Origin of the sequence: Mucilaginibacter conchicola (assembly GCF_003432115.1) — a bacterium.
Taxonomy (GTDB): Bacteria; Bacteroidota; Bacteroidia; order Sphingobacteriales; family Sphingobacteriaceae; genus Mucilaginibacter; species Mucilaginibacter conchicola.
In genome coordinates this window covers 343,044-458,386 of the sequence record NZ_QWDC01000003.1, presented here as the reverse complement: position 1 = coordinate 458,386, position 115,343 = coordinate 343,044, and the positions used below count along the sequence as shown (strand labels likewise).

General features: G+C 43.5%; 94 protein-coding genes, 1 tRNA gene and 1 riboswitch (1 of these 96 only partly in view). Of the genes, 42 read left to right on the top strand and 53 right to left on the bottom strand.

From position 1 onward, the window contains the following. Positions 1 to 28 precede the first annotated feature (28 nt). Complete coding sequence (locus D0C36_RS18655) at positions 29 to 751, top strand: polysaccharide deacetylase family protein (RefSeq protein WP_158557145.1); 723 nt, start codon at positions 29 to 31, stop codon at positions 749 to 751. A gap of 89 nt (positions 752 to 840) precedes the next feature. Next, positions 841 to 1,332 carry a peptide-methionine (S)-S-oxide reductase MsrA gene (msrA, locus tag D0C36_RS18650; protein ID WP_117393169.1) on the top strand — a complete coding sequence of 164 codons (492 nt, stop codon included), beginning with the start codon at positions 841 to 843 and terminating at the stop codon, positions 1,330 to 1,332. 13 nt (positions 1,333 to 1,345) lie between these two features. Here the strand turns inward: msrA and D0C36_RS18645 are convergent, their stop codons facing one another. The 5 genes from D0C36_RS18645 to D0C36_RS18625 form a co-directional block, all read right to left on the bottom strand. Beyond that, a complete protein-coding gene (locus tag D0C36_RS18645) occupies positions 1,346 to 1,792 on the bottom strand; it encodes a BLUF domain-containing protein (protein ID WP_117393168.1) in 447 nt (148 codons plus the stop codon). Positions 1,793 to 1,985: 193 nt separating this feature from the next. After that, entirely contained in the window at positions 1,986 to 3,404 is a 1,419-nt protein-coding gene (locus D0C36_RS18640) for an efflux transporter outer membrane subunit (RefSeq protein WP_117393167.1), read from the bottom strand. Positions 3,405 to 3,434: 30 nt separating this feature from the next. Beyond that, entirely contained in the window at positions 3,435 to 6,590 is a 3,156-nt protein-coding gene (locus D0C36_RS18635) for an efflux RND transporter permease subunit (protein ID WP_117393166.1), read from the bottom strand. A gap of 43 nt (positions 6,591 to 6,633) precedes the next feature. Further along, positions 6,634 to 7,803: an efflux RND transporter periplasmic adaptor subunit gene (locus tag D0C36_RS18630; RefSeq protein ID WP_117393165.1), complete on the bottom strand. Its 1,170-nt coding sequence runs from the start codon at positions 7,801 to 7,803 to the stop codon at positions 6,634 to 6,636. 71 nt (positions 7,804 to 7,874) lie between these two features. Next, positions 7,875 to 8,465 carry a TetR/AcrR family transcriptional regulator gene (locus D0C36_RS18625; protein ID WP_117393164.1) on the bottom strand — a complete coding sequence of 197 codons (591 nt, stop codon included), beginning with the start codon at positions 8,463 to 8,465 and terminating at the stop codon, positions 7,875 to 7,877. A 311-nt stretch (positions 8,466 to 8,776) separates the two neighbouring features. On the opposite strand from D0C36_RS18625, the gene D0C36_RS18620 reads away from it, so the two are divergent. Together D0C36_RS18620 and D0C36_RS18615 are read left to right on the top strand one after the other, a co-directional pair. Beyond that, positions 8,777 to 11,272, top strand: coding sequence for a TonB-dependent receptor (locus D0C36_RS18620; protein WP_117393163.1), 2,496 nt, complete (start codon positions 8,777 to 8,779; stop codon positions 11,270 to 11,272). A gap of 30 nt (positions 11,273 to 11,302) precedes the next feature. After that, the gene (locus D0C36_RS18615) at positions 11,303 to 12,577 is read left to right on the top strand and encodes a PepSY-associated TM helix domain-containing protein (RefSeq protein ID WP_117393162.1); all 1,275 of its coding nucleotides are present in this window, start codon (positions 11,303 to 11,305) and stop codon (positions 12,575 to 12,577) included. 64 nt (positions 12,578 to 12,641) lie between these two features. Here D0C36_RS18615 and D0C36_RS18610 read toward each other — a convergent pair whose 3' ends face one another. The 4 genes from D0C36_RS18610 to D0C36_RS18595 all read right to left on the bottom strand — a co-directional run bounded on the left by D0C36_RS18610 (position 12,642) and on the right by D0C36_RS18595 (position 17,613). Next, entirely contained in the window at positions 12,642 to 13,394 is a 753-nt protein-coding gene (locus D0C36_RS18610) for an SDR family NAD(P)-dependent oxidoreductase (RefSeq protein ID WP_199502059.1), read from the bottom strand. A gap of 29 nt (positions 13,395 to 13,423) precedes the next feature. Then, complete coding sequence (locus tag D0C36_RS18605; protein ID WP_117393161.1) at positions 13,424 to 14,182, bottom strand: SDR family NAD(P)-dependent oxidoreductase; 759 nt, start codon at positions 14,180 to 14,182, stop codon at positions 13,424 to 13,426. Positions 14,183 to 14,288: 106 nt separating this feature from the next. Continuing rightward, complete coding sequence (locus tag D0C36_RS18600; protein ID WP_117393160.1) at positions 14,289 to 15,119, bottom strand: helix-turn-helix domain-containing protein; 831 nt, start codon at positions 15,117 to 15,119, stop codon at positions 14,289 to 14,291. Between the two features lie 364 nt (positions 15,120 to 15,483). Continuing rightward, the gene (locus tag D0C36_RS18595) at positions 15,484 to 17,613 is read right to left on the bottom strand and encodes an ATP-binding protein (RefSeq protein ID WP_117393159.1); all 2,130 of its coding nucleotides are present in this window, start codon (positions 17,611 to 17,613) and stop codon (positions 15,484 to 15,486) included. 189 nt (positions 17,614 to 17,802) lie between these two features. Between D0C36_RS18595 and D0C36_RS18590 the strand changes: the two genes are divergently transcribed. Beyond that, on the top strand, positions 17,803 to 18,525 hold the full coding sequence (locus D0C36_RS18590) for a LytR/AlgR family response regulator transcription factor (RefSeq protein WP_117393158.1): 723 nt from the start codon (positions 17,803 to 17,805) through the stop codon (positions 18,523 to 18,525). Between the two features lie 157 nt (positions 18,526 to 18,682). After that, positions 18,683 to 19,054, top strand: coding sequence for a hypothetical protein (locus tag D0C36_RS18585; RefSeq protein ID WP_147322041.1), 372 nt, complete (start codon positions 18,683 to 18,685; stop codon positions 19,052 to 19,054). A 2-nt stretch (positions 19,055 to 19,056) separates the two neighbouring features. On the opposite strand, the gene D0C36_RS18580 is transcribed toward D0C36_RS18585, so the two are convergent. After that, positions 19,057 to 19,905: a helix-turn-helix domain-containing protein gene (locus D0C36_RS18580; protein ID WP_117393156.1), complete on the bottom strand. Its 849-nt coding sequence runs from the start codon at positions 19,903 to 19,905 to the stop codon at positions 19,057 to 19,059. Between the two features lie 89 nt (positions 19,906 to 19,994). Here D0C36_RS18580 and D0C36_RS18575 point away from each other — a divergent pair, with 89 nt between their 5' ends. Beyond that, complete coding sequence (locus tag D0C36_RS18575; RefSeq protein WP_117393155.1) at positions 19,995 to 21,170, top strand: MFS transporter; 1,176 nt, start codon at positions 19,995 to 19,997, stop codon at positions 21,168 to 21,170. Between the two features lie 25 nt (positions 21,171 to 21,195). On the opposite strand, the gene D0C36_RS18570 is transcribed toward D0C36_RS18575, so the two are convergent. Continuing rightward, a complete protein-coding gene (locus tag D0C36_RS18570; RefSeq protein ID WP_147322040.1) occupies positions 21,196 to 21,786 on the bottom strand; it encodes a hypothetical protein in 591 nt (196 codons plus the stop codon). Between the two features lie 192 nt (positions 21,787 to 21,978). Between D0C36_RS18570 and xrtY the strand changes: the two genes are divergently transcribed. Both xrtY and D0C36_RS18560 read left to right on the top strand, forming a co-directional pair. Beyond that, positions 21,979 to 22,569 carry an exosortase Y gene (xrtY, locus tag D0C36_RS18565; RefSeq protein WP_117393153.1) on the top strand — a complete coding sequence of 197 codons (591 nt, stop codon included), beginning with the start codon at positions 21,979 to 21,981 and terminating at the stop codon, positions 22,567 to 22,569. Between the two features lie 188 nt (positions 22,570 to 22,757). Beyond that, on the top strand, positions 22,758 to 24,035 hold the full coding sequence (locus tag D0C36_RS18560; RefSeq protein WP_158557144.1) for a L,D-transpeptidase: 1,278 nt from the start codon (positions 22,758 to 22,760) through the stop codon (positions 24,033 to 24,035). Positions 24,036 to 24,037: 2 nt separating this feature from the next. Here D0C36_RS18560 and D0C36_RS18555 read toward each other — a convergent pair whose 3' ends face one another. Both D0C36_RS18555 and D0C36_RS18550 read right to left on the bottom strand, forming a co-directional pair. Beyond that, complete coding sequence (locus tag D0C36_RS18555; RefSeq protein WP_117393151.1) at positions 24,038 to 24,478, bottom strand: DUF4395 domain-containing protein; 441 nt, start codon at positions 24,476 to 24,478, stop codon at positions 24,038 to 24,040. A gap of 1 nt (position 24,479) precedes the next feature. Beyond that, positions 24,480 to 24,944: an Lrp/AsnC family transcriptional regulator gene (locus tag D0C36_RS18550; RefSeq protein WP_117393150.1), complete on the bottom strand. Its 465-nt coding sequence runs from the start codon at positions 24,942 to 24,944 to the stop codon at positions 24,480 to 24,482. Between the two features lie 170 nt (positions 24,945 to 25,114). Continuing rightward, a riboswitch (cobalamin riboswitch) is annotated at positions 25,115 to 25,308 on the top strand. Positions 25,309 to 25,458: 150 nt separating this feature from the next. On the opposite strand from D0C36_RS18550, the gene metE reads away from it, so the two are divergent. From metE to D0C36_RS18530, 4 genes are all read left to right on the top strand, one after another. After that, complete coding sequence (gene metE, locus D0C36_RS18545; RefSeq protein WP_117393149.1) at positions 25,459 to 27,765, top strand: 5-methyltetrahydropteroyltriglutamate--homocysteine S-methyltransferase; 2,307 nt, start codon at positions 25,459 to 25,461, stop codon at positions 27,763 to 27,765. Positions 27,766 to 27,844: 79 nt separating this feature from the next. Further along, positions 27,845 to 28,396, top strand: a complete 552-nt coding sequence (locus tag D0C36_RS18540) for a contractile injection system tape measure protein (RefSeq protein WP_117393148.1) — start codon at positions 27,845 to 27,847, stop codon at positions 28,394 to 28,396. A 207-nt stretch (positions 28,397 to 28,603) separates the two neighbouring features. Beyond that, a complete protein-coding gene (locus D0C36_RS18535) occupies positions 28,604 to 29,977 on the top strand; it encodes a hypothetical protein (protein WP_117393147.1) in 1,374 nt (457 codons plus the stop codon). A 136-nt stretch (positions 29,978 to 30,113) separates the two neighbouring features. Beyond that, positions 30,114 to 30,437, top strand: a complete 324-nt coding sequence (locus D0C36_RS18530) for a hypothetical protein (protein WP_117393146.1) — start codon at positions 30,114 to 30,116, stop codon at positions 30,435 to 30,437. Positions 30,438 to 30,959: 522 nt separating this feature from the next. Here the strand turns inward: D0C36_RS18530 and D0C36_RS18520 are convergent. From D0C36_RS18520 to D0C36_RS18485, 8 genes are all read right to left on the bottom strand, one after another. Continuing rightward, positions 30,960 to 31,760: an MBL fold metallo-hydrolase gene (locus tag D0C36_RS18520; protein ID WP_117393144.1), complete on the bottom strand. Its 801-nt coding sequence runs from the start codon at positions 31,758 to 31,760 to the stop codon at positions 30,960 to 30,962. A 4-nt stretch (positions 31,761 to 31,764) separates the two neighbouring features. Then, positions 31,765 to 32,637 carry an alpha/beta fold hydrolase gene (locus tag D0C36_RS18515; protein ID WP_117393143.1) on the bottom strand — a complete coding sequence of 291 codons (873 nt, stop codon included), beginning with the start codon at positions 32,635 to 32,637 and terminating at the stop codon, positions 31,765 to 31,767. 17 nt (positions 32,638 to 32,654) lie between these two features. Then, on the bottom strand, positions 32,655 to 33,386 hold the full coding sequence (locus D0C36_RS18510; RefSeq protein ID WP_117393142.1) for a hypothetical protein: 732 nt from the start codon (positions 33,384 to 33,386) through the stop codon (positions 32,655 to 32,657). 32 nt (positions 33,387 to 33,418) lie between these two features. Further along, on the bottom strand, positions 33,419 to 33,910 hold the full coding sequence (locus tag D0C36_RS18505) for a DUF302 domain-containing protein (RefSeq protein ID WP_117393141.1): 492 nt from the start codon (positions 33,908 to 33,910) through the stop codon (positions 33,419 to 33,421). A gap of 73 nt (positions 33,911 to 33,983) precedes the next feature. Beyond that, positions 33,984 to 34,715, bottom strand: coding sequence for a hypothetical protein (locus D0C36_RS18500; protein ID WP_117393140.1), 732 nt, complete (start codon positions 34,713 to 34,715; stop codon positions 33,984 to 33,986). Positions 34,716 to 34,874: 159 nt separating this feature from the next. Next, a complete protein-coding gene (locus D0C36_RS18495; RefSeq protein ID WP_117393139.1) occupies positions 34,875 to 35,150 on the bottom strand; it encodes a hypothetical protein in 276 nt (91 codons plus the stop codon). A gap of 28 nt (positions 35,151 to 35,178) precedes the next feature. Then, entirely contained in the window at positions 35,179 to 36,678 is a 1,500-nt protein-coding gene (locus D0C36_RS18490; RefSeq protein WP_117393138.1) for a M61 metallopeptidase family protein, read from the bottom strand. A gap of 6 nt (positions 36,679 to 36,684) precedes the next feature. Further along, complete coding sequence (locus D0C36_RS18485) at positions 36,685 to 37,257, bottom strand: hypothetical protein (protein ID WP_117393137.1); 573 nt, start codon at positions 37,255 to 37,257, stop codon at positions 36,685 to 36,687. Positions 37,258 to 37,814: 557 nt separating this feature from the next. Between D0C36_RS18485 and D0C36_RS18480 the strand changes: the two genes are divergently transcribed. Then, a complete protein-coding gene (locus D0C36_RS18480) occupies positions 37,815 to 39,938 on the top strand; it encodes a TonB-dependent receptor (RefSeq protein ID WP_117393136.1) in 2,124 nt (707 codons plus the stop codon). Positions 39,939 to 39,954: 16 nt separating this feature from the next. Here the strand turns inward: D0C36_RS18480 and D0C36_RS18475 are convergent, their stop codons facing one another. The 9 genes from D0C36_RS18475 to D0C36_RS18435 all read right to left on the bottom strand — a co-directional run bounded on the left by D0C36_RS18475 (position 39,955) and on the right by D0C36_RS18435 (position 54,403). After that, on the bottom strand, positions 39,955 to 40,971 hold the full coding sequence (locus D0C36_RS18475) for a sigma-54 interaction domain-containing protein (RefSeq protein ID WP_117393135.1): 1,017 nt from the start codon (positions 40,969 to 40,971) through the stop codon (positions 39,955 to 39,957). A 23-nt stretch (positions 40,972 to 40,994) separates the two neighbouring features. Then, positions 40,995 to 41,732, bottom strand: a complete 738-nt coding sequence (locus D0C36_RS18470; protein WP_147322039.1) for a hypothetical protein — start codon at positions 41,730 to 41,732, stop codon at positions 40,995 to 40,997. Positions 41,733 to 41,751: 19 nt separating this feature from the next. Continuing rightward, positions 41,752 to 44,277, bottom strand: coding sequence for a zinc-dependent metalloprotease (locus D0C36_RS18465; protein WP_117393133.1), 2,526 nt, complete (start codon positions 44,275 to 44,277; stop codon positions 41,752 to 41,754). 34 nt (positions 44,278 to 44,311) lie between these two features. Next, positions 44,312 to 44,890, bottom strand: a complete 579-nt coding sequence (locus D0C36_RS18460; RefSeq protein ID WP_117393132.1) for a hypothetical protein — start codon at positions 44,888 to 44,890, stop codon at positions 44,312 to 44,314. A gap of 21 nt (positions 44,891 to 44,911) precedes the next feature. Then, positions 44,912 to 47,401 (bottom strand): zinc-dependent metalloprotease, encoded by a 2,490-nt coding sequence (locus tag D0C36_RS18455; RefSeq protein WP_117393131.1) that lies wholly within the window; start codon positions 47,399 to 47,401, stop codon positions 44,912 to 44,914. Between the two features lie 110 nt (positions 47,402 to 47,511). Then, positions 47,512 to 49,029, bottom strand: a complete 1,518-nt coding sequence (locus tag D0C36_RS18450) for a RagB/SusD family nutrient uptake outer membrane protein (protein WP_117393130.1) — start codon at positions 49,027 to 49,029, stop codon at positions 47,512 to 47,514. Between the two features lie 18 nt (positions 49,030 to 49,047). Continuing rightward, positions 49,048 to 52,452, bottom strand: coding sequence for a SusC/RagA family TonB-linked outer membrane protein (locus tag D0C36_RS18445; protein WP_117393129.1), 3,405 nt, complete (start codon positions 52,450 to 52,452; stop codon positions 49,048 to 49,050). Between the two features lie 66 nt (positions 52,453 to 52,518). Next, the gene (locus D0C36_RS18440; protein ID WP_117393128.1) at positions 52,519 to 53,673 is read right to left on the bottom strand and encodes a FecR family protein; all 1,155 of its coding nucleotides are present in this window, start codon (positions 53,671 to 53,673) and stop codon (positions 52,519 to 52,521) included. Positions 53,674 to 53,830: 157 nt separating this feature from the next. Then, a complete protein-coding gene (locus tag D0C36_RS18435; protein WP_233524519.1) occupies positions 53,831 to 54,403 on the bottom strand; it encodes an RNA polymerase sigma factor in 573 nt (190 codons plus the stop codon). 358 nt (positions 54,404 to 54,761) lie between these two features. Here D0C36_RS18435 and D0C36_RS18430 point away from each other — a divergent pair, with 358 nt between their 5' ends. Then, positions 54,762 to 57,221 carry a histidine kinase dimerization/phosphoacceptor domain -containing protein gene (locus D0C36_RS18430; protein WP_158557143.1) on the top strand — a complete coding sequence of 820 codons (2,460 nt, stop codon included), beginning with the start codon at positions 54,762 to 54,764 and terminating at the stop codon, positions 57,219 to 57,221. A 12-nt stretch (positions 57,222 to 57,233) separates the two neighbouring features. Here D0C36_RS18430 and D0C36_RS18425 read toward each other — a convergent pair whose 3' ends face one another. Next, positions 57,234 to 59,153, bottom strand: coding sequence for a sigma 54-interacting response regulator (locus tag D0C36_RS18425; protein WP_117393126.1), 1,920 nt, complete (start codon positions 59,151 to 59,153; stop codon positions 57,234 to 57,236). Positions 59,154 to 59,489: 336 nt separating this feature from the next. Here D0C36_RS18425 and D0C36_RS24705 point away from each other — a divergent pair, with 336 nt between their 5' ends. After that, a complete protein-coding gene (locus D0C36_RS24705; protein ID WP_199502058.1) occupies positions 59,490 to 62,123 on the top strand; it encodes a sigma 54-interacting transcriptional regulator in 2,634 nt (877 codons plus the stop codon). 173 nt (positions 62,124 to 62,296) lie between these two features. Next, positions 62,297 to 63,121 (top strand): alpha/beta fold hydrolase, encoded by an 825-nt coding sequence (locus D0C36_RS18415; protein ID WP_199502057.1) that lies wholly within the window; start codon positions 62,297 to 62,299, stop codon positions 63,119 to 63,121. A 64-nt stretch (positions 63,122 to 63,185) separates the two neighbouring features. Here the strand turns inward: D0C36_RS18415 and D0C36_RS18410 are convergent, their stop codons facing one another. The 3 genes from D0C36_RS18410 to D0C36_RS18400 form a co-directional block, all read right to left on the bottom strand. Then, positions 63,186 to 63,989, bottom strand: a complete 804-nt coding sequence (locus D0C36_RS18410) for a hypothetical protein (protein ID WP_117393125.1) — start codon at positions 63,987 to 63,989, stop codon at positions 63,186 to 63,188. A gap of 311 nt (positions 63,990 to 64,300) precedes the next feature. After that, positions 64,301 to 64,387 (bottom strand) — tRNA-Ser (locus D0C36_RS18405). An 84-nt stretch (positions 64,388 to 64,471) separates the two neighbouring features. Beyond that, complete coding sequence (locus D0C36_RS18400; RefSeq protein ID WP_117393124.1) at positions 64,472 to 66,538, bottom strand: HD family phosphohydrolase; 2,067 nt, start codon at positions 66,536 to 66,538, stop codon at positions 64,472 to 64,474. 113 nt (positions 66,539 to 66,651) lie between these two features. On the opposite strand from D0C36_RS18400, the gene D0C36_RS18395 reads away from it, so the two are divergent. The 16 genes from D0C36_RS18395 to D0C36_RS18320 all read left to right on the top strand — a co-directional run bounded on the left by D0C36_RS18395 (position 66,652) and on the right by D0C36_RS18320 (position 86,382). After that, the gene (locus tag D0C36_RS18395) at positions 66,652 to 67,512 is read left to right on the top strand and encodes an SPFH domain-containing protein (protein WP_117393123.1); all 861 of its coding nucleotides are present in this window, start codon (positions 66,652 to 66,654) and stop codon (positions 67,510 to 67,512) included. A gap of 6 nt (positions 67,513 to 67,518) precedes the next feature. Further along, positions 67,519 to 68,049 (top strand): hypothetical protein, encoded by a 531-nt coding sequence (locus tag D0C36_RS18390; RefSeq protein WP_117393122.1) that lies wholly within the window; start codon positions 67,519 to 67,521, stop codon positions 68,047 to 68,049. Between the two features lie 5 nt (positions 68,050 to 68,054). After that, a complete protein-coding gene (locus D0C36_RS18385; protein ID WP_117393121.1) occupies positions 68,055 to 68,225 on the top strand; it encodes an Arc family DNA binding domain-containing protein in 171 nt (56 codons plus the stop codon). Positions 68,226 to 68,296: 71 nt separating this feature from the next. Beyond that, entirely contained in the window at positions 68,297 to 69,475 is a 1,179-nt protein-coding gene (locus tag D0C36_RS18380) for an acetyl-CoA C-acyltransferase (RefSeq protein ID WP_117393120.1), read from the top strand. 60 nt (positions 69,476 to 69,535) lie between these two features. Beyond that, a complete protein-coding gene (locus tag D0C36_RS18375) occupies positions 69,536 to 70,462 on the top strand; it encodes a hypothetical protein (protein WP_117393119.1) in 927 nt (308 codons plus the stop codon). A gap of 111 nt (positions 70,463 to 70,573) precedes the next feature. Then, complete coding sequence (locus tag D0C36_RS18370; protein WP_117393118.1) at positions 70,574 to 72,070, top strand: POT family MFS transporter; 1,497 nt, start codon at positions 70,574 to 70,576, stop codon at positions 72,068 to 72,070. 114 nt (positions 72,071 to 72,184) lie between these two features. Next, positions 72,185 to 72,916: a polyprenol monophosphomannose synthase gene (locus tag D0C36_RS18365; protein WP_117393117.1), complete on the top strand. Its 732-nt coding sequence runs from the start codon at positions 72,185 to 72,187 to the stop codon at positions 72,914 to 72,916. Positions 72,917 to 73,045: 129 nt separating this feature from the next. After that, positions 73,046 to 74,068: a Holliday junction branch migration DNA helicase RuvB gene (ruvB, locus tag D0C36_RS18360; RefSeq protein WP_117393116.1), complete on the top strand. Its 1,023-nt coding sequence runs from the start codon at positions 73,046 to 73,048 to the stop codon at positions 74,066 to 74,068. Between the two features lie 170 nt (positions 74,069 to 74,238). Next, on the top strand, positions 74,239 to 74,817 hold the full coding sequence (locus D0C36_RS18355) for an RNA polymerase sigma factor (protein ID WP_117393115.1): 579 nt from the start codon (positions 74,239 to 74,241) through the stop codon (positions 74,815 to 74,817). 83 nt (positions 74,818 to 74,900) lie between these two features. Further along, positions 74,901 to 76,109 (top strand): FecR family protein, encoded by a 1,209-nt coding sequence (locus D0C36_RS18350; protein WP_147322038.1) that lies wholly within the window; start codon positions 74,901 to 74,903, stop codon positions 76,107 to 76,109. A gap of 232 nt (positions 76,110 to 76,341) precedes the next feature. Then, the gene (locus tag D0C36_RS18345) at positions 76,342 to 79,734 is read left to right on the top strand and encodes a TonB-dependent receptor (RefSeq protein ID WP_117393113.1); all 3,393 of its coding nucleotides are present in this window, start codon (positions 76,342 to 76,344) and stop codon (positions 79,732 to 79,734) included. Positions 79,735 to 79,760: 26 nt separating this feature from the next. Next, entirely contained in the window at positions 79,761 to 81,257 is a 1,497-nt protein-coding gene (locus D0C36_RS18340; RefSeq protein WP_117393112.1) for a RagB/SusD family nutrient uptake outer membrane protein, read from the top strand. Positions 81,258 to 81,340: 83 nt separating this feature from the next. After that, the gene (locus D0C36_RS18335; RefSeq protein WP_117393111.1) at positions 81,341 to 83,626 is read left to right on the top strand and encodes a GH92 family glycosyl hydrolase; all 2,286 of its coding nucleotides are present in this window, start codon (positions 81,341 to 81,343) and stop codon (positions 83,624 to 83,626) included. 11 nt (positions 83,627 to 83,637) lie between these two features. Further along, positions 83,638 to 84,804 (top strand): Gfo/Idh/MocA family protein, encoded by a 1,167-nt coding sequence (locus D0C36_RS18330; RefSeq protein WP_233524518.1) that lies wholly within the window; start codon positions 83,638 to 83,640, stop codon positions 84,802 to 84,804. A 159-nt stretch (positions 84,805 to 84,963) separates the two neighbouring features. Continuing rightward, entirely contained in the window at positions 84,964 to 85,833 is an 870-nt protein-coding gene (locus tag D0C36_RS18325; protein WP_117393110.1) for a polysaccharide deacetylase family protein, read from the top strand. 75 nt (positions 85,834 to 85,908) lie between these two features. Next, positions 85,909 to 86,382 (top strand): nuclear transport factor 2 family protein, encoded by a 474-nt coding sequence (locus D0C36_RS18320; protein ID WP_117393109.1) that lies wholly within the window; start codon positions 85,909 to 85,911, stop codon positions 86,380 to 86,382. A gap of 39 nt (positions 86,383 to 86,421) precedes the next feature. Here the strand turns inward: D0C36_RS18320 and D0C36_RS18315 are convergent, their stop codons facing one another. Then, on the bottom strand, positions 86,422 to 86,712 hold the full coding sequence (locus D0C36_RS18315; protein ID WP_117393108.1) for a hypothetical protein: 291 nt from the start codon (positions 86,710 to 86,712) through the stop codon (positions 86,422 to 86,424). Positions 86,713 to 86,827: 115 nt separating this feature from the next. Here D0C36_RS18315 and queG point away from each other — a divergent pair, with 115 nt between their 5' ends. Then, a complete protein-coding gene (gene queG / locus D0C36_RS18310) occupies positions 86,828 to 87,766 on the top strand; it encodes a tRNA epoxyqueuosine(34) reductase QueG (RefSeq protein ID WP_117393107.1) in 939 nt (312 codons plus the stop codon). A gap of 182 nt (positions 87,767 to 87,948) precedes the next feature. Here the strand turns inward: queG and D0C36_RS18305 are convergent, their stop codons facing one another. Further along, positions 87,949 to 88,980, bottom strand: coding sequence for a 3'-5' exonuclease (locus D0C36_RS18305; RefSeq protein WP_117393106.1), 1,032 nt, complete (start codon positions 88,978 to 88,980; stop codon positions 87,949 to 87,951). 105 nt (positions 88,981 to 89,085) lie between these two features. On the opposite strand from D0C36_RS18305, the gene D0C36_RS18300 reads away from it, so the two are divergent. Then, on the top strand, positions 89,086 to 91,059 hold the full coding sequence (locus D0C36_RS18300; RefSeq protein WP_117393105.1) for a DUF3857 domain-containing protein: 1,974 nt from the start codon (positions 89,086 to 89,088) through the stop codon (positions 91,057 to 91,059). Further along, positions 91,056 to 92,963 (top strand): DUF3857 domain-containing protein, encoded by a 1,908-nt coding sequence (locus D0C36_RS18295; protein WP_117393104.1) that lies wholly within the window; start codon positions 91,056 to 91,058, stop codon positions 92,961 to 92,963. The genes D0C36_RS18300 and D0C36_RS18295 overlap by 4 nt, the downstream gene beginning before the upstream one ends. 4 nt (positions 92,964 to 92,967) lie before the next feature. Here D0C36_RS18295 and D0C36_RS24890 read toward each other — a convergent pair whose 3' ends face one another. Beyond that, a complete protein-coding gene (locus D0C36_RS24890; protein ID WP_262512210.1) occupies positions 92,968 to 93,090 on the bottom strand; it encodes a hypothetical protein in 123 nt (40 codons plus the stop codon). Between the two features lie 51 nt (positions 93,091 to 93,141). After that, a complete protein-coding gene (locus D0C36_RS18290) occupies positions 93,142 to 93,756 on the bottom strand; it encodes a C40 family peptidase (RefSeq protein ID WP_233524517.1) in 615 nt (204 codons plus the stop codon). Positions 93,757 to 93,815: 59 nt separating this feature from the next. On the opposite strand from D0C36_RS18290, the gene D0C36_RS24585 reads away from it, so the two are divergent. Continuing rightward, positions 93,816 to 93,953 (top strand): hypothetical protein, encoded by a 138-nt coding sequence (locus D0C36_RS24585; RefSeq protein ID WP_158557142.1) that lies wholly within the window; start codon positions 93,816 to 93,818, stop codon positions 93,951 to 93,953. Between the two features lie 147 nt (positions 93,954 to 94,100). Here D0C36_RS24585 and mutS read toward each other — a convergent pair whose 3' ends face one another. Then, positions 94,101 to 96,710: a DNA mismatch repair protein MutS gene (mutS, locus tag D0C36_RS18285; RefSeq protein ID WP_117393103.1), complete on the bottom strand. Its 2,610-nt coding sequence runs from the start codon at positions 96,708 to 96,710 to the stop codon at positions 94,101 to 94,103. A gap of 431 nt (positions 96,711 to 97,141) precedes the next feature. On the opposite strand from mutS, the gene D0C36_RS18280 reads away from it, so the two are divergent. Next, the gene (locus D0C36_RS18280; protein WP_117393102.1) at positions 97,142 to 97,780 is read left to right on the top strand and encodes an NAD(P)-dependent oxidoreductase; all 639 of its coding nucleotides are present in this window, start codon (positions 97,142 to 97,144) and stop codon (positions 97,778 to 97,780) included. Between the two features lie 147 nt (positions 97,781 to 97,927). On the opposite strand, the gene D0C36_RS18275 is transcribed toward D0C36_RS18280, so the two are convergent. The 6 genes from D0C36_RS18275 to D0C36_RS18250 all read right to left on the bottom strand — a co-directional run bounded on the left by D0C36_RS18275 (position 97,928) and on the right by D0C36_RS18250 (position 103,160). After that, positions 97,928 to 98,431: a hypothetical protein gene (locus tag D0C36_RS18275; RefSeq protein ID WP_117393101.1), complete on the bottom strand. Its 504-nt coding sequence runs from the start codon at positions 98,429 to 98,431 to the stop codon at positions 97,928 to 97,930. A gap of 115 nt (positions 98,432 to 98,546) precedes the next feature. Further along, positions 98,547 to 99,983, bottom strand: coding sequence for a Glu/Leu/Phe/Val family dehydrogenase (locus D0C36_RS18270; protein WP_117393100.1), 1,437 nt, complete (start codon positions 99,981 to 99,983; stop codon positions 98,547 to 98,549). A gap of 159 nt (positions 99,984 to 100,142) precedes the next feature. After that, complete coding sequence (locus D0C36_RS18265) at positions 100,143 to 100,352, bottom strand: CcmD family protein (protein ID WP_117393099.1); 210 nt, start codon at positions 100,350 to 100,352, stop codon at positions 100,143 to 100,145. A 2-nt stretch (positions 100,353 to 100,354) separates the two neighbouring features. Next, the gene (locus D0C36_RS18260) at positions 100,355 to 101,023 is read right to left on the bottom strand and encodes a cytochrome c biogenesis protein (RefSeq protein WP_199502076.1); all 669 of its coding nucleotides are present in this window, start codon (positions 101,021 to 101,023) and stop codon (positions 100,355 to 100,357) included. Between the two features lie 272 nt (positions 101,024 to 101,295). Next, entirely contained in the window at positions 101,296 to 102,489 is a 1,194-nt protein-coding gene (locus D0C36_RS18255) for a carboxypeptidase-like regulatory domain-containing protein (protein ID WP_117393097.1), read from the bottom strand. Beyond that, the gene (locus D0C36_RS18250) at positions 102,477 to 103,160 is read right to left on the bottom strand and encodes a heme exporter protein CcmB (RefSeq protein ID WP_117393096.1); all 684 of its coding nucleotides are present in this window, start codon (positions 103,158 to 103,160) and stop codon (positions 102,477 to 102,479) included. Before D0C36_RS18250 ends, D0C36_RS18255 begins: the two co-directional genes overlap by 13 nt. A gap of 121 nt (positions 103,161 to 103,281) precedes the next feature. Between D0C36_RS18250 and D0C36_RS18245 the strand changes: the two genes are divergently transcribed. Further along, a complete protein-coding gene (locus D0C36_RS18245; protein WP_117393095.1) occupies positions 103,282 to 104,091 on the top strand; it encodes an SDR family NAD(P)-dependent oxidoreductase in 810 nt (269 codons plus the stop codon). A 7-nt stretch (positions 104,092 to 104,098) separates the two neighbouring features. Beyond that, a complete protein-coding gene (locus tag D0C36_RS18240; RefSeq protein WP_117393094.1) occupies positions 104,099 to 104,587 on the top strand; it encodes a methylated-DNA--[protein]-cysteine S-methyltransferase in 489 nt (162 codons plus the stop codon). Here the strand turns inward: D0C36_RS18240 and D0C36_RS18235 are convergent. The 8 genes from D0C36_RS18235 to D0C36_RS18200 all read right to left on the bottom strand — a co-directional run bounded on the left by D0C36_RS18235 (position 104,571) and on the right by D0C36_RS18200 (position 113,986). Then, the gene (locus tag D0C36_RS18235) at positions 104,571 to 106,520 is read right to left on the bottom strand and encodes a response regulator (protein WP_117393093.1); all 1,950 of its coding nucleotides are present in this window, start codon (positions 106,518 to 106,520) and stop codon (positions 104,571 to 104,573) included. The genes D0C36_RS18240 and D0C36_RS18235 overlap by 17 nt on opposite strands. A 5-nt stretch (positions 106,521 to 106,525) precedes the next feature. Beyond that, entirely contained in the window at positions 106,526 to 107,131 is a 606-nt protein-coding gene (locus D0C36_RS18230; protein ID WP_117393092.1) for a chemotaxis protein CheB, read from the bottom strand. Further along, complete coding sequence (locus D0C36_RS18225; RefSeq protein ID WP_117393091.1) at positions 107,121 to 107,957, bottom strand: CheR family methyltransferase; 837 nt, start codon at positions 107,955 to 107,957, stop codon at positions 107,121 to 107,123. Before D0C36_RS18225 ends, D0C36_RS18230 begins: the two co-directional genes overlap by 11 nt. A 3-nt stretch (positions 107,958 to 107,960) precedes the next feature. Then, positions 107,961 to 111,401, bottom strand: a complete 3,441-nt coding sequence (locus tag D0C36_RS18220; protein WP_117393090.1) for a response regulator — start codon at positions 111,399 to 111,401, stop codon at positions 107,961 to 107,963. Between the two features lie 89 nt (positions 111,402 to 111,490). After that, a complete protein-coding gene (locus D0C36_RS18215) occupies positions 111,491 to 111,913 on the bottom strand; it encodes a hypothetical protein (RefSeq protein ID WP_147322037.1) in 423 nt (140 codons plus the stop codon). A gap of 25 nt (positions 111,914 to 111,938) precedes the next feature. Continuing rightward, the gene (gene gldC, locus D0C36_RS18210) at positions 111,939 to 112,268 is read right to left on the bottom strand and encodes a gliding motility protein GldC (protein WP_117393088.1); all 330 of its coding nucleotides are present in this window, start codon (positions 112,266 to 112,268) and stop codon (positions 111,939 to 111,941) included. A gap of 85 nt (positions 112,269 to 112,353) precedes the next feature. Further along, positions 112,354 to 112,659 (bottom strand): hypothetical protein, encoded by a 306-nt coding sequence (locus D0C36_RS18205; protein WP_117393087.1) that lies wholly within the window; start codon positions 112,657 to 112,659, stop codon positions 112,354 to 112,356. Continuing rightward, positions 112,628 to 113,986, bottom strand: coding sequence for a DEAD/DEAH box helicase (locus tag D0C36_RS18200; RefSeq protein ID WP_117393086.1), 1,359 nt, complete (start codon positions 113,984 to 113,986; stop codon positions 112,628 to 112,630). The genes D0C36_RS18205 and D0C36_RS18200 overlap by 32 nt, the downstream gene beginning before the upstream one ends. Positions 113,987 to 114,182: 196 nt before the next feature. Here D0C36_RS18200 and D0C36_RS18195 point away from each other — a divergent pair, with 196 nt between their 5' ends. Both D0C36_RS18195 and D0C36_RS18190 read left to right on the top strand, forming a co-directional pair. After that, a complete protein-coding gene (locus D0C36_RS18195; RefSeq protein ID WP_117393085.1) occupies positions 114,183 to 114,818 on the top strand; it encodes a hypothetical protein in 636 nt (211 codons plus the stop codon). A gap of 148 nt (positions 114,819 to 114,966) precedes the next feature. Continuing rightward, positions 114,967 to 115,343: the start of a dihydroorotase gene (locus D0C36_RS18190; RefSeq protein ID WP_117393084.1), read on the top strand. 958 nt of this gene lie beyond the right edge of the window; only the first 377 of its 1,335 coding nucleotides appear in the window; its start codon is at positions 114,967 to 114,969; its stop codon lies beyond the right edge, outside the window.

Genomic DNA, 115,343 nt, shown 5'->3' with positions numbered 1-115,343 from the left:
CAATTTTTATATTAGTTGCATGATTGCGATGATGTTACTGCTGCGGGTGGGTTTGATGTTTCCGCCGCAAATACCTGTACTATGTTACCACCAAATACGCGACTGGAAGCCAAAAGATAAAGCGCGCGATAAAGAATATATTATGCCGCCCGCTACTTTCCGCAAGCGCTTAAAAATGCTGGCAGATAGCGGATACCATACCATTTTGCCCGATGAGCTTTATGCCCATCTTACCAAAGGCACCCCGCTCCCATCCAAACCGGTGATGCTCACTTTTGATGATACCGATGGCGACCAATACCACATTGCCCGCCCCGAGATGGCCAAATATGGCTTTAAAGGCGTGTATTTCATTGTGTTCAACAACATCAATAAGAACAGGGCTTATATGAACCGCAGCCAGATCCGTCAGCTCTCTGATGAAGGGCATGTGATAGGCAGCCATACCCTTAACCACCCCAACATTAAAAAACTAAAGGACAGCGACTGGGTAAACGAGCTTGATGTTTCGGCACGTAAACTGGAAACGCTAACCGGTAAACCTGTTAAATATTTTGCCTACCCTTTTGGTATATGGGACCAGCGCGTTTTGCCGCAACTTGATAAATACGGTTACCTGGCTGCCTTTCAATTAGATCAGCCGCGCGATGCCGCCAAACCGCTGCTCACGGTGCGCCGTGTTATTGATGATGGCCGCTGGGATAACACCACGCTTAACCGTTATCTGCAGCGCGGTTTCGGCAGGCGCTAAACAGCTAACTGCCATAAAGACCTGTATGTTTAGCAAAACACAATTGGTACGGATTTAGAGCAGTATTTAATAACACTAAAATTTAATTTATGGCAACTGAAAAAGCAATATTGGCAGGCGGATGTTTCTGGGGTGTTGAAGAGCTGATAAGAAATATGGATGGCGTATCATCAACCCGCGTAGGTTATACCGGCGGCGATGTACCAAACGCTACCTACCGCCACCACGGCACACATGCCGAGGGCATAGCTATTACTTTTGATCCTGATATACTATCATACCGTAAACTGTTGGAATATTTTTTCCAGATACATAACCCTACAACACTAAACCGCCAGGGAAATGATATCGGCACATCATACCGCTCGGCTATATTTTATCTGGATGAGGCCCAAAAAGAAACTGCCGAAAAGTTGATAGCGGAGATGGATGCTTCGGGCATTTGGCCGGGCAAAATTGTTACCGAAGTGGTACCCGCCGGTGATTTCTGGGATGCCGAAGAAGAGCACCAGAATTATCTGCAGAAACACCCTTATGGCTATACCTGCCATTACGAGCGCCCGGAGTGGACGCTCGCGTAAGGGCAGTTTAATATTATTTATGCATATCGTAAAATGAACGGAGATAGGTGAGCGGAACGTTCACATTATCTTTGTTCATTGGTTCAGGGAAACCTTCAGGGTCAAACCATTTGCTTACTTCATCGGGTACAGATGAGGTATCGTTAAGGCGTTTAAAGCCCATACTCCAATCCGGGAAGTTTCTTTCTTTTAACGGGTAGCCAAACAGTTCCATCACATGGAAATGGCGCTCGTCTTTATTGATGGTGCTGTAGATTTTTTTAACCGTTTCCTCGGGCCCTTCCAAAACCTGTATAAAGCGGCCATGCTGACTGATAACACTTTGTTCATCAACATATAAAAGCATACCGGTTATGCCCAGTTCTTTGTTGTTTTTTACAGCAACGGCAAGTAAGTCATCAAGCTCGGTATCGCTCATAGGTTTGGCGGCGCGGCTCATGTAAATAAGGTAATAAAGCATAGTAATGAGTGTTTCTTAGGATAAACTTAAGCCAAATTAATAATCAGATTTTCTTTTTGAAACCTGTTTAGGGCAGATATTCTTATAAGGAGTAGTTTTATTAATACGGCCTATTCTGATAATCCTTACAAACAAAAATCCCACGGCGGTATTATCAACCATCGTGAGATTTTCTATTTATTGAATAGGCTATTTACTGTTTCCAGCCTCCACCAAGCGAGCGGTAAAGGTTTACTACTGCCTGTAACTGTTGCAGTTTATCGTTAACGCCACTTAACTGAGCTGATAACAAGCTTTGCTCTGAGGTTAATACATCGGTGTAATTAGTGGCAGAGCTGTAGCGTAACAACTCTTTGGTATAATCAACCGCCTTCTGTAAAGCCTCTAACTGGTGCGTACGCGAGGTTTGTTTCTCAACGGCAGTCTGGTAAGCATACAAAGCGTTCGAAACCTCTGAGCCTGCAGTGAGGATGCTCTGCTGGAAAGCATAGTAAGCCTCTTCCTGTTGTGCTTTGGCAGTGCGTAATCGTGCTTTGTTCTCCCCTTTTGCAAATATAGGCTGGGTTAAGCCGCCAATAATATTGTAGAAGATAGAGTTATCAAACAGGTTTTTGATCTTCAGCGATGATACCCCACCCTGCGCAGTAATGGTTAAAGCAGGATAAAAATAGGTACGCGCCATGTTGGTATTCTCAAACGATGCACGGAAAGCAAACTCAGCCTGTTGTACATCCGGTCTGTTTTTTAGTAATTGCGATGCAACGCCTATCTGCATATCAGTGTACGGTTTTTGCTCATCAAGTGTACCGCGGTGTATGCTGCCTGGTGTGCGGGCAAGCAAAATGCTCAGGGCATTTTCTGTTTCGCGGATGCTGCGTTTCAGATCAGGGATGGTTACCTCTGCAGCGTAGCGGTTGGCTTCGCTTTGTACTACGGCAGCACCGTTAACAATGGCGCTTTCTTTCAGGGCCTTCATGGTTTCCACATCGTTAATGCGGTTCTTCAGCGTTTGCTCGGTGATGGCCAGTTGCTTATCAAGCGCCAAAAGTGCATAATAGTTGTTGGCGATGTTGGCAATCAGCTGTGTTTGCACGGCGCGTTTACCGGCATCACTTGCAAAAAAGTTTGCCAATGCAGAACGCTTTGAGCTGCTCAGTTTACCCCATATATCTGCTTCCCAACTGGTGCTTAAACCTAACTGACTGGTAGTTGTGGTCAGCACGAACGAGCTGGCAAACTCCGGCGGGAAGTTTAAACTTGCCAGCGAAGTTTTGGTACGCGTCACCTGCGCATTGCCCGATAAGCTCGGGAAAAATGCTGCTTTGGTTTGCTGTACGGTTGCATAAGCCTCGTTAATGCGTTGCATAGCAGTTTTAAGATCGAGGTTATTTTGCAGGCCCTCTTTAATAAGATTCTGCAACTCTACATCAGAGAAAAGCTGCTCAATTGGCAAAGTAGCAATTGAGGTAGTATCGCTGATGGTTGTATCGCGGTACAGCTTATCTGTTTGCGCGCTAAGGTTTGGCCGCTCGTACTTTTTGGTAACGCACGATGATACCATCACCGTTACCGAAAGTGCCGCAAGTACAGGCCATTTATATCTTGTCATCATTGTTATGATAATTATCTTTAATACAATAAACTATGCTATTTCAACTTCTTCATCATCATCCTCTTCAACAGCCTTTTTAGAGCTGATTCGCTCCTGAAGCGTTTGGAAGATTACGAACAGTGTTGGAATAACAAACACCCCGAACACCGTACCGATAAGCATACCGCCCACAGCACCAGTGCCAATAGAGCGGTTACCCTCTGCACCTGCACCTGATGCCAGCATCAGCGGAACCAGACCCAGGATGAATGCGAACGAGGTCATCAGAATTGGGCGCAAACGTGCAACCGCACCTTCCACCGCCGATTCGATAATACCCAGGCCACTCTTACGGCGCATCACCGCAAACTCAACAATCAAGATGGCGTTCTTTGCCAACAAACCGATGAGCATAATGAGCGTTATTTGCAGGTAAATGTTGTTTTGCACACCAAATATCTTAGCGAAGATGAACGCACCCGCCAAACCTACCGGCAACGAAAGCAATACCGCGAAAGGCAGAATGTAGCTCTCGTACTGTGCACTCAACAAAAAGTAAACAAAGGTTAAACACAGCGCAAAGATGAACAGCGTTTGGCTACCGCTCGAGATCTCCTCGCGGCTTAAACCCGAGAACTCGTAACCGTAACCTGTAGGCAGTGTTTGGGCAGCAACTTCCTGTACCGCTTTAATGGCATCACCTGTACTAAAACCAGGTTTTGGTGCACCGGTTATGCTGATAGATGTAAACAAGTTAAAACGACTGATAGACTCTGGCCCGTAAACCTTTTGTAAGGTTACAAACTCTGTTATCGGCGCCATAACGCCATCGTTGTTACGTACATAGATCTGATTAAGGCTCTCTGGATTGGCGCGATACTTTGCATCAGCCTGGATCATTACACGGTATTGTTTACCAAACTCGTTAAAGTTTGAGGCATACAAACCACCAAAGTAACCTTGCAGGGTACCCAGCACTACATCCACACCAATATTGGCATCTTTACATTTTGCCACGTTTACATCCACTTTATATTGCGGGAAGTTGGTGTTGAAGAAAGTTGTACCGTACTGTATCTCGGGGCGCTGGTTAAGTGCCGCAAGGAACTTGCCATTAACCGCCACAAAGTTATCAATAGTACCGCCTGTACGATCCTGCAGTTCCACCTCGAAACCGCTGCTGTTACCAAAACCTTGCAGTGATGGTGGCGCGAAGAAGATAATGCGGGCCTCTTTTATACCGGCCGTCATCCCGAACATTTTGCCGGTTACTGCCTTAACGGTATGATCAGAACCCTCACGCTCGCCCCATGGTTTCAGTTTGATGAACAGGATGCTGTATGAACCACCTGCACCGCTCAACAAGCCCACACCGCCTACGCGGGTAACCGATTCAACCTCGGGTAATCCACGTAGCACGCCGGTAACTTTATCGGCAACTGCCAGCGTGCGCTCAAGCGATGATGCCGGCGGCAGGCTGATATCGGCCATAATAAAGCTTTGATCCTCATCGGGCACGAAACCGCTTGGTGTAGTTTTAAGCAGGAACCAGAACAAACCGGCAAATGCTGCTATACCCAACACAGCTATCCATTTCTTAACCGACAAGAAGCCTACCGAACGTTTATATTTTTCGGTAACGGCATCAAACGCAGTGTTGAAAGCACCGTAAAAACGGTTCAATAAACCTGTTTTATGATGTTCACCTTCGGGATGTGGTTTTAGTAATAAGGCACACAGCGCTGGGCTAAGCGTTAATGCGTTAACCGCCGATATGATAATTGAAATAGCCAGTGTTAAACCAAACTGTTTATAAAATACACCCGATGAACCGGTAATGAACGATACCGGGATAAACACCGCGGCCATTACCAGGGTAATCGATACTACCGCACCGCTTATCTCGTTCATGGCTGTGATAGTTGCCTTACGGGCCGATTTGGCACCGTTATCCAGCTTAGCATGCACCGCCTCTACCACCACAATGGCATCATCCACCACAATACCGATGGCCAGTACCAACGCAAACAAGGTTAATAAGTTGATGGTAAAGCCGAACATCTTTAGGAAGAAGAACGTACCCACAATTGCCACCGGAACCGCAATGGCCGGTATCAATGTAGAACGAAAATCCTGCAGGAACACGAACACCACAATAAACACCAGGATGAACGCTTCTATCAACGTATGGATAACCTTCTCGATAGATACATCCAAAAACTCGTTAGCACTGAAGATGGTGTAAACGGTTACGCCTTTAGGGAAGCTTTTAGCAGCGTTATCCAACGTTTGCTGTACTTCCTTGATCATCTCGTGCGCGTTTGAACCGGCAGACTGGTAAACCGCCAGCGCTATTGAAGCCTCACCATTAGTTACGGTTTCGGTATTGTAGGTTAATGCGCCTAACTCAACCCTTGCCACATCTTTTAAACGCAACAACTGGCCGCCCTTAGCCGAGCGGATAACAATGTTCTCAAACTCTACAGGCTTTTTTAAACGGCCTTTGTATTTCAAAACGTACTCGAAAGATTGATTGCTGTTCTCGCCCAGTTTACCCGGCGCAGCTTCGATATTTTGCTCGGCCAGTGCATTGTTAATGTCTGTCGGCATCAAACCGTAGGTAGCCATTACATCTGGCTTCAGCCAGATTCGCATCGAGTAATCCTGCGTACCGAAAGCAGTTGCATCGCCCACACCGTTGATACGTTTTACCAGCGGCACCACGTTGATGTTGGCATAGTTTTGCAGAAAAGTTTGGTCGTATGATTTGTTGGCGCTTTTTAGCGCAAACACCATCACCATACTGCTTTGTTGCTTGCTGGTGGTAACACCTGCTTTGGTAACCTCGGCAGGTAATAAAGGCGTAGCTTTTGATACACGGTTCTGCACGTTTACCGCCGCCAGATCGGGGTCGGTGCCCAGTTTAAAGTAAACTGTGATAGTAGCAGAACCATCGTTACCGGCTTTAGAGGTCATGTAGGTCATGTTCTCCACACCGTTTATCTGCTCCTCAAGCGGAACAATAACGCTGTTCATTACCACATCGGCGTTGGCACCGTTGTATGCTGCCGAAACCTGTACGGTTGGCGGCGCAATTTCGGGATACTCGGATATAGGCAATGATGTTAAGCCTATGATACCCAGTATAACTATGATGACCGATATTACGGTAGATAGTACCGGCCGTTCAATAAATTTACGTAACATAAATATTGTTTTGTGCTGTGCTGCTGCACAGCCTCGTAAAAAACTATTTCAGATCGCTGTATGCGCCTTCGCCGGCCTTGGTATCAGGTTTAATTACCATACCATCCTGCATGTTGGCCAGGCCATCAAATACAACGGTTTCGCCGCCTTTAAGGCCATCAGTAACCACAAAGAACTGACCCGATGGTGCGTCCATGGTTTTTATCTCGGTAGCTTTTGCTTTACCTGCGCCATCAACCACGTACACGAAGCGTTTGCCCTGCAGCTCGTAAGTTGATTTTTGCGGAACCAAGATACCCTCTTTAACAGATTGTGGCAAACGCACGGTTGCGCTACCACCGCTGCGGATAAGGCCCTTAGGGTTCGCAAATGTTGCCCTTAGCTGTGCCGAACCTGTTGCAGTGTTGATGAGACCGTTAACAGTTTCTATATGCCCTTTTTCAGGATATGAGGTACCATCAGCAAGTATCAGATCAACCGGCGGCAGGTTTTTAAGCTTGCTGTCAAGGTTTGAGCCTTCGTAATGTCTCGAGAACTCAAGCAGGTCTTTCTCGTTCATAGAGAAATAAACGTACACCTTGCCAATGTTTGATACGGTGGTTAAAGGCTGTGCAGTTGTGCTGGTGATCAGGCTACCCAGTTTGTAAGGGATAGCACCAACTACGCCATTCACGGGGCTGGTTACCGTTGTATAACCCAAATTGGTTTTGGCATTGGCCAGAGTAGCTTTGGCTTGCTTTAAAGCAGCCTTGCGCGATTGCAAAGTTAACTCTGCCGATTCCAGCTCAAATTTGCTGATGATATCTTTCTCTACCAGCGGGCGGGTTTTATTCACCTGCAACTGGGCGGCGTTAACATCGGCCTCGGCGCTGCTGATGGCTGCTGCGGCTGTGTTAACTTCCTGCGCATATTGCGGCGCGTTGATGGTGAATAATAACTGGCCTTTTTTAACCAGGCTACCTTCGTCAATAAAGATCTTCTCGATGTAGCCGTCAATTTTTGGGCGGATCTCGATATTTTGCTGGCCCTCGATAGTGGCGGGGTAATCGGCATTTATGGTAGCGTTTTTCTTTTCTACTTTAAATACGGGGAAACTTTGCGGTGGTTGTGCGGCGCCGGCAGCGGCCTGGCCCTGCTGTTGGCTACCGCCGCATGCTGCTAATAACAGCACTGCCGAACTTAAGCCGGCAAGTATAGAAGCTTTGGCTTTCATGGTGATGTTGGATGGATATAAGTGCATAGTTGTGAGTGAACTTGTTGGATTGCTTTTTTGTGTATTTGTTACTAATTGCCGAAGAGCATTTTGCAGGTTATCTCCTTCCTCTCAAGCATCAGTTTTGTAAATTCTTCATCGCTGAGATTATAGAACTGCTTGTACATCGGCTTCATTATCAACGGGTAGATCATCATCGAGAACATATTCATGGCGAAATGTATAGGGTTCATTTTCTCTAACCGGCCCTCGTCCATTTCCTTCTGAATCTGTTGCGACAGATATTCCACCTTTTCGGTCATATCCGCTTTATGGTGCAGATTGCTATTCATATTCATTTCCGTGATAAGAAAAGCTTCCTGGTAAGGATATTCCATTGACTCGGCCATAAACAGATCAATGAAGTTCTCCATCTTTTCTCTAAAAGGCAGGTTGCTGTACATAACCTGGGTGAGGCGGTTATCCAGGTCATCCATTCCCTCTTCGTACACCTGTTTGATAAGAGCATCCTTAGAGCGGAAATAATAATTTACCAATGTGCGGTTAACGCCTGCTGCATCTGCAATGTCCTGTGTGGTAGCATGCAAACGCCCTTCTTTAAAAAATACGTGCTTGGCCGTATCCTTTATCAATTGTTCGGTACCTGTATCTCGGGTTGTCATTTTTGTTTGACAAAAATGTTAAACTTTAAAATCAAACTGAAATTTCAATTTCAAAATGGCACGTTTATGACAAGAATTGACGCAATTTACTATCAATATGTTACCAAAAAGCTAAAAAAATTACTTTTAACATAATCTTAACCGTATTGACTAATAAGATTTTCTGATAAAAACAGGCACGTATAGGCAAGAAAAGCCCGCCACTGTTTGGAATTAATCTAAATAAACTTACTTTTGCAAAAAAACCACGCGGTTTCGGACCCGCGTGGCCACCGGAAATTCCGGCTCACCTTTAACGTAGATTAAAAGTAATGCAATTTAAAAAAATTTTGCTTTTGGGTGTCGTTTGCACCCAAGCGTTAGCAATTAACGCATCTCCTCTAAAAGTAGTATCAGGAACATCTTTAAAAGCCTATGCAAAAACTCTACACACAATTTCTAATGATGACGAAAAAGAACATGGTTCTATCCGCGGCCGCATAACAACTGCCGACGGGAACATTGCTTCTTACGTTTCTGTAGTTCTTAAAGACACTAAATACGGTGCCGTATCTAACGAAGACGGCGAATACCATATCAAACGCGTACCTGCCGGCGATTATGTTATCGTTGTTACAGGCGTAGGTTTATACCCTGAAGAAAAACCGGTACACGTTAACAAAAATGCAACTGTTATCGCCGATTTCTCGCTTAGAGAAAATCAATCTCAATTAAACGAAGTGCAGGTAGTAAGCGCCCGCAAAAACAGGTTTAAAACCGATAAAACGTCAAGCTCATTAAGGTTACAATCACCTTTGATAGAGGTTCCTCAGAACATACAGATAGTGAGCAGCCAATTGATGGCAGATCAACAAGTGTTTGATATTGTTGATGGTGTTACCCGCAACGTGAGTGGTGCACAACGCGTTGGCCACTGGGATGCACAATACGCCAACATATTTATGCGTGGTACCAATATCCCTGCATTCCGTAACGGTATGAACCAGAAGATGCCATGGGGCCCGCTGGCTGATGATGCTTCTACCATTGACCGTATCGAGTTTGTTAAAGGCCCATCAGGCTTTATGATGGCCAACGGCGAACCGGGTGGTATCTACAACATTGTAACCAAAAAACCTACCGGCCAAAACCGCAGCTCGGTTAGCTTAAGTGGTGGTGGTTACAACCTTGCCCGTGCAGCTGTTGACATTGATGGTAAAATAACCGGCGATGGCAGACTACTGTTCCGACTTAACCTGGCAGCACAAACCAAAGGCAGCTTTAACAGATTCAACTATACCGATAAATACATTATTGCACCGGTAGTAAGCTACCAGATAGATAGCAACACGTTGGTTACTGCCGAGTACACTACTCAGCACGTAGAGGCGCTTGCGCTTGGTAACTATAGTTTTTCTCCAAAAGGTTTTGGCGATGTTCCCCCAAGTTTCTTCCTGGGCGACCCGGCACTTGACCCGGCTAAATTATACGACCATAACTTTACTTTTTACCTGAACCATAAAATAAACAACACCTGGAAACTTAATGCACAGGCAGCTTATATCAAATATGGTTTAAAAGGCGGTACACCATGGTTAACAACTATGGCCCCTAACGGCGATATGAAAAGAAACCTGAACATTAGCGAAGAACTGGCGATCAATAAAAATGCGCAGATCAGCTTATCAGGCGATGTAGCAACAGGTTCTGTTATCCACCGTATATTAACCGGTATTGATATGGGTAACCTTAAAACCTGGGGCGATTTCTCAAGCGCATCGCAGCCCGATCTGCAGTTAGCCGGCAATGTTCCATTTAATGTTTACAAGCCTATTTACGGTATACCTTTTGCCAACATACCTGTGTTTGATCGTTCGCGCAGCATACAAAACCGCTCTGGTGCAAACACTTACGCCACCAACCTTACCTACACCGGGGTTTACGCACAAGATGAGGTACGCATGTTTGACGAAAAACTGCGTGTAACTCTTGCAGGCAGGTTTACCCACTCTATCAGCGTAGGTAAAACATTTGCACAGCAAATTGATGATAATATTTTTAGCCCAAGAGCAGGCGTAAGCTATTCTATCACCGATAATTTTAGCGTTTATGGTTTGTATGATCAAAGCTTTTTACCGGTAGGTGGCGCAGGCCTTGATGGTGTTGCCTTTAAGCCTATCAGAGGTAACAATATCGAAGCCGGTTTAAAGAAAGACTGGTTTGGCGGCAGATGGAATACTACAGTTGCTGTTTATAAGATCACTAAAAACAACGTACTTACAACACTGAATCCTAACTCATCCGTTCCTGACCAGGTGCAGTTAGGCAAGGTGCAATCAAAAGGCGTTGAGTTAGATATTACGGGTGAGATTACCAAAGGTTTAAACCTGGTGCTTAATTATGCTTATACGGATGCCAAGGTAACAGAGGATAAAAATCCGCTTCTTGTGGGCAACGCGGTACCTAACTCTGCCAAGCACATCACCAATGGCTGGTTATCTTACCGTTTCAGTAAACCGGGTTCAATACTAAAAGGTTTTGGCTTATCGGGCGGTTACCAGATGCTGATTAACAGAAATGCAGGCACAACATCTGCGCCGTTAAAATTACCTGATTACTACCGTTTTGATGGCGGTGTATCATACGAAAAAGGCAAGATCACTGTGGCGGCTGTTGTTAACAATATATTCAACAAACGCATGTTTACGCAAGGTTCATTAACCAAAATAGATCCGGCCAAAGTAACCGCTACTTCGGTATCATACTACACCTACATCTATGAGATGCCGGTAAACGGCAGGTTAACCGTAACCTACAGGTTTAAATAAGAATATTACCCCCTAAAACGATCAGTAACAATGACAACGGAAAAGAACGCTAAAAAGAAGCAAAAAGATACGCTGTTTAAGCGCATCAACAACTGGCTCCATTTATGGCTGGGCCTTGGTTCGGGCATCATCGTGCTGATCGTTTGCTTAACCGGCTGTATATGGGTTTTTAATGAGGAGATCACCGGCCTGCTTGAGCCGAAGATGAACATCCCCTACCAGAACAAACCGGTACTAACACCGGGCCAACTGGCCGAGGTTGGGCAGAAAGCATACCCGGATATGGTTCCGTCATACGCCAGCTACCAGCAGGGCAAAGCAGTTTTCCTCAACTTGCGCAAGCCGGGTAAAATGGTACGCAAAGGCGGCGCAGGTGTGTTACTAAGGGTTGACCCATATAATGGCAAAATCATCAGCAGTAAAGTGAACAAAAAAGGCGAGACCGATTTTTTCAGGTTTATACTGAACGGGCACCGCGCGCTTTGGTTGCCTTATGATATAGGCAGGCCGATAGTGGATTATGCTACGCTTACGTTCACCATTATACTTATCACAGGCCTTATTTGGTGGTACCCTAAAAAGTGGAACAAATCAACCGTTGATAAAAGCTTTAAAATAAAATGGGGAGCATCGTTTAAACGCGTAAATCTTGATCTGCACAACGTGCTTGGTTTCTACGCCATGCTGTTTCTGCTTACTATTGCCCTAACGGGGATGGTTTTCGGATTACGCTGGTTTAGCGATGGCCTTTACTGGGTAACAACAGCCGGCGAAACCACAAAGGAAGCCCGCCGCTTAACATCAGACAGCACCTTTGCTGCCAAAGCTGAGGCGCCAAAAGCAGCAATGGATATTGTTTGGAATAAAGTACTGGCAGAGAATCCTAAGTCGCAAGGTTTTTATTATAGCTACCCGGACAGGTCGACAGCAGCATCAACCATTTACATTTCGGTTTACCCTACTGCCGGTCAGTTCTATAACAGCCGCAGCTATACGTTCGATCAGTATACCCTTAACGCCCTCGGTCGTGATGATGCCTACTCTATCCCTTATGATAAAGCCGGCTTTGGTCAAAAACTAAGGAAGATGAACTACGAGATCCACATCGGCGCTATCCTGGGTTTCCCGGGTAAGGTGCTGGCCTTTTGTGTAACATTGATAGGCGCAAGCTTACCCATAACAGGTTTCCTGGTTTGGTATGGGCGTAAGTTTAAGAAAACAAAAAAGAAACCATCACGCATTGCATCGCGAAGTAAAATTGAAAAAAGCGGTACGATAGTGATAGACAAAGGCATACCGGCATAACATTACTCCTTAAACATAAAAAAAGCCCCCGATATTTCTATCGGGGGCTTTTTTATTATGAAAATTATCGTGCAAGGTAACCGCCGTCAACATTGTAGTAAGCACCGGTTACAAATGATGCTTTATCTGAACTTAGCCATAGCACCAACTCGGCAACTTCTGCCGATTCGCCAAGGCGGCCTATGGGGTGCAGGGCGATCAGGGCTTCTCTTGCTTCCTGGCTCATAGAGCTTTCAACCAACGGCGTTTTAATAAAACCCGGACCAACCGCATTAATGCGAACGCCTTTCGCTGCGTACTCCACAGCCGATGCCTCGGTTAAACCGATAACACCATGTTTAGCAGCCACGTATGCTGATGAACCCGCAAAACCCACTTTGCCTAATATCGAAGCCATGTTAACGATATTACCACCGCCCGACTTAAGGATGGCCGGCAACTGGTAACGCATACCATAAAACACACCCGACAGGTTAATGCTGATCACTTTATCCCATGCATCCAGCGGGTACTCGCCGGCTGGCGCGCTTGGGCCGCCAATGCCGGCATTGTTGCAGGCAATATGCAGTGCGCCATATTTTTCGATAGTTTTTTGTACCAGCAATTCATTCTCTTCGGGTTTGCCGGTATCGGCTTTCACAAAGAAAGCTTCGCCACCTGTGGCAAGTATTTCGGCAACGGTTTCGTTACCACCTTTTTCAACAATATCGCTTACAATAACTTTAGCACCCGCAGCTGCATATTTTAAAGCTACTTCTTTACCTATACCAGAACCTGCCCCGGTTACCAGGGCTACTTTATCTTTTAAAATTGACATATCTCTATAAATTATAATTGATTAAAAACTTATGCTTGTGAAGCACCATCCACTAAATTAACAGTACCTGATACAAACTTGCTTTCGTCTGATGCCAGGAATACTACCATATCGGCAATTTCATCCGGCTGGGCGTAACGGCCAAAAGGGATAGTATTTTCTAACGCCTTTTTAGCACCCGCGCCATCGCCGTTGCCTATCCCCTCTTCCAGCGAACGCATCATGCGGTTATCAACCGCGCTTGGGTTTACCGTATTTACACGGATCTTGCGCGGCGCTGCCTCTAACGCAACAGAACGCATGGTGCCAATCACCGCATGTTTACTTGTATTGTAAGCGCTGGTACCGGGGCTGCCAATTACCCCCGCTACAGATGAAGTAATGATCAAACTGCCGCCATCATTCATTTGCGGTAAAGCATATTTACAACCCAGCCATACGCCTTTAACGTTAACAGCTATCACTTTATCAAACATCTCTTCGGGGTACTCGGTAATGGGCTTAACAACACCCTCAATACCGGCATTGTTAAAGAAGATATCTATTTTACCCAGGCGGGTTACGGTTTCATTTACATAGCGCTGCACATCGTCGCTTTTGGTAACATCAGCGGCAACGTAGCTCACATGGGGACTGTTTAAGGTTTCTACCGTTTGTTGCAAAGCTGCTTCCTGCAGATCTACCAGTACAACTTTGGCACCATTATCTAAAAATTTACGGGCGGTAGCAGCACCTATTGAACCGGCACCACCAGTAATAACTGCTACTTTATTCTCTAATCTTTTCATTGGTATTTCTTTTTTTGGTTACACAAAATTGCATAGCCACCAAACAGAAATACCGCACAATACGAACGCTTACAAGCACAATTTGAACCTACACGTTTCCTGACTTTCAGCCAACAAAACCTGCAGGCTCCGATGCTTTGAATTGCTCGGGCGTAAGGCCTGTGTGTTTTTTAAAGAAACGGGCAAAATAAGAGGGATCTGAATAGCCCAGGTCATAAGCAATCTCTTTTACCGATGAGCGGTGATGCATCAGCCCGCGCTTAGCCTCAATCAGCAGGAGTTGCTCTATCAGCTTGTTCATGGTAGTACCGGCGCGCTGTCTCAAGATCTCGTTTACCCTTTTGGGCGTAAGGCCTATCTGGCTCGCATAAAACAAAGCAGAGCGGTTCTCCTTATAATTCTCCTCAATCAATTGAAACAACTTTAGCATCCGTGTATCATCAATTTCTGCTGATGACGCATCAGCTTTGCTAAACCTAAACAGATGGGTAAGAAAAGCAGTAGTATATTTTAGTAACAAAGAAGTATCTGAGAGGTGGTTACTTTCCTGCATAATAAGGCTAAATAAGCTATTCATCAACTCCATTTTATCTGCGGGGAGAGCAATACCTTGATTATGAAACGGAGAAAACAACTGTCGCAGAAAAGGCTCTTCTATCTGTTCAAAAAACTCGCGCGAGAATACAATGGTCTTAGAACGGGGCAGTACAGCAGAAGGGATAGAATGTACCTGGTTTTTACCGATCAGAAAAACGGTATCCTTACGGATGGGGTAAGCTTCAAAATCGAGGTAATGTGTGCCACCATCTTCCTGAAACCAAACTATCGCATAAAAATTAATACGATGCTCTGTGGCGTGCTCACCAAAAGCTGGGCTTTTATCAGAAGCCAGAAACTGCACCGGCGGCAGTTGATGTAAGGGAAATTCTGTGAGCACTTGCTAAGCGTTTTGTACTGCGCGAAGGTAGTAAAAAGCCGAAACTCCTCGCGATTTCCGGCTTTGTTGTTGCCATTTCCCTTAGCAGAAAACAGCTGGGCTTAACCAGTTAATAGCAATTCATCCCCTTACGAACTGCACATAGCAGGCTAAACTCCAAGTTATAGTGGTGACTTTTTGGATACCCTTTAAATGCCTGCCTCAGGCCACCGGCCTGTGCCTCCATATTTATTGGCCGGCGACCTGAGCGGCTAAACGCAATGTTTGTGCAAAGAAAAAAAGATGAACCAACAACCGGAAGTTGTAACGATACAAAAGCCATCATCGTCGACAGAAGGGCAATAGGGCCGGATAGAAACCCTTTTTATTGGTTTATAACAGGTAAGGCATAGCAAAACATTGAACCATAGCCCGGAATACTCTCTGCCCATATCCGTCCGTTCATTTGCAGTATCATATCATGGCATATACTAAGTGCTATCCCCGCCCCGTGGTGGTTATCGGGTACAGGTTTGTCTTTTATCTTAAATAGCTGGTTTATTTGCTCAGCAGTCATTCCGGCTCCCTGGTCAGTAATAGTTAGTATTACTTCTTTGTTATCAGCCCTTGCAGAAACGCTTATAATACCACCATCAGGAGAGTATTTTGTTGCGTTACTAATGAGGTTACGGTTAACAAACAGCAACATTTGGTGATGTGCCATCAGTGTAAGACCGGTAGGTATGTTATTTTGCAAACTGATATTTTTACGCTGTTGGGCGTATAGGTAAACCCCATTGGCTTCAGCAATATTATTATGCAGATTAACCAGTTGCGGATGATAAACAAAGTTGCGCCGCTCGCTTTGCGCCCATAATAAGAGCCCCTCTAACAGGCCGATGCTTTTTGAAGCTGTTTCGCGCAGCCCAAGCATTATCATACCCAACTCCTCACCCGAAATGTGTTTACTTTTTAATTTAAGTACCTCAGAAGCCATTATTATCGAAGAAAACGGTGCCCTCAGGTCGTGCGATAAAACAGATAGTATCTTATCCTTAAACTTATTCAGTTCGGTAAGCCGTATAGCCTGCCGGTTTACAGCGGTGGTATCAACCGCGAAACCAATTATACCACCTGCAGTTGTCTGGTCTGGTAAAACGGTAGTATCAAAATAGAATTTATCATCGTTTACAGCAAATGCATTAACCGCCCTTGCAGCTTTGCCCCCCATAGCCTGCCGAAAGGCGTTTGTTAGATCTGGCGCAAGCTCAAAAGCGTTAACACCTATCAACTGGTCGTTACTCCAATCAGGAACGTCATCTAAACCGGCGCCAATAGAGTTCGTAATTTTCCCATCAGGATCTATCTGGTATAAAATAATTGGAAGGTTGTTAAGCAGCCCTTGCAGAAAGTGTTGGCTGCGTTCAAGTGCATCCAGCGTTTCCTGCAAACGGGTATTGTGTTTTTTGGATCGCTGTAAACTTAAAGCTATCAATACAGCAATAATAATTACAAGCACAACCAAAGTGGCTATCAGCGCTATTGAGATTTTTTTTATCTCGTTATCCTTGGCAAATAACACCAGTTGCTGGTGCTGTTTACTCACCTGGAACGATTTTTCCATGTCTGCATAGGCTAACCCTTTTGTGGTAAATTCAATAGAATCTTTTAATTGGTTGAATCTTTTAAGCGCCGAATACGCGGCAAGCGGCATATCATTTTTATCAAAATACTGCCAACGCAGATAATACCAGTCCTTAACAGACATTGCATTAACATCATGTAACGCCTGCTGCCTCTCCAGATGTTCTTTTGCTTGTATAAATACGCTATCGGCTTCCTTATTACGTTTAGTTCTCAGGTAAAGCTTTGCCAGTTTAAGTTCAGCTGTAATAGCATCATTTACATCATAGCCCGGGCGGTTGTTAATAGCTATGCTTGCTTTTAAAAAATGTTCAGATAGCGAGTATTTATTTTCCCTTTCATACAGTCCGCCTAAATTACCATAGATCATCCCGCGGGCTGCTCCTGCCCTCTTAGCGTTCTGATGCAATTTATCTATCGCCACCAATGCTTTATTATAGTAAGCCACGGCGCTGTCTGCCATATTAGATTGCTCGTAGGCAAGCGCTATAGTGTTTAGCATGCCATGTGGTTCATAAGCGTCACTATCTGCGCAGAAACTACGCTTTATTAAAGCTTCTTTTATATAGGGTACTGCCTCTGTAAATTTGCCTTGCCTGTATTTAACAAGCCCAAGTTGATTATTGAATTGCAGCAACGCGCACCCATCATTAAGTTGACGGGCCAACAAAAACCCATTATAATAGCGATCAAACGCATCATTATAACGGCGTTCTTTCATCAGGCGGTTGCCATCGGTTAGCAGGCGCTGCACTTTACTTTTTTGGTTGTTTATCGATTTAGTTTCTGATCTATTGCATCCTGTTAAAGCAATGTTCAACACAAACAAGCTCAATAACCAAAAGCTCAATAAAAATGCACCGCGCTGCATAGCAATAATTAATAGGTATCAATTGGGTAATAATACTATTATTTACTAAATTTCGATGCAAATTTATTTTCAAGTTAAATCAACTCTCCTATTAAGGAAAAAATATTTACCCTGTTACTAAGAGATTGATTTAGCTGCCGATAATTTGTACATTTTACTATTACTGACCCCTATTAGTTAAACTTACCCATGAAGCTCAATTGTATCATAATTGATGACGATGTTGCTGTTGCAGCTTATTTGCGCGATTTTATTGCTCAAATACCTTTCTTAAATCTTGTTGCTACCTATGATGACCCGCTGGAAGGACTCAACAAATTGGAGCAACAGGATGTACAATTATTATTACTTGATATTGGCATGCCCTGCCTAAGCGGCATTAACCTGGCCCGCCTGTTACATGATCAACTGGGCGACAATGCACCGCGCATTGTATTTATAACCGGGTTTGAACGCTATGCCCTTGAGGGCTTCGACTTAGATGCGATGGACTATATCCTGAAACCCGTTACTTTTGACAGGTTTCTTAAAATGGCTTACAAAGCAAAAGCTTATTTTAGCAAACAAACAGCCACAGCAAACTACCAGGATCATGATTTTATATTTCTGCGAGTAGAGCAGGAACTGGTGCGGGTATATATCAAAGACATACTTTACATGGAGAGCCGTAAAGATTACGTACAGGTGCACTTACAACCCGATGATAGGGTGATAACCGCATTAGCTACCATGAAAAGTATGGAAGAGAAACTACCGGAGAAAGCATTTTTACGCGTACACAGGTCTTTTATGGTATCGCTTGATAAGATAACTGCCATACAGCACCAAACTATAAGGATAGGCAAAGCTTTAATACCGGTAAGCGATCAGTATCGCGAACGTTTTAAAACCTTTACAAAGCAGTGGTTTTAAATAAAGCTGTTTCGTCTGCCCTTAAGCGGGTTTCGTCGCTCAAAGCACACCTTCTGCCGTTAGCGGTTTAAAGTTGATTACCAGAACACTTTTTTTGCATCAAAAAGGTGCTTGATGACGAGTGCGCCGCACCTGTCATCAACTTTCGGCTAACAACATGCAACCGCTCAAATCATTAAACTATGCGCAAAGGGCAGCGCTACTGCACAATTTGCTCATAACCGATATTCCTGATTTCCTTAGCTTTTTATATGAATACACTGAAACCGTGCAGGACAAAAGTGCAGAAATACGCAAAACATGGACAGAGCAACCTTTGGTTGCCGACCTGTGGATAAGCCTTGCCTCAACTATTCAGAAACTGTTAAACGAGCGCTCTGTTGAACTACACAATCAAAGTCAAAGCTTCTCAGAATTATTATTCAGAGATTTTGAGGCCATATTCTCTGTACATGTACTTTTAAAATACATTAAAAAAGAAACAACAAGTGCAAAGTTCAGGCAGGCGGCAGAGTTACTGTTTATTTAGCGTTACGCCGCCGATATCTTCTTACCAAAATTGCCCGGGCTGATGCCTTTAATGCGTTTAAATGTTTTAGAGAAATGGCTTACATCAGAAAAGCCAAACTCGGCGGCTATATGTTTCATTTGCAGGCCACTGGTAAGCAGGCGCTTCTCTATCAGTTCGGTGCGGTAATTATCCAGGTAATTGCGGTAGCTGATATTGAAATGGCGTTTAAAAAAGTTGCTGAAATAGGTTTCTGATATATTAAAGTAAGCAGCAACGTTTTTTATAGCCGTCTTATCGCGGTCATATACATTCTCGTGGATATAAGATATGAGTTGTTGGTGGTCAAAGTTTCTGATCACGCCCGCAAGCAGGCAATGGCTCTGCAAGTACTCTTTCATTATACCAAATATGGTAAGCATCTGGTAGTATACTATCGGGCTATTCTCCAGGCTATGCTGCCTGCTGTAAGCAACTATATTGATCACTGTAGAACGCAGGATATCTTTACAAGGATCGCCGATGTGCAGTTTGCCTTCTTTGAGATATTTTAACCGCATGATCATCTCCGGCGCACCAATGTTAAATTCATCGCGCGAGAAATGCTTTCTGCTTTCGAAATAACTCTCAGTGAATTTAATGAACGTAAAATGTGTACGCCTGGCTATCTCAAAATAATGCAGATCGCCGGGGGCAAGCAAGAACAGATCGCCGGCCTCGTATGGGATACGGCTTTCATTGAATATATGGTGCCCCTTGCCTTTGTGGATATACACCAGTTCATAGTAAGTATGATAATGCGGTTGGTAGTCATACTCGTCTATTTCATGGTCGTGAATGGCAAGCGGGGCAAACTGATTCAGCGTTTTCATACTGAAAGATGCATACAAAAAAATGAAAGATTTATACCAACAGCCAAAAGCCTGTTGTTTTTACATTTGGGCGATATTTGAACACAGTAATGGACAAACGCATTTTACCTTTAGCTATAGGCGGCCTTGGCATAGGCACCACAGAGTTCACCATCATGGGCCTGCTGCCCGATGTTGCCGGAAGCTTACATATTGATATACCCCAGGCCGGCCATTTCATTTCTGCTTACGCATTGGGCGTTGTGGTGGGTGCGCCTATCCTCATCGGCAGCAGCGTAAAACTAAAGCCAAAAAAAGTGTTGATAGGCCTAATGGTGATGTTTACCATATTTAATGCCTTATCAGCAGCGGCAAACTCCTATGGCCTTATGCTGGCTGCAAGGTTTTTATCGGGCCTGCCGCATGGCGCATTTTTCGGTGTGGGTACGGTAGTAGCTACTAAACTGGCAGGTAAAGGCAAAGAAGCTAAATACATTGCTTTGATGTTTACCGGGCTAACCATTGCTAACTTGCTAATGGTGCCTGCTGTTACCTACATTGGCCATAACTTTCATTGGCGCTGGTATTTTGGGATAGTGGCTTTTGTTGGCCTGCTTACCCTGTTAGCCCTTTATTTTTGGTTGCCAGACCTTCCGGGTAAACCGGATGCCGACTATCGCCAGGAGTTACAGTTTCTGCGTAAACCCAAACCGTGGTATCCGTTGCTGATTACCGCTATTGGTTTTGGCGGCTTGTTCTGCTGGTTAAGCTATATCAATCCTTTAATGACCAAAGTGGCAGGCTTTAAACCTACCGAGATACCTTACATTATGGTATTGATAGGTTTGGGCATGGTATTGGGCAACCTGGCCGGTGGTATTATTACCGATAAGATCGGCGCAGGCAAAACTACGGCTTATGTCATCATATCATCGGCATTGGTGCTATTATGTATCTTTTTACTATCGCCCATAAAGGGCTTTTCATTGGTGCTTACATTCTTGTGCCCCTTTGTACTAATGGCATGTAACGCTCCGGTAAACATGATGGTGATAGATGCATCGCCAAATGCCGAGATGATGGGTGCCGCGTTTATGCAGGCCGCTTTTAATGTGGCTAACTCGGCCGGTGCATATTTGGGTGGCCTACCTATTGCTTACGGCTTAACATACAATTACCCATCGTTAGTTGGTTCGGGTATGGCTGTTATCGGTTTCCTTATTGTGCTGGGTTATTTAAAGCGTTATGGCAACGCCAAATTTGCACATGTAGCTGCAGGGCATTAAGCTTTTACAAAAACTTCGGTCATGTTTATTTTTCTTTGTAGATATCAAATTTACTGAAAGGTACCTTACCGAAGCTTTTTACTGTTTTTACAGTAGTTTTTGATTTCTCAGGGTCGGAAACGTGATAGCTCTCGCCGCCATCTTTAAACAGATACCAGCCTTTATCTGCGGGTGAGTATTTAAAGGTGATGATGCGTGTCCAGCGCCAGCCGCTGCCACCATAGTGCTCTACTGAAAAATAGCCGTTTTTTATAGTGATCCCCGTGAACGGATCGCCCATTTGCCCGCCGCAATCCACACAATAAACAGCGTTATCACTACGCGCATCAAGTTTATAACTGCCGTCAGCGTTACCGGTAAGAATAAGCAACGGGCGTTTCTCAGGGTGATCTATCACATCTGATGTCTTTTCCTCTCCTGTTTTAAACAGCACCATAATGGCATCGGCATAAGCATCTTTATTCAAATTACCTTTGGTGACGTTAAGCGCCTCGTATCCTCTCGGGATAAATCTCTTAAGTTCAGACGGAACATCAACAGGCTGTGTAGGGGCTTGTGCCAAGGCCGAAGTAGTAACTAAACAGGTAAAGAGAACTGATAAGATAAAATGGAGCATTTTGATACCAATTGATGAATGCTTGCTTTTGATAAACAATTAATGCCAAACATGTTTTAAAGAGCTTTTTAAACATGCATGAGCAATTGCCACTTTGGCTATAATTAAACGCCCGGAAACTCGTATTTTCGCCAGTAACAAGTTGATATCCGGTTGTGTTAAGCCGTATTTCTAAAAATTACAAATATTTACATGAGCAACCAGGTAGCTAACGCTGAACAAAAAAAAAGAGGAAATAGAGTCGCATTAATTTTTATTGCAAAATTATTTCTCATCTACTTTTTACTGCACGAAGCAAACAGGTTCATGTTTAGTGCAACTACACCGGGCGGCAGGTTTTACAATGATTTTATTGCTGCGCACTTAAATTATGTACAAGGTTTAAGAAACCTGCTTATTATCCCCAGTACCTGGATAATAAAAGCTTTTGGATTTATAACCTACTATAACGCCACTGAAATTATGGTTATAGATGGCCCCATCCTCAGCATTAATTTTGATTGCCTTGGCTTATATATTATGAGTTTCTTAGTTGCGTTTGCTATCGCGTTCCCTGCGCATTGGAAATCAAAATGTAAAATACTTGCCATCACTATACTATCGGTATATGTTTTAAACGTGATAAGAATATCAGCTTTGGGTGTTTTGTTAAAGGCTTACCCTGCTCAACAAGCGTATTTTGATTATCATCATGAAGCCTTTAGCATAGCAGTTTACGTGGTGATATTTTTCATCTTGTATTCGTGGATCAAAAAAAACGCGCTCATAAAAGCTGTACGTTAGTTTCAACAAAAGCAAACCACCACTCACCGCATACCGTTTCATGCTTTAATCCTAAAGCCGTTATTATCTGGTTTGAACAAATCTGTACCTAAAACTGTTGATAGATCATGTATCAACAAAAACGATTGCTTACACCAATAAATAAAATACGTTTCTTAATTACAGGGATTGCACTATGCACGGGCTTAATGACTGCTTGTAACCAGCCAGACAAAAAGCACGACATTGAACAACAGGATACTTCAGTAAACAAGGAAGTTACTAAAGCAACACCTGATACTACAAGCATGACCCTTCCGTTGCTTGATGCTCTTTTTTATGAAAAAGACTTCGGCACATCACTCAAAAGTCAGTTGGGTTTATCTGCCGAACAAATAGTTAAACTAAGAAATGCTGCGCACAACTCGGTAGCAGGCTTAACCGAGGATGGTGCTATTGACGCATCATCTGCACGCACAGCAACGCAGCAATACCGCGAAAAAATAAAAGAGATATTGGGTGATGAAAAAGCGCAACAACTACTACAGTTTGTAAGCGACCGCTACAGCAAAGGCGTAGAGGGCCTTGCTCCTACTAAACCTAATTTTATACCTACTGATACGCGGATAGTGGTAAATGCGCCCGCCTTCAGGATGGATATATTCCGGGATGGCAAGCTGGTAAAAACCTTTAAGGTGGGGATAGGTTACCCTGAGTTTCCGTTACCTACGGGTATGCGCCGCGCCGATACCATTATTTTTAACCCTACCTGGACACCACCCGATGAGCCTTGGGTAAAAGGAAACTTTGCGCCCGGCAGAAAAGTTGGCGCCGGCAATGAACTTAATCCGCTCGGGTTGATAAAAATCCCTATCGGAATGCCATCATTGATACATGGCGGTAAAAAATTGGAAAAGATAGGCAACTTTGCGTCGCACGGCTGTGTGGGCCTAACTAACAGGCAGGTGGTTGATTTTGTGCCGCTGCTTGCGCAATTAGGTGGCTCGTCATTATCTGCTGATAGTATTAAATTGCTGCTCAAAAACAGGTCAAAAACCAGATCGGTAATGCTGCCTACACGCGTACCTATTGATCTGCGTTACGAGACCATTGTAGCTGAAAACGGAGGCCTTAACATTTACAGGGATGTTTATGAGCGCGGCACCAATACACTTGATAATGCCAAAACAGTACTTGCCGCGTACTCTATTAATTACGATCAGTTAACAGAACCAGAAAAGACTGGTTTAAACGAAGCCCTTGAAGAAATGAACCGCGATGCAAAGGGTAAGCCTATAGCTACAGAAAGCCTTGCACCTGCTAAAAACGGGGTACCAGCCAGTAAACTTGCCCGCTCTAAAAATGGCAAGATCACATCAAGTGTAAAAGGCCAAAAAGTTGCGCAGGTTGCTATAGCTGCACTGCAAGGTAAGGGGTATCCGGCGCCTGTTGCATTAAGTGATGGCAGCGCAGGAAAAACTAAATAAGATCAACCTGCTTTAAACGCTTTCATCCAGGTATAAACGTAACAGCCTGCACAAAAACCGGCAAACGATTCAAGACCGGCAAAAACGAGCAGAACAGAGGTGACAATTTTTGCTTCAAGCACAAGGCCAAAAAGCAGCAGTGTAAGAATAATGGCCGAGAAAATTGCCCCCATTAAAGCTGCGAAGCGTTTAGGCCCGCGGTCTGTTAGTTTGCTTTTTAGGTTCAGCAGCTTCACCACTTGCCCCGCTATTAAAGCAAGCGGGCTGTAAGGTTGCAGGTTAAGCCCCCGTAATGCAAAATCAAATAAGAGAATTGCCGGCAACACAGGGTTGCCGGTAACTAATACCGCGACGGCAAACAGGATAACAAAAAAAGCTACCACGCGTACCCGTGTTTCATCAACCTTTACGCCATCTATGGGGCATTCTAATTTGCTTTGCATGTTATAAGTTTATGTTGTGCGTATTTTTGTTTTCGCACATTACAAAGGTACTATGTGTACTGCCAATACTTTTAACCGAGCCCAGTTTATTAAAAACAAAATCCTGGTAGTGCTTCATATCACGGGCGTAAACTTTTAGTAGAAAATCGTAATCGCCAGATATATTGTAGCACTCTACCACCTCGCTAAGCTGCATAATATCCCGCACAAAATCGCTACCGATGGCTTTATCGTGTTGTTTTAGTTTGATGTTGCAGAAAATGATCAAACCGTAATTCAGCTTCTCGGCATCCAACACGGCAATATACTTTTTTATGAAGCCGCCATTCTCCAATCTTTTCAAACGTTCAAAAACCGGCGATGGCGAGAGGTTGACTTTCGCAGCCAGGTCTTTAGTAGATATGTTGGAGTCTTCGCCCAACAGGCGCAGCAATTGCAGGTCGGTATGGTCAAGTAATTCGGTCATAGAATAAAGCACTTTTTGAGCAATAAAAACAAACCAATAAAAGTTTATTTAACTTAAATTATCGTCAAATATATTTTATTCAACTTAAATAAACATCATTACAAAGTGTTTAAATCTTAATATATAGCTTTGAACAGTATTTATATATAATACAGAATAGTTCTTTACACCATAAATCAACTGTAAATGGTTTCCGGCGAAAGCCGGGATTAAAAGGGAACCGTGTGTAAATCACGGGCTGTCGCGCAACTGTAAGTAACCTAAAAGTTTCTGTCATGCTATGTCCACTGACCGCCAATTGGCCGTTGGGAAGGACGCCGGAAATGTTACAAGCCAGGAGACCTGCCTTTTACTTACAGACAATGCTTTCGCGCAATAAAGCAAAAGGTCTCTGATGATGCATTTAACCAGGCAAATCCTTTGCCTGCAATGCCATCGTATGCCCCTTTTGCCCAGGCGTTTAAAAGCCTTGTATTAAGCATTTTAACATTTCACCTTTTAAATTATTAAAAAGATGCTAACGCAAAACCTGGGTTACCCGCGCATTGGTGGCCAACGACAATTAAAAAAAGCCTGCGAAAGTTATTGGGCGGGCAAAATAAGCCTTAAAGATCTGCACCAGATAGCCCGCAGCATTCGGGAGGAAAACTGGCAAACACAACTAAACGCCGGGATAGACCTTATCCCCTGCAATGATTTTAGCTATTATGATCAGGTACTGGATATGAGCCTACTGCTGGGCAACATCCCTGAACGTTACGCGCCCGTATTATCGCAAGTTGCAGATAATACCGAAATAGACCTGTACTTTGCCATGGCACGTGGCTACCAAAAAGATGGTCTGGACATTACCGCCATGGAGATGACCAAATGGCTGGATACCAATTACCACTATATAGTGCCGGAGTTTAAGGCCAAACAAAAGTTCAGGATCTTTTCTGAAAAGCTGTTTGGCGAATACAATGCAGCTAAACAATCTATTGGTGATAAGGCCAAACCGGTATTACTTGGCCCGATAAGCTACCTGTTGGTAGGTAAAGAAAAAGAAGAAGGCTTTGACCGCATTGAGTTGATAAAAGAACTTGTTCCGGTTTATGTAGAGATCATTAACCGCCTTAAACAGCAAGGTGCTACATGGATACAACTGGATGAGCCGGCCCTGGCACTTGACCTTTCCAAAAAAGAAAAAGAAGCATTTGAATTTGCTTACCGCTCTATAGCTAACCGCGTAAGCGGCGTTAAAATACTGGTGGCTACCTACTTTGAAGCATTGTTAGATAATACCCAATTGGCCGTAAACCTACCTGTGACTGCCCTGCATATTGATCTGGTACGCGCACCCGAGCAATTGGACGAAGTATTGGCTTTAATTCCCCTCAATCTGCAACTCTCGTTAGGCGTTGTTGATGGCCGTAATGTTTGGAAAAACAACTATGAGCTTTCATTGGCGCATATCAATAAAGCCGTTGAAAAATTAGGTAGTGATAGAGTGCTCATCGCACCATCGTGCTCTCTGTTACACAGCCCGATAGATCTTGACCTGGAAACCAATATAGACCCCGAAATAAAAAACTGGATGGCCTTTGCCAGGCAAAAACTAAACGAAGTAGCTGAGCTTAAGCAAATAGTTGCGGGCAATAACCATTTATTAGCGATTAACAAGGCCGCCATACAAAGCCGCCGCACATCGCAAAAAGTACACAAACAAGCGGTTAAAGACCGTGTGGCTGCTATAACAGAGGCCGATGCAAGTCGTAAAAGCGCTTTCCCGGTACGCCAGCAATTGCATCGCGAGCGCTTTAATTTCCCGGCTTTTCCTACAACTACTATTGGGTCGTTCCCGCAAACAGATGATATACGCCGGTTGCGAGCCAGTTTCAAAAAAGGCGAAATCACACTTCAACAATATGAAAAAGCTATTGAAGATGCTACGGTTGAAGTTATACGCTGGCAGGAAGATGCAGGGTTGGATGTTTTGGTACACGGCGAGTTTGAGCGTAACGATATGGTGGAGTACTTTGGCGAGCAACTGGATGGCTTCCTGTTCACCAAGAATGGATGGGTACAAAGCTACGGCAGCCGCTGCGTTAAGCCACCGGTTATTTTTGGTGATGTGAGTCGCCCGGCGGATATGACCGTACGCTGGACCAGCTTTGCTGCACAACAAACTAATAAGCCTATGAAAGGCATGCTCACCGGCCCGGTAACTATTCTGCAATGGTCGTTTGTACGTGATGACCAGCCGCGCGATATCACTACCTGCCAAATTGCTTTAGCCATCCGCGATGAGGTTTTGGCGTTAGAAAAAGCCGGCGTAGGTATTATTCAAATAGATGAAGCTGCCATCCGCGAAGGCCTCCCTTTGCGCAAAGCCAAACATCCGCATTACCTGGATTGGGCGGTTAAGGCCTTCCGCGTTACGGCGGGTGGTGTTGAGGATAAAACACAGATCCACACGCACATGTGTTATAGCGAGTTTAACAACATCATTGAGCATATTGCCGCCATGGATGCCGATGTGATCACCATTGAAACCTCACGTTCGCAGATGGAGCTCTTACATGCCTTTGCACATTTTGAATATCCTAATGAGATAGGCCCCGGCGTGTATGACATCCACTCGCCTCGTGTACCAACAACCGGAGAGATGGTATCGCTACTCACCAAAGCCGCTGATCTGCTACCTGCCCAAAACTTATGGGTAAACCCCGATTGCGGCTTAAAAACCCGCAAGTGGCCCGAGACAAAAGCCGCCCTTATAAACATGGTAGCCGCCGCCAAAGAGGCCCGCAAGATCATAAATATAGAGGCCGCTATATAAATGCAAATAAAACAGTGAGTGCAGATAGCGCCTCAGCTGTTTTTCATTTATGTCCGTTTTAAATTGTTACATTTAAACCATGAACGCAAAACCTAACCTACCCAATAAAACCACACGTGCCACAGTCACTACACTGGCTTTGAAAAATGCCGGAGTGGTATTATTGAACAACTACATCCCAATACTTTTTAATCGACTTGGTTTAACTAATGAAAATCAATTTATTGATAACCAGGCTGCCGGCAAGGCTGTGCAATACCTGCAATTTTTAATTACAGGGCAAAGTGCTACAGAAGATATATGCCTGCCGCTTAATAAAGTATTATGCGGTTTACCACTGGCACAGTCTGTACCGCAAGAAATTGACATAAGTAATAATGAACAACAATTGATAGAAGGGCTAATTAATGCTGTTATTAACTATTGGAAGGATATAGGGACATCTTCAGTATCGGGTTTTAGGGGTAACTGGTTAATACGCGAGGGACTGCTTACAGAAACGGAAGAGCGCTGGGAACTTACAGTAGAAAAACGCCCTTATGATCTGCTCATCTCTCGTTCATCTTTTTCATTCTCAATAATTAAACACCCATGGATGCCAAAACCGCTACATGTTAACTGGCCCTATTAATAAGTTATCATACCTTAACTATCAGCTAAAAATAAAAGCCTGTAAGTAAATAAACTTACAGGCTTTTTTACATTATTTACCAGGCTGCCTCTTATTGTAAACTCGGCCTACCTTCATACTTAAAATAAGCAGAATAAAAATTTAACATACTGATTATAAGCATTTTTGCTATTTTAGAGGAAATTTCTAAACTAACCTTTTTTCACAATGAAACAATTTTATGCTGTAATGATCAGCCTCATTTGCGCTACATCCACTTTTGCGCAAGACACTACTAAAATCCCTAAAATTGCCGATTCGAACGCTGCATTTACCAACCCTGACGGAAAACAGGTGGCAACCCCCGCACATTGGAACCGCGTTTTAAACAATGTATTCGGAAGGTTATTAGGTAGTGCCGGCAACCCAACAACCATAGGCAATTACGCAAGCTTTGAACCGGTTAACGGATCATTTGCCTTCAAAGGGAGTGTTGCAATAGGTAACAAAGATAATATCAGAATGAGCTATCTGTCCATCTCTGCCAATGGCGACTTGATTTCTAAAAGTTACGCAGCACTATTTAACAATAGTAAACTCAATACCAATAGCGGTATACAATTAGAGTATCATTTCCGTATCAGCAAAAAAAACAGTTTTACCTCAACAACCGATAATGAAGCCCGATATTATTTCGACGAATGGGCTTCAAGAGATTCAATGGTAAAAGCAAAAAACAACTATATCAACGAGATCAATGAAATATCCAATAAGCAGGTGATACTTGATTATAAAATTGGTGTTGGAAATGTACAAATTGAGGTGCTCGAAAAAGAAGTAAACCAGTGCCGGGCCGATTTACTTAAACTTGGGCAGGATGTTGCTTCTACACCCGATAAAAGAAAGGAAGCATTAGAATCACTTGATAAAAAAACGAACGAACTTACAACGCTGCGAAAAAACCAGGTAAAACTCACGTATAAATCAGACTCTTTACAGGTTTTAGCTAAATTAAAACAAGACCTTGTAAGTTGGTATATATCGAAACAAGATACCATTCACGGTAAGCGTAAAGATAAATTATTGGAACGCTTTCAGGTTTCGGGCGTCAAATTCACCTACCTTACTGTAACCGCAGGTACCGGAAAAACCACTTACTACACATTTGCGGCCGATAAGCCTTTTAACCAGCAATTAACCAAAGTTGATACGGCAACTTACCGGCTGGGATTAATCCTTAACCATTACAACCAAAATAGCCTGCGTGGAACTGCCTGGTTCTTTAATTTGGGTGTGGCTTGGGAAAAAACCAACAATACAGCTTTACTGGGTACAACAGAGGTTTCGCAAGAAGCTTCTTTTAAAAACGCCACCGGAGATACTGTTAGAAAAGTAGCCAAAAAATATAATGCTTATACAGATCCGGTTGATAATTACAGGCAATGGCAAATTTCCGGTAATGCTTACTACTTGTTCGCAAACCGTACAAACGGGATCCACTTATTCCCATCTTTTTACATGCCCGATAAAAAACGAGGTTATTTGAATGCAGGGTCGGCTACCTTGTTTCTTTCATCAATTCAAAAAAAGACCAACCGGTGATCAATTTCGAAGGTTATTTCCAATTTAACGACGTGTTTAACAGTGTAAAAAACGCATCCACTACTTTCTTTGACAGAAATGAAATCGGCATCCGCTTTACAGTTCCATTTACATCTTTATAAAACTTTAAATTATTATGAAAACCAAACCTAACCCAAAAAACAAGTTAACAAGCCCGTTAAAAAGACTAAGATTTTTGCAAGACCGTACTAACGGGAAAACGGCCCCGGGCAGTAACTTGAGCCTGCAATTAAATAACCTTAAGTTTGCTAACTTATCCCTTCAAATTAGTGATACACCCTATGCAATAAAAGGTGACTTCATGGCATTGTGTAAATCAGAAAACTACAAACCATTAACAGGTTGGGTTTCTGAAGAACAGGCAAGGGCAGTAAAAGCAAAGCACGAACAAGACAAGATTGATCATACCGTAATAATTAATAACAGGCATTCTATTTGATATTTGCTGTATGTTGGTCAAAGACCAGTCTTAGAATAGTTGATACTTATTTCCGCATTTGTTGATTTATAACGGATTGTGATAGATTTCCTATTAAAAGATCGTTACAGCAACGCTACACTTACCTGTGCGGCTAAGCTGAAAATATCTTACACACATTTTTCAGCTTAAGCGGCCGGCATGAGATTGGCCAATTTAGGTGATTACCCAAAAGGTAACGGGCGCGCCGGGGTGAGATACGGGGCGCTTTTTTGTATTAGCCAGATTGCGGCATGCCAAAACACAAAAACCTGTAAGTTATTAGGCTTACAGGTTTTATTCGCTATTCAGCATGTTTCTTATGCGGTGGATCGCCAATCTCTGCTCCATAACAAGGAGCCGATAAAATAATTTGGTATTTCCAGAGGATGTGTTAATCACCAAGAACACGCCACAACCCAAACAACATATTACGATTAAAAATTTATCAAAATCATATTATTTCGAAATGTTGCTGCAATATTTACGGAACGCATAAATAGTTTAACTTTTTTTAGGGTATAAATACCGCTCATTTACTTTTAATACGATCTGATTTTGACGATTGGGGCAGGCACTTGTGAGCAAATTGACAAACTCTTCAAAACTTTTACTTTGATCATAAACATTGCCGGCTAACTCCAGATAATCTAACATCTGCTGATACAACTCAGGCCCACCGGGTGCTCCATGTCCCGGCAAGATATGATCATAAGCTTTGCTTTTCTGCAAGGCTTTAATATCGTTTCTCCATGTCTCAAAAGCCATCTCGCCTAAAAACGCATGAATATTGTTATAGATCAGATCCTGCGTGATAATAACACCGTGCTTTGGGAAGGCGATCATTAAAGCATCGGCTGTTTCGGCATTCGTTGAATGGATAAACTCTATATCTACTCCATCTATAACATCGTAACCCGGCGCAATAACGATCTCGGGCTTATGTACCTTACCGGGCACCAGTTCGCCCAGGCGAGGATGCATAGCTTTTACGTAGGCATCACCGGTGGCAGCTATCATTTCTGCTGTTTGATGCAATGCCGAAACTTTAATGTCAAATACCTGCGCGCCGAAATAATGATCGGGATGGTGATGGGTTACATAAAGCCAGGTAATGGGTTTGCCAAGTTCAGCAGCGTAACCGGCAACTTCTTTAGCGTATGGGATAAGCAACTGCGCATCTACCAGCAAAAGCTGGGTGGGCAACTCCACTATATGGGAGTTTACCGACCAGCCATTTTCCGGGCTTGTATAAGTATGAATGGTAAGATCATTAACCTTTGTGACAGCGAAATTTCCTTGCATATTCTCAAAATTTATCGGTTAATAAAAACTGGCTGATGTATCCGGCAGAAATATCCGGGTATTGATGCTGAGGAGCATGCCCGGCCTGCGGTAATACCACCAATTGCAAATGGGCAAGTTGCTGGTTAAGCGCATACCAGTTCTCGACGGCGAAACAAACGTCGTGGTCGCCCATGAGCAGAAAAATTGGTTTTTTGTGTTTGATGATCTTGTCCCGTATTTTCAATTCATCAGCACGGTAGCCTTTGCCGCCTTCAAAATACTCTTTAAAAACCGGCTCGGGTACCGGAATATCCAGATCGGTCTCACGGCTTTTAATACGGGCTCTTGATGCAGCAGCGAGCTCGCGGCTCAACTCAGACCGTGGTTCAAAAAAGGCTATATAATCGTCGTTCAGGTCGTTTTCGCGAACGGCAACCTCGTAAAATACCTTCTCTACAGGATGTGGATTATCGCCCGGAGGCGGCGTGCCTATCAGCACAAGGCGCTCGGCATAATCGGGATAAAGTGCAAAAAATGTTTGCGCAACCATACCACCGTATGACCAGCCACCAACCGCATGCGGACTAAGGTTTAATCCCTCAAGCAGGTCTTTTACATCCTTGGCTGTGGTGGGTATATCTGATACAGCAACCTTGCCTGTTGAGTGGCCTATGCCCGTATAATCAAACAAGATAACTTGCAGGTGCCTGGCAAGGGCGTCAATAAACGCCGGATCCCAGGTATCCAGATTTCCTTTAAAACGATTGCACAACACCAACGCCGGGCCCTTGCCGATAACCCGATAAGCAAGACTACGGCCATTAACCTCAACCAACCTGGTTGTTGCCGTTAAACAGGTACTATCGGCGTTATTAAGATTTTTTTGTTTTTCCATGGTATTAAAATTTAGTGTTATAGGTGGTAGGTAAGATCACTTAAATCAGCCCAAATGGCCAGATCGAGCATGTTAGGCGTGCCGTCATCATTGCGATGGTACATGCGCCTCACAGTGCCGATCCTGAGACCCTGAGCCTCGCGATAATCGTAGATGTACTGGGCAACATTGAAGGTATTTTTCTCTTCAACTGCTACATCTACCGTATAATCCTGGCGGCGCAGCAGGTAGTTGTCATCAAAGTAAAATTGCTGCACTTTGCTATGGCTCAGCATATCATCGGGAAAAGTAACCTCTAACACGCGCCAGGTCTCGTTGCGCTCTGTATAGGGGGCTATCTCTTTAACCTGTATACCCGGCAACAACATAAAAAACGGGAAGTTGATGTATTGCCAAAGAGCATATCCGTTAAAGGTTGCTAAACCCAGCGGCCCCCATAAACCGTGCTTCATTTCCTGGTGAAGGCTATGTGCATCGCCTTTTCGTTCGGCTATGATTTGCCCACTCTCATTTTCAATGGCTACCCTTTGGGGGGTAATGTCAGAGAAGGCATCAGGTGCGCCAAATGGTTTAACGCCGGCGCGCTGCTCATGCAACCAAGCCGTAACGGTTCTTTCCGCCCTGTTTTGAGGCAATTGCTGTAATGTTACCAGTGTACCTCCACCTATCATAGTGACGGATACTTTTTTGTATTTCTCCCAGTTCTCACGACCGCCATGTGCGGCAAGAATGTTCTCTAATAATTCCATAATCGTTTTTGATAGTTAAATGCTTTATAATTTTATTGCTGCTTTACACTTACGCTGTCTTCAACCGCTTTCTCGACCAACTTTTCTACCTTTTGATCAAGCCCAAGGCCTACCTCGGTTATTTGGGGGATACCAAACTGGCCGAAAAGATCAGATGGTTTATCATATTCTATCGTAGTTCGGTTTTGTCCATCCGTATAAACCAGTACGCGCAGAGGGGCATAAAGCGCAGCCCGGATATCATGGCGGGTCATGGAGAACGCGATCAGAGGGTTGCCAATCAGATATTGTTTGGCAAATCGCTTCTCGCCTATCAGGTTAAATAATGAGCCATGATCCTGGATATCAAATATGATAAGGTCCTGGTAGCCCTGCAACGTTTCGATGTGGCGGCGGGTGCCTTCCGGGTCGGTAACAATATTGGTCACATCACTTTTGGTGATCCTGCCGGCGAGCTTTTCAAAGGCATTAGTAAAGTCTGTAAAACCGGGTTTTACGATTGTACTTATATGGGTTACTTGCATTTTATGGTTATTGAGTTTAGAATTTGAACAAACGCAGGCCCATTTAAGGGCCTGCGTTAGGGGTAAAAAATAACTATATCAATTCGAGGCTCAATACATCGATCCCTATGCGGATAGGGTCTAAAAGCGGTGTATTATCTTGCTGAAGGGTATAGATGCGGCGCTTTGTTGGGAGTTTGATACCATTAAATTCCTGTATATCGTGAACATAATGCGCAGCCCCGCGGCCATTGAGGGTTATTGTCCAGTAATCATTTCGCCTTAGCAAACCGTCGTTTGCATCAAAGTAGAATATCTGGCGCTTTGATTGTTTTGCCAGGTGATCAGGGAAGATCACTTCCAGTCTGCGCCAGGTTTCGCCGTTCTCTTTCCAAGGTTCTATCTCGGCGTAGGTAACACCATCTGCTGCCAACACAAATGGTGTAGAAAAATAAGTCCAGATACCGCTGCCGCTAAAATAAAGCGTTTGCGGGCGCGACCATGGTTTACCGTAGTGCCCTTCAAAAGATAGTAGCGGATCATATAATTCATCAATAACATTTCCGGCCGAATCTTTCACCGCTACATAATCTGTGGTAAAAACAGCATCAGTATCCGGCTCAAAAATGTGTTGATAGGTAATATGCTGCCTGCCAATGCCGATGTCTGCAATGATATCATTGGTAGCTCCCTCCTGCCCCTGGTCTTTCCAGGTGCTGCCAAACATGTGCAAGTGAGTAACTACCCGGCCAAATTTGTTCCATTGTTTTAATCCGCCGTGGGCGTCAATAGCAAATGCCAATAGGTCTTTTCCGTCGTTGTTCATAGATGTTTTGTTTTTGGATAGAAAAACAAACTCCAATCCAATAAACAACAAATTGATATTCAATAACTTAAATAAAAACTCAAAAGATAAATTACTTTATTTAGCAATTCAGAAATCAATATTTACGATAAAATGTAAATGCACACGAGGCTCACAATCCTAAGGCTTTACCGAGATATCGTTCAGATACAATAACCACGACAGGCGGTAATTATACAGCGCCTTATCAAACACTTCTATCATTGGTTCACAATCATCAGCAACCTGCATGAAAAGTTCTCTCAACTGACTGTAAAGCATTAACTGGATCTTAAAAAGATGTTCAACATCTGTACTTACATGCCGGTTATTGTTAAAATGCAGGTCGATAAGTTCCTGCACTTCTGCAATGGAAATACGGAGCATAGTTATTTCATTTTTTAGGTAGATAAGCATAGCAAGATTGTTGAGCAGTATTAAGTTTTTACCATTTATAAGTTTCCTTTATGTTTACCGAACTATCAATACTTAGCGACGGGATGTTATTATGGTAAGTAAAGTGGAATCCATTTATCAGCTTTATTTTTGATAGATCATACAACTTCCCTTGTATCATATATTCCTCTATGTCGGCCATCAATTGCCTTTTCGGCAAAAACTGTGCACCTACATTAAGATAGTCCTGGTAGGTTAGTTGGCCCTCGTGATCGGCCCGTTCTTTTGCCAGTAATGCTATCAGGAAATCGCGGATAGTTTTTTTACCACCCCATGCCAGGCGTATTTGATTATCTAATACAAACCCATACAAAAAACCTCGCTGATACGATATCTGGATATAGTTGTAACCATCCCAAAAATGCTTTGCAAGAGAATCGGTGTGTAAACCGTTTACAGGGTTTTTATAAAGAGCCTCAAAACGGTTCTTATTTGCTTCGGCCACAAAATCTTCTTTTCCCATCATGCCGGTGCCGGCCAGCAGGTAATAGGTGATATAGTCGTTTACGCCTTCAGAGAACCAGGTATAGCGCTCACCCTCATCTTTAATTCTTAGCTCGCCCCCTATCCATTTATGCGATGTTTCGTGCGCCACTATCATGGTATTATTAAGGGTGTATTTCCCCTGGTATATCATCACAAAACCGTGATTTCCCGCCGCAAAACCGGTATTAACCGTTTGCCCCGGCGTGTAAAAAGGTGCCGAGAAAAGGAAATAAGTGTTTGGCTTTTTATCTTGCCAAAAATCATAAGAGCGCGGAAAAAAGGTGCTAAAGAAAGGCTGCAAAGAGGTTTCCATATCATTGATGGTATCTCTTGCAGATACAATTTCATAATAAGGATTTCCTCTCACTTTAAATTTTTTGATGCGCAGATCATCGCCGTAAAAAAATATCAGGTTATCAAAATCAGCTTTAGGTACTGTTAAGGTCGAATTTAAAGTGGCCTCAGGCGAAAGAGATACGAAATAAGGTAACGCCGGGGGCTTCTGCCCCCATTCTACAATGATGTTCTTTGCCTTAGTACTATCTTGTTTAAGCAGAAAATTAATAGCTTTTATCCTTAACCTACCCGGTTCAATTATAGGTTGAAAGAGTTCATGGATGGTAGCATTCTTTGGATCTATCACCATATTGCCATCAACTTCGTAATGCAATTGATGCCCACCTGCTTTATGATGGCTGATAACTATACTGCGTTTAGCTGAGTCTATTTCAAAAGTACCGCCACCATCAACCTTAATGTGATAAAGCTTTTTGAAAATGCTTTTTGAATTACCTATATCATTAACAAAAGAAAAACTGGTTTTGCCTGCTGTAGCCCGATAACTGATATCGACCGTAAGGATGGTAGATCTGCCATCCCATGAAAGCCTATAAACAGGCGCAGCATCCGTTTCGCTGTAAGCCGCAGTCTGTAAGCCCGAACTTAAAAACACTAACGCACATAAAACCTTTATATGCCTTGCCACATGCCATCGTGTACCCATATCAGCTTAAAAATTATCTGCTCTTCTTAACGGGATCTGAAGATTGGTTGGTCTGTCTTCCTCGGTACCAAAACCCCGGCCATCCACGTTTCTGGCACCCCAAAACATCAGGCCATCTGACAAATAAATCAGGTCGAACTCTTTGAATACATCTCCCTCTGCCAAACCAAATGGCGGAAATGCCTTTTTAAAAATGCTTTGCGTACCGTTAACCTTCCATTCTTCAAAGCCTTTGGTGGCCTGGTTAAGCACAAATGCAAATGGAGCGTATAAAGGTGTTACCTGGTAATCAATATTTGCTGCAAAGTCTACTTTTTGAGCACCTTCGGCAATATCATGTGCCCCCTGCCATAGCATACGCCCATGTATGAAAAGCTTTGCAAGTGCCGTTTTACCGAAAGGGTCTGCGTAATTAATAATGGTTAAATTAAATTCATCATTGTCCCATAATTCAAATGCACGGGTAAGATAGAATGGTTTAAGGCTGCCATCAGCATTCTTTGCCAGGCTGGGCCTCACTTCAACGGCAATGCTTTGCCATAGACCAATTGCTTGTTCTTTTACTTGTTCAATAGGCATAAAGATAGATGTTAATGATTAGTGCCTTAGTAACGCGATCCATATTAACCGGATGTATTACCAGAGCGCGCCATGGAACACAAGCAGGATGCCATATATTAAACAACTAACAATCAGTTATTTATATATAAAAAACTATTACACTTCACGGTATTTCGTGTATGGTGCTATTTCATTTACGACATAGCATAAGCCGATAATGATAAGGTCTGTATTAAGAAATAAATATTCCGTTGAAGGCAGCTGTTACATTATTACGAATAATCTGAAAATCAACTAATGTTTTTTACGAAATAAAGCCGTATTACATTAATACAAAATCACAACAAATTGAAATACAGATAATTGAAAACTGGCACCTGAGTTGAATACTATTCTCCGTTAGTTAATAATAAAACTCCTAAACTATGCTTCGTTCTTTACAGGCAGTTCATGTTACCAGTAAGGCATCTGGCATAGGTGCTTTTTCTTTGCTTATTCTGTTTAAAACCAAACCGTAGTTGTCGCATTACATTCACCCGAGATACATTTTGGCGCTTAGCATTTTTCTGATTGCCATGCTATTTGTAGGCAATAATCAATTGCTTGCGCAATTTGTAATAAAAGGCAGGGTCTTATCGGCCGATAGCAATAGTGTTGGCCATGCTTCAATAAAAATCCGCGGAACTAAAGTTGGTGCCCCGGCAGATTCTGCAGGCTATTACCAATTTAAAACTACCATACCGGGTAAGCAATGGCTTATTTGTTCGGCCATTGGTTATCAAAAGGATAGTGTGTTAATTAATATCAATGGTGACTTTTCCCGAAACTTTATTTTAAAAATCGACTCCGGCAGTTTTGGGGTTGTTAAGGTGAGTGCCGGCAAACCCATACATGAAACCAAACGCGAATACGTTTTAAACGATCTGGATATAGCAACCACAGCAGGCTCTGTTGCAGATGTTGCTGCGGCACTGCAAACCTTTCCGGGTGCTGCACCGGCAGGTAATGAAACCGGGATATTTATACATGGGGGCTCGGCAGAAGAAACTAAAACATTTTTTGATGGCATGCTGGTTAAGAACCCATTTGGTAGCCGCCTGCCCGATATTGCCAACCGCAGCCGGTATTCTGCTTTTTTATTTGAAAAAACCATGTTTACTACAAGCGGCTATAATCCTGAATATGGGCAGGCTATGTCATCGGCAATGCTATGGGACACCAAAGGGCTTGCAGATACTACGTCAACAGAGTTTTCATTGGTAAGCCTGGGCATTGGGGCCGCACATACGCAGCGGTTCAAAAGCAGCTCATTAACTGTAGGCGCTAATTACTATAATTATGCGCTTAACAATAGCGTGGTTAAGCAAAACGTGGCCTGGCAAATGGACCCAAGGCAGTATCAAAGCATGATACACTGGAAGATTAAAACATCGCCTACAGGGATGTTTAAACTCTTTGCAGATTACAGCGATACGCAACTTTCTTTCAAAATAAATAACCCCATAAAAAACCAATGGGAGTTGCTAAGTAACACCAACCGCAATTGGTATGTTAACGCCCATTATACTGATTACGTTTTTAACAGCTGGAAACTATTTGCAGGCGTGGCTTTTAACAATACCGCAGAAAATGGCAGCCTGGTAAAGGACCCATACCATCAACATGACAATGTTTGGCAGGAGAAGATAAGCCTCTCAAAAGAGTTTTTTAAAAACTCTTTGTTCACCGTTGGCGCCGAGCAGTTTCAATCCCAAAGAAATGAGGGTTTTGCCCAACTACAGCGCGGATACAACGATGTGCTTAGCGCGGCCTTTGCGCAACAAGCTGTTTACATCACAAAAAATATATTGGTAGACGCGGGTTTGAGGGCCGAACGCTCAAACTATCTAAACAGGAACAACCTGGCGCCAAGAACATCTCTTTCATATATTCCGTCTAAAGCGCATAAAATTACCGGCTCGTTTGGCAGCTATTATGAGAAGCCCGATGACAGTTTTCTATCTCAAACAGATCAGCTGACATTTGAGAAAGCAAACAATTACGCACTTGAATACACATTTACCAACCAATACAAAAATCTGCGTGTACAGTTCTTTCACAAGCAGTATTCGGATTTAACAAAGATTATTACGCCGGTATTCTCCGGCTTCCAGGCTTTTGGGCCACCTTTACAGATATCAGCCTTTAATAACAGTGGCTCCGGCTATGCTAAAGGCATTGATGTGTTTTGGCATGATGTAGGTACTTTTAACGCACTGGAATATTATATTTCTTACTCCTACATAGATACCAAACGCAACTTTATCGATTATCCTGCAGCGGCTACTCCGCCGTTTGTTTCTAAACACACAGGCAATCTGGTAGCAAAAAAACTGATCATGAACTACCGTGCCCAAGTATCGGCTACGTATACATTTAGCAGCGGCCGCAGTTATTTTAACCCGCTTAATACGGTTTTCATGGGTGATAGGACGCAGGCCAATCATAACATTAGCTTAGGTTTCAGCTATTTGCCGCATATAGGGAGAAGCTACTCTGCAATAAACCTCACCGTGGGTAACATTTTCGGGTTTAAGCAGGTGTACAGCTATCGCTACTCGTATGATGGAGCAAGGCGGGTAACTGTGTACCCGCCGAGTGGTAGAAATATTTTGCTGGCTTTTCTTATCAACTTAGATGGCGGCAATTTTAATCATTGAAAACAAAGCAGCACAATTAAGCTTGTTCAATCAATGGGCCATCATCATAATAGCCCTTTTTTATCTTTAACTTCTTCATTTTTGAATAAAGGGTTGTTGATGGAATATTAAGCTTAACAGCAGCCCCGCCGGGGCCTGATATTTTCCCGCCGGATATCCTCAATACCGAAAGTATATGCTCACGCTCTACCTCGGCAATGGTTTTTACGCCTGCAAGGGGCGCCGACGGATCGGCCTTAAGTAAACAACGCCCGGGAAGCATAATTTCATTAATAACCGTACCCTCATTTAAAACAAGGGTACGCTCTATCAAATGCTCAAGTTCTCTTACGTTACCCGGCCATTCATAAGCCTCAAGTTGTTTACCGGCACGCCTGGAGAGGGCGGGCTTTTTGTTTCCTGAAAATTTAGCTATAAAATGGTTGGCAAGCTGCAATATGTCATCGCGGCGCTCCCTCAAAGGCGGCACTACAATGGGAAAAACATTAAGGCGAAAAAAAAGATCGCTTCTGAAACGGCCTGCCTGCACTTCAAGTTCCAGGTCGCGGTTAGTTGCAGCTATCAACCTAACGTCAGTTTTAATAACACTGCGTCCGCCTATGCGCTCAATTTCTTTTTCCTGTATAGCCCTTAGCAATTTTACCTGCAGATCTAATGGCATCTCACCTATCTCATCTAAAAAAAGGGTACCTCTGTTGGCGGCCTCAAACTTGCCTACGCGTTTGTCATAAGCACCGGTAAAGCTGCCCCGTTCGTGGCCAAAAAGTTCACTTTCTATTAAGTTTGCAGGCAGTGCTGCGCAATTTACCTTAATAAATGGGCGGCCCGCCCTATCTGAGCGCTCATGCAAAGCTCTTGCAACAAGTTCTTTCCCCGTACCGGTTTCGCCTAAAACAAGTACGGTTACCTGCGTAGGCGAAACCTTGGCAACAAGGTTTAATACTTTTTGAATAGCTATACTACTCCCCTCAATACCATACTTGTTAGTCGATATATTTATAACGGTACAATCTAATGCACTTGACTCTTTCATGTTGCAGATTTTTTTAACCCCAATCAATAATTATTTACCCTCATAACACGTAACGATGTGCTTGTACCGGCCAGCACAATGGTTACGCTCTTAGCATTTAATATCTCGTATCCAACGTCCATAATGCTACTCACCATTTTCAAATCATACGTCCCAATTTCATTGCCCGAGGCTCGCTCTTTTATCGTGAATGGGATGATCCTTGATGGTACCTGTTTAGTATCAACCTTAAGTGTTTTAAAAGAGCTTACTGCTTTAAAACTTAAATTATCTAAGAATTGCAGTTCGGGTTTATCGCTTATTTGTATACTTGCCCCGTTTAACCCGGCACATAAATTCACAAACCTTACATTGATAACGCTGTCGGCCCGGTTAAGGGTTGCAATGGTATCCTGTTTATATAAACCGATCGGGTTATTTGGCTCTCCTGCAATATATAATGTACTTATGCTTTCAGGAATTACATTAATGTCCTGCTTCAGTATCGCATTAACAGTGTCCTTCCTGTCAAACATCGCCATAGGCAATGTACCGGCATACCCTCCATACTCATGAAAATTACCCGGGCGGATAGTATCGGCCACCAAAAATCGCAACTTAGCCTCTCTGTTAAAGCTGGGTACAATTACAGTACAATCACTATTAATTGCATTAACAATAGTTAATGATGACGAGGGTATGTAAACCAGTTTTTCCTTTTTACATGAGAAGAGCATATAAACAATGCACAACGCAGCCAATAAATATCTATACAGTTTCATCTCAATTTTTTTTAATTAATTACGACTGGCTTGATGTTTTTACGGCTAATGCCAGCTTAATACGCTTTTGAACATCCAGCAAATGGTATAAGGTAACCGGCTCTTTTGTGCGCGATACTGCTTTTTGAAGTTCCTTTTCAAGCAGTTTCAGATCAGCCTTTATTAGTGATACAGCATCATTTTCTGCAGTTTCATAAACATTCTCTAACACTGCAGACATTGCCCCGAAGTACGTTTTCTGAAGATCGCGCCTGTACCTGTCTTCAACCACACCGGCAGGCATTTTTAGCTCGCGCCAAACCATTTCATGTAGTGTTGATATATAACTTTGCAGAGAAATACACTGATCGCCGAAACGATTATAATTTGTCCTTATCTTGTTGAGTTTTACAATATCCAGTAAACTGTTTAGCGTTTTTAACTGCATTAAGTTGATAAAACGTACAGGATCCTGTCCCTGTAATTGCCCTTGTATCTTATCAAGCACCGCTTTGTTGAGTATCCAGTTTGGCGTTTTAAAAAGCTCATCATCAAAAAAGCGAAGTACATCCTGTTGCAGTTGTAAAGGCTCGGCAACAAAAACCGCATCTTGCTGGCCCTCTTTGGTATTGTTACGGTAGTAGGCACCCACATACTTTAATACATGGTTAAGGTACCGGTAATATTGCAACCTTACCTCATCGTATGCTTCTGTAAGGTTCCTGTTGTTGTTTCCTTCTTCGGCCGTCCATTGCGGTAATCTCGGTAATATGTACTGCAGGTTCTTTATACCATAACGGCTTGCCTTTACAGGGTCGTCACCAAGGTCTTCTGTTTGCGCACGCGGGTCAAACTTCATCTCAGGCGTCTCCCCGTCTCCAAACCACAAACGAGGGTTGGCACTCAGCCGCTCATCAGCCCAACGCCTAACTATCTTCTCGTCTTCATCGGCTGTTTTGGCGCCGCTTGGCTTGTAGCCCCACTCTATTGCCCATTTATCATAATCGCCTATGCGTGGGAAAAGACCCTTCTCTGTTATACCATCTTCGGGCTGTGCAACGTAGTTGAAACGAGCATAATCCATTATGCTCGCCGTATGGCCGTAACGCTCTACAAACGCTTTGTTGCGAAGGCTGTCTACTGGCGTGCGGCTGCTGCTCCCAAAGTTATGCGCAAGCCCAAGCGTATGACCAACCTCGTGGCTCGATACAAACCGGATCAGCTCGCCCATCAAATTATCATCAAACTTTGCATGACGCGCTCGGGGGTCTGATGCACCCGCCTGTATCTGGTACCAGTTATGAAGCAACGTCATTACATTGGCGTACCATCCTATATGTGTCTGGATGATCTCGCCGCTCCGCGGATCGTTCACATGAGGGCCATACGCATTCTGCGTCTCTGACGGAAAATAGTTCAGAAACGAATAACGGGCATCGTCCATGTGCATCGTTGTATCTCCTTCCGGCCATTCCTTTCCTATAATGGCGTTCTTGAAACCTGCCTGCTCAAAGGCCTGCTGCCAATCGTTTATCCCCTGCACCAGGTAGGGCCGCCACCGCGCAGGTGCAGCCGGGTCTATATAAATAACTATGGGTTTCTTTGGCTCTACCAACTCTCCTCGCTCCCACTTCTCTACGTCTGCATCACGAGGCTCTAAACGCCAACGAACTATGAACTTTTTCCAGTCTACACGCTGCTGATTATCTGAAAACGGTAATACTGTATTGGTGAAATAACCTATGCGATCATCTGCATAACGGCGCTGCATGGCTACACGTGGCAGCATAATAAATGATGCATTGGTTTGGACATTGAACCATCCCATGTATCTGCCTATTTCAGACTTGTACGTAGCAGAAACGGTGATCTTAGTGTTTAACGGGTAAGTGGCTATCTCATCAATGTAAAAATCTTTTCCGTCCTGGGCTTTTTTATCAATGGCAGATGAACCAAGATCGGTAACCAAAGAGTTCTTCTCTTTAAACCACTGCGATACATCTACTAAATAAGACATCCCCCCGGGGCCATAGGCAACAATAGGTAACGACTTAAGAATAGGGTTTCCCAAAGACCGGTTTACTGCCTGTGATATGGCATTTCCCTGTTGAGTATCTGTGGCAACTATGTTATTTCTTATAACCAAAGTAGAATCGGCCCCAACCTCAAACTGAATGGTTTTCTGACTCAGTTCTTCGCCCGCGTAACTCTCTAAATTAGCGCTTACACTTGCCAGCCTGCTAAGTACTAAAATATCGCGATGCAGAAGAGAATCCGGTATCTCAAAGTACACAGTATCTTTATACTTGTGTATGGCAAATATCCCTTTGAAAGTCTTAAAATTGCTATTCACAATTTTTTTATATGCCTGAACAGTCTTTCCAGATTTTTTCTTTGTTGATTGTTTTTTCTCCGGTTTATCTGCCCGTACTGCTTTGTATTTAGACGTATCCGGCATTTGCGGGCTGCGTGGCACACTTTGCGCCGATGCTAAATCAACCCTAAAAAGCAATGCCAGAAGTATTAAAAGTACTTTTATACCACGTTTACTAATGTTGTTGATCATGAATTTTTCTGATTAATGTTTTAAGGTTTTTAGATCAATAGCCTTTAAAGTTGCGCGGATCCTGGCCTGATAGTTTTTGAAGCGAAATAAAAGGCGTGCCACCCACTAAATCTTGCGCCGTACCGGCACGATAAGCAGAAAGCCTGTCCCAACGGAGTATAACCGGTATTACAAAACCACCTTGCTGCCTTAATTCATAATTAGTTTGATAAGTGGCTAAACCACTCCTGTTACTGCTAAGATCTATCAGCAAACCACTGTTGTATTGATTTGCCCAATTGCTTAAAAGAGGGATAGCAAGTGGTTTTAATGTTTGTATCATTTTAACCAATACAGAATCTGCCGAGGCATCAGGCAAGGGCACCCGGATAAATCTCTTTAAACCATCATTGGTCTCCAATTCAATCTGGGTTGAAGCAAAATTTAAACCGGCAGGCCCTGTTGATAACTTTTGAGCAGCCAAAAAGCCACCATCATGATACTCCTGTAAACTGCTCAGTTCAGGCATTTTGTTTCGCTCGGGCTTTTTAGCACCGTCCATACATCCGCATGAGCCTGAAAGGATAGCAGCAAAAAGTAATGCTTTAATAATTTTAATGTTATTTGTTTTCATAATATTTTAATTGTGTAATGATCAGATCTCTTTGTTATTAAGTGTACTTTGTATACGTGCCTGCATATCCTGGAAATGGTAGCGTGTAAGCGGGTCTTTTGCCCTTGGGATAGCCCGCTTTAGCTCTGTGGCCAGGGTTTTAAGATCTGCCTTGATAAGCGAGATGGCATCGTTCTCAGAATCATCCGCATTGTCGGTCCTTGATAGAACATCCAGCAAGGCCCCGTAGTAGCCTTTTTGTAAGTTGCGCCTGTAGGCGTCTTCTTTTATATTGCCCGGGCCTTTCAACTCATTCCAAACATACCCGTGTATTGTAGAAAGATATTGGTTGAGCGGAAGCGTTTCTTTAGGAAAACGTTCCATGTTATTGCGTATTTGGGCAAGCTTACGTGCATCTAACAGGCTGTTTATGACTTTTGCCCGCAGGTCGTCAATAAAACTGTTTGTCTCAACACCGGTTACTCTATTTGTAATTTCGGGGTTTAGCAACCAAACGGGTGCTGTAAAGATCTCCCGGTTAAAAAAAGACAAGGCTTGTTTCTGCACGTTTAGCGGGGCCGATACAAACACAGGTGCTTTTTGCCCCTCGGCTATATTGTTACGATAGGTGGCGCCACTGGTATATTTAAGAACATGAGCCATGTATTTAAGATACTGGGCTTTAGCCGCCTCATATACTTCGCTAAGGTTTTGTGTGCTGCGGCCATCCTCAAGCGTCCATTTTGGCAAATATGGAAGCACCTTTTTTAAATTATTAATGCCCAGCAAACTGGCCTGTATGGGGTCATCGCCCATATCATCAACCTGGGCCCTTGGGTCAAACTTCAGGTCTTTTGATTCACCATCACCAAACCATAGTCGCTTATTTTCAGTTAGCCTGCGATTGGCCAGCTGGCGCATAATTTTTTGATCGGCATCGGCATTGTTTGCGCCTGAGTTTTTGTATCCCCACTCAATAGCCCAGGTATCATACTCGCCAATTCGCGGAAGAATACCACTCTCAGTTACACCATCTTGTGGCTGGGCAACATAGTTAAACCGGGCAAAATCCATAATGCTGGCAGTATGCCCATACTTGGCCAGGTATTTTTTATCCCTAAGCTTATTAACCGGTGTGCGACTGCTGCTGCCATAGTTATGGCGCAAACCAAGGCTGTGCCCTACTTCGTGGCTTGCTGCATAACGTATTAGCCTGCCCATCAATGCTACATCAAAACTGGCTTTGCGGGCTTGCTGGTCATTTATCCCGGCCTGTATCATGTAATTATCATGAAGTTGCTTCATAAGGCCGGCATTCCAACCTATGTGTACTTGTAAAATTTCGCCGCTTCGAGGGTCGTGTATCTCGGGTGGGTAAGAACCAACACCATCAGATGGTATGTAATCAATAAAAGAATACCTTGCATCATCCATGTGCATAGTTGTATCCGCAGCAGGCCATTCTTTACCTACTATGGCGTTCTTAAAACCTGCTTGTTCAAAAGCTTTTTGCCAATCATTAATACTTTGGATAAGAAATGGTCGCCACTGTGCAGGCGTAGCCGGATCCAGGTAGATCACTATGGGCCTTAGCGGTTCAACCAATTGCCCCTGCTCCCATTTTTTCTGGTCTTGCTTACGGGGTTCTAATCTCCAGCGGGTAATAAATCGTTTCCACTTCACCCGCTGCTGATCGTCAGAAAAAGGTAAAACACTATTTGAGAAATAGCCTATCCGCTCATCGTCATAGCGCCGCATCATAGGCGCACGCGGCAACATCAAAAACGAAGCATTAACCTGCATAGACACAGGCACTTTATCTGCCCTTAAAGTTAAATTATGGCTAACGCCTATCTCTACGTTTAAGGGGTAAGCGTGCAGGTAATCTATTTGATAGTCTTTAGGATTATCTGCATGCTTTGATGTATCTCTTTCAAATTTTGTATCGGTTAAAAATCCTTTTTGTTTTATAAGACCGGTAACGTCTACTACATAACTGGTACCGGCCCGGCCAAGTGCTGCAATAGGTAAAATGGCCATTGTAGGCCTTAAGTTGGCATTTTGTACGGCCTTTGAAATATTACTGGCCGGAGTGGCTTCGGTTGCAGCAAGATCATACTGTATAAGTAGTGTAGAATCTGGGCCCTTCTCAAATACAATGGTTTGGCTGCCCATATTTTCGCCGGTATAGGCATTAATGCCATAAGATGCCTGCGTAAGCCGCTGAATAAAGAGTATCTGTCTTGACAGTATAGAATCTGGTATTTCAAAAAGCAGGCTGTCTTTACTTTGGTGAACAGTAAATAAACCTGGCTTTGAGCGAAAATTTTTGCTAACAACCTCTGTATAAGGCTTAAGTTTTGTTACAACAGCTTTTGCTGTATCCTTACGGGCAGTATCTTTCTTAATTAATTTTAAGGGCAGGTTATCCGGTATACCGGGTATGGTTTGGGCCATGCCGGCAAAAGGCGCCACCAGCATTGCCAAAGCAAAAATTAACAACAGGTGCTTTATTCTAATATTGTGTTTCATTGTTTAGTTTTTTCAATAGTGTTTATAGTTTTTTTTTTATTGAGGCAAACCAGCCCCCATCCGGCTTAGTTTTAACCGGGCTGAGGCGTGACAATGCCCTCTGTGTTTTGTTAATTATAACCGGGGTTTTGCCTTAAATTGGGGTTAGCCAATAGCTCGGGCCGGGGTATGGGGTATAAAAGCTGATAGGATTGAAAAGGCGATTTTATACTTATTGCCCCCAATACACTTTGCGCTCTGTTGGTGCGCTTCAGATCAAACCACCGGTGCCCAAACTCGCCAAAAAGTTCAACCTGGCGCTCATGCTCAATAGCTAACAGCATATCAGCCATATTTGAAGCACTTTTAGATGGCAAACCAGCCCGCGCTCTTATTACATTAAGGTCAGTTGCTGCCGCCGCAAGTTTCCCGAGATGGGCCCGGGCTTCTGCCCTTATTAGATATTGTTCGGCAAGGCGCATAACAGTATATTCCTGTTCGCCCTCTACACCTACCGTGTTCACTTCATGGTACTTCTTTATATAATAAGTTATAGCGCCGTACCATGGAGATACATTGGGGCTTTCGATATAGGATGTCCAGAAAGCCTTACGCTGGTCATCCTTTTCAAAGGCAGATAACATTTGTTTGGTAAGTGTTTCTGAAGGGTAGAAAAGCTCAGCGAAATTTGTATAATCATCAGGATGATCCAGATAAACGCTTTCCAGCCCGTAGTTGACTATGTCATCTACCCATCTTATTGCAGGCACAAAGTGGCGCCTCTCAGGTATACGGTAGTCGCTATAATTTGTAGTTGTTGCAAACTGCAATATGGCTTCTTGGCTTGTTTTGTCAAAAACATGATCAAGAGCATCAACCAGACTAAAGTTTCCACCATCAATCAGTAACGATGCTTGCTCCTCAGCCTCCTTCCATTTTTGGCGGTATAAATATACCCTGGCTAACAAAGCCGTAGCGGCATACTTGTTGGCATGCGTTTTATCGGTATTGGCCAGGGCATAATCGCTGCTTAGTAATGTTTGTGCTTCTTTTAGGTCTTTTTCAATTTGATCATATACCTCAGCCTGGGCTTTGCGGGGCAATAATGCATTAACTTTAAAATCAGTTGTAAGCACTAATGGTACATCGCCAAAAAAATTAGTAAGATAAAAATAACAGAATGCGCGTAAGAATTTGCTCTCGCCGGTTAGTTGGTTACGAACAGGGGTTGTAAACGTTCCGGATGTTGAAGCGGCTGCCTGTTCAATAATAGTATTTAAATAAAAAATTTGCTTGTAGGCTGGCACCCAAAAGCATAAGCCAGGTTCGGCGAGGTCAACGTAGAGGTCATTACGTTGAAAACTTAACAGAGAGCCGGTCACATCACGTGTTGTAAACTCATCTGCAGACAAGCCTGCATATAATGTTGTAGCACCATTGCCAAAATTCAATCGTGAGTCATACATCATACTGGCATACACGCCCGCCATTGCCGATAATGCAGACTCATCAGTTCTATAAGTTTCTTCGTTAGTAATGGTTTTAGTAGGCTTGCCAACATCTAAAATCTTTTTACAACTAACACTACAAACTGCCGAGCATGTGATAACGATGATGAAAAACCTTTTTAAAGTATTTGTATATTTCATGTTGATACGTTAAATAGATTACAGTGAAGCGGACAAACCGCCTGTTATTGTTCTGAAAGGTGGGATAGCATTTGTACCCTGCACTTCGGGGTCAAGTCCCCGGTATTTAGTTATAAGGAAGATATTCGATCCGCTTAGTTTTATACTTAAGCTATTAAGGCCCAGTTTTTTAACCCACTTGTCGGGCATTTGGTATGCACATTCTAAAGCAGATAGCCGTATATAACTTGCATCAGTGTAACCAGCATCTGAACTTTCAATGCTACCTCTTTTGCTGCCGCTGCCAATATTTGAAAGCCTGGCCCTTATAGCCTTATCTCCGGGATGTTGCCATCTTTGTTCAAATAAGTAAGCAGGCAGATTACCGGTTATACCTGCAAATGTTGCTTTTTCAGAAATAAACTCGGGTGAAATACCTATTTGTTTCTTTAATATAATATTTGCGTATACAGATAGCCTTTTGTAGGTAAACGTATTAGCAAGACCTATATCAAATTTGGGTGTTGTGCTGATGGGTATATAATAATCGCCGGTACCCGGGGCCTCCAAGTTATAGCGAATACGCCCATCATGATCACGATCTTCAAAAGTATAGAAACCGGTTAACGGGTCTACTCCTGTATACTTTGTAACATACTGCACATCTAATGACTTACCTATTTTTAGGGTTGAGGCGTATGGCGATTGCTCAAGATTAGGATAAGCAAGCAAATAGTTTTTATTAAAACTATAATTTGTGCTTAAGTTCCATTTAAAATTTTCTTTATTGATCAGCGTACCCGAGAAAGAGAATTCCCAGGTGCGGTTTTGTACATCAGCAGGCGAGTTGGCTACAACGCTATTGAAGCCTGTTATAGAAGGTGTTAGAAAATCAAGCAGTTGGTTATTACAGCGCGATAAAGAGTAAGCTACGCTAAAGTTTAAGCGATCATCAAGAAACGCCAGGTTTAAACCAACTTCTTTTGAGCGGTTAACCTGCCATTGAAAATAAGGGTTAGGCTGGATAAGCGGCAGCAATGGTGCTACGCCGCCGTACGATGGAAGCGGCTGTATGGGGTAATTACCATACTGCGACAGATACTTATAATCAGCAACCGGATCGCTGCCCGAAATACCTATGCTGGCATGAAAATGCGCGCTGCTCACAAAAGCAGGCAACCAGCTTTTTATCCATTTTTCCTGTTCTGCATTCCAGGATAAGCCAATAGACCAAAAATTGCCAAATCTGTTATTTTCTCCAAAATGGCTGCTGCCATCTCTTACACCGTTTAGGTTTAAATTATACTTAGCGTTATCAAAACTTACTGTTGCCTGCGCAAAAAAACCAAGGTACTTGTATTTAGCAAATTCATCGTCGCCAGCAACTATTGAGGCGCCTACAATTGAATTAAGCAATGCATCGTTTGCGTAACCTCGCCCCCTTAAAGTTGAATAACCAGAATATCTTTCCTCATACCTGGCTCCACTTAAAAAATTAAATTTAGCCTTGCCAACTAAAAAATTATATGACAAGTTGATCCGTGCAGATTTATTGCCGGCATCTGAAGTTGAAAATATTGACTCGGCCACCGGTTTATCGGCAAGCGTTGGATCTTGGGATGCCAAGGGTGTTTTTTTGGTTGTTTTGCCTTGCGCCAGGCTATAACCCAGTGTGGCATTTAGGTCGAGGCCTTTTAAAATTAAATACCTTGTTGTAAAACTTGCCGATAGTGTGTTGCCGCGCGAGTCTACCGGCCTAAGCAAGCCTGCAAACGGGAACGAGCTTCTGGCCGTACCCCATCCCGCCCAATTCAGATCCCCTTTATCCGTAAAAGCGGCAGGTGCATTTGGTGCAAGAGCAGCATTTGCTTCAACGTTTATCTGGTTTACGTGATACAGCGCATAGCTTGCTATTAAATTGTAAGATAAGCGCTGATCTGCCGTTTGGTTGCTTAAGTTTATTGACAAGCTACCTCTTTGGTTAACGCCGCTTACAGTAGTAAGATCTTTTGAACTGCCGTAATCGCCACTTATAAGATAGGTATGCAGTTTATCGCCGCCGCTTATATTACCGCCAATTGATGTATTGTTGGCCGTACCGCCAAGTAAATATTTTCCCCAATCGGTATACCTGTTTTGATCAAACACAAAAAGTTCAGGGGCATTCAAGGGTGTTGGCGCTATTCCGTCATTTGCGAAAGCTTCTCTGCGCGTAGCCAGGTATTGAGGCGTATTCAACCTCTGTTGGATCACGGTTACAAAATTTACACCTCTGTTTATATCAAATCCTATTGTTGGCGCACCGGCTTTACCTTTTTTTGTGGTGATCAAAATTACGCCGTTTGCACCACGGCTACCATAAATAGCGGTAGCATCGGCATCTTTAAGCACCGATATCGACTCAATGTTCTTGGCATCCAAACTAAAAAGCGGGCTTATACCGCCGGATGGTAGTAAACCAGCCTGGTCGTAACCTGCGGAAAATGCCGATTGTCCTATTGTACTTGCTGCTTGCGGGCGAATGTCGAGAACACCGGCGGGCACACCGTCAATTATATAAAGCGGTTCGCCGGTAAAACTTTCGTTAATACCTTTGCGGCCCCTTATTTCTATCTTAACAGGTCCGCTTGCCGAACCGGTTATCGGCGTTACCGTAACCCCTGGCACTTTGCCCTGCAACGCAAGCAGAGGGTTCATTACCGGCCTTTTAGCAATTTCATCACCGCTAATTACGGTAACATCACCTGTTGATTCTCTTTTGGTAGTTTTGGTATATCCCTGTACAACAACCTGGTCAAGCTCGTTGCGCGCTTCTTCCATCACAACATCCAAAACAACGTTATCCTGCCTGTCAGAAATTGCTTTCTTTACAGGGTTATAGCCAATAAACCTAAAAACCAGGCTATCTTTACCTCTGTTTGTTGTAATAAAATACCTACCCTTACTATCAGTAGTAACGCCTTTATTATTACTAAGAAACAACACCGTTGCCCCAATCAACGGCTTTGCGTCGCTGCTGGTTACAAACCCCGTCACTACTACAGAGTCTTTTCCGTGCGAATCTATTTTTTTGGGTTTTTCGGGTAGTTTCAGCTTTATTACCACCGTATGCTCAGTGATCTTATAGGTGAGTTGCTGCCCGGCAAGGCAAGCCTTAACAGCATCATCAATAGATGCTTGCTTGATATCAATAGTTACCGGTTTAGCCGTGCGGCTTGCCTCGGCATCTATTAAAAAATCATACCCGCTTTGTATGCGTATTTTTTTGAGCACGCTGTTTAGCGCCTCTTTGTTTGTTTTTAAGGTAATGTTACTTTGGCCGTAGCTTTTATAATTGGCAAAGGCAAGCAAAATAAACAAACCCAGTTTAAAGCATTTTAACAGGTAATGGCTACAAAATTGCCCGGTAAGTTTCTTACAATAGGTTAAGTAAAATTTATCCATCTATAATAGTTTGGGTACAGTTTAATGTAAAGAGCAATTACTAATGGGCCTTATGCCCGGTGCATATCACATAACAACGATGCTTCTGTCATTAATTTTAAAGTGAACCTTTCCTGATTCTTCCAGGATACTGAGAATAGCAGATAGCTTTTTTGATTTAACGATCTCAGCATCAATCCTTAGCGCTCGTTGAGCATCCTGCTGATAAGTTATATCAACATCATACCATCTTGATATCTTTCGCATTACGCTCTCAAGTGTCTCATTCCTGAAAATAAAGTCGTTGTTTGTCCAGGCTGTAGCTTCGTCAATATCAGCCTGTTTTACAGAGAATTTGGTTTTCATTAAAACAGCCTGCTGCCCGGGTTGCAGTATTTCTGTATTTGAGCTGTTTAGCCCGGCAACTTTTACTTTACCCTCAAGCAGTGTGGTTTTTACCGAAGGCTCGTCGGCATAACTATTAACGTTGAAGTGCGTACCCAATACGGTAACTGATTGTTGGGCTGTTTCTACAATAAATGGCTTGTTTTTGTCTTTAGCTACTTCAAAGTAACCTTCACCGGTTAATTGTACACGCCTCTGGTTGCCTTTAAAGGCAACCGGGTAACGCAACGAGGAAGATGAGTTGAGCATTACCTTAGTACCATCGGCCAGGGTAACAGTATAAATACCACCGCGTTTGGTAGCAATCTCGTTGTACGCCATGGCCCCGCCATCTGTAACCCGGCCTTTTTGGTAAGCAATAGCACCATCAGTAGTTTTAGAAACAGCCTCAGCTTTATCATAACTCAGCGGCCCTTTTGTTGCAGCGTCAAGATCTATTTGTTTACCATTTGAAAGCTTAAGCACGGCGTAGTTGCCGCCGGGTAGTATCTCTTTATAAGGTTTGGGTTGATAGGTTATTTGTGTTACCGGCTGCTTACCAAAATACAGCCAACCGGTAACGGCTATAAATATAAGGATAGCGGCGGCGGCTGATAGTTTAGCCCATAGCGGTATTTGCTTACCGTCTGTAACAGGAACAGATTGGCGGCTGATAATATTCTGATATAAGCGCTCCCGTAGTTCTTCAACACTTTCATCGCGTTGCTCAACCCATGTGGTATCATCAAAGGTATTGTACCATTGATCAAACTCAGCTTTCTCCGTTGCTGACATCCGGCCACTAAGCCATTTATCAGCCAAAAAGCGCAATCTGTTTACTTGTTTGTTATCAGGCATAATTAGGGTCTCTAATTATGTAGCCATACAAAACCCTGATAACCCTTAGTGAAGAAATATATTTTTTACGTTTTTTTAACAAAAACACCCAAAACGAACCAAATGAGCATAATCCGATTTACAAATAGTTAACAAGAATTATCAGTAACGTCTCAGCTCACAACAGCAAGCCTAATAAATTACCAAATTCATCCCTCAGTTTTTTCCGGGCTTTGCTCAAATGTGCTTCAACCGTTTTTACAGATATATCCATTTCATCTGCTATCTGTTTCTGGGTTTTGCCATCATAGTGCTGCAGTTGGAATACCAGGCGGCATTTTTCAGGTAATTCGCTTAATGTTATTGCAAACCGACGTTGCAGCTCATTATAATCAAGTAATTGTAAAGTTGTTTCGTCAAAATCTTTTAAGTTAACTGCTGCATCTTTCTCAAATTGTGACTGTCGCGCATGTTTGGCCATACGGTTAAGCACTTCAAACTTAACGGCTACTGCAAAGTAATTATCAAAGCCCTTTTGTAGTTGAAAGGTATGGCGGCGGCGCCAAAGATTGCTGAACACATCCTGCACAATCTCTTCGGCTTCCATGCTGTTATTTAAACGCTTGCGGGCAACAACATATAGCTTTTGCCAGTAGCGTTCATATATAATTTTGAAAACAGCTTCGCTATCAGCCTTTAGCAAGTTGGCTAACTCTATATCAGGCAGTTGAAGCAGATGTGCCTTATGCATTTAATTACAATAGCTTAATAGGGTTAGATTATTTGAAAATAGTTTTCAATACCGGGTGGTATTAACTAAAACCTATTGCAACTGCAATACCAGCAATAACAGCCAAACTATCAGCACATTACAAACACACGAATAATAAATTATCCTTATTTCGTAATAAATTCAGATGGATTTACGAAATATCGTTTAATGATAAGCGTGCCTTCGCTTTTGTTTCTTAGGCTACTCCCAAGCCGTTTGAGGGAAACTTTATCCTAACAAAATTAAATGTTAGCTTAGGGATGATGTTGGCACAACAGCCATCTTTATAATGAGACTACTTTGTAAAATATTTTGCCTGCTTTGCCTGTCAATAACTATGACAAGGGTTGCTTATGCGCAAAATACCGAAGGTAAACTTACTATAAAAACACCCAATGATGAACCAGCTGATCTGAAAGCCCGTATGGCCGTTACTAAGGCAGATACCGATAAAGTGCGGCTATTAATAAAACTCGCCAGTATTTCATGGGCGAAAGATCCCAATAGTAATCCAAATGAATTAGACTCATGCATTCAGTTTGCTTACAGGGCTTTTACACTTAGTAAACGCCTTAATTACAATTATGGTTATACCGAGGCCGGTTTAGTGCTTTGCCGGGCTTACCTTGAGCGCGACGATACCAAGGCGGCTACAGAATTGCTAAATCAGGCCACCGGCGAGCAGCGCGCCCGTTTACTGCTTGTTTTTGGTAACCATTACAGCGACAGGCTCAACCCGGCAGATAGTAATAAAGTACGTTTGGTTAAAAGATACCTGACGAGCGCACTCAATGTTGCGCAAACGGCCCGGTCTGAAAGATGGATCTCTGAAAGCTTATTAGCACTGGGCAGGTTTGAATATGTTAGGGGGAATGTAGAAAATGGCAAAAAGTATTTCTCCGGGATGATAAAATACTCGGCGGAAAAACATAACCCGGCCGGTGAAGCCGCTGGATGGTGGGAAATGGCAATCTTACCCGACGAAAGGAAATATTACTTACAAGGGCAAGAGTATTATCAGCATGCGATAGATATCTATTTATCGTTGGGAGACAAAGCTAAGGCCGCCGATGTGATGAGCGATATGGCTTTCAATGCATTTTGGTATAAAGATCTTAATATCGCAGAAACACTTTTCCTGAAACAGATAAGCTTGATAAAAGCCGCAGGTAAAAACAAGTTTTACATTGCGTATTTACAACTCGCCGATCTTTACCGGTTAAGCGGGGATCTTAATAAAGCGCTTTCTACTACCTTAATGGCTTTAAAAAATATCGAAAAACTAAACCATAAACGCTACCTCGAAAATGTTTACGTTTCATTAGGCGAGATATACCAGGAGTTAGATGAGGTTAATGAAAGTTGCAGATATTACCTGTTAAGCCTTCAGCAACCCAAAATCCGCGGATATAATGACGACTATTATAAGGTATTACGCTTTTTGGCTAAAGGTTACATAAAGCTGGGAAAACCAAAGCAGGCTTTAACCTTTAGCTTACAATACCTTAAACGTAACCCACCCAATCGTTTCAATACAAAACAAATTGCGGCTGATGTATTGGGCCTTTGTTACCAGGCCTTAAATAAACCTAAGGTTGCTGAACAATATTTTCAACAGTCGATAAAATTTGATGATGAGTTTTGGGCTAACCAAAGCACAATGACAAGTGTTGTTGTTAACATTGCCGGCCCACAGGCTTATGCAGATATTGCCGAATTTTACGCGTCTCAGCGCAAGTTTGATCGCTCAAAATTTTACGTAACTAAAGGACTTTCTTTTAATAAGCTTACTCCGGTCCTTGAAATGAACCTCCAGCATTTAAATTTTCGCGCCGATTCTGCATTGGGTAATTACAAGGCCGCCATTGGTAGTTATGCAAGAGCAAACCACCTGCGCGATTCCATCAACCGCGATAAACAATTAACACATCTCAATTTCCTTAAAGTACAGTTTGAGACTGCGCAAAAAGAAAAAAACATTGCCTTGCTTGAGAAAGAGGCGGCCGTTAGAAAAAAGCAGTTACAGCAGTCTGCCCTTGTGCGTATTGTTACAATTGCAGGTTTAGCTGCACTCATCGTTATTGTCGCTATCCTATATCGCTTAAACAAGTTTAAAACAAAAAAGAACAATCAGTTACAACAACAGCAAAACGTTATTAACACAAAAAACGCCTCGCTTGAGCAATTGATAACAGAGAAAGAATTGTTGTTGAAAGAGGTGCATCACCGGGTAAAAAACAATCTGCAAACAGTTACCAGCCTGTTGGCTAATCAGCTTAACGCTACACGTAATAAACAGGTGGTAATGGCCTTGCAGGAAAGCCTTCATCGTGTAGAAGCGATGGCCATGATACATCAGAAACTGTATAGTACAAGCCAATACACAATGGTAACCATGACATCGTACATTAATGAACTGGTTGCTTACTTGGTTGATTCTTATAACCCCGGCCCAAGGATAAAGATTGTTCGGCAACTGGATGAAATATCTCTGGAACTTGCTTTGGCCGTACCTATTGGGTTGATCATAAACGAAGCTCTATCCAACTCATTAAAATACGCTTTCCCTAATAACAAGCAGGGCACTATAACATTACGTTTTGAAAATAGCGACGAACAAAATATCCTATTAAATATCGCCGATGATGGAATAGGATTTTGCCAAACAGACACTGATGACAAGACCGGTAATTTTGGATTACGTTTGATAGCCGGTTTAGCGAAGGAAATAAGAGGCCAATTTTGTTTAAATACCAATGCAGGTACCTGCATCAACATTGTATTTCCGCAGCGTTAATTTATATATCTCTTACTCAAATAAATACCCCCAGGCAATACCGAGCTTCTTCATTTTTAGGCTGAGCGAATTTGGAGGAATCTGTAACAATTCTGCTGCGCCACCTTTACCCGATATTTTACCATTGGCTTTTTTTAGGGCCGAGGTTATATGTGCACGATCAAGTTCATCCATTGATAAAAACGCTTCAGGCACGACATCATCAACAGACTCCCTTATCGCTTCTTCAGGTAAATCTACTGAACTGATCACATCTTCATTTGATATTAATACATGACGTTCAATAACATGCTGTAACTCGCGGATATTACCTGGCCAGGAGTATTTGGATAATTGATTAAGCGCCTTAGAACTTAAAACTTTGATCTGTGCGTTGTATTTTTCGGCATGTAGCGATAAAAAGTAAGCCGCAAGCGCTGGTATATCTTCTTTTCGGTCTCTTAGCGGCGGTATTTGGATAGGGAAAACGTTAAGGCGATAGTAAAGGTCTAACCTAAAATTACCGGCACCAACCTCTTTATATAAATTACGATTAGTTGCAGCAATTATCCTCACATCTATTTTTATTGTGCCTTTTCCGCCTATCCTTTCCAACTCCCGCTCCTGGATAACGCGCAGCAATTTACCCTGCACATCAATAGGCATTTCCCCTATCTCATCAAGAAAAATTGTCCCTCCATTAGCTTGTTCAAACTTACCTATCCGGCGCTCTGTGGCACCTGTAAAACCGCCTTTTTCGTACCCAAACAATTCCGCTTCGATAAGATCGCGGGGTATGGCAGCGCAGTTGATCTTTACCACCGGGTTTTTATTGCGTGCGGATAGTTGATGTATGGCATCGGCTATGCCCTCTTTTCCTACGCCGGTCTCTCCCTCAATGATAACAGTTGTTTCAAATGGCGCTACCTGGCTTACCTGATCCAGCACAAAAAGTAACTTAGGGCTGCTACCGATTATGTTTTTAAATTTATTTCCGCCGCTATGCCGGCCATCATAACCTAAAGCGCCCGGTGCAAAAGAACCCTCGTTATTCAGTTCATCAATACGTTTAAAAGCCATGGTCAGAAGAGGGATAACCGACCTGAGGATATTGCCTTCTGCCTGATGGTAAGCCCCTTGCTCGGCACTAAAGAAAAGCAGGTTGCCTCTTACCCCGTTGTTGTAAAAAACAGGTACACCAACAACAGAAGATATATTGTAAAGATCAATAAACGCTTTTATCGTTTTATCACCGTCTGCGAGTGCCAAAAGTTGTTTATTATCCAGGCAAAACACATCTGAAAATTGCCCAAAAGTATTTCTTAAAATGTTTGTATCATCAACAGCAAAATCGCTGCTATTGGCTCTTTTATAACTATTGAAACCACTCCTTTGCAGATGCAAAAAGGATGATGGGTTTTGATCATTTGCGTTAACATCTAAAACCACATCTGTAAATGGTATAAACGAATGAAAAGCCGCAAGGAAGTGCTCCACGCCTACCAACGAATTTAAATCATGCTCAATAACAAAGCTCAGTTCTTTTTGCAAGCGCGATATACGCTTGGTTTTAATATCAACGCTTTGGTTATGGCGGTATATAGCTATATCAAGCGCGGCCAGGATATCGTTCTCACGATATGGCTTTACCAGGAATCCATAAGGCTCTGTCTCCTTTGCCAACGTCAAGGTAGATTCATTTGAGTTGGCTGAGATATACAAGAAAGGAACGTCTGATTTATTCAGCTTCTTAGCCAGATCTATCCCTGTTAAATCGCCTTTTAGTAATATATCTACCAGCACCATATCCGGTGTTTGATTTTCTACAAGTTCAATCGCTTCAGTTACAGATTGTGCAACACCCAAAACAATATGCCCGGCTTTTTCCAGCATATTGCTTAAATGCACAGCCTGAATAAACTGATCTTCGACAAGTAATAGCTTTGATGGCATTGCGTGAGCGGATGAATGATGATGCTATATAATTAAACGTTAATATAACAAAAAAGATGCCTTATGATGTTTACATGCTAATTAGGCAAATACTACAACTAAAAACGCCTTATAGCTCTATTTAGTGAAATACTTTTGATGATTTTCGAAATACCAGACTCACACCAAAAATCTATTTGATTTATTTTTACGATATTTAGTAATACGGATTGTGGCAATTACGATATAGCGTATATGAGATAAAAAAAACTACTTTACCTTATAAAAACAACATTTTTCAATCGGCATAAAATATGAAGTTGTAAATATATCTCAAAGTTCACCAATGCCATTGCTATGAAAAACGCATCATCAAAAATTGCTTTGCTACTAAATATCTCGGATAAAATTGCCGGCGCGCGTAACGGCGCAGATCTTCTTGAGGTTTTGAGGCATCAGCTACAGCAGTTTATCTATTTTACCCACTTAAAATTCAATTTGGTTGATTTAGTGCGGGGAACTTATCGGGGTTACATATTTGACAATAAAGCCCCGGGGAAAAGTCATGCCATGTACAACCGGTCCAATCATGCAATATATTCTCTTGATGATGCCATAATGCTTCATGTAGCCGATGTGAAAAACGCGGTTGTTTTTAATTTAGATGAACTAACCAAACAGAGCAATGCTCCCGACTGGATAACCGTTGAGTATGCCTACGGCGTTAAGAAAGCCATTGTTCTTGCGCTTAAAACACAAGGCAAGCTGTTCGCAACATTCGTGCTGTTTTCTGACAAGCAAAGCAATATATCTGAAGATGATATTGACTTATTAGAAGCGATTGCACCAACACTGTCGACCGCTATTATTAACATCCGGGCTAACGAGGAACTGCTGGAACGCGAATATGAGAAAACCACATTATTGGCGCTGAGTAACGCCATTGCTTCTGTAAAAAACAAAACGGGCCTTGCCAGAGCCATAAACGACAACCTTAAAAAGCTTTTGCCGATAGATCAACTAATGATATGCCTTATCAGTGACGATAAACGCTGGTATAGCCCGTATATATTTGACCCTGAGGATGATCTTAAAGATAATATCGGCTTTGCAGATGCCATGCTGCAAAAGAATCGCGCTGATACAGGCGTCGCTCAGCTCGCTATACAATCGGGCTACCCATTGTTGGTAGATCTTGAGGAGCTTTTGACACATGAGGATGCTCCTCAGTTTTTAAAGCTTAAACATAAAGCGGGCGTTAAAGAGGTTGTTTACGCAGTAACGCCCTATAATACTGGCACCCAAGCGCTAATAGTAGTTTGCTTAAAACGTAAGCATTTATTAAACGATCAAAATTTAAAATTAATTCAGGGTATATGCGCGCTGATGGCACCGGCGATAGCCAACCTTGTAGCAAATGATGAAATATCACAACGAGAAAATGAACAGACGCAGTTATTGGCTTTTAGTAACAACATAGCCACTGTAAGAGACCGCGAAGGACTATCAACTGTAATAAGCGAAGGTTTAAAACGCCTTTTTAACATAGAACTATATATCCTTTCTATCATTAATGATGATGAGCTAACCCATAGTTATTACATCATTGACACCGGATCAAAGTACGATAATAGCGCTGATTTTGATAAAATAAGGGATAAAAAGTTCGACTTAAAAGGCGCCCTGGGCGAATTGGTTTTAAACTCGCGCGGTCCTGTTGTATTTAACGTAGACAATATTATTAAAGAGGGTAAGATAACGTTCTCTACCGCGGGCTTCTGGCAATCAATGGGTGTCGATAAAATTTTAGGCGTACCGTTGAGGATAGGGCGTAAAAACTTTGGCATTTTATGGGCTCATTCGGGCGAAGTGAACAACAGTTTAATGGAAGGTGTTGCATCGCAGATAGGTATAGCCATTGCCCACTACATTGCAGCGCAAAAAGTAGAAAAGCAACTTAACGAAATCTCGGATTTTAAGCAGCGACTGGAAATAGAGAACCGGTATTTACAGGAAGAGATACATACCACCTATAATTACAGCGAAATAGTTGGCAGCAGCCCGGCCATGAAAAACATTTTTCATCTGGTAACACAAGTTGCACAATCTAATAGTTCCGTTTTGATCTTGGGTGAGACGGGCACCGGCAAAGAGCTTATTGCAAGGGCGCTACATAACGACTCGCCGCGCAAAAATAAATTAATGGTGAAGGTTAATTGCGCTACACTCCCGGCCAACTTAATTGAAAGCGAGCTTTTTGGACATGAAAAGGGCAGCTTTACCGGTGCGATTGAACGCAGGATCGGTAAGTTTGAACTGGCCAATAACAGCACTTTATTTTTAGACGAAATAGGCGAACTTCCTCTTGATCTTCAAGTTAAACTATTGCGGGCCATACAGGAGAAAGAGATAGAGCGTATTGGTGGCAGAACAGTTATAAAAACCAATGTAAGGATAATAGCCGCCACCAACCGCGATCTGGCAAAAGAGGTAACTAAAGGTAATTTTCGAAGCGACTTATATTTCAGGCTAAACGTATTCCCTATTCAGTTGCCCCCCCTGCGCGAGCGTAAAGAAGATATCACCAGCCTTACTATGCATTTTTTGCATAAATATGGTGGTAATGGCACAAGAGGCCCTATGAGCCTCTCGGCCAAGGCGTATAAACAGCTTGAAAGTTATAGTTGGCCGGGAAATGTGCGCGAGTTGGAGCATCTTATTGAACGTAGTATACTGATCAGTAAAGGCCCGGTTATAAATGAGATATACCTGCCAAATTACAATAGCCCGGAGAACAACACCATACTGCCTGACGACTATGTAAAAACGATTGATGAGGTAGAACGCGAACACATTATAGCTGTACTGAAACGCTGCAACGGAAAAGTATCAGGCATAGGTGGCGCGGCAGAACTATTGCGGATACCATCAACCACTCTCAATTCAAAGATGATACGGTTAAAAATCCACAAAGGGCTGTCGTCAAGATAACCTTGTGCATTAATATCCGCCCCCTAAAGCACTTGTTCTATTTCGAAAAACCACACGCCTTTTTTACTTTATTTAGTAAATACAATTCCGCAATACTCAATAACTCATTGACATATTGACACTTACGATATGGCACCAGCATTGTTTTTAAGCTATGCATAAAAACATCATCAATGAAAAAAAAATCAATCATCAAAATTTGGGCAATGGTACTTATTGTACCTGCAATTGCCATTGTTTGCGCGGCATTCACCGCTAACAAACCCCATCAAAGATCTACCAAACAAAACACCTCTATGAACACAACAGCAGAAAAACCAACTTTAGTTTTTGTTCACGGCTTATGGGCTGACGGCTCTTGCTGGAACGATGTAATTCACCAATTCCAGAGCGAAGGATACGAAGCTGTATCCGCACAAAATCCAACATCATCACTGGCTGATGATATTGCTGCCGTAAAAAGGGCGTTAGCCCGTACTACCGGCCCTGTTTTATTGATCGGTCACTCATGGGCTGGTTTTGTGATCACCCAGTTTGCAGATGAGCCAAGAGTAAAAGGCCTGGTTTATGTAGCCGCGCTAATGCCTGATGAAGGTGAAAGCCCTAACATCCTGTTAAAAAAAGGCCCGGCCAATCATCTTAATGATTACCTGGTAACGCACGATGGCTTTATAACCCTTTCAAAAGAAGGTATGGCAAAAGGCTTTGCTCAAGATTTGTCGCCTGCGCAACAGATGGTAATGTATGCCACACAAACCCCGGCTGGTGCAGTAGCCTTTGATGATAAAAGTGCCGCCCCTGCCTGGAAAACCAAACCAACCTGGGTGGTTGTTGCTAAACGCGATAAAACCGTTCATCCGGATCTGGAGCGCTTTATGGCCAAACGCGCCAATGCAAAAACAGTTGAGATAGATGCCAATCACGTGGTAATGATGTCAAAACCTAAAGAGGTGGCGGCCGTTATCCGCGAAGCGATAAAAGGAACAGACAAAAACTAAACTCCCCGATCCAAAACAAAACCGATCCGGTGCTGCAGCTAAGGTTGTGCACCGGATCTTTTATTTATATTACCCAGTACGATTCAAATCTCTCGCGCTGCTCCGGGTCTTTGTCATTGGCTTCTTTAGCTTTGTTGCGCAGCACAGTTACAGCCGGGTATGGGCGCAGGTAAACTGTAAGATCATAAACTTCACCGTACTTATTTATTTTAGATACCCATATCCCCTCGGCCGGGTTACCGTCAATATCGGTATCAAAAACTTCTATCTTCATATCAGGCGAGGCGATGATAGACGTGTAAGAAGAAGGTGCCTGAATTTTATGCACGGCATCAAGCCCTTTTATAACCCACTCTTTACCCTCTAAAGTTTTGCTGAATATAGGGCTGTGCAGAGCAAGATCATCAGCCACAGGCAGATCATTCAGCTTTATTGGCGATAGAACACGTGGTTTAGCATTAGCATCCATAGGTTGCAGGTTCCAATAATCTTCGGGTATCAGATCATACAGCCGCTCTTTCATCTTATCAACAAATAAGGTTACAAAGGGCCACGAGCGCATTAACACCCTTACTTGTTTTATAAGCCCGGTATCATCATCATCTGTTAAAACGGTTACCGCTTCAAGCGTATAACCATCTACCATACCGTGCCAAAACAGCAGGGTTTGTTTAATATCTTTCACTTCCCTGGTGTAAATGGCTTTACCCAAAATATGGCCGGCGTTTGTTAAGAGTGTCACCGCAAAATCGCGCCCGTGCAACGGTTTGGTTAACATGGGTGCCCAAAATTCAACTTCTTCCGAAAATAATTTTTTGAACTCTCCGGGTTCAACACCGTCAATAATTGCTTTTCTGAATGGATGCATAATTAACTTGTTTTTTGTTTTACTTACCTATTGATCATAATTCATTGCGAATTATAAACCCGCTGCAACAGATAGGCCAAGTTAAAAGAGTCTGATTTTTAGAAACTTGCGAACCGGAATTATTGATATACCTCGGTATTTCGTTTACAAGCAATCATATTTCCGAAAAATCGTAATGTTAGTTATCAAAAAAGCATGCACTGTGTCTCGCTTAGATTGAGAAGGATCGCATAGAAATGAAATGCCTGTAAAGCAAAAAAGCCTCCGGATCTTTCGATTCGGAGGCTTTTTAAATTTGACATGTTTCTCAGCGGTGAGGGAGGGATTCGAACCCTCGGTACAGTTTCCCGTACGTCAGTTTAGCAAACTGATCCTTTCGGCCTCTCAGGCACCTCACCGTGGATTTTCAAGAAACATCCCCTTTTTTCAGGGACTGCAAATATAGTAATTCAACTATGTTGACAAAAAAAATTCTCAGATTTTTAATAATCAATCCGCACGTGGTAAATACTCATCAGCATTCGTTTAAAAATCTGTTTTATGGTTTCCAGATCTTTCAAAGTTATGTTACTGTCATTCAACTGGTTTTGATCCAACTTGTATTTCACAATGCGATCAACCAGTATGCTTATCGATTCTTCGTCCGGTTCTTTTAACGAGCGCGAAGCAGCCTCAATCGAGTCGGCAAGCATCAAAACACCGGCCTCTTTGGTGAACGGAATAGGCCCCGGATAGCGAAAAATGTTCTCGTTGATGAATTTTTCGGGAAAATTCTTCAAAAACGACTGGTAAAAATAATCCACCCTGGTGTTACCGTGGTGCGTGCGGATAAAGTCGATAACTATCTCGGGAAGGTTGGCTTTGCGGGCCATTTCAATACCTTTACTTACGTGGCGGATGATGATCTGGGCACTCTCCTCATACGGCAGCTTATCATGCGGGTTAAAGCCCGAGATCTGGTTCTCGATAAAGAACAGCGGGTTCTCCATTTTACCAATATCGTGGTACAAAGCCCCTGCCCTCACCAGCAACGCATTACCGCCAATGGCAAATATGGCGTTCTCGGCAAGGTTAGCCACCTGCAGCGAGTGTTGGAAAGTACCCGGCGCACTGAAGGCCATCTCGCGCAGCAATGGTGCATTGGTGTTGGTCAGTTCTATCAGCGTAAGCTCTGAGGTAATGGCAAACACTTTCTCAAATAAATAGATGAGCGGGTAAGCCAGCAGGGTTAACAACACGCTTACGGCAAACGGTATAAACTCAACCCAGTCAATAGTAAGGAACGAGCCCTCGCGGATAAGTGAGATACCTATAAAGGATACAAAGTAGGTGAAAGTAATAATGAGTGCCGATATCAGGAACTGCTCGCGGCGGATCAGATTTTTGATACTGTAGATAGACACCATACCGGCAGTTATCTCATAAAAGGCAAACTCAAAACTGTTAGGTACAAAGAAACCTGCTATCAGTACCACCAGCAGGTGTATGTTAAGTGCCAAACGCGTATCAAACAATATCCTGATAATGATAGGTACAATACAATATGGTATGTAGTAAAAGTTTGGCAGTTCCAGCTTTATAGCTAATGATAACGTGGCCAGCATGGCGGTGATAACCAGCAATATCAAACTCACCAAACGGTTATCCTCATAAATATCCCTGCGGAACAGGTACAGGAATATCATCAACAGCGATATAGTGATGCCCGCCAGCAAAAACTGGCCTAATAATACCAAGCCACGGTTACCATTATTGCGTGAGTTATCTTCAAAAGCTTTTTTGTACGATGCCAGTTTCTGGTAAGCTTCATCATTTATAACCGAGCCTTTAGTAATAATGGTTTCGCCTTTTTGCACCATACCACGGGTGATGGACAGGTTTTCTGTTACATCATGCTCCAGGCGGGCGGTTAACTTGGCATCAAAAGATAAGTTAGGCTGCAGGCGTTCCTGTACCAGATCGAGCAGAAATGCTTTATCCAGTGTTTTTACCTTGCTTATTTCTGCATCGGCATACTCAACAGCGCGTTCGCGTGTAAACAGGTCTGCAGTGCTTTTGTCTGCTGCTACATTATCGCTTAAAACGGTAACGCCGTAGTCCTTGCCGCCAACCTGATATTTGGAGTTAAGCTTTAAGATGCCCCTATCATAAGCCGTGTTAAGGATAGTTAGACCGGTTTGCATGTAAACTATCTTCAGCTTATCGGCAAAGCCGGCATTGTGCCATTTTATTTCCAGATCATTCCTGAAGCCTTCCTGTTGTTGTACACCTATGTCATTATTACGCTGATAAACGGGGGTAATAGTGGCAAGGGCCGCTTTATTATCAGCATCTATTTCGGCATTGGTTTTAAGGATGGCAAAGTTGTAGGGAGATATCAGGTCGCGCTGGTTCCAGATACGGCCTTTCTCAAACTCATAGCCAAATTTGGCCTGTTTGGGCAGGGTGTAAACAATAAGCGCAACACTCGCCAACATCATTAAATACTTAACATTTAGCGCATACTTGCGTAGTAAAGCCTTCTGTCGGGATGTTGTAAGTTTTGCCATATATCCGTTTAACCAACCAAAATTAGCATAAGTTTCTGTTTTACGTAATTGTTCTTGCTTTTATCAAAACAAAGTTGATATCTTTATGATATCATTTTAAATCTACAAAAACCATGAACACTGAACGAGTTATCACAGCACCATCGGGCTATTTAGCCTTTGTTTTAGTACTATTGTTAACCGGCGTTGCCGCATTTTGCTTTTGGGCCGAGCAGCACGTTATAGGCGCTATTATATGTGTAATTAACTATTTCCTGATACTGCCGGGCCTTACCATTGTAAACCCTAATGATTCAAAAGTGCTTACCCTTTTTGGTAAATACACCGGCACAGTTAAACAAGACGGCTTTTTTTGGGTAAACCCTTTCACTGTTAAAAAGAAAGTATCATTAAAAGCATTTAACCTTAACGGCCAGCAATTAAAAGTGAACGACAGCGCCGGTAACCCTATTGAAATAGCAGCTGTTATTGTATGGCAGATAAAAGATACCGCCAAAGCGGTTTTCGCGGTTGAGAATTATATCCAATACGTAAATATCCAAAGCGAGGCCGCCGTACGCCATCTGGCTAATACTTTTCCTTATGATCACATCGACGAGGATGACACCGCCAGCATTACCCTGCGCGGTGGTGCCGAACAGGTAAGTGCCATGCTGGAGACAGAATTAAACGAGCGCTTGGAACGCGCAGGTATCATCGTACTTGAAGCCCGCATCTCTCACTTGGCTTATGCGCCGGAGATAGCCCATGCCATGTTACAGCGCCAGCAGGCAGCGGCCATTATATCGGCACGTAAACTGATCGTAGAAGGTGCCGTAGGTATGGTAGAGATGGCCCTGCAAAAAATGGAAGAGAAAAATATTATTGAGCTGGATGAAGAGCGCAAAGCTGCCATGGTGAGCAACCTGCTGGTTGTACTTTGTGGCGATAAAAGCGTTAACCCGATTGTAAACACCGGCACGCTTTATCATTAATAGACCATGAATGATTTCAGAGATTTTGGTAGCGCACGCACCAGCGAAATGTTTGTTACCCGCATTGGCTGGTGGCGGCCCTATTATGAACTAAGCGACGGGCAGTTTATCTACGCCCGCCTCAGCTATAAAGGCACGTTTAAACGTTATGCCATTATTGATAGCGCGGCAGACACATTCACCATTAAACGTAAATCATTAATAAGCCGTACGCTGATGTTTAACCGCGGTGAGGACGAGACCATCGGCGAATTGCAGCCATCGGCCTGGAAACGCGATGTGGAATTAAAAATGAATAACGGTTTTGAAGCTATATATCTGTTTAAGAAACTATTCAGCCGTGCTTATACTTTAACCAGCAATGCTTATGGCGACATCCTTGATGTTAAGCAGATTGCATGGGGTATTAAAAAGCCATTTACGGTAAGTTTTGCGGCAGACAATTACCAGCAAGGCAAACCAGATGTGGCGGTGCTGACCATGATAGGCGTACATTTTATATTATACAGGCAACAACAGGCGGCAGCAGCGAGTTAATTGATATGGCAGAGAAAAAAGCATTTGTTTTACGCATTAATCCCGATATGCTTAAAGAAGTTGAGCTTTGGGCTGCCGATGAATTTCGCAGCACCAACGGGCAGATAGAGTTCCTGCTGCAGGAAGCGCTAAAGGCGCGTAAAAAGAACGCGAAGAAAAAGAAGGACACTGAGTAGTTATTATGCATGCATAGTAATTTAAAAATCCTAACTTTGCTTATAACCATTATAACATCGCTGTTTCTATCATGAAAGAAGTATATATCGTATCAGCTACCCGCACACCTATCGGCAGTTTTGGCGGCAGTTTAGCATCATTATCAGCTACACAATTAGGCGCCATCGCTATCAAATCGGCAGTGGAAAAGGCCGGCTTGCAACCTGCCGACATACAGGAAGTTTACATGGGCAACGTCCTATCAGCCAATTTGGGTCAGGCGCCTGCAACTCAAGCCGCCATATTTGCCGGTTTGCCCCACATGCCTGCTACTACCATAAATAAAGTATGCGCATCGGGTATGAAAGCCATTATGCTGGCTGCCCAAAGCATTGCCAACGGCGATAATGATGTGATTGTAGCCGGTGGTTTCGAGAGCATGAGCAACGTACCTTATTACCTGGATAAAGCCCGTAACGGCTACCGTTTAGGCCACGGACAAATAACCGATGGTTTGGTTAAAGATGGCCTTTGGGATGTTTACAACGATTTCCACATGGGTTCTGCTGCCGAGCTTTGCGCCGTTGATTGCAACGTTACCCGCGAAGACCAGGATGCCTTTGCCATTGAATCATACAAACGCGCACAGCAATCTCAGGCTGATGGTAAATTTAAGAACGAGATAAGCCCTGTTGAACTGAAAGACAGAAAAGGCGATATTACTTTATTTGCTGAGGACGAAGAACCTGCCACCGTTAAATTTGATAAGATCCCATCGCTTAAACCTGTGTTTAAAAAGGACGGAACGGTTACCGCAGCCAATGCGTCAACCTTAAATGATGGCGCAGCTGCTTTAGTACTAATGAGCAAAGAAAAGGCTGAGGCCATGGGCATAAAGCCGCTGGCTAAAATTGTATCATTTGCCGATGCGCAACAGGCACCAGAGCAATTTACAACAGCACCTTCAAAAGCTATTCCGCTGGCTTTGCATAAAGGTGGCCTGTCGGCAGATCAAATAGATTTTTATGAGATAAACGAAGCTTTCTCGGTAGTATCGGTTGCTAACAACAAAATACTGGGCCTCGATCCTGCAAAAGTGAATGTTAATGGTGGTGCGGTAGCTATCGGCCATCCGCTGGGTGCATCGGGTGCGCGCATTATAGTTACGCTTATAAACGTACTGCAACAGAACAATGGCAAGTACGGCGCAGCAGGCATTTGTAACGGCGGCGGCGGCGCAAGCGCATTGGTAATAGAAAACCTTGCGTAAACGGCAAATTGCTATAATTTTGCAGGCTGTTTTTCGTTAATAGATATCATTTAAATTTTAATGAAAGGTTTCTTCATAGCGCTTATCCTTTTTTGCGGATTAAACACTGCTTTTGCGCAGCATTCTGATGAGGTAACTAACCTCAAAAACCTGCGTATGTACCAGGATAGCCTGCGCATCCTGGGCAAAAAGTTTATTAACGATACCGTTGATATGGAGCGCAAAAATGCCAACTACAAATTCATCCGTACGTTGGTGATGGCGTTAAAAGTTCCGCATTCATTTAACTTCCCGTTTGATTCGTTAAAAACAGTAAGCATCTTAAACGCGCCTGATAACCGTTTCAGGATCTTTACCTGGCCGGTAATGAACCAGGATGGTAGCTACCGCTATTACGGCACTATCCAAATGAATACCGGCGACCGCCTGTTAATGCATCCACTTGAAGACTACACCCCTCTTATCAAAAGCCCGCAAGATACTGTTACCGATAACCGCAAATGGTATGGTGCGCAGTATTACAAAGTGGTACGGGTGTCGGCATCCAGACCGTATTATGTGCTACTGGGCTGGAAAGGCAATAATGTAAGATCGACCAAGAAAGTAATAGAAATATTATCTTTTGACAGGGATGACAAACCGGTATTCGGAATGCCGGCGTTCTCTGGTGATAAAAACAGGCAGAATGCCAAACGTATAATATTTGAATATACCCGCCAGGCATCGATGCTGTTACGCCATGTGCCCGATCAGGACCTGATCGTTTTTGACCACCTTGCCCCGCCTGATGATAAAATGAAAGACAGGCCCGAGACCTTTGGCCCCGATCTTTCTTACGATGGTTACCGCTTAAGAAATGGCCAGTGGCAATTTGTTGAGAACCTGGATATGCGCAACATTCCGCAGCCTGCCGATGATGGTTTTGTTGACCCCAAGATCCAATCACGTGCAGATAAAAAAGCAGTTCCGGTACGCAAACGCAATTAAATACTTTACCCTATATTTAACCAAACAATACAGTGTTAAACTGTAATACTTTCGATATAAAATTTCGGTTAATTTTATTTATCCTATTTTAGCCCCCGATATTTAAACATAATGCAAGAAACCCAAGATCCGGTTATTACATCAGTAAAACCAAAGTCCCGATTTCCGAAGAGCGTACCGTACATTATTGGTAACGAAGCTGCAGAACGTTTCAGCTTTTACGGAATGCGCTCAGTACTTACCCTGTTTTTAGTAAATCAATTCTTTAACCCTACAGATAACCCGGCTTTAACAGACCAGGCTAATGCTCATGCCAACAAACTGCACCACCTATTTGTGATGGTGGCCTATGCCCTGCCCTTTGTAGGTGGTATGATTGCCGACTGGTTTACCGGTAAATACAAGCTGATATTATACGTATCTATCATTTATTGTATAGGCCACGTAATGCTGGCCACGTTTGATGGCGGCCTTAGTGGCTTTGAGTTAGGCTTGCTTGTTGTAGCAATTGGCGCCGGCGGTATAAAATCATGTGTATCTGCCAACGTTGGCGACCAGTTTGATGCAACCAACCAGGATTTGTTATCAAAAGTTTACGGCTGGTTCTATTTCAGCATCAATGCCGGCTCTATGATCTCAACCGTGGCTATCCCATGGACTTATGAACACTTCGGGCCAAAATGGGCGTTCGGTATCCCCGGTATCCTGATGGCTTTGGCTACTATCATCTTCTTTAGCGGCCGCAAAAAATACGTTAAAGTACCGCCGCAGGGTGTAAATCGTAACAATCTGGTATTCATTACCTGGTATGCGCTTACCCATGGCAGCCAGCGCAAAAAAGGCGAGGCATTCCTTGATGTAGCAAAGCAAAATTTCGATCCTGAACGTGTGGAAGGTGTTAAAGCCGTTTACCGCGTAATGATGGTGTTCTTCTTCGCTCTTGCCTTTTGGGCAGTTTGGGATCAATGCTTATCTGAGTGGACCTTATATGCTGAGAAAATGGATCGCGTGGTTAATGTAGGTTTTGCCAAATTCACCATATATCCGGGCCAGCTTTCAACCTTTAATACTATATTCCTGTTGATGTTTATCCCGCTGTTTAACTATGTGATATATCCATGGTTTGATAAACGCGGCATTAAAACCACTCCGCTGCGCAGGTTGGGTACTGGTTTGGTATTAACCGCTTTATCTTTCGTAATTATCGGCGTTATACATACCAGTTTAGATCATGGCGGTTCACCGTCTATATGGTGGCAGGTATTGGCTTTCCTGGTATTATCGGCAGCCGAGGTATTGGTATCTATTACCGGTTTAGAATATGCTTACACGCACTCGCCAAAATCGATGAAGAGCACCATGACTGGTATTTGGTTCCTGGTGGTATCATTCGGCAACCTTATCACCGCGGTGGTTAACGGGCTGATTGAAGGTGGTGGCTGGTGGGCCACAGCGCTTAAAGGCGCCAACTACGAGTGGTTCTTTGTAGGTTTTATTTTGGTATTCGTGGTAATCTTCTTTATCGTATCACCACGTATGAAAGAGCGCAACTACATTACAGACCCTGTTATTGACGGCGAAGTAGCCGCCAACACAAATAGTTTGTAAACAACATATTAATTTGAAAAGCAGGAACGTTAAACAATCCCTGCTTTTATTTTATAAAGCAGGGGCAAAATCAACTAATTTAGCGCCCGCATTTAATTAAAAAAAGAAGTTACTGTGCCAGATAGTATCGTTATAATCCCTACCTATAACGAGAAGGAGAATATTGAGCGGATGATCCGCAAAGTGTTTAGCCTTCCGCATGATTTTCACCTGCTCATTATTGATGATGGGTCGCCCGATGGTACAGCAAACATTGTAAAAGGCCTGCAAACCGAATTTCCTGAGCGTTTACATATCGAAGAACGAGCGGGTAAGCAAGGTTTAGGTACGGCATATATCCACGGTTTTAAATGGGCCGTAGCGCACCATTACGATTTTATTTTTGAGATGGATGCCGATTTCTCGCACAATCCTGATGACCTGCTTCGCCTGCGCGATGCATGTATTGAGGGTGCTGATGCAGCTATCGGCTCAAGATACATAAAAGGCGTAAACGTAGTTAACTGGCCCATGAGCCGCGTACTGATGAGCTTTTTCGCATCGGTTTATGTGCGATTTATTACCGGTATAGATGTGCAGGATGCTACCGCAGGTTTCATGTGCTACAAGCGCAAAGTACTGGAAACACTTAACCTTGATAAGATAAAGTTTGTGGGCTACGCCTTCCAGATAGAGATGAAGTACACCACCATTAAACACAACTTTAAACTGGTTGAAGTACCCATCATATTCACCGACCGTACCGCCGGCACCTCAAAAATGTCGTCAGGCATATTCAAAGAAGCTTTCTTCGGGGTGATACAAATGAAGATCAACAGCATTTTCAGGAAGTATCCTGAAGGGTGATCTTGGAGGTAAAAGGTTAAGGGTAAAAGGCTAAAGATGCTTTTTTAAATGTCCTAAAAATTTAGAAACAACCTTTTACCTTTCGCCTTTTACCTTTCACCTCACGATAAAATTTCTAATTTTACCACAATGAACGAGCATCTTGATCCCGATGGCGAACGCCTTACTCCTACCGACCGTGATATTGAAAAAGTATTACGCCCGGCTGCGTTTGAGGACTTTACCGGTCAGCACAGTATACTGGCTAACCTGAGGATCTTTGTGCAGGCGGCCCGCTTACGCGGCGAAGCTTTAGACCATGTGCTGCTGCACGGCCCGCCGGGATTGGGCAAAACTACCCTCTCGCACATTATTGCCAATGAGATGGGCGTGGGTATCAAAATTACCTCTGGCCCGGTATTAGACAAACCCGGCGATCTTGCCGGCCTGCTCACCAACCTCGAGACTGGCGACATCCTTTTTATTGACGAGATACATCGCTTAAGTCCACTGGTTGAGGAGTATTTATACTCGGCCATGGAAGATTTTAAGATAGATATTATGCTGGAGAGCGGCCCTAACGCGCGCTCGGTGCAAATCTCGCTTAATCCGTTCACACTGGTTGGTGCCACTACCCGTTCCGGTTTATTGACGGCCCCATTGCGGGCAAGATTCGGTATAAACAGCCGTTTAGAGTACTATGATGCCAAGCTGCTAACCACTATTGTGCTACGTTCGGCATCTATCCTGCGCACGCCGATAACAGACGAAGGCGCTTATGAAATTGCCCGCCGCAGTCGTGGTACCCCGCGTATTGCCAACGCCCTGTTGCGCCGCACCCGCGATTTTGCCCAGATAAAAGGCAACGGTAAAATTGATACCGAAATTGCGCAATACGCCCTTAACGCCCTTAATGTTGATGAGCACGGCCTTGACGAAATGGATAACAAGATCCTGGCCACCATTATTGATAAATTTAAAGGCGGCCCTGTAGGACTAAAAACCATTGCCACCGCCGTTGGCGAAGACGAAGGGACTATTGAAGAGGTTTACGAACCATTCCTGATACAGGAAGGTTTCCTTATGCGCACTGCCCGTGGCCGCGAGGTTACCGAGAGTGCTTATCGCCACCTGGGCCGGATAAAGCCGGGCGGTACTCCTTCCCTGTTTTAAAACAAACCATTTTCTACACACCGCGTTATCTTACTATAAATAATTATTAATCAACAGGTTACAAAAGTGTAAAATTTACGCAAAGCGATAAATTTTTAACATTTAAGCATAATTAAATTGCTTTTGTGACTTTTATTTAATTATTTGGCTCTCCTATTCTACCTGTATTCATGACGCTAAGCAACGAAAAAGAACTTCTTTCAGAAGTGTCTCGTGGTAACGAGCATGCGTTTAGCGCTCTTTTCTCTGCGTATAACAGGCCATTAGGCATCCACATCTTTCGTATTACTGAATCTGCTGAACTGGCCGAAGAAGTTGTTCAGGATGTTTTCATGAAGATATGGCTTAACCGCGAAGCCCTGGCATCGGTAGAAAATTTCAAAGCTTATCTGTTTGTCATTTCCAAAAACCACGCGTTAAACTGTTTGCGTAAACTGGCCAAAGAGCGTATTAACCAGATAAGCCTTGAGGATAATGTGGTTGAGTTAATACCGGAGGAAGCGGCACCCGCAAACGATTATTACCAGCTGCTGGATATGGCAATTGATCACCTGCCGCCACAGCAACAAAAAGTTTACCTGCTTAGCCGCCACAACCGTTTAAAGTACGATGAGATAGCCGCCCAAATGGGCCTCTCGCGCGAAACCGTAAAGAAATATCTGCAGGGCGCTACACATTCCATTACCTTATTTGTACAACGCTATGGCAATATTTCGGCGCTGATAGCGCTGGCCTGCTTGCTTTTTTAAAAAAAGTTTAAAAGCTATACCCCCTTTTTTGCCTCAACTTGTGTCTTACAATAAAAGCGCCCCGCTTTTTACACTACCAATTATTGAAAAAACTTTTAATGAGTACATCGAGGCTGAGGTTGCAATACCTTTTTGAACGCTATTACAATAAAACTGCTACGCCGCAAGAGCGCGCGGAGTTGTTTGCTGTGATAGAAGCCGGCGAACGCGACGATGAACTGTCTGCACTCATTAAACGCTCATGGGACGACCTGGATACCAACGAAGACATATTTGGCAATGTTAAAGCCGAACGTATGTTACAAAACATCCTTCGTGCCGAAAAAGAGGTACCAACATCTCCTATCCGCAAAAAGTTCAGGGGTTGGTTCCCAATACTTTCGGCAGCTGCTATTTTACTGATAACCGGGATAGCTTTATATCAGCATAAAAAAATAAATACTACGCCGGCGGTAATAGCCGTAAAAAAGCAAAAACCTGCCAATGATGCGCTGCCCGGCGGTAACAAAGCAACCCTTACCCTGGCCAACGGAAAAACTATAGTGCTTGATGATGCTGCAGACGGCACCATTGCCGAGCAAGGTAACACTCTCATAAAAAAAGCAGCCGACGGCCATATCATCTATAACACAGCGGCTTTAGATAACGGCAATACCGCACCGGTAATAAACACCATAACCACCCCCCGCGGAGGCCAGTACCAGGTGGCTTTGCCCGATGGTACACAGGCTTGGCTAAATTCGGCATCATCTATCACATTCCCAACACGTTTTACCGGCAAAAACCGCCAAATAAGCATCACCGGCGAAGTTTATTTTGAAGTTACCAAAAACAAGAACATGCCTTTCAGGGTTAACACACATCGTGCGGAGATAGAAGTATTGGGTACGCACTTCAACGTAATGGCCTATGATGACGAGCAGGTAATGAAAACCACCCTGCTTGAGGGCGCTGTGAAAATCAACAGCGGAACCTTCAGCGCGAAGCTGATACCGGGGCAACAGGCCCAGATAAATAACAATGGAAAAAATAAGGTACTGAATGATGTAGACCTTGACGATGAGATAGCCTGGAAAAACGGCATCTTCCAGTTTAAGGACGCAAAAATTGATGTTATACTACGCCAGGCAGCGCGATGGTATGATGTGGATGTTAAGTACCTGCATCAAATACCTGATAAAGAATTTAACGGCCGCCTATCAAGAAATGTAAAAGCCTCTGAACTGCTTAATATGCTCAAATATACAGGCGTAGACATCAGTATAAAGGGCAATAACATTATAGTGAATTAGCAAAAAATCAAACCAAATAGTAATCAACACACTCAAAAACCACTTATGATGAAAGAAATACGCTCCGCAAGTTAGCAGGTAAAGGGCAACAACTGATCCTGTCGGGGCTCAGTTGCAGGGCATAAAAAAACCGGAAAGTGTTTCGACCCACTTCCCGGCATAGATGCCTGGGTTCCCCACTCCATCGCAATCGACGAATTGAACTTTATGTTTAACCCAAACACACAAACTTATGAATTTTAATTCTAAGGCCGTGCCTATGGCGTGGCCTAAACTGTCCAAAGTATTATTGGTCATGAAACTCACTGCCATTTTAATAATCGCAGCCCTAACCAACGTTAGCGCAAAAACATACAGCCAAACTGTATCACTGCGCCAAAAGAACGCTTCGGTTGAGAAGATCCTTCGTTTGATAGAGAAGCAAACAGGATACCATTTTATGTATGATAAAAAAGATGTTGCAAAAGCCGGCAATATCAATATCGATGTAGACAACGTAAGTATTGACCAGGCGCTTAACAAAGCGTTTAACGAACAACCGCTTACCTACAAAATTTTCCAGGAGACCATCGTAGTTAAAAAACGCGATGAAAGCGCTCCTGTGGCAGAAATTAAGGCTGTTGACATTACCGGTACAGTAAGCGATGCCAAAGGCCCGCTGCCCGGCGTTAACGTTAAACTTAAAGGTACAGACATTGGTACTACTACTGATGTTAACGGTAAATTTAAACTTAGCGTGCCTGATGCTAATGGCACATTAGTGTTCAGTTTTCTGGGCTTTACTACCAAAGAAGTAGCCATTGGCGGCCAAACTACACTTAACGTAACCATGGCCGAAGAATCAAAATCATTACAAGAAGTAGTGGTTGTTGGTTACGGTACACAAAAACGTGTTGATTTAACCGGTGCTGTGGGTAGCGTAAGCTCAAAAACCTTACAAGAGCGCCCGCAAACTAACCTTGAGCAAGAACTTGCGGGTAAAATTGCCGGTGTTAACGTATCAACAAACTCGGGCCGCCCGGGTGGTAACACCAGCGTGCGTATACGTGGTTATGCATCATTAAACACAAACGGCAACCCGCTTTATGTAGTAGATGGTGTAGTTTGGACTGAAGGTGGTAACTCCATCAACCCTAACGATGTTGAATCAATCGACGTATTGAAAGATGCATCATCAACCGCTATTTACGGTACACGTGGTGCTAACGGTGTAATTTTGGTTACCACTAAACGTGGTGCTAAAAACCGCGAAGCCACTGTTAGCTATGATGCTTATGTAAGCATGAGCAAAATGGCCAAAAAGCTTGATGTATTAAATTCAAAAGAGTTTTTAGCTATTGAAGACCTTGCTTATCAAAACATCCAGAAATATGATCCTACCGGCTGGGCTGCAGGTAAATATGCTGATAAAGATCCTAAAATAAAACGTACGGCTTTAATAGGTAAATTATTTGACTCTAACCTTAACCCGCTGTATGATACCGATTGGCAAGATGCAACAACCCGCACAGCTTACAGCCAAAACCATAACCTATCTGTAACCGGTGGTACTGATAAACTGAACTACGGTTTATTTATGAACTATACCGATGATGAAGGTATTATCCGCAACAGTTACTCTAAACGCTACAACGTACGTTTGGCTTTAGATAACCAGGTAAAACCATGGTTAAAAATTGGTACTACCTTAAACTACAACAATACCAGTGCCCGTTTCAATGACGGTAACACAGGCGGTAATAATATACCGCGTATGATGATAGAGATGATTCCTATCGTACCTATCACTTACCCTGATGGCAAATACGGTATTCGCCAGGATTACCCTGATATGGAAAGCGGCGACAACCCGGTTGCTTTAACTAATGAAGACCGCCGTTTACAGCAAAACAGAGTTTTTAGTGGTAACGGTTATGCCGAGATCAAGTTTATTGAGGGCTTAACCTTTAAAAGTGTTTTTGGTGCTACCATCTCAAACAACACTAATCCTTACTTCTCAAGCGGATTGGTTAGCTTATCTGATAACTTTAGGCCGTATGCCGAAGTTTACCAGTACAACAATAATTACTGGCAATGGCAAAACTACTTAACGTTTGATCGTACTTTTAATAAAGTTCATAAACTGAATGTAGTTGCAGGTTTCGAAAGACAACATTACGATGCGTTCCAATTTAATGCTGCTGCAAAAAACATTGCCGATGACCTGTTTGAGTACTACAACCTTGGTGCAGGTAGCGAACCACAACCACCCGGTTCTGATTACAATCAGTTTCAAATGCAATCATTCTTTGCACGTGCTAACTATAACTACAACGAAAAGTACTTGTTAACTGTTACAGGCCGCTACGATGGTTCATCGCGCGTTGGCCGTAATAATCCGTACGGTTTCTTCCCGTCAGCGGCATTAGCATGGCGCGCATCTCAGGAAGATTTCCTGAAAGATAACAAAACCATTTCTGACCTTAAATTCCGTTTCAGCTACGGTTTAACCGGTAACTCAGATATAGGCTATTACAGCTCATTGGCAACCCTTCAATCTTCTCCGTATGTATTTGGTGGTAACAGGGCAAACGGTATAACGCTTGACAACATTGCCAACCCTAACCTTTCATGGGAAAAAACTGCCGAAACAGATCTTGGTTTCTCTTTAGGTTTATTCAACAACAGAGTTAACCTTGAGGCTGACGTTTTTTACAAAAAAACCAAAGCGTTATTGTTAAACGCACCGCTGCCATATAGCTCTGGCTATACAACCCTTACCAGCAACGTTGGCCAGGTATCAAACAAAGGTTTAGAGTTAACCTTAAACACGGTGAACATCAAAACCGATAATTTTACCTGGACAAGTAGCTTCAATATCTCATTGATCAAAAACAAGATCCTGGCATTGGGTAAAGCTAATGATGATATCTACACCTCACCAAGCTTCCTTACCGACTTCAACCTGTTACGTGTAGGTTTGCCGGTAGGCACATTCTACGGCCAGAAAGTATTGGGCACATGGGGAACATCAGAAGCTACAGAAGCTGCTAAATTTGGTAAGCTACCGGGCGACCTTAAATTCCTTGATGTGAATGGCGACCACCAGATCAATTCACAGGATAACGTTGTTTTAGGTAAATCAACCCCTGATGGTTACGGTACCTTCAGCAACAACTTTGCATACAAAGGCTGGGACCTTGGTGTTGAGTTACAATTTGTATATGGTAACGATGTAATGAACCTTACCCAGCACTCGGCACAAGACCGTACCGGCCAGGCAAACAGCTACGCTACCGTTTTAAACGCGTGGACACCTAATAACCAAAATACCAGCATTGCCGAAGTAAGACCATCTTATGTACGTTATGATACCGGTATCTATTCAACCAAAGTACAGGATGGTTCATTTATCCGTGGCAAAAGTGTAAGCCTTGGTTATACCTTCCCTACTGAGATGGTAAAACGCATTAAACTGAACCGTTTACGTGTATATGCACAGGCACAAAACCTGTTTATTATCACCAAGTACCCTGGTTACGATCCGGAAACCACTACTTACGGCGATGCCTTTGCACAGGGTATCCAGTTTTTTGATTATCCAAAACCAAGAACCTTTGTACTTGGCGCAAGTGTAAACTTCTAATCTAAAATTCAATAAGATTAAGTACCATGAAATTCAAAATAAAACAATACGCAGCCTGTATCCTTATTGTTGGCTTATCGCTAACACAGGTGGGCTGTAAAAAATATCTCGAAGAGAATATAAAACACGGCATCGGACAAGACGAGTATTTTAAAACTGAAACACAGGCACGCAACTTTGTTAACGGTATTTACACCTCGTTATACATGTTTCAAAGTGGCGACGCTTATGGCGAAAACCCCTGGATAACGTTAGAGTTGCTTGCCGGCCACGGTACCACTTTGGGCCAGAGCCAAAATAACAACAACGTAATATTTGAACGTACGGATGCTAATAACCCGTCGTTTAATACCATCTGGCGCCAAAGCTACCTGGGTATCAGCGAAGCTAACCTTGCTATCCAGAAAATACCTACCATCCCTTCAATGACGGATGCTGCCAAAAAATCACTTTTGGGCGAGGTATATTTCCTGCGTGCATTTTTCTATTACCACCTGGTAAGGTTATATGGCGATGTGCCTTTGATAACCGAACCTGTTGATGCCAATAGCCCTCAGCTTTACCCGGAGCGTACGGCACAGGCAGATGTGTACGATGTTATTATTGCAGACCTTATCACTGCACAAGCATCGGGCCTTGCCGAAACCGACCAGACAGGTAAAGTATCGTTAGGTGCAGTTAACACTTTGTTAGCAAGCGTTTATTTAACCACTGCCGGTTACCCGCTGCAAAAAACAGAGAACTATGCTAAAGCGGTTACCGAAGCAGCTAAAGTATTAAACAAATACACTTTGTTTGATAGCTATGACTACCTGCATGATAACCAACACAAAAACCAGGGTGAGCTGATATTGCAAAACCAGTACCTGTTAGGCGTGGCTACCAATTCTATTTCGGCACTTATTATCCCTTACGGTCTTGATGTAGGCTCATACCACGACCGTTTTGGCGCTTTGATACCAACCGATGAGTTTTATAACAGCTACGAAGCCGGCGACAAGCGTGCAGAAGAGCAACAATTCTTCTTCTCAAAATACGACTCGTACACAAACCCGGGTACTACCATCAACTTTGGTGCACACGCGCTTTACAAATACTTTCACAAAGAAAGTTTAGTAAATGGCCAGTGTGATGAGAACTGGACGCTATTACGCTTACCTGAGGCACAATTAATTTATGCCGAGGCAAGCAACGAGGTTAACGGCCCAACCCAGGCAGCTTATGATGCATTAACCCCTATAAGGGCACGTGCTAACCTTGCACCTTTAAGTGGCTTAACTAAAGAAACTTTCCGCGCAGCTATCTGGAAAGAGCGTTATCACGAGTTAGCTTATGAAAACAAAGCTTACTTTGACATACAGCGTACTCACCAGATATATGATGTTAAAAACAACAAATTTGGTGAGGCTACATCAACTGCTAACGAGCAGGGCGTAACCATGACCACTAAGTATTACTTGTGGCCAATACCGCAACGCGAGATAAACACCAACACCAAGTTGAAACAAAACACAGGTTGGTAAGTAAAAATTACAATATAAAAGACCGGCTTTAACAGCCGGTCTTTTATATTTACAGCCGTTTACATTTAGCTATAACTCAACTAATGAAAAAAGGACTACTCTTTTTAAGTTCACTCTTTTTTACCGCACAAACTTTTGCCCAGCAAGTAGGCAAAATAACAGACCCGGTAGAGTGGATAAACCCATTAATGGGTACACAATCAAAATACGATCTGAGTAACGGTAACACCTACCCTGCTGTTGCCGTACCATGGGGCATGAATTTCTGGACACCGCAAACCGGTAAAATGGGCGACGGCTGGCAGTATACTTATGACTCGTACAAAATAAATGGCTTTAAGCAAACTCACCAGCCATCGCCATGGATGAATGATTATGGCCAGTTTGCTATTATGCCCCTAACAGGCAAACTTAAAGTTACCCAAAAAGGCCGCGAAAGCTGGTTCTCGCACAAAGCAGAGGTATCAAAACCTTACTACTACAGCGTTTACCTTGCAGACCACGATGTAACTACAGAGATCACCTCTACTGAGCGTGCTGCACAGTTCAGGTTCACTTACCCTAAAACGGATAGCTCATACATCGTAGTAGATGCTTTTGACCGTGGCTCATACATTAAAGTATTGCCTAACGAGAGGAAGATAGTTGGCTACTCAACCAAATATGCCCGCGGCCCGCTTAAGAACTTTAAAAACTACTTTGTTATCTACGTTGATAAAGCCATTACTACCTCACAGGTTTATGCAGATAGCGTGCTTAAAGATGGTACAGAGCTTAAGGACAAGCATGTAATGGCTGTTATAGGCTTTAAAACTGCAAAAGGCGAAAAAGTTAACCTGCGTGTAGCTTCATCTTTCATCAGCGAAGAGCAAGCTGAACTAAACCTAAAACGCGAACTGGCCAACGATAGCTTTGATGCTACCAAGCAAAAAGCAAAAGCCACCTGGAACAATACTTTAAGCCGTTTGTCGGTTGAGGGTGGTTCGGTAGATCAGATCCGTACATTTTACTCTTGTTTGTACCGCATGCTGTTCTTCCCTAACAAAATGTACGAGCTGGATGCAAAAGGTAACCCGGTACACTGGAGTGCTCAAAACGGCGAGATACTACCGGGCTATAAATTTGCCGGCACCGGTTTCTGGGATACCTTCCGTGCTTTGTATCCATTCTTAAACCTTGTATACCCATCTATCAACAAAGAAATGCAGCAGGGCTTAATAAATGATTACAAAGAAGGTGGCTGGTTGCCTGAATGGAGCAGCCCGGGCTACTCTGCCGTAATGATAGGTAACAACTCGGCCTCGGTAGTGTCTGATGCATACATTAAAGGTGGCCGCGGTTATGATATCAATACCCTGTACCAGGCTTTATTGCATGGCGCTAACAACGCGGGCCCTGCAGCTACAGGCCGCGAGGGTGTAGAGTATTACAACAAATTAGGTTACGTACCTTATGATGTTAAGATAAACGAGAATGCTGCGCGTACCCTTGAGTACGCTTATGACGATTTTACTATTTACCAGTTAGGTAAAGCGCTTGGTCGCCCGGCATCTGAGATAGATATCTATAAAAAACGCGCCATGAACTACAAAAACCTGTTTGACCCATCAACGCGTTTTATGCGTGGTAAGAACAAGGATGGCCAGTTTCAGTCGCCATTTAGCCCAACAAAATGGGGCGATGCCTTTACCGAAGGTAACAGCTGGCACTACACCTGGAGTGTTTTCCAGGATGTACAAGGCTTAATAGACCTGATGGGTGGCAAGCAAAACTTTAACGCAAAACTGGATTCGGTATTTACCATGCCGCCGGTATTTGATGATAGCTACTACGGCGAAGTGATACACGAGATCCGCGAGATGCAGATTGCCGGCATGGGCCAGTATGCACATGGCAACCAGCCTATACAGCACATGATTTACCTGTACAACTACGCGGGCGAACCATGGAAAACCCAGCTGCACGTACGCGATGTAATGGACAAAATGTATAAGGCTACGCCTGATGGCTACTGTGGCGATGAGGATAATGGCCAAACATCTGCATGGTATGTTTTCTCGGCAATGGGTTTCTACCCCGTTACCCCGGCTACAGACCAGTACGTTTTAGGTGCTCCGCTATTCAAAAAGATCACTTTAAAACTCGAGAACGGTAAAACTGTTACTATTAATGCGGCCAACAACAGCGCCGATAACAGGTACGTAACGTCATTAACCGTAAATGGCAAGCCTTATACCAACAACTGGTTAAGCCACAAAGCATTGCAACAAGGCGAAGTATTAAACTTCAATATGTCGGCTACGCCAAACAAAGTAAGGGGCTCAAAAGCGGCTGATGTACCTTATTCATTATCAACAGATAAAAAATAATTGCATTACGAATGAAGTTCGCAAAAACAGTATTATGCTTTACCATTGCAGCGGTTACTTTTGTAACTGCTGTAATGGCGCAAAGCCCAAAAGCCACTGGTATTATGCCACCGGCAAATGCAAAGGCTATGGTTTTAGCTCCTTTAAAGCCCGTGCTGTTAAGTACCATGAAACTGGGCATTGCAGGCCTGTCTCATGACCATGTACACCTTATATTGAGCGATTACCGCGATGGTAAGGTGAACATTGTAGGTATTGCCGAGGCCAATAAAACCCTGCGTGCACGCCTGCAGCAACAATACAATATCCCCGACTCGTTGTTTTTTGATGATCTTAAAACAATGGCCACTACCAAAAAGCCCGACGTGGTTTTGGGTTACAACCCGGTAGCCAAGCATATTGATGTTGTTGAGGTTTGCGCCCCGCTGGGTATTTCGGTAATGGTAGAGAAACCTTTGGCCGCTACCCTTGCACAGGCTAAGCGTATGGAGTTTTTAGCTTTAAAATACTACATTAAACTGCTTACTAATTACGAAACTACCTGGTACCCCTCTTACCGCCGCATCCGCGATGTGGCCAGAAAAGATAGCCTGGGCCAGATCCGTAAAATGGTAGCGCATGATGGGCACGAGGGGCCTAAGGAAATAAATTGCAGCAAGGATTTTACCGACTGGCTTACCGATCCGGATCAAAATGGTGCCGGTGCACTTAATGATTTTGGCTGTTATGGTGCCAATCTGTTTACCTGGCTCATGAATGGCCAGCGCCCGGTTGCAGTTACCGCCATAGCCCGCCACTACAAGCCGCAAACCTATCCTAAGGTTGAGGACGATGCAACCATCATCGTAGAGTATCCTACAGCTACAGGCATCATTGAGGCATCATGGAACTGGCCCTACTCTATCAAAGACCTTGAGGTTTTTGGCGACGAAGGTTACATGCATGCCTTTGACAAGGATAACCTGTTAACGCATATAGATAAGTTCCCAACGGTTACATCTGTTGCGCCACCGTTGGCTGCCCCTAATGATAACCCGATAACTTACCTGGAATCGGTAGTAAAAAATCGCATGCTGGGTATATCAGACCGTTCATCGTTACGCAATAATATGATAGTGATGCAGATACTGGATGCCGCCAAACGCTCCATCGCCGAAGGCAAACGGATAGTATTGTAAGCTTTTCAAATGCATAACAAAGCCCCCTACAGTGTTGGGGGCTTTGTTGTTTACCTACCTATGTTAAGTAAATTAGAAACTTATTAAATTTTATTAACAGTTAATATTGCGCGCCTAAATTATTCTAATTTAGCAGTTCAAAACATTACCATCTGTATTATGATCAAACAACTTTCGGCATTGCTGCCCCTATGTGTTATAGGCATGTTATCATGTCAGTCAAAACCGGCAAACTCCGATAAAACTGTTAAGGCTGATAGCGCAGCGCGTACGGCAGCTGCTACTGAAGACACCAAATCGCCGGTGGCACAGGTTGCCAAAGGTGCTATTGATAAAGCCGCCGTGATGGCCAAAAAGCAGGTTCCGGTGATCTGCTACCACCAAATCCGCGATTGGAAACCAACCGACTCTAAAGGTGCTAAAGACTACATTGTACAAATAGCTGCTTTTAAAGAGCACATGAAAATGCTTGCTGATAGCGGTTACCACACCATCCTGCCCGATGAGTATTACAACTACCTGGTAAACGGTGCAAAACTACCATCAAAGCCAATTATGTTAACCTTTGATGATACCGACCTTGACCAGTTTACCATTGCGGCGCCAGAGATGAAGAAATACGGGTTTAAAGGCGTTTTCTTTGTAATGACCGTATCAATCGGCCGCCCGCATTACATGACCAAAGAGATGATCAAACAACTGAGCGATGCAGGCCATGTTATCGGCTCACATACCTGGGACCACCACAATTTCAAAAAATTTCAGGGTAAAGACTGGGAAACCCAGTTAGATAAACCAACCAAAAAACTGGAAGAAATAACCGGTAAAAAGATCACCTGGTTTGCCTACCCATTCGGTTTATGGAATGCACAAGGTATCCCTGAATTGAAGAAACGCGGTTTCATTGGCGCTTTCCAGTTAGCAGACAAACGTGACCCTAACGAGCCACTATTCACCCTACGCCGTATTTTAGATAGCGGTTACTGGAGTGCAAGAACCCTTAGCAACAGTATCAGAAATAGTTTCTAAATAACTCAACATAGAAAAGCCCTTCCGTATTGCGGAAGGGCTTTTGTTTTTAAAAGAACTTATCTACTTTTAGGCATGACCAATACCCTGCGCACTGCTCTCGCACTTGTATCTATCGCTGTATTTGCCGCCTGCAACCAGGAACCCGTAGTAAAAGTACCTGATGCACCCGGCGAATTATCGCGTAAACTGATAGACCTGCATTTTCAATACCTTAATGATCATAACTTAACCGACCTGGTTAACCAATACGCCGATAAAGCTAAAATAACCACTACCGATTGGGATGGCGAAAGCTACGGGCGCCCCGGTGCCGACCAGATGTTTCACCAGGTTTTTGCTGTATCGCCTGATGCTAAATACCTGGTGGATAATGTGATCAATAATGATAGCACCATGATAGTGGAGTATGATGTAATAGGCCTGCATGATAAGCTTAACAGCCCCATCAGGTATGATCTGCGTAATTGCAGCATCTTCAAAATAAAGAACGATAAAATAATAAGCGAGGCCACTTATTCAAATTCGCGGCTGTATCACGCTAAATAAAACAAAAGCCCTTCAGGATTGCTGAAGGGTTTTTTTGCTTTAAAGGTTCTCGCCCGAGGGGCCTTGTCCTTTGTTTGAGGATGTCTGGTCGGTTGGGTTTTCCAGTTCCGGCACATCGTTGGGCAGTTCGGCTATCGGTGTTTCTGTGGTAGCCCCTACAGCCGTCTCCGGTGTTACGGTTGGTATCTCCTTAGCCAGATCGGGGTTATCGTTCTGGTTATCTTCATCCTGCTTAAGCGTTTCGTTGTTTACGTTCTCTACGTTTCCTTTTATGTCGTGGTTTTGGCCTTGGTCGTTGGCTCGGTCAAACCCTCCTGAATATTCTTCCATAGTGATGTTTTTTTAGATGTGTATATAATTAGTCTTTTTACAACATGTTCTTCGGTTTTGCCTAAACGTACCAAAAGCCATACCATAAATGGGTTTATGCGTATCTTTGTGCCCGATGAACAGCAAGCTCCTTGAATACTCGCAGCTGATAAAGGCTGAGGCTAAAAACCTCGGTTTTTTGTTCTGTGGTATCTCAAAAGCTGAATTTCTGGAAGAAGAAGCCCCCCGCCTTGAAGCCTGGCTAAATAAGGGCATGCACGGCGAAATGAAGTATATGGAAAACTACTTCGATAAACGCCTTGACCCGCGCCTGCTGGTAGATGGTGCAAAATCGGTAATCTCCCTCGGATTAAATTATTATAACGATACCTTACAGGATGACCCATCAGCACCCAAAATATCCAAATACGCTTATGGTGCCGATTATCATACGGTTATTAAAGATAAACTGAAGCAACTACTGGAGATTATCAACGAGAAAATTGGCGAAGTTGGTGGCCGTGCCTTTGTAGATTCAGCCCCTGTATTGGACAAAGCATGGGCAAAAAAAGCCGGACTGGGTTGGATAGGCAAGAACACCAACCTCATCAGTAAAAAAACCGGATCATTCTTTTTTTTAGCCGAGCTGATCGTAGATATTGAGCTGACCTATGATATACAACCCACTGCCGACCATTGCGGCGACTGTACCCGATGTATTGATGCCTGCCCCACCGATGCCATTGTAGGCCCGTACATAGTAGATGGCAGCCGTTGTATCTCTTACCTCACCATAGAGCTAAAGAACGAGATACCTCAGGAATTTAAAGGCAAAATGGACAACTGGATGTTCGGTTGCGATGTATGCCAGGATGTTTGTCCCTGGAACCGTTTCTCTGTACTCCATAACGAACCTGCATTTCAACCCCACCCCGATCTGCACGGCCTAAAAAAACAGGATTGGGAAGATATTACCACTGAGGTATTCCAAAAGGTATTTAAAAACTCGGCAGTTAAGAGGACAAAGTTTGATGGGCTGACGAGGAATATTAGCTTTCTTCGTAAGAGTGATTAGAGATTGGGGATTAGAGATCAGGATCATACGTCATTGCGAGGAGCGACAGCGACGTGGCAATCCCCTACTTACCGAGCGGCTCTGTATATCGGGGATTGCCACGCTACGCTCGCAATGACGAGTCTTTTGGGTTTCAAAACAGAGAAACTAATCTCTGATCACAAATCTCTAACCTCTAATACCTACCCCTTCTTAAATTTCATAGCCAGTTGTGCCAGCATATCATCGTTAACAGGCTTAGCCGGTTCTTCTTTCTTTTTAAAAGGCTTATTGTATTGCTGGTTGCCGCCCTGGTTTACATTAGGGCTGCTTTTTGGTGCATTGTTCTGGAAAGCAGGTTTAGCGGCTTGTTGCTGCCCTTCACCGGTTGCCATTTGCTGCGCGCGATTTTGGTATCGCTCGGCAGCTTTTTTGGCGTTCCAGCGTTTGTATATCTCTTCCAGCTTACGTTTGGTGTACAGCGGGAAATCGCCCTGCATCATCCACGAGTAGTAGCTTGGCTCAACGTTAAGTACATCTTCAACGCGTTTGCCTTTGTGCTTACCAAAGTTAATGGTTTCTTCGCCTTGTTCGTTGTAAACCATGCGGCCGGCAAAATCAACAGGGCGACTTAGGTTGGTAAATTTGTGCAACGCTTCTACATCGCCCACAACAGGTACGCTTTTGTTACCTTTTTTATCTTCCCACTCCACATCGGCATATTTCTCTATCTGCGCCAGCAAAACTTCCATAGTGGCGCGGGTATCGGCCTCTGCAGAGTGTGCGTTGATGATCTCTTTTTGGCAGTAGAACTGGTACGCAGCTTTAAGCGTACGCTGCTCCATCTGGTGGAAAATGTTCTGCACATCCACAAAGTGGCGGTTATCAAGGTCAAAATTGACACCTGCACGCAAAAACTCTTCCATCAGCATCGGGATATCAAATTTGTTAGAGTTGTATCCGGCAAGGTCGCTCTCGTGGATAAAATCGGCTATCTCCTGGCCCAGCTCAACAAACTGTTTCTCGTTAGCAATGTGCTCATCATATATACCATGTACTAAAGATGACTCAAGCGGGATTGGCATACCGGGGTGTACACGCCATGTACGGGCCTCATCGGTACCATCAGGGTGCAACTTAATTACAGATATTTCAACTATGCGGTCGGCACCAATATTGGTTCCGGTAGTTTCAAGGTCGAAAAATGCAAGCGGACGCTTTAATTGTAGTTTCATTATAACTTGTAAGTATTACAAAGGTGCCAAAAACAGCTTCATTTTTCTTATTTAATTTTAAGTAATTTTTAATATTTTCAAGTCAATAATTAATGCCTAAACTATATGTATAAATTTTTACTCAACCTGCTGGTAATCATCTGCATTGCCACATTTGCACAAGCGCAGGATTTCCCCTTCGGTAAATTTACCGTTGAAGAATTACAACAAAAAAACTACAAGAACGATACATCTGCGCATGCTTACGTATTAAACGAATTTGGGTCGACCCGCATTGATATGGGCAATAACGACCGTATAAATATGTTTTTTAAGTATCACGTTAAGATCAAAATATTAGATAGCAAAGCTTTTGATAAAGGTACCATCACTATCCCATTTCGCAGCTACGATGAAATAATTGAAGATGTGATGGATATTAAAGCCACTACAACTTATACTGACGATGCCGGCGGCATTAGAACCGCCGAGCTCGATGCAAGCAAGATTTACACAACAAGCCTGAACAAATACTGGAAAGAGATAAAATTTGCCATGCCTAACCTGCGCAATGGCTGTATTATTGAATATTCATACACAAAGATCATCCCTGGGTTCTATAGCTTTCCGTCATGGGATTTTCAGAGTGATATCCCCAAAATATACTCAGAATACCAGGTACATATACCCGCCTTTTGGACTTATACAGCTATGATGCGCGGAGGCTTAAAGCTCACTAAAAACACATCAGAGGTTGAGAGAGAATGCTTTAGTGCCCGCGGTGCAAAATGCGATTGCTCTTTCATGTCATACGGTATGGGAGATATCCCGGCTATGATAGAAGAAGATTACATGACAGCACCAAAGAACTTCCTGTCTGCCGTTTACTTTAACCTGCAGGAGTGGGTAAACCCCATGACCGGGGCTAAACAACGCGTAACCAAAGAGTGGGCCGATATTGATTACAACCTTAAACATGACGATTATTTTGGGTCTCAGATAAAAAAGAACCTGATGAAACCATACCTGTTGCCCGTAGTTGCAGGTGCTAAAGATGACCTTTCAAAAGCCATTGCCGTATATCAGTACATCCAAAAAACAATTAAATGGAACGGTATCGTATCTACCGGTAGCGACAATGTGCGCAAAGCACTTGATACCCATAGCGGCCATGTTGGCGATATAAACCTTGCGTTAGTGGCAGCGCTAAATTCGGCAGGTATAAAAACGGATGCCGTACTGCTATCAACACGTGATAATGGTACGGTTAACCGCCTTTACCCGGTTGAACGCGAATTTAACTATGTAATAGCTAAAGCCACCATTGGCACCGAAGAGTATTTACTTGATGCCAGCGACCCCTTGCTGCCTTTTGGTACCCTGCCTATGCGATGCCTTAACGACCAGGGGCGTGTTATTTGCTTCGACAAGCCATCGTACTGGATGGATCTGAACAACAAACAACGTAAAATAACCACCAGCGCGCTTGACCTTACCTTGCAAACTAACGGCAAGCTAAAAGGCACCATCACCACCTACTCAAGCGGGTACGATGGTTACCTTAAACGCCAGGCCATCAAAAAATTTAACTCAACAGACGAGTATGTAGAGAACCTTGATGAACGTTTAACCCACGTAAAGATCCTAAAATCTGAGTTTGGTAACCTGCATAGCCTTGACCAGCCATTGAGCGAGAAGTATGACGTAGAGATAGACCTTTACAACGGCTTAAACCACGATAGAATGGCCTTTAACCCAATTATTTTAGACAGGATGGTTGATAATCCCTTTAAACTGCAAGACCGCGCTTACCCTGTTGACCGTGGCATGCCATCAAGCAGCCGTTACATTATCACTATGCACCTGCCCGCCGGTTATGGTATCGAGAGCGCACCGCAACAGGCCAATATCGCTTTGCCAAACAAAGGCGGCCGTTTTATGACAGATTTTAGCGGCGAAGGCAGCAACTTCTCTTACTCAAACGTTATGCAGTTTGATAAAGCCATTTACGCCCCCGAAGAATACCCTTACCTTAAAGAATTGTATAACAAGATCATCGCCTCAGAAAAAGCCGAGATAGTGTTTAAGAAAAAATCATGAGACGCATTTGTACTTTGTTAATACTTCTGCTGCCGGCAATAACTGCTAAGGCACAGGATAATTACGCCGTTAATCTTATCCCTAAGGAGCTGCTACCTTATACAAGCTCGGTTATACGTAACCAGAGTGTTGTTACCGAGATAAAGGATGCAGGCAGCATGGTGTATCGCATAAAAAAAGCCATCACTATACTTAATAAAAATGGCGATGACGATGCCCGGATAGTTTTATTTTATGATAAGAGCCGCGCCATTAAGAGTATTAAAGGTGCTACTTATGACGAGTTTGGTAAGCTGGTAAATAAGTTTTCTGAACGGAATTTTAATGATGAAGGCACTACGGATGGTTTTTCGTTATACCAGGATTCGAGGGTTAAACATTATTTGCCATCAATTGCATCATACCCGTATACAATTGAGTACGAGGTGGAAATGCGCTATAAACAAACCTTGGTTTTGCCGGATTGGCGCCCCATGCCTGATGCTAGTATCGCTGTTGAAAAAAGCAGCTACACATTTGCCTGTAAACCCGATTTTAAGATAAGTTATAAAGAGATAAACATGCCGGCTAAAATGACCACCGGCAAAAACCAGGAGGGATTAACTACCTACAACTGGCAGGTAAGCAACCTAAAAGCTTATCGTAGCGAGCCTTACAGCCCTATTGCAGAGAACTACTTAAGCAAAGTAAAAATAGCACCCAAAACGTTTACTTACAGCGGCATACCCGGCACGTATAGCAACTGGAACGATCTTGGCCGCTGGGAATATGACAACCTGCTTAAAGGCCGCCAGGACCTGCCTCAATTTGCAAAGGACCAGGTAAAAGAGCTTACAGCAAATATCAGCGACCCTAAGCAAAAAGCTAAAAAGATCTACGAGTACATGCAAAGCAAAACCCGCTATATCAGCGTGCAAATAGGTATAGGCGGTTTTCAACCGTACCCCGCATCAGAGGTGGATAAGCTTAATTACGGTGATTGTAAAGGCCTGGTGAATTATACCCAGGCATTGTTAGAAGCTGCCAATATCCCGGCATGGTATTGCGTTGTGGAAGCCGGATCGAACAAAACAAGCATGCTTAATGATTTTGCCACCATGGACCAGGGGAACCACATCATCCTATGCCTGCCTTTTAAAAACGATACCACTTTTTTAGAATGTACCAGCCAAAAGATCCCCTTCGGCTTTTTAAGCAACTTTACTGATGACCGTACCGTGTTGGCTTGTACGCCTGAGGGTGGTAAACTAATGCGCACCCCAAAATATACCACAGCCCAAAACCTGCAAACACGAAATGCACAATTCAGCATTGCAGATAATGGTGACCTTAGCGGCGATATGGTAACCATATATAAAGGCACGCAATATGATAACCCTGAGCAATTAGTAGGTGAGCCATTTAACGAGCAGGTTAAGTGGTTGCGGAAAGAATACAATAACATTAGCAACCTGGAGATAGAAAAATTTAACCTTAAGCAGGATAAACAAGAAATGCCGGTTGCCACAGAGACCATTAAACTTAACGCAGCTGACTTTGCATCGGCAGATAACGGGAAGCTTTATTTCTCGTTGAACCCGGTTAACCGTATGCGCTCGTTAAAAGATGTACGCAACCGCATAAATCCGGTTTATATTAACCGCGGTTATACTGATGAAGATGAGATAACTTATACATTACCCAAGGGCTATCGCCCCGATAGCGACCCATGGGTAGTGAACCTGTCGCAGCCATTTGGCAAGTATCGCGCAAGCGTAACCATTACCGGCGATAAACTGATATACAAACGCCGTATAGAGATTATTGACGGCACTTATGATAAAGAGGTTTACAGTAAACTGGTTGAGTTTTACCAGAAAATAGCTGATAACGACGCGTATACGGTATCGTTGGTAAAAAACTAAACTGTTAGCTAAAGATAATGATACCTAAAATGATGCCAACGATCATGATAACGTAAAGCATAATTTCGGTACCGGCAAAGCGCTTGTATTTTGTCCAGAAAGAGTAATCGTGCTTTTGCTTTGGCATAAGGCCTCAAAGTTAAGAAATATCTTAGTTTGGGGGCTTTTAAATATCAGGTTACTGGCCGCTGCCAATTTGTGCGCTGGCGGTAGGATCTACCACTATTGACCCTGCGCGAGAAAAGTACTTATAAATACCGATATCATGCAGCCTTGCTATCATTACGCCTTTGCGGGTACTGGCATGTACAAAATAGCCATTCTGCAGGTACACGCCTACGTGGCTAAATTGCTTGCCATCAAAATCAAAGAAAACCAGGTCTCCTTCTTGCAATTCTTCCTCATATTTACGTTTAATGATATTTACCTGGGTAGCGCAGGTACGCGGTACAGATTGGTCATACACCTGCAGTTGCAATAAAAACACCAGGCCCGAGCAGTCTACTCCGTCCTTATCCATCCCACCAAAACGGTAAGGCGTACCGTACCATTCGTCAATAAAGCTGTATAAACGCCCATTCTGTATATCGCCGCGACTGATACCCATCAGGTTTGAATACTTCTCGGCTATGCTCTTATCGGGCTTTACCATTACATACGGGCCACGTTTCACCGGTATAGCACCGTTTGCATAGTCGGCCGATTTACGTGGCGTTAATTTATGCGAACAAGAAGAGAATATAGCAATGGCCGCGCAGAACAAAAGCAGCCTATAGTAGCGGATAGATATCATGCCCTAAAGATATCTGTAATGGATAAAACGTTACAATGGATGTTTTAAACATTTTAACAATGAGCGGTAAATGTGCAGATTTCAGATGTGCAGGTGTGCAAATGAAAAGCCCCTATAAGTACGATGTCATTTCGAGCGAGCAGAAGAGCGGGCCTATGCACGAGGGCGACGAGAAATCTTCTACAAGCGACAAATAACGCAAGTATCGCGCGTAGAAGATTTATCTACGATGAGCTCCACTTCGTTCCGGTTCTCCTCGCTATCGCTCGTTCGAAATGACATCGTGTTTGGTAAAGTTGAGAAGCATCTGCACATTTGAAATCTGCACACCTGCACATCTACAATCAACTCTTTATCAGCCTTTGTATCTCATCCAGCTTCATAAGCGCCTCAACCGGCGTTAATGTATTCACATCCAGGTTATTCAGCGTGTCGCGGATCTTCACCAGTACAGGATCATCTATCGAGAACATCTGCATCTGTACGGCTTGTTTCTGCACCTTGCGGATACTTTCTTTTATGTGTTCGCCGCCGGTGCGTTCGTTCTCGAGTTTCTTTAAAATCTCATTGGCCCGTGTTAAAACCTTTGGCGGCATACCCGCAAGTTTGGCCACATGGATCCCGAAGCTATGCTCGCTGCCTCCCGGCACCAGTTTACGCAGGAAGATGATCTGTTGTCCAACCTCCTTTACCGATACGTTATAGTTCTTGATACGGTTAAAGCTGTTGCTCAGCTCGTTCAGTTCGTGGTAGTGGGTGGCAAAAAGTGTTTTGGCTTTTGCTGCCGGGTGGTTATGCAAAAACTCGGCAATGGCCCAGGCAATGGAGATACCATCGTAGGTTGAGGTACCTCGGCCAATTTCATCCAGCAGGATCAAACTGCGGTCGCTAAGGTTATTGAGAATACTGGCTGTCTCGTTCATCTCCACCATAAAGGTCGATTCGCCTGATGACAGGTTATCTGATGCCCCTACCCTTGTAAATATCTTATCAACCAAACCCACCGATGCCGATTTAGCCGGAACAAAGCAACCCATCTGGGCCATCAGAACAATGAGGCCTGTTTGCCTCAGCAATGCCGACTTACCTGCCATGTTGGGGCCGGTGATGATAATGATCTGCTGCGACTCCGAATCCAAAAAAACATCGTTAGTGATATATTCCTCACCCAGCGGCAGGTTCTTTTCTATCACAGGGTGGCGGCCGCCTTTAATATCCAGCACGCGCGTATCGTTCACATTAGGCTTTACGTAGTAATTTTTAATGGATATGGTAGCAAAGTTAAGCAGCACATCCAAACGCGCTATTAGCGAAGCATTAAGCTGTATAGGCTTAATGTATTCGGCCAGTGTGTAAAGCAGGTCGTTGTATAACTTAGTTTCAAGCGCAAGGATCTTTTCCTCGGCGCCTAATATCTGTTCTTCGTACTCTTTAAGCTCAGGGGTAATGTAGCGCTCAGCATTCACCAGCGTTTGCTTGCGGATCCAATCCGCAGGTACCTTATCGCGGTGACTGTGCGTAACCTCAAGATAATATCCAAACACGTTATTGAAAGATACCTTAAGTGACGGGATACCCGTTGCCTCTGCCTCGCGTTTCTGGATCTCTAACAGATAACCCTTACCGCCAAAAGCTATCTTGCGCAGGCGGTCCAGCTCTTCGTTTATGCCATCGTTCATTACCATACCCTTCACCATCATTACCGGCGGCTCGGGATGTAACTCACGCGCTATTTTTTCGCAGATTGACGTACACGGGTTTAACTGGTCACCAATGGCTTTTAGCGGTTCACTTAATGATGACTCGGCTGTTTTTTTGATGCTCTCGATAGCCAATAAAGCTTTCTTTAACTGGCAAACTTCGCGCGGATTGGCCTTCTGCAACCCTATCTTTGAGATCAGCCTTTCCAGGTCGCCTATCTGGCGTATCTGGTTCTGCAATTCCTCGCGCAGCTCTTCCTCGGCTATCAGGTATTCAACAACGCCAAGTCTGTCCTGTATGGGCTTAATTTCCTTAAGCGGCATAACTATCCATCTGCGTAGCATACGCGCGCCCATCGGCGAGCAGGTATTGTCCAGCACATCAACCAATGTGGTAGCGTTCTCGTTGGCAGAGCCTACCAATTCCAGGTTGCGGATGCTGAACCTATCCAGCCACAGGTAGCGGTCTTCCTCTATCCTGCTAATTGCCGATATGTGCTGCAAGTTGCGGTGCTCGGTCTCGTTCAAATAATGTAGCGCCACACCGGCAGCTACAATACCCAGGTTCAACTTATCAATACCGAAACCTTTTAGCGATTTTACACCAAAGTGCTTTAACAGCGTCTCGTTGGCATAGTCGCCGCTGTAAGGCCATTCATCAAGCATGTAGGTATAAAAGCGGTCGCCAAAGCTGCCGGTAAAATCACCTTTGCGGCTTTTAGGGAAAATGATCTCACTTGGCGAATAGCTTTGCAGCAACTTATCGATATAGTTTACACTACCCTGCGCGGTCAGGAACTCGCCGGTTGAAATATCTATCAGCGCAATGCCAATGCTGTTCTTCTCGAAATATAAAGAGGCCAGGTAGTTGTTGCTCTTTTGCTGCAGGATATTATCGCTAACGGCAACACCGGGCGTAACCAATTCGGTAACGCCGCGTTTCACAATACCCTTAACAGATTTAGGGTCTTCCAGCTGATCGCAGATAGCTACGCGCTGCCCTGCCCGCACCAATTTTGGCAAATAAGTCTCCAGCGAGTGGTGCGGGAAACCGGCCAGCTCGATATGCGAAGCGGCTCCATTGGCGCGGCGGGTAAGGGTTATACCCAAAATCCCCGAAGCCTTGATGGCATCGGCACCAAAAGTTTCATAAAAATCACCCACACGAAACAGCAGCAATGCGCCAGGGTATTTCGCCTTTATGGCGTTATATTGCTGCATTAACGGCGTTTCTTTCGTATCGCTCTTAGCCAATTTTGTCCTCGTTTTTATTAATCCGCTAATTTAATTTATTGCCCGCGGATATAGCGGATTGTGGAAAAGTTAAAGGGATGTGGAATAGAATTACAGAATTTTGGAATTGAAAATAATCAGACATTGCGTTCTCTTAAAAATAGGGCGTTGCCTGCGGCCGGGCTATCTGCTCATACGCGCACAGGCATTATGCGCGGGGCCGGTATCCGCTACTATCCCTAACGCATTTGTCTGCACCAGAAGTTTATCATTAAAACAAGGCTAAAAACCAGCAATTTATTTCCGCCTATCAACCAAGAACCGTACTTTAGTACTATTAAAATCTCTTTATAAAATACTTACGCCTACAGCGCCTTTACCGGCAATGTATCATTTGTGCCCATCCCGGCACGGAGCATCAATTACTATTTTCAATTTTATAAAGAACACACATGAAACCTATTCATACTGTCGCGCTTATTGGCGGCACAGGTAAGGCAGGCAAATACCTGCTTAAACAATTACTACTACAAAATTTCCGGGTTAAATTATTGCACCGAAAACCGGAAACACTCCGTTTAAATAACCCGCTTATAGAGGTCATTAAAGGTGATGCACGCGATCACCATGCAATTGATATGCTTTTAAAAGGCTGCGATGCTGTATTGAGTTGCCTTAGCCAGCCTGTGGGTGAACCAACTATTTTTAGCGACGCTGCCCGTAATATTTTACAGGCGATGGGTAAACATAAAATCAGCCGCTACATTACCACTGCAGGGTTAAATGTAGATACCCCCACCGACAAAAAAAGTGCAACAACCCAATTTGGTACCAAATGGATGTACGAGAATTTCCCGCTAACAACCAAAGACCGGCAGGTGGAATACGAGTTATTAGCTGAAAGCGACACAGACTGGACAATGGTACGCCTTCCTCTTATCGAACAAACAGATCGTATAAGTGAGGTCAATGTCAGCTTAACGGACTGCTCCGGTAACAACATTAGCGCTACCAACCTTGCTTTATTTATGATAGCACAACTAACAAGTGAGGATTTTGCAAGACAAGCGCCCTTTATTGCAGATAAGTAAGTTTTTAATAACTGAGCGCCAGCAAGGGCGCTCAGTTTAATGTATTAACTAACACTGTTAAGATCGGTTGGATAGAGATTGGCTGAGGGTATTTCCGTCAGCTGCGTAGGAGTATGATCCTTAATACAGCAGCACTAATTCCAGAGATTAATTATCGGCCACTTCCGAATCTTCAAGAATATAGTAACCCAATGCTCCTTTTCTCACTTTTATGATAAGGTGTGTCGAGCGGCCCATTTTTTCATCATTTGTAAGCACATTTTTCTGATATCCGGCATACTCGATATCAACAGAAGCGGCAGATTTACCGAATCGTCTATGCTTGTTCAATATCAGCACTTTCTCGGTAATCACCTCACTACTGGCAAATGCGTTATTTATAAACAACGGAATACTGAATGCGAATGACGCACCAGCCAAAAACATGACCAACTTACCATCGTTACGTTTTGCAAATAGAGCAACGGCAATACCCAAAAAAATACCAAACAGCACAGACATTGTATAATCCATAAAAACCGGACGGAAAACCCCAAAAATTAAGAAAAAATTCAGCGTGCTGAATAATCCAAAAGCAATCCGAAACCACTTTATTATATTCTCCCGCCTCTTCTTTTCATCCTTTTTACGTTGAACTATCGATTGTTTCATTGCAAATATTAATCCGGTTATAAGTAACAATATAAAACAAAAAAAGCGGCATCACTGCCGCTTTCACTATATTCAATTGAGAACTAATCTTTGATTTCCAATCACTAACCAAAAATCACGGCCACACGCCAAGGTTTTGGTATGATACCGCAATTTTGTTGATAGCACCAACCATGGCTGCGTTACGCAGGGTACCGATGGCAGGGTTGCTTTTGTAGATCTCGCGGATCTCGTGGTAAGAACGGATCATGGTATCTTCCAGGCCCGAGTTTACCAGCTCTAACTCTGACGCACCTTTAACAATGGTAGCGCGTTGTATTGGTGTTAAAGCAATACCTGTAATACCTTCAACCATATTAACCAGGTTAAGGTTAGAGTTTTCCTCAAAACGGCGATTGATACGACCGAATGCTACGTGGCTCAAATTTTTCAACCACTCAAAATATGATACGGTAACACCACCGGCGTTAGCATACATATCAGGGATAATTAAACCACCGTTTTGGTAAAAGATCTCTTCAGCTTCTGGTGAGGTTGGGCCGTTGGCACCCTCAGCAATAACTTTTGCTTTGATGTTACGGATATTATTTACCGTGATCTGGTTCTCTAAAGCTGCAGGGACAAGGATATCACATGGCTGCTCAAGGCCTTCCATGGTGTTTTTAAACTCTTGTTTTGCACCGGCATAGCCCAGGATAGAACCTGTTGATTTACGGTGTTGGAAAACAGCCTCAACATCTAAACCATCGGCATTGTAAATAGCGCCCTCAAACTCGCAGATACCTACGATAAGCGCACCAAACTCTGATAAGAATTTAGCAGAGTAGTAACCCACGTTACCTAAACCTTGCACAATGATCTTTTTGCCAGATAAGCCGGTTGTTAAACCAATTCTTTCCATATCCTCGGCAACGCTAACACATTCGCGAACGGCAATAGCCACGCCACGACCGGTAGCTTCACGACGACCAGCGATACCGTGCAATGAAATTGGTTTACCTGTTACAGCGCCCAGTGCATCAAGCTGACCAGGGTTCATGGTTGCGTAAGTATCGGCAATCCAGCTCATTTCGCGCTCGCCCGATCCATAATCCGGTGCAGGTACGTCAATGCTTGGGCCAATGAAGTTTTTCTTTATCAGTTCAACCGTGTAGCGGCGGGTGATATTCTCTAATTCGCCAACGGTGTAGTTTTTTGGGTTAATTTTGATACCACCTTTAGCACCACCAAACGGAACGTTTACGATGGCACATTTGTAGGTCATTAGTGCTGCAAGGGCCATTACCTCGTCCTCGTTCACCATTTCACTGTAGCGGATACCACCTTTGGTTGGTGATTGGTGGTGAGAGTGCTCAACGCGCCATGCGTCGATAACCTCAAAACCATTGCCTTTACGTATAGGAAAGCGGAAACGGTAAACGCTGTTACAAGACTTTATCTGGTCTAATAAACCGGCATCGTGCTTAGTGAATTGCGCTGCGTGATCGAAGTTTTTACAAACGTCACCAAAGAAATGAGTTTCTTCAGTCGCAGTCGGGTTATTCGTGCTCATATTTAGAATTATTGAATTTTTATTAATTTCTTAAAAAAGTGCTCAAAGTTGGTGTATTTTTTACCAATATCGCAACTAAGAAAAAGATGGTGTTTTATTTACACCATGGGCCTTCAATACTAAAAACATCATTTAAACAATATAGAAGGCGTTTTTGATTTAATTTTCTTTTTCGATTTTTTTTAAGCGCCTGTCAATACTGAACAGGTAAATAGCCAAGCCAACAAAAACAATGGCAATGGTACCCACCACCACATAAATTTTGCCCGAGCTACGCAGCACATCCGCCATTTCAACATTTTTACCGCCTTGTGCCTTTACAGCAACAAAGCTTAACAACAGTACAATAAGGGATAATAGTTTCTTCATTTTTAGTTGATGGCGTTCTTTTTATGTTCAATTAAACGGATACGGTAACGGATAGTAGCTATCCAGAGTGATAATAGGCTCCAACCCAAAAACGCAGGGTAAAGTACCATACGCATGTGGCTGTCCAGGTCATACTTGTTAAAGCCGGGGTTACCGCCCGAGCCACCCGGGTGCAATGAATCTGTCATACGTGGCAGTACAAACAACAATACGATCATTATCGGGAAGGCGAAGATGTTGTAAATAGCAGAAATTTTGGCGCGGGTTTGCTCCTCGTCAATAGAGTTGCGAAGCACCAGGTAGGCGCAATACAACAAAAATGCAATAGCCGCACTGTTTTGCTTAGGGTCGCCGCTCCAGAACTCGCCCCAGGTGTATTTTGCCCAAAGCATGCCGGTTATTAAACCAAGGCAGTAAAATATCATGCCCGTGTTAACGCATTCTACCGCGGCAAGATCATGCTCCTCTTTGCCGGTGCGCAGGTATAAAACACTGTAGAACACCGAGATAACCAATGCTGTTAACATGGCCATCCACATAGGTACGTGGAAATAAAGGTTACGGATAGTTTCGTGCAGGATGTCCAGGCGGGGCACCTGAAAAAGCAGACCGGATATGAGTGTGTAGAACACCAGCACAACGGCCAATACCTTCCACCAGGTTTTGTATATAAACTTCATATCAAAAATATGGGGCAAAGGTAGCAATAAGATGCATCCTATTATATGCCCTGCGTCATAATTAGCAATGTTATACTATGCAAGCATAGTAGTTGAAAAAGTTGTGAGGTTTGGGGTTTTGTGTTGAGAAATTGTTAGCAGAGATTAATTTCAGAGATTAGAGGTTGGAGGTTGGTTTTAAAGATCAGAGGCTGGAGATTAGAGATTAGGTTACGTCAATTTTATATCCCAACAACAACTAATCTCTGATCACAAATCTCTAATTACTTATCACTCGGTTCATAATCTACCGGCAGCATGGCGGCCAGTTTTGATTTTGTCCAGGTGCCTTCATTAAGCGGAGCGTTCATTATCACAGAGCCATTCATGTCAAAGGCTGCAAAATCACCATTTAGGGTAATAACACTTGCTTCATAATTTGGCATATCAAGCGGGCGATACAGGTCTTTAAAATTTTGGCTCTCCAAACGTTTGTTATATACCACGTACAAGTAATGCGGAAAGGTGATCACATAAATGCCCTCTTCTGCCGGTTTGCGTAAAACGGCCGCGGCGGAAAGGTTGGGGCGGGTTAAGTGCTCCTGGTACCACTTGGGCATGTTCTCCATGTTTATCCAAAACTGTGCAGAATCGCGGTTAAAGCCATTGAACTGCTTGATCTTCTTTTTTATCAACCACTCGGGGGCACGGTGCGGATCGGGGCTGCGCATAAAATCATATATCTCAAAGCCTTCCTGTTGCAGGCGGTTCTTGTATAATGAGCGGTAAAAATGCCTTGATGAACCGTAGTAAGCCTCGTCGCGTTTAGCCTTCCATTTTTTCTTTTGCTCGGCGCTGCCCGGCAGGTCCTCAAACAAAGCCTTCCCGGCATAGCTTATAATACCCGAGATGTTGTTACTGGTAAACTCTGCCAACAAAAATTTTACTTTGTAGCCGAGCGCGTAGTTCTCCACTTCTAAAAACTCATCTGTTGATGCCTCAAGCGTTTGTGTTTTGCGGGTGTACGATAAATTGAGTATCCGCGGATTGGCTACTTTGCACTGTTTGGCAGCATCATCATTACCAATAAATTCTTTCTTAAACTGCTCGTAATTCTTTTTCCAATCGGCATTACTGGTAATTACCACCTCGCGCATCATCATTACTTTGGGTACCAGGCTAATGTTTAGCTCAACCGTATTGTTATTTACCTGTACCTTTTGGTTATACTCTTCATAACCCAGTATGGTGACCACCAGATCATACTGACCGGGCTTTACGCCGCGCAGGGCAAAAGTACCATCATCGGCCGTGGCTGTACCATACGATGCATTGTTTAAAAACACACTGGCCTTGGCAACGGGGTTATTACTGCCCTGTGCGGTTACTTTACCGGTAATAACGCCGGTTTGCGCCAAAACAGCCATCGGGCACAACAAACAAATAAATAAAGTGAAGCGAAGTATCAATCGCGCCATAAAAAGGGGAATAATATGAGGGATGACGCTATTACTATTACATTTATTGCGAACAGTATACCAATATTATTCAGGCTTAGGCTACGGTCTATACCGTCCATAGCGGCCTTACTTACTTTTACCAGCAGCAGTATCACCGGTATCACCACCGGGAAGCTTAAAATAGCCATCAGTGTACCGTTATTGCCCGCCTTTGATGCGATGGCCGATATCATGGTGAACACTGTAGAAAAACTCATAGCACCCAATAGTACAGTGATGAAATAATAAAGGATATCATCAACCTTGTTAGGGAAAAATAGCAGGTAAACCAATAATGCCAGCACGCTCAGTAACGACATAAGCAGGGTATTATAAATGGTTTTTGAAAGGATAATAGCCTGCGGATGTGCAATAGTATAGTAATACAGCAAACGAGCCTTACTCTCCTGTAAAAAGCTCTTTGCAATGGCATTAACCGATGCAAACAGCATAATGATCCAGAAAAGGATATTCCAAACTATTGAATAGCCCGTGCTTTGCTTAAAACCGGGATTAAGGTTAAAAGAGATGTAACAAACAAACACTGTTGACACAATGTAAAGCAGGATACCATTGAAAGCGTATTTTGAACGCCACTCCAGGATGATCTCCTTCTTTAAAAGTTCGATAGTTTGCCCCGCCAGTTTCATGTCGCGAATTTACTGTAAAAAGTCTTAAGTTCTAAGTCTTAAGTCTGGAGTCTTAACTTACAAAAGATTGACTTAGGGCTTAAGACTTAGAACTTCAGACTTAAAAAACTACCTTAGCAGCATGAATAATTTGCGGTTAAATAATAAATGGGTTTTGGTTACGGGTGCATCATCGGGGCTTGGGCAAGAAATGGCCCGGCAACTGGCTACCATCCACAAAGCAAATTTGATCATTGCCGCGCGCCGTGCTGATAAACTTGAACAACTGAAAGCCGACCTGGAGAAAGCCGCGGGTGTGCAGGTAAAAGTTGTAGTAGCCGATCTATCCACCACCGAAGGTGCGGACCACGTAGTTGCGGAAAGCCTTGCCACCGGCGAACTGTACGGTGCAATCCTAAACGCAGGTGTTACTTACTTTGGCCGCCACAGCAAGTTAGAGTGGACACAATTTGAAGCCATTCTTAAAACCAACGTTATTGGCGTGGTACGCATGACTAACGCACTGGTAAAACATTTTGAGGAAAGTAAACAAGAAGGCGGGCTGATGCTGGTATCAAGCATGTCGGGCTTTTTCCCGGTGCCGTACCAAACAGCTTATTCGGCAACCAAAGCATTCATTAATGCATTTGGTAACGCGCTGCATAACGAACTGACCAATCCTAATTTTTCTATCACCGTATTTGCCCCGGGTGGCATTGCTACCGAGATGACCCACGGCGACGAATTTGGCGAACTGCGTGGCTGGCTGATGCCGGTAAAACAGGCTGCCAAAGAAGGTATACATGCCTTTGTTAGCCGCAAGTTTAACTACATACCGGGGCTGATGAACCGCGTGGGAAAAGTGTTCATGAACTTTTTGCCATCACGCTTTATCGGCAGCAAGATGAGTAAGGTTTACCTGAAATCTTTATTAAAATTCGAGCAGAAGTAAGCAGGTTATGGCTGAGGTTTATTATAGATCTCCATTGGGCATTACCCATATTGTTGAGGACGATGGCTTCATCAGTAAGGTGTCTATCCGTGATGAGGAAGGGTTGGAAGCCACCACAACCGATGTTGCTGTACTTAACCAAGCTATTAAACAACTTGATGAATATTTTGCCGGCACCCGCCGAGAGTTTGATTTGCCGTTGAAACAGCCCGGCTCAGATTTTCAGCAGGAAGTTTGGCAGGAGCTATTGCGCATCCCCTACGGCACCACCATTACTTACGGGCAGCAATCGCATAAAATGCAAAACCCGCTGGCCATCCGCGCTATTGCGGCAGCCAACGGGCGTAATCATTTATGGATAATAGTGCCTTGCCACCGGGTTATTGGCAGCAACGGTAGTTTAACCGGATATGCAGGTGGTATATGGCGCAAAAAATGGCTGCTGGAGCATGAGGCCCGTGTTGCAGGTGTTGGCCAAACTACACTGTTGTTTTAGTATCTACTTTACTCTTTAAAAGCTTCACTATTTTGGCGTGCAGTTCATGTGCTTCAAATGGCTTTGGCAGCACATCATTCATACCTGATGACATTGCCTCAACCTGCTCATGCTCAAATGCCGATGCTGATAGTGAGATGATAGGCACACTGCGCTTTGGCTCGGCAAAATCCATACGGATGGCGCGGGCAGCCTGGTAACCATTAAGGCCCGGCATGTGGGTATCCATCAGCACAAGGTCGTAATCATCTTCTTTCAGTTTCTCAAGCACTTTGTTGCCGTTATCAGCTATCTCGAACTCAATATTCCAGTCCTTGAGCATTTTTGATACCATAAACTGGTTGATCATATTATCCTCGGCAACCAGCACCCTCACATTGATGAACGGTGCTAACTTTTTGCCAACTTTAACAGGCTTAGGTGCGCTGCTATCATGTGCTATGTTAAACCAGTTGGTAAAGTTAAATACACTGCCCTCGCCTACTTTACTGCTTACGGTAAGTTCGCCGCCTTTAAGCTCAATCAGTTTTTTGGTAATTGTAAGCCCAAGGCCGGTACCACCGTATTTGCTGGCCGTATCATCTTCGGCCTGCTCAAACGATTCAAAAATTTTGCTCAGGCGTGCAGCAGGGATACCGATGCCCGTATCTTCAACACTAAATTTGAGTTTTACGCGGCTATCATCCATTTTTTGTAATACCGATACCTTTAGCTTAACATACCCCCTATCCGTAAACTTAAGGGCATTACTAATAAGGTTCATCAGTATTTGGTTTAACCGTAACGAGTCTACCTGTAAGGTTTGCGGCACATCGTTATCTACCTCTAATAAAAACTCAATATTTTTCTCGTCGGCCTGAAATTTCAACAAACCAAAAACGCTGCTAAGGATACCTCTGAGGTTATTTGGGGTACGTACGATACTGAATTTACCAGCTTCAATTTTTGAAAGATCAAGCACATCGTTTATCACACCCAATAAAGAGCGCGATGACGTTTCCATCATGGTGAGCAGGTTTTCCTGCTGCTCATCTATCTGCGTTTTCTTTAACAGATTTGTTAAGCCTATAATGCCGTTCACAGGTGTGCGCAGCTCGTGGCTCATATTGGCCAGGAAAGTCTCTTTCACTTTCTTACCATACTCCGCCGCCTCTTTTGATTTAATAAGCTGCTGCTGGTAACTCTTCTGCGGCGATACATCACTGATGTTCATAAAAATGGTACGGCCACGGTATGAGATACGGCACTCCGTCCATATCACACTTTTATTAAAGGTACCAAACTGAAACTCCACTACCGAAAAAGCCTGGTTGTCTTTGATGATCTCTCCCAACTTTTTCCTGAAGGCAGAGCGATCGCCCTCAACTGCAAAATCAACAACGCTTTTACCCATTGCCTCTTCAGGCGTGTATCCCAAAATGGTTTCAACTGCGGGGTTAATAGTTTGTATGCGCATGGTATCGGCGCTTACAGAACAGATAATATCGGCGCTGTTCTTTACCACTACCGCCATATTTTGCAGTTGCTCGTTCTTCTGCTTTATCTCGTCCTGGGTACGGGCTAATTGTATAAAGGCATCAACCTTGGCTGATGTTATATAAGGGTCAAGCGGTTTGTAAAGGTAATCTACCGCGCCGGCGCCAAAACCTTTAACAGCATATTTGGCATCTTTAGAAATAGCAGTAACGAAAATTACCAGGATATCTTTGGTGCGGGGGTTTGATTTAAGCATCTCCACCAGTTCAAAGCCATCCATTTCGGGCATCTGAACATCAACCAAGGCTATAGAGATATGGTTTTCCCAGGCAATTTTTAACGCATCATTAGGCGAAGTTGTTGTAAACAGCTTAATATCATCTCGCGTCAGCAAAGCCTCGAGGGCTATAATATTTTCCTCTCTGTCGTCAACAATAAGGATATTGATAGGGGTCATTTAAATTAGCTTGGGGTATCAGGTGGTGTTTGTAACAGCTCAAAAATATCGTTAGTTGATAATACGTACTCTGCAGCATGCATATCTATGGCAGACTGCGGCATCTCTGTCATTTCTGCATCGGCAGGGTCTTGTGCAATGGTTAATGCCCCGCCTTGTCGCAATTTAAGTAATCCCTCTGCCCCATCCTGGTTAGCTCCCGAAAATAAAACTGCCGTTACACGGTTTTTATAAACCTCGGCAACACTTTCAAAAGTAACATCGATAGAGGGCTTTGAATACCAAACTGCTTCAGATACATCCAGGCTAAAAAAACCTTCTTTCTCTACCAGGGAATGATAATTTGCCGGTGCAATATATATGGTATTACCATTTACAGGCTCTTTATCACTTATCTCCCGTAACAACATACGACTATTTTCGGCAAAGAGTTTCTCAATTTCCGAAAAAAAGTTTTTTTTACGATGGATAACGATGATCACCGTTTTGCTAAAATCAACCGGTAGCAACTTCACCAACTTAAACAGCAGCTTAAACGAACCCGCCGAACCGCCCAAAAGCAGCATTTGCGAGTTACGCCAACGTTGTTTTATATGTTCATCAAGAGCCAATTTTTTGGTAGATATTTTCTTTTTGGTTGATCACCTTAAACTTTTTGCGGAAAGCATCAGAGCGGATGGTTTCTTTATTACCCAGGCAAAGGTAACCCAACGGGCAAAGGCTTTTGTAAAACAGGTCTAATATGCGGTGCTGCAACTCGGTCTCAAAATAAATGAACACATTGCGGCAGCTTATCATCTGGAACTCGTTAAAGCCTGTATCAGATATCAGGTTATGTACAGAGAATAGTGTATTCTGTTTAAGCTCACTGTGGATAGCAGCTGCATCGTAAGCAATGGTAAAGTGATCTGTTAATGAACCAGGCAAACCGGTGAACAGGTAATTTTCGGCGTAGCTTTTTATTTTGCGCAGGCTGTAAATACCTTTTCTTGCCTCGTTCAACACTTCGGTGTTGATATCGGTACCGTAAATAAAAGAGCGTTTTAACAGCGCCTCTTCTTTAAGCAGTATAGCCAGCGAGTAAGCTTCTTCGCCCGATGAGCAACCCGCACACCAAACTTTTACATGCTGATAGGTGGAAAGATAAGGCACCACCTGGCTACGCAGGGCCTTATAAAAGGCCGGATCGCGGAACATCTCGGTTACGTTTACCGTTATCTCCTCTAAAAAGTACTGGAAGAAACTGTGATCATTAATGAGCAGGTGTTTTAGGTCATAAAACTCCAGCTTTTTAAGCATCAGGATACGGCCAATACGGCGTTTGAACGACGCTTCTGTATAGTCACTAAAATCAAAACCGTGGATCTTTTTTACAATATCTATCAGTTCTGTTAGCTGAGCATCGGTTATCGCATCTTTAGTAACGGGTATCTTCATATATTAACTATCCAACCACAACTGCATCAGCGAGATAAGCCTGTCCATATCTACCGGTTTAGTAATATAATCATTTGCACCGGCAGCTATACATTTCTCGCGGTCATCTTTCATGGCCTTTGCAGTTAAAGCGATAACAGGCAATTTCGCCCATTTGTTTTGCTTACGTATCTGCCTTGTAGCTTCATAACCATCCATTTTTGGCATCATGATATCCATTAACACTATATCAATATCGGTTACTTCTTCCAGTTTGGTTAAAGCTTCTTCGCCATCGTTGGCTATCTCTACTACCAGGTCGTAACTTTCTAACGCGCTGCTAAGGGCAAATATGTTACGCATGTCATCATCAACAATCAAAACCTTTTTACCCTTGATCGCGTCTTTTCCTTTAGTTATCATTTTCTGTTTCGGCTGTGAATTATTAGCTGTTTGAGGGGTATTTTCGCTTATTTTGTTCAAGAAGAGGTTCACCTCGTCTATTAACCTGTCTGATGACTTACTTGTTTTAACTACCATCGCATTTGCGTACTGCATTAAGCGATTTACTGAAGTTTTATCCAATTCCATGGCGGTATTGATAATAACCGGCAATGAAATAAATTTATCAACCTCTTTAATTTTGTCTAAAAGATCCAGTCCTGAAATGTCAGGAAGGTTCAGGTCAAGGATCACGCACTGGTAATCATGCTCGTGCAGCATACGGAATGCCGACTCACCATCAAATGCCTGGTCAACGGTGATACCCTGGCTCTGCATCAGGTCTTTTAGCGCCTGGCTTTGTGCCTTATGGTCTTCAACCAACAATATCTGGGTAAACTTGGTACCACTGCGGGCCATAATATCGCCAAACAGTTTATCCAGGGTTTCGGTATTTACCGGTTTCTTTAAGAAGCTGATAGCACCCTCTTTACGCACACGATTGGCCGCTGCCTCACCTGCCGACATTAAGTGTACCGGGATATGCAGCGTTTCTTCGTCTTGCTTTAATTCTTTCAATATTTGCCAGCCATCTTTACCCGGCAGCATAATATCTAATATAACGGCATCAGGCTGTTGCTCCTTAATAGTTTCAACGGCGTTGGTACCCTCGTTTATCAGTACCGACTTAAAGCCATGGTCACGGGCGTAATCTTGTAAAATGATAGCAAAATTCGGATCATCTTCAACAATTACTACAAACGGCTCATGACCAGGGTCAAGTTCTTTTTTAGGGACAGACTGCAGGAAGTTTTGCGCAGCAGGCTGGTAACTTTCAACCGTTGGTACAACTTCATCATCGTGCGATTCGAACTTAGCTTCAAACGGCAGGGTAAGCACAAACTCGCTGCCTACTCCCGGCTCGCTGCTTAGGGTAATATCGCCGCCCAATAACGTAGCCAGTTCGCGGCTGATGGAAAGGCCTAAACCTGTACCGCCGTACTTGCGGCTGGTTGAGCCATCTGCCTGCTGGAAGGCCTCAAAAATAATGCGTTGTTTATCGGCCGGGATACCAATACCGGTATCTTTTATTTTAAATGCTACGGTATTTGGCCTTACACCCGGCGTTGCAGTAATGCTGATAGAGCCACCCTCTGGTGTAAACTTAAAGGCATTTGATAACAGGTTTTTGATCACCTGCTCTGCCCTTTGCTTATCAGTACTTATGCTTTGCGGCACACCTGCGGCGCTGGTAGTAAAGTTGATGTTCTTGTTAGATGCCACCTCTGCAAACAGCGATTGTACATCGGCCAATATATCTGCTACTTTAACATCCTCGTTCTGCATATCCAACTTACCCGATTCAATTTTTGAAAGGTCGAGGATATCATTGATCAATGCCAACAGATCATTACCTGCGTTGAAAATTACGCTGGCGTATTTTATTTGGTCTTCGCTTAAGTTGAGCGGTTTGTTATCTTTTAAGATACGCGCCAGTACCAGGATACTGTTTAGCGGGGTGCGCAGTTCGTGGCTCATGTTGGCCAAAAACTCAGACTTGTACCTGCCGGTAGTCTCCAGTTCGTTTGCTTTTTGGGTAATGTTTTGGCGGGCCTCTTCAATAGCCTGGTTTTTCTCTTCCAGTAAACTTGCTTTCTCTTCCAGTTCGGCATTGATGGTACGAAGTTCTTCTTGCTGTACGCGCAACTCTTCTTCTGATGCCTGCAACATTTCTGTTTTGTTCATCAGTTCCTCGTTAGTAACACGCATTTCTTCTTGTTGCGCTTCAAGTTCTTCGGCTTGTTGCTGCGTTTCTTCAAAAAGATCGTGCATAATGGTGCGTGCCTGCGAAGTGTTTACCGCAACGGCAACATCATTTGAAATACGCTCGATGTATTCTTTTACCGCCGGATGGATCTCACCGCGGAAACCAAGCTCAAATACACCTTTTAGTTTTTTATCAAACAGGAAAGGCACTATAAAGGTCTCTATCTGTTCATCCTGTATAATTGAGGTGGTTAGTTGCAAACTATCGTTCAGTTTACCTTTTACAACTGCAGCCTTCTCATCCTTAGCTGCCTGGCCTATCCAACCTTCAGAGATGCGGATAGATTGTTTTATTTGCGAAGGATCTGCAAATGCGTACGAGGCATACAGATCAAGCTTTTCTTCATTATCGCTGTACAGGTACATGGTACCGCTAAATGCCTGGGCATAACGGCTTAGTTCGGTAAGGATGTTTTCAGAAAGCTCCTTTTCGCTTTGCTGGCCCTGCATTTTATCATTTAGATTGCTAATGCCCGTAAGCAGCCAGTTCTTGGCTTCGTTCTCTTCTAATACTTTCTCTAATTCTATATTGGCCAGGCGTACTTCTTCTTCTACTTTTTTCTGGCGTTTAAATGTGCCTTGTATGTAGTAGAACATGGTAATAACGATAGCCAGGAAGAAACCGCAACCACCAATAATGATCCAGATAGCCTGCGTTGACGCTCTTTCTGATGCCGCTTTGCGTTCATCAAGTAAAGTATTCTCTGATGATATTACGCGATTATTAATATCGCGAATGCTATCCATATTCTGCTTGCCACCCAAAAACATTTTGTTAGCAACCATATATTCCAAACCCATTTTTTCGCGGGTATCGATGTTGGTTTTTAACACCAATAGCTGGCGATTAACCAGATCCTTTAATGAGTCGATACGTTTAACCTGCGTAGGGTTATCTTTTACAAGATCGCTTAAGTTGTACAGGTTTTCTGTAATACGTGGTACTGCAGCGTTGTATGGGTCAAGGAAGGTTTTGTTGGCCGTTGCGCCGTAACCGCGCATGCCGGTTTCACCATCTATCAACAGTTGCAATACCTCGTTTGAAGTTTTGATCACCTTTTGGGTATGGTTAACCCACACGGTATCATCCTCAAGCTGTTTAATGCTTTTAAATGATAATACACCAACTATAAAAACAAGCACAATAGATATTGCAAAGCCTGCTAATACCTGGTTACGAAAGGAAAGCTTGAGCATAGAGAAGATTATGGTTTAATAGTGGTACAAATATGTTTAAAAAATACGTGTACCCGAAATGGATTTATGCAATAAACACACAAGTGGTATTACTGGTTAACCGGCTGTATATTAAGTGGTTTTTTGGTTGATAGCGCGCCTGCAAGCGATAACAAAGCGCCCGCAAACAACACATACCAGCCCCATTTAAAAGCTATTTGCTTTGCCAGAAAACCACTAACACCTTTAAACGGCACAAAACTGAAGGTAGTTTTTACTTTAAACACCGCTGCTACAAATAACAAAGCAACCAAAATAACGGCTGCGTATGCAGCTATTTTGGTTACCTTAACCTGGTTTAACACCGTACACAAAATACCTATTACCCCTACCAGCAGCAATACCATGCCATAAGGTTGGTTAAGCTTGTAAACATTCATGTTAAACAAGTGGAATGGCCTTAACAGCGGGCAAAATGTAGCCACTATTAAAATTAAAAAGCCAAGCAGGGCTACAAGTGATGAAGGTCGCATTGTGGGGTATGGTGTGTATTGGTAATTATCTGGTGATCTCCATTTTATCGGCAAAGTGGGCGCAGTAATCGCGCAGGTCTTCTACAATGTTTTGCTCGCCGGTGGCGCGCAGAAACGTATCGCCCATGGTTTGCAAGGTTTCGTAGAAAAAACGCTTCATTTCATCAACCGGCATCTCTTTTGTCCACAGGTCAATTTTCATGGTGTTTTTATAGCTCGGGTCCCAAACAGAAAGCATCATGGCTTTTACAGGTACAGCATCCTCACCTTTTGAGTCGGTCGATGTCCATACAATTTTTTCGGGCACGTTATTATCGTCGAGGGTAACGGTTAGCTTTATTTCAGCTGTTTTCATTTTCAATTAGTGATTGAGTGAGTTAGTGATGGAGTGATCTCTTATCTGCACATCTGCATATTTGAAATTTGCACATCTGTCATCATTATTTAACAAGGAAAAAAATAATCAGCACCAAAGTTATAAAGCTTAGCTCTACAATCCACAGGTTTTTGGTGATGGCGAAGAAATTACGGAAAATAAGATCCAAAAATGACACAACAAAGCCAAACAGGATAAAGATCCAGGCAATGGTTGCGCCCCAGTTGCCGCTTGGCATACCCGTTATTTTAGCGCCTGTAATAAAAATATATGCTGCCGCGATAAAGAAAAACGCAGTAGCAAAATTTAACGGACTTACCCTGAATTTACGCTGAATACTATTTCCGGCCTGATCGTTTTGCTCCGCCATATTTTTTGGAAGGTTTTTTATTACTTGGATGATTGGGGTTACGTTTAGCTTTCTCAGCATCAAATTTCTTATGCTGATTAGCTGATTTCTTTTCGTGGAAGGCTCCTTTAAAATCGGGGTCTTCCTTGCGTTTCTGCATATCTATCTCACGTGCCTGATCCTGGCGTTCCTGGTAAGGTGTTTCTTCAATGAAAACATCTGCAGGGATCTCCAGCACCGGGATGGTTTGGCGGATAAGCTTCTGAATTTTATTAAGATAATATTGCTCTGATGGTGTGGCAAAAGTTACCGCAACACCTTTGTTAAAGGCCCTGCCTGTACGACCAATACGGTGTACATAATCCTCAATCACCACCGGTACATCAAAGTTTATTACGTGGCTCACATCACTCACATCTATACCCCGCGATGCCACATCGGTTGCCACCAATATTTTCACCTCATCATTCTTAAACGAGTTAATGGAATTGATGCGCGTATTTTGCCCTTTATTGGCATGCAGTACCTTCACTTCGGCCTCACCAAATTTGCGGGTCAAAAATTTAAAGATATCTTCGGCCACTACCCTTGTTTTACAGAAAATGATGAGCTTTTTAATATCATCTTCCCTATCTAACAAGTTTTTAAGCAAGTTTATTTTGGTTTTGATATTGGGCACCTGGTATAGTTGCTGCTCCACCGTTTCGGCGGCAGTAGCCTGTGGCGTTACCTCTATCACGGTAGGGAACTCCAGAAAGTTGCCTGCGAGGCTGTGCACCTTATCGCTCATGGTGGCTGAGAAAAGCAAATTCTGGCGTTTTACCGGCACCACCTCTAAAATGCGGTTTATCTGTGGCATAAAGCCCATATCCATCATCTTATCAGCCTCGTCCAACACCAGGGTTTGGAGTTGCTTGGTAACAATGTGGCCTGCAAGATAAATATCCAGGAAACGGCCCGGTGTAGCCACAATAATATCCACACCTTTATTTACCTGTTCTATCTGCGTTTTTGGGCCTAAGCCGCCGTATAATACAACAGTACGTAAATCGGTATTGGCCGCAAAGGTGCGGATGTTCTCTTCTATCTGCATAGCCAGCTCGCGCGTTGGCGATACGATAAGTGCTCGCGGGTTTTCGCCTTGTGCGTATTTCAGCTTCATCAGGAGCGGCAACACGTAGGCGGCGGTTTTACCCGTACCGGTTTGTGCAATGCCCATTACATCCTGCCCGTTCAAAATCGGCGGGATGGCTTTTTGCTGTATGGGAGTGGGCTGCGTGTAACCGGCATCGGCTATGGCATTTAAGATCTGCCGGTTAAATTTAAAATCATCAAAAGTTTCTGCCATGGGCGCAAAGATACGCTTTTGCGTTTAGAGATCAGGTTTCTTGTTAATCTGATGCTACAGAAAGCGTCCTGCTTGCACAGCAAAAGATGGTCTTATTTTTACTTTTTAATTTTGACTTTTGACTTAACCTTGTATCAAAACCGCCTTATCTCCCGTAAAAGGCAAAAAACTATCTTCGCTCTCTTAAATACAAAGCATGAAAAAAACTCTACTTTTTATCTTTTCCGTTTTCCTTGTTAGCACTGCATCAGCACAAATTGGCAAAGGCCAGAAATACTTTGGCGGTAGCCTTTACGTGAATTACGACCGTGATGGCAATACCACAAACTACACCTTCCCTACCGGCACTACTGTTTACACGCAGAGAAATCTCTTGAATTTAAATATCAGCCCCGAGTTTGGTTTCTTTCTTAACAATCACTGGGCATTAGGCATACAGCCGGGTTATTCAAGAATATCAGGTACAGAAATCTCCAGCTTTTACTCGGATACCAACACCACCCAAAACTTTACCACCACGCATGATTACCACACCGATTACGTTGGCCTTACTGTAAACCTGCGTTATTACTGGATGCTGAGCGATAAAGTGGGTATCTTCCCGCAGTTTGGTGTTAGTTCGTCGCATGTACTTAATGATTTTACCAACGGTGGTCTTTCCATTGGCGGCGGCCCTAACCTGGTGTTCTTCCCTACCCAAAAACTGGGCGTTAACATGGGTTTCGGTAATGCCAGCTACAACTATAACTATCGCAGCGGCAATACTGTGCTTAACCTCAGCCTTAGCAACACCTTTACGTTTGGGTTAAATTACTACTGGGGCGGGAAGTAGAGTCAAGAGTCAAGATGATTTCATCATAATATCTTAAGCAAAGATTCTTTTGTCTTGATTCCTGACTCTTGCATCTTGGTTCTTAATTCTAAAATCTTGATTCTTTACTTCCTGATTCTTGGTTCCCTCAAAACCTTATATTTGCTCCATGTCAACTATCCTCATAAAAGCAGCAACCATAGTTAACGAAGGCAATGAATTTATCGGCGATATACTGGTAAAAGATGGTTTTATTGAACGCATCGGCAGCAGCATCAACGCCCCTGCCGACCGTGAGATCAACGCCGAAGGCCTGCACCTGTTACCCGGCGCAATTGACGACCAGGTGCATTTCCGCGAGCCGGGCTTAACGCATAAGGGTAATATTTACACCGAATCGCGTGCGGCAGTTGCGGGTGGTATCACTTCTTTTATGGAGATGCCTAACACCGTACCCAACACCCTTACGCAGGAACTACTTGAAGAGAAATACCAGATCGGTGCTAAAGATTCGTTAGCTAACTACTCGTTTTTTATGGGTGCCTC

Bases quoted from the DNA above. Each gene is read 5' to 3' on its own strand.
- D0C36_RS18655 (WP_158557145.1), top strand. From the start codon at position 29: ATGATGTTACTGCTGCGGGTGGGTTTGATGTTTCCGCCGCAAATACCT.
- msrA (WP_117393169.1), top strand. From the start codon at position 841: ATGGCAACTGAAAAAGCAATATTGGCAGGCGGATGTTTCTGGGGTGTT.
- D0C36_RS18645 (WP_117393168.1), bottom strand. From the start codon at position 1,792: ATGCTTTATTACCTTATTTACATGAGCCGCGCCGCCAAACCTATGAGC.
- D0C36_RS18640 (WP_117393167.1), bottom strand. From the start codon at position 3,404: ATGATGACAAGATATAAATGGCCTGTACTTGCGGCACTTTCGGTAACG.
- D0C36_RS18635 (WP_117393166.1), bottom strand. From the start codon at position 6,590: ATGTTACGTAAATTTATTGAACGGCCGGTACTATCTACCGTAATATCG.
- D0C36_RS18630 (WP_117393165.1), bottom strand. From the start codon at position 7,803: ATGAAAGCCAAAGCTTCTATACTTGCCGGCTTAAGTTCGGCAGTGCTG.
- D0C36_RS18625 (WP_117393164.1), bottom strand. From the start codon at position 8,465: ATGACAACCCGAGATACAGGTACCGAACAATTGATAAAGGATACGGCC.
- D0C36_RS18620 (WP_117393163.1), top strand. From the start codon at position 8,777: ATGCAATTTAAAAAAATTTTGCTTTTGGGTGTCGTTTGCACCCAAGCG.
- D0C36_RS18615 (WP_117393162.1), top strand. From the start codon at position 11,303: ATGACAACGGAAAAGAACGCTAAAAAGAAGCAAAAAGATACGCTGTTT.
- D0C36_RS18610 (WP_199502059.1), bottom strand. From the start codon at position 13,394: ATGTCAATTTTAAAAGATAAAGTAGCCCTGGTAACCGGGGCAGGTTCT.
- D0C36_RS18605 (WP_117393161.1), bottom strand. From the start codon at position 14,182: ATGAAAAGATTAGAGAATAAAGTAGCAGTTATTACTGGTGGTGCCGGT.
- D0C36_RS18595 (WP_117393159.1), bottom strand. From the start codon at position 17,613: ATGCAGCGCGGTGCATTTTTATTGAGCTTTTGGTTATTGAGCTTGTTT.
- D0C36_RS18590 (WP_117393158.1), top strand. From the start codon at position 17,803: ATGAAGCTCAATTGTATCATAATTGATGACGATGTTGCTGTTGCAGCT.
- D0C36_RS18585 (WP_147322041.1), top strand. From the start codon at position 18,683: ATGCAACCGCTCAAATCATTAAACTATGCGCAAAGGGCAGCGCTACTG.
- D0C36_RS18580 (WP_117393156.1), bottom strand. From the start codon at position 19,905: ATGAAAACGCTGAATCAGTTTGCCCCGCTTGCCATTCACGACCATGAA.
- D0C36_RS18575 (WP_117393155.1), top strand. From the start codon at position 19,995: ATGGACAAACGCATTTTACCTTTAGCTATAGGCGGCCTTGGCATAGGC.
- D0C36_RS18570 (WP_147322040.1), bottom strand. From the start codon at position 21,786: ATGCTCCATTTTATCTTATCAGTTCTCTTTACCTGTTTAGTTACTACT.
- xrtY (WP_117393153.1), top strand. From the start codon at position 21,979: ATGAGCAACCAGGTAGCTAACGCTGAACAAAAAAAAAGAGGAAATAGA.
- D0C36_RS18560 (WP_158557144.1), top strand. From the start codon at position 22,758: ATGACTGCTTGTAACCAGCCAGACAAAAAGCACGACATTGAACAACAG.
- D0C36_RS18555 (WP_117393151.1), bottom strand. From the start codon at position 24,478: ATGCAAAGCAAATTAGAATGCCCCATAGATGGCGTAAAGGTTGATGAA.
- D0C36_RS18550 (WP_117393150.1), bottom strand. From the start codon at position 24,944: ATGACCGAATTACTTGACCATACCGACCTGCAATTGCTGCGCCTGTTG.
- metE (WP_117393149.1), top strand. From the start codon at position 25,459: ATGCTAACGCAAAACCTGGGTTACCCGCGCATTGGTGGCCAACGACAA.
- D0C36_RS18540 (WP_117393148.1), top strand. From the start codon at position 27,845: ATGAACGCAAAACCTAACCTACCCAATAAAACCACACGTGCCACAGTC.
- D0C36_RS18535 (WP_117393147.1), top strand. From the start codon at position 28,604: ATGAAACAATTTTATGCTGTAATGATCAGCCTCATTTGCGCTACATCC.
- D0C36_RS18530 (WP_117393146.1), top strand. From the start codon at position 30,114: ATGAAAACCAAACCTAACCCAAAAAACAAGTTAACAAGCCCGTTAAAA.
- D0C36_RS18520 (WP_117393144.1), bottom strand. From the start codon at position 31,760: ATGCAAGGAAATTTCGCTGTCACAAAGGTTAATGATCTTACCATTCAT.
- D0C36_RS18515 (WP_117393143.1), bottom strand. From the start codon at position 32,637: ATGGAAAAACAAAAAAATCTTAATAACGCCGATAGTACCTGTTTAACG.
- D0C36_RS18510 (WP_117393142.1), bottom strand. From the start codon at position 33,386: ATGGAATTATTAGAGAACATTCTTGCCGCACATGGCGGTCGTGAGAAC.
- D0C36_RS18505 (WP_117393141.1), bottom strand. From the start codon at position 33,910: ATGCAAGTAACCCATATAAGTACAATCGTAAAACCCGGTTTTACAGAC.
- D0C36_RS18500 (WP_117393140.1), bottom strand. From the start codon at position 34,715: ATGAACAACGACGGAAAAGACCTATTGGCATTTGCTATTGACGCCCAC.
- D0C36_RS18495 (WP_117393139.1), bottom strand. From the start codon at position 35,150: ATGCTTATCTACCTAAAAAATGAAATAACTATGCTCCGTATTTCCATT.
- D0C36_RS18490 (WP_117393138.1), bottom strand. From the start codon at position 36,678: ATGGGTACACGATGGCATGTGGCAAGGCATATAAAGGTTTTATGTGCG.
- D0C36_RS18485 (WP_117393137.1), bottom strand. From the start codon at position 37,257: ATGCCTATTGAACAAGTAAAAGAACAAGCAATTGGTCTATGGCAAAGC.
- D0C36_RS18480 (WP_117393136.1), top strand. From the start codon at position 37,815: ATGCTATTTGTAGGCAATAATCAATTGCTTGCGCAATTTGTAATAAAA.
- D0C36_RS18475 (WP_117393135.1), bottom strand. From the start codon at position 40,971: ATGAAAGAGTCAAGTGCATTAGATTGTACCGTTATAAATATATCGACT.
- D0C36_RS18470 (WP_147322039.1), bottom strand. From the start codon at position 41,732: ATGAAACTGTATAGATATTTATTGGCTGCGTTGTGCATTGTTTATATG.
- D0C36_RS18465 (WP_117393133.1), bottom strand. From the start codon at position 44,277: ATGATCAACAACATTAGTAAACGTGGTATAAAAGTACTTTTAATACTT.
- D0C36_RS18460 (WP_117393132.1), bottom strand. From the start codon at position 44,890: ATGAAAACAAATAACATTAAAATTATTAAAGCATTACTTTTTGCTGCT.
- D0C36_RS18455 (WP_117393131.1), bottom strand. From the start codon at position 47,401: ATGAAACACAATATTAGAATAAAGCACCTGTTGTTAATTTTTGCTTTG.
- D0C36_RS18450 (WP_117393130.1), bottom strand. From the start codon at position 49,029: ATGAAATATACAAATACTTTAAAAAGGTTTTTCATCATCGTTATCACA.
- D0C36_RS18445 (WP_117393129.1), bottom strand. From the start codon at position 52,452: ATGGATAAATTTTACTTAACCTATTGTAAGAAACTTACCGGGCAATTT.
- D0C36_RS18440 (WP_117393128.1), bottom strand. From the start codon at position 53,673: ATGCCTGATAACAAACAAGTAAACAGATTGCGCTTTTTGGCTGATAAA.
- D0C36_RS18435 (WP_233524519.1), bottom strand. From the start codon at position 54,403: ATGCATAAGGCACATCTGCTTCAACTGCCTGATATAGAGTTAGCCAAC.
- D0C36_RS18430 (WP_158557143.1), top strand. From the start codon at position 54,762: ATGACAAGGGTTGCTTATGCGCAAAATACCGAAGGTAAACTTACTATA.
- D0C36_RS18425 (WP_117393126.1), bottom strand. From the start codon at position 59,153: ATGCCATCAAAGCTATTACTTGTCGAAGATCAGTTTATTCAGGCTGTG.
- D0C36_RS24705 (WP_199502058.1), top strand. From the start codon at position 59,490: ATGAAAAACGCATCATCAAAAATTGCTTTGCTACTAAATATCTCGGAT.
- D0C36_RS18415 (WP_199502057.1), top strand. From the start codon at position 62,297: ATGAAAAAAAAATCAATCATCAAAATTTGGGCAATGGTACTTATTGTA.
- D0C36_RS18410 (WP_117393125.1), bottom strand. From the start codon at position 63,989: ATGCATCCATTCAGAAAAGCAATTATTGACGGTGTTGAACCCGGAGAG.
- D0C36_RS18400 (WP_117393124.1), bottom strand. From the start codon at position 66,538: ATGGCAAAACTTACAACATCCCGACAGAAGGCTTTACTACGCAAGTAT.
- D0C36_RS18395 (WP_117393123.1), top strand. From the start codon at position 66,652: ATGAACACTGAACGAGTTATCACAGCACCATCGGGCTATTTAGCCTTT.
- D0C36_RS18390 (WP_117393122.1), top strand. From the start codon at position 67,519: ATGAATGATTTCAGAGATTTTGGTAGCGCACGCACCAGCGAAATGTTT.
- D0C36_RS18385 (WP_117393121.1), top strand. From the start codon at position 68,055: ATGGCAGAGAAAAAAGCATTTGTTTTACGCATTAATCCCGATATGCTT.
- D0C36_RS18380 (WP_117393120.1), top strand. From the start codon at position 68,297: ATGAAAGAAGTATATATCGTATCAGCTACCCGCACACCTATCGGCAGT.
- D0C36_RS18375 (WP_117393119.1), top strand. From the start codon at position 69,536: ATGAAAGGTTTCTTCATAGCGCTTATCCTTTTTTGCGGATTAAACACT.
- D0C36_RS18370 (WP_117393118.1), top strand. From the start codon at position 70,574: ATGCAAGAAACCCAAGATCCGGTTATTACATCAGTAAAACCAAAGTCC.
- ruvB (WP_117393116.1), top strand. From the start codon at position 73,046: ATGAACGAGCATCTTGATCCCGATGGCGAACGCCTTACTCCTACCGAC.
- D0C36_RS18355 (WP_117393115.1), top strand. From the start codon at position 74,239: ATGACGCTAAGCAACGAAAAAGAACTTCTTTCAGAAGTGTCTCGTGGT.
- D0C36_RS18345 (WP_117393113.1), top strand. From the start codon at position 76,342: ATGAATTTTAATTCTAAGGCCGTGCCTATGGCGTGGCCTAAACTGTCC.
- D0C36_RS18340 (WP_117393112.1), top strand. From the start codon at position 79,761: ATGAAATTCAAAATAAAACAATACGCAGCCTGTATCCTTATTGTTGGC.
- D0C36_RS18335 (WP_117393111.1), top strand. From the start codon at position 81,341: ATGAAAAAAGGACTACTCTTTTTAAGTTCACTCTTTTTTACCGCACAA.
- D0C36_RS18330 (WP_233524518.1), top strand. From the start codon at position 83,638: ATGAAGTTCGCAAAAACAGTATTATGCTTTACCATTGCAGCGGTTACT.
- D0C36_RS18325 (WP_117393110.1), top strand. From the start codon at position 84,964: ATGATCAAACAACTTTCGGCATTGCTGCCCCTATGTGTTATAGGCATG.
- D0C36_RS18320 (WP_117393109.1), top strand. From the start codon at position 85,909: ATGACCAATACCCTGCGCACTGCTCTCGCACTTGTATCTATCGCTGTA.
- D0C36_RS18315 (WP_117393108.1), bottom strand. From the start codon at position 86,712: ATGGAAGAATATTCAGGAGGGTTTGACCGAGCCAACGACCAAGGCCAA.
- queG (WP_117393107.1), top strand. From the start codon at position 86,828: ATGAACAGCAAGCTCCTTGAATACTCGCAGCTGATAAAGGCTGAGGCT.
- D0C36_RS18305 (WP_117393106.1), bottom strand. From the start codon at position 88,980: ATGAAACTACAATTAAAGCGTCCGCTTGCATTTTTCGACCTTGAAACT.
- D0C36_RS18300 (WP_117393105.1), top strand. From the start codon at position 89,086: ATGTATAAATTTTTACTCAACCTGCTGGTAATCATCTGCATTGCCACA.
- D0C36_RS18295 (WP_117393104.1), top strand. From the start codon at position 91,056: ATGAGACGCATTTGTACTTTGTTAATACTTCTGCTGCCGGCAATAACT.
- D0C36_RS24890 (WP_262512210.1), bottom strand. From the start codon at position 93,090: ATGCCAAAGCAAAAGCACGATTACTCTTTCTGGACAAAATACAAGCGC.
- D0C36_RS18290 (WP_233524517.1), bottom strand. From the start codon at position 93,756: ATGATATCTATCCGCTACTATAGGCTGCTTTTGTTCTGCGCGGCCATT.
- D0C36_RS24585 (WP_158557142.1), top strand. From the start codon at position 93,816: ATGAGCGGTAAATGTGCAGATTTCAGATGTGCAGGTGTGCAAATGAAA.
- D0C36_RS18280 (WP_117393102.1), top strand. From the start codon at position 97,142: ATGAAACCTATTCATACTGTCGCGCTTATTGGCGGCACAGGTAAGGCA.
- D0C36_RS18275 (WP_117393101.1), bottom strand. From the start codon at position 98,431: ATGAAACAATCGATAGTTCAACGTAAAAAGGATGAAAAGAAGAGGCGG.
- D0C36_RS18270 (WP_117393100.1), bottom strand. From the start codon at position 99,983: ATGAGCACGAATAACCCGACTGCGACTGAAGAAACTCATTTCTTTGGT.
- D0C36_RS18265 (WP_117393099.1), bottom strand. From the start codon at position 100,352: ATGAAGAAACTATTATCCCTTATTGTACTGTTGTTAAGCTTTGTTGCT.
- D0C36_RS18255 (WP_117393097.1), bottom strand. From the start codon at position 102,489: ATGGCGCGATTGATACTTCGCTTCACTTTATTTATTTGTTTGTTGTGC.
- D0C36_RS18250 (WP_117393096.1), bottom strand. From the start codon at position 103,160: ATGAAACTGGCGGGGCAAACTATCGAACTTTTAAAGAAGGAGATCATC.
- D0C36_RS18245 (WP_117393095.1), top strand. From the start codon at position 103,282: ATGAATAATTTGCGGTTAAATAATAAATGGGTTTTGGTTACGGGTGCA.
- D0C36_RS18240 (WP_117393094.1), top strand. From the start codon at position 104,099: ATGGCTGAGGTTTATTATAGATCTCCATTGGGCATTACCCATATTGTT.
- D0C36_RS18235 (WP_117393093.1), bottom strand. From the start codon at position 106,520: ATGACCCCTATCAATATCCTTATTGTTGACGACAGAGAGGAAAATATT.
- D0C36_RS18225 (WP_117393091.1), bottom strand. From the start codon at position 107,957: ATGAAGATACCCGTTACTAAAGATGCGATAACCGATGCTCAGCTAACA.
- D0C36_RS18220 (WP_117393090.1), bottom strand. From the start codon at position 111,401: ATGCTCAAGCTTTCCTTTCGTAACCAGGTATTAGCAGGCTTTGCAATA.
- D0C36_RS18215 (WP_147322037.1), bottom strand. From the start codon at position 111,913: ATGCGACCTTCATCACTTGTAGCCCTGCTTGGCTTTTTAATTTTAATA.
- gldC (WP_117393088.1), bottom strand. From the start codon at position 112,268: ATGAAAACAGCTGAAATAAAGCTAACCGTTACCCTCGACGATAATAAC.
- D0C36_RS18205 (WP_117393087.1), bottom strand. From the start codon at position 112,659: ATGGCGGAGCAAAACGATCAGGCCGGAAATAGTATTCAGCGTAAATTC.
- D0C36_RS18200 (WP_117393086.1), bottom strand. From the start codon at position 113,986: ATGGCAGAAACTTTTGATGATTTTAAATTTAACCGGCAGATCTTAAAT.
- D0C36_RS18195 (WP_117393085.1), top strand. From the start codon at position 114,183: ATGAAAAAAACTCTACTTTTTATCTTTTCCGTTTTCCTTGTTAGCACT.